The sequence below is a fragment of the Paucibacter sp. KCTC 42545 genome (assembly GCF_001477625.1).
Classification (GTDB): Bacteria; Pseudomonadota; Gammaproteobacteria; order Burkholderiales; family Burkholderiaceae_C; genus Paucibacter_A.
This window is the reverse complement of the sequence record NZ_CP013692.1, coordinates 4859447-4974789: the sequence shown is the minus strand read 5'-3', so window position 1 is coordinate 4974789 and position 115343 is coordinate 4859447. Positions and strand designations below refer to the sequence as shown.

Genomic DNA, 115343 nt, shown 5'->3' with positions numbered 1-115343 from the left:
GGCTGAAGCTCTACAACTGGCACAAATGGGCTGGCGTCACCATCCTGGCCCTGTCGGCCTTGCGCCTGCTCTGGCGCTTGAGCCACAAACCACCGGCCGACTTGCCCATGCCGCGCTGGCAGGCTTTTGTGGCCCACATCACCCACGGCCTCTTGTACGCGCTCTTTTTCGCCGTGCCCCTGGTCGGCTGGGCCTATAGCTCCGCAGCAGGCTTCCCCATCGTGTGGTTCGGCGTGATCCCGCTGCCGGATTTCGTCCCCAAGGACAAAGCCCTGGCCGACCTGCTCAAGGACGCCCATGAACTGCTGGCCTGGGCGATGGCCTTGCTGGTCGTGCTGCATGTGGGCGGCGCGCTGAAACACCACTTCATCGACCGGGACGGTCTAGTCCAGCGCATGCTGCCCGGCCGTGGCCGTTGAACCTACTCGTTGTCCAAGGAGTCCTATGAACACCGCCCGATTTTTGCGCCGCTCCGCCCTGAGCGCACTCGCCTTGAGCAGCGCCCTGCTGCTGCCCGCCTTTGCCGCCCAGGCCCAAGCCAAGCCAGCCGCCGCGCCGGCTGCTGCTGCCGCGGCGCCAATTCAGTTCCTGGCCGCCCAGAGCGAGCTGAGCTTCATCAGCAAGCAAATGGGCGTGCCGGTGGACGGCCACTTCAAGCGCTTTGACGCTCAACTCGCCTTCGACCCGAAGAAGCCGGAAGCCGGCCGGGTCAGCTTCACCATCGATCTGGCCAGCGTCAGCCTGGGCGCGGCCGAATTTGATGCTGAATTGGCCAAGCCGGCCTGGTTTGACAGCAAGAAGCTGCCCCAAGCCAACTTCCAGAGCAGCGCCATCAAAGCCATCGGCGGTGGCAAGTTTGAAGTCAGCGGCAAGCTGAGCATCAAGGGCCAGAGCCGCGACATCGTCGTTCCCATCACCCTGACGCAATCGGGCAAGCTGAGCACTGCCACCGGCAGCTTTGTGCTCAAGCGCCTGGAATTCAAGATCGGCGACGGCGAATGGGCCGACACCTCCATGGTGGCCAACGAAGTGCAAGTGAAGTTCAAGCTGGCCTTCAACGGCGTGGCCGCGCTTTAACTGCTCCGCCTCATTTAATCGATTTCTCTCAGTTCGTTTTCCCTCGCACCACCCCAAGCAACGCTCTCAATCAAGAAAGAACCATCCATGAAGACAGCAGCATTTTTCATCGCCGCACTGAGCCTGTGCGGCCTGGCCCAAGCGGAACCCGCCACCTACACGATCGAACCCACCCACACCTTCGTGACCTACGAGATCTCGCACTTCGGCACCTCGACCAACCGCGGCCGCTTTGACAAGAAGGAGGGCACGGTTCAGCTCGACAAGGCCGCCAAGACCGGCAAGGTCGAGATCAGCTTCGACATCGCCTCGGTGAACACCGGCGTGCCCGGCATGAACAAGCATCTGCAAGGCGACGACTTCTTCTCGTCCGACAAGTTCCCCACCGCCAAGTTCGTTGGCGACAAGTTCAGCTTCAACGGCGACAAGGTCAGCGAAGTGCAAGGCCAGCTGACCCTGAAGGACAAGACCGCGCCGGTGACCCTCAAGGCCACCAACTTCAACTGCTACCAAAGCCCCATGCTCAAGCGCGAAGTTTGCGGTGGCGACTTTGAAGCCGTGATCGACCGCACCCAGTGGGGCATCGACTACGGTCTGGCTTACGGCTTCCCCAAGAACGTCAAGCTGATCATCCAAGTCGAAGCCATCAAGCAGTAATTGCCGAAGAGCAGGCGGAGCCGCGCGCAGCGCCTGCACCGCCGGCAAGGCCAAGCCGAGGCCCGTCCCCCTGCACAGGGGCACGGGCCTTGTTTTTTGTCGGCAGGGCGCCACGGACTATCGCCCGGATCTGCATTTCAGCCGTTTGGCGCCACAGCGCATCGCCTGCACCGGGCTGAGTCCGCTCGGCTTGCGTACAGTGCGAACAAACGACGAAGCTAGGTCCCCACCCCATGAACGCTGCCCCCCTGTCCCCAACAATCTACGCGCGCTGGCAAACTTTTGCCAAAGCCGTGGTGGCGGGTTTCCACGTTTATGCCAGCTGGCTGGTCAGCATCAGCTGGCGGCGCTTTGTGGTCTTGTCTCTGGCCCTGATCATCGCGGCCAATATCCTGCAAGACCTGCCGCCTTTCACCTGGCGCATCAACGAGCAAGTGCTGTTTGACGAGCCCGTCAGCCCGCCCGAACCACCGGCGCCGACCAGCAGCAAGCACAGCAAACCCAGCCCCAAGTTCGATAAGCCCATCCACTACGAGATCAGCATCGACGACAAGGGCGTGCGCATCACCCCGCGCAAGGGCGCAGCGCCGGCGGCTGCCGCCAGTGGGGGTGCATCAGCGGCCTCGGGCAATGAAGGCGAAGTCGACGACAGCATGCCCGGCGTGCGCATCGACCTGCCCAAGGGCGCCAACACCGAGGAGATTCGCGGGGCCATCGAAGAGGCGCAGCAAAGCATCGAGGAATCCGTCAAGGACGCCCGAGAAGCCGCCCAACAAGCCGCACGAGAAGCCCGGGACGCCGTGCGCGAAGCCACCCGCAGCACCCGCAAGCGCACCACGGTGATCAGCCTGGGGGACTTTCTGTCCAATCTCTCGGTCTTGCTGGTGCTGGCATCGGCCATCATCAAGATCACTTACAAGGGTCGCATCCAGGCCGAGGTCAAGGCCGCACAAGCGACCGAGACGGCCGAGGCCGAGTCGCTCAAGCGCCAGGTGGTGGAAGCCCGCATGGCCGCCATGCAAGCCCAGGTGGAGCCGCACTTTCTGTTCAATACCCTGGCTTCGATCGATCACTTGATCGAAACCGACCCGCCGCGCGCCTCCATCATGCAGAAGAACCTGATCGCCCTGCTGCGTGCCTCCATGCCCACCATGCGCGAGGCCAATGCCTCCGGCGTGCGCGACCTGGGCCGCGAGCTGGCCGTCATCAAGCCCTATCTGGAAATTCTGAAGGTGCGCATGGAAGAGCGCCTGCACACCGTGATCGATGTGCCCGACGGCCTGCTGTCCGCCGAGTTCCCGCCCATGATGATGCAAAGCCTGGTGGAAAACGCCATCAAGCATGGCCTGGAGCCCAAGGCCGAGGGCGGCACCTTGACCGTCAAGGCCGAGATCCTGCACGGCAAGCTGGCCGTCAGCGTGGCCGACACGGGCCTGGGCTTCGGCCGCGCGGCCACCGCCGGCACCGGCGTGGGCCTGGCCAATATCCGCGAACGCCTGAACCTGCTGTACGGCGCCAAAGCCGCCGTGTCCATTACAGAAAACCAACCCTCGGGTTGCGTGGTGTGTATCACCGTGCCCTACCGCAGCCGAGGCTATGAGGGAGCGCAAGCATGAGAGCGATTGGCAATGCCTTCAAGATCTTGATCATTCTGGCCATCGGCATGGCGCTGCTGGCCATGTTGACCGGCGGCGCGCTCTGGCAGGCCTTCTCAGACATGCCGGGCATCCACGTCACCGTCAACGGCCAGGAGCTGAGCTTTGAGGGCAGCGACTTCTTCGGTGACAGCGTCAGCGCCTTGGCCATCTGCGTGCTGGCGGGTGTGGTGATTTGCATCGCCCTGCCCTTGGTGCTGCTGTTAAGTCTGGGCCTGCCGCTGCTGATCCTCGGCCTGGTACTGGGTGCCGTGCTGCTGGGTGCTTTGAGCCTGGGCAGCTTGCTGGCCTCGCCGGTGCTGGTGATGCTGCTGCTTTTGTGGCTGCTGCTGCGCTCGCCGAAGAAGGCGGCGCCGCCCTCGCCGCTCGCTAGGCCTGCCAATCCCACCAAAGCAGGCTGATTCAGTCAGAATCCACAGCCTGCTTGCCTGCCAGTGTGGACCGCCACACTCACCTCCCACTCATCCCCGCACCATGAATCAAAGCAAATCCGTACGCGCCATTCTTGCCGATGACGAGCGCCTGATGCGCGAGCAACTGCGCAGCCGGCTGATGGAAGTCTGGCCCGAGCTGGAGATCGTGGCCGAGGCCAAGAACGGCATCGAGGCGGTGGAATTGGTGCGCCAACATCGTCCCGAGCTGGTGTTCCTGGACATCCGCATGCCCGGCCTCACCGGCGTGGACGCCGCCCGCCAAATTGCCCAGCTGCCCGAGGACGACGATTGGCTGGTGCCCGAGATTGTTTTCATCACCGCCTACGACCAATATGCCGTCGAAGCCTTCGAGCAAGGCGTGGCCGACTATGTGCTCAAACCAGCCGAGCGTGAGCGCCTGCTGGTGACGGTGGACCGCATCAAAAAGCGCCTGACGCTCAAGCAGGCCGATGGCGAAGCTGCCGATGAGTCTTCCGCCGCCCGGGCCAGCGCGCCGCTGCAGCAGCTGCTGCACAAGCTCTCATCCCAGCTCAACCCCGGCGGTGCACCCAAATACCTGCAATGGATCCAGGCCACGGTGGGCCAGGCCATCCAGATGATTCCGGTGGAAGACGTGCTCTTCTTCATCAGCGACGAGAAATACACCCGGGTGCAAACCGCCCGCGTCGAAGCCCTGATCCGCAAGCCGATCAAAGAGCTGGTCGATGAGCTGGACCCCGCCCTCTTCTGGCAGATCCACCGTTCCACCCTGGTCAACGCCCGCGCCATCGACGGCATCACCCGCGACTTCCGCGGCCGCCAGATGGTGGGCGTCAAAGGCGTGACGGAAAAGCTCGAAGTCAGCCGCAGCTATACGCAGTTGTTCAAGGGCATGTAAGACCGCCGAGCTGAAGGGCCGAGGCAGCTTTCCTGGCGCCTCGGGCGCGAGGCTGAGGGCGGCCCGCTGCAGGGCTCAATCAGACGAAGCGCTGCCCACTGATGTCGGCGCATCGCCATCGACTTGAACAAACCTGACCTGCCCGCGCCCGCCCGCCTTGGCTTCGTAAAGCATTCGGTCCGCGGCATCGATCAAATGGCCGGGCTCATCACCTTGGGCAGGGTGGGCCGCCGCAGCGCCCAAGCTGATGGTGACCACGGGGGCCACACTCGATCCCTCATGGGGAATCGCCAGGGACCGCACCGAGGCTTCGAGTTCTTGGGCCTTATGGATCGCGCCCTCCAGCGGGGTTTCCGGCAGAAGGCAGACAAACTCCTCGCCGCCATAACGGGCTAACAAATCAGCAGGCCGCCAGATGCGCGACTTCATGGCCGTAGCCACCGAGGACAAGCAGTAGTCGCCCATCGGGTGGCCATAGATGTCATTGAAGCGCTTGAAGAAGTCCACGTCGATGAAAACCAAGGACAGCGGCAGCGCGTTGCGTGCGCAGCGGCGCCATTCCTTGAGCAGGGTGCTGTTGAAATGGCGCCGATTGCTCAGGCCGGTCAAGGCATCTGTTCTGGCAATCCGCCGCAAGAGGTCGGACTTGGTTTTGAGCCGCAACTGGGTGTTGACCCGGACCAGCACGATTCTTGGATTGAAAGGCTTGGAAATGAAATCAGCCGCACCGGCATCCAGGCCCAGGGCTTCGTCATCGACGCTGGAACTCGCGGTCAGGAAGATGATCGGAATGTTCTGCGTCTCCGGGTCGCCCTTCAACTGCGTGCAGACCTCCATGCCGCTCATCCCGGGCATCACCATATCGAGCAGGATGAGGTCCGGCGGGTTCATCTTCACCATGCTCAGCGCCTGCGCGCCATTGGTGGCGACGAACACCTCGTAGCTGACCTTGAAGAGCTGATAGAGCGACTGCAGCACCGTCGCCTGATCATCCACGATCAAGATCGATGAGCGGCGTGACGGCAGCAGCGGGTTCTCCTCAACGTCGTCCGGCAAGTCCACGAACCCTGATTTCACAATGATGCTTTCCTAAGTTGTAGCAAGACCTTGGCCGCTTGTTGGAAGTCGAGCTTGGCCATGGCCGCGTCAAGCCCCGTCAAGTCTGCGCTGAACACCTTACCCAAGTCTGATCGCATGGCCTCAAACGCCTCGCTTGCGCGCATATTTCCATCATGCAAGAGTGCAAGCAGCTCCTCAAGTCGCTGCGGCAAATCTTCGCTCGCCGTTGTAAGCGCAGCGGTGGCGGCTACGGCCTGATCCGGCAGCGGTGCGTGTTGCGCCAGATAGGCCTCAAGGGCGTCGACCGTCTGCTGCACCACAAGCTCCAAACTGCGCAGCAAATCGTCGATGAAGGGCCGTGCCAGGCCAGTTGCGCTGCCTGCTTGTTCTTGAATGCGGTCCTCGGCTTTGCTCGCCACCTCCGCCAGCAACACCGCACCGGTCATGCCTGCATTGCCTTTGATGGTGTGCAAGAGCCGGATTGCCGCGCTACTGTCCCGACCGCCTTCTTCTCGCAATTGTTCCGGCAAAGAGGCCAGCGAAGCGATCAGGTGGCGGACGCTGCGCTGCAGCAGCGCCTCGCGGCCGCCGTAGCGGTAGAGCGCCAGCGGCATATCCAGGACGGAGGGTCCAGCGGCGGCGGTTTCATCTCGGGACGGGCGCGGCGCACTGTCGATGGGCAGCGGGTTCGAACGCTTGACATGGTGCCTGACGACCTCGATCAATTCGGCGAAATCCATCGGCTTGCCGATGTGCTCATTCATGCCGGCATCGAGGCAGGCTTGGCGGTCGGCCGGCAGGGCATTGGCCGTCATGGCGATGATGGGCAGCGCCGTCAGCCCAAGCTCGCGGCGGATCAGGCGGGTGGCCTCATAGCCGTCCATCTTCGGCATCTGCACATCCATCAAGACCAGGTCAAACAAGGGCTTTGCCGCCCGCACCGCATCAACAGCGGCCTGACCGTCCACCGCCAGCGAGACTTTGGCACCTTCGTCAATCAACAACTCCGTGGCCACCTGCTGATTGAGAGGACTGTCCTCCACCAACAAGATGTGCAAACCCTGGAGCTGCATGGCGCTGACATGGCTGGCGCGGGTGGCCACTTCTGCAGTCGATTTCACTCTGGCGCGGGCTTCGGTCACAGCGTCCAAAAGCATCGAGGGTGTCAGCGGCTTGATCAGGAAGCCGTCCAAGCAATCGCTCGACACTTCAGCCTTCTTCGCCAACACCTCACGCTCATGCGCGGTCACCATGATCAGCACCGGCGGCTTGTCCTGGGCAAGATGGCGAATCCGCTCACACACCTCCCAGCCGTCCATCTCGGGCATGCGCCAGTCCACCAGCACCACATCGAAGGGGTGATTGTTCGCGGCAGCATCGGCCACTTGGCTCAGGCCCTGCGGGCCACTTTCAGCCAACTGCATTTGCCAGCCGAACGCGTGCCCATAGGTCGAAAGTAGCTCGCGCGACAGCGCGTTGTCATCGATGGCCAGCACCCGCAAGGGCTGTGGTGAAGGCGTGCGGGGTCGCGCTTCATCGACCGCCGCAGTTCGATTCAATATGACTTCAAAGCCGAAACAACTGCCCTTACCCAGCTCGCTCTGCACGGTCAGCACGCCGCCCATCAAGTCCACAAAGCGCTGGCTGATCGCGAGCCCCAGCCCCGTACCGCCGAAACGTCGGGTGGTTGAGGCTTCGGCCTGCGAAAAGCCTTCAAAAATGGTTTGCAGCTTGTCCGCCGGAATGCCGATGCCGGAGTCCTGCACCGAAAACTTGGCCTTCACATGATGCTCATCCATGACGATCGCATCGACGGCAATCACGACCTCACCCTGGCTGGTGAACTTGATCGCATTACCGGCCAGATTGATCAGGATCTGCTTGAGGCGAAGGGCGTCCCCAATCAGCCCATCGGGCATCTGGGCGCAGATCTTGAACAAGACTTCGATGTTCTTCTCACCGATGCTGGCCGACACGATCACCGCTAGATCGTCCAGCAGCTGGCTCAAGCTGAAGGGCTGCGGATCCAGCGCCATCTTGCCGGCCTCGATTTTGGAGAAGTCGAGGATGTCGTTGAGTATCGAGAGCAGCGACTTGGCGGCCAGCTGTGACTTCTCAACATAGTCAAACTGGCGCGGCGTCATATCGGTGCGCCGCATCAACTGAAGCATGCCCAACACCGCGTTCATCGGCGTACGCAACTCGTGGCTCATATTGGCGAGGAACTGGCCCTTGGCTGCACTGGCGGCCTCCGCCTGCTGCGTTCGGAGTTCAAGCTCTTCGTTCAGACTCTGCAGCTTGACCTGGCCCTGCTTGATCTCGGTGATGTCGGACACCAGCACGAAGAATCCGCGCAACACATCGCCATCCATATCGGGCACGTAATGAGCCCAGGTATAGCCCGTCGATCCATCGGCCTTGGTCAGCGTCCTCTCGAAATGCTGCGCCTCACCACGCAGTGCCGCCTGGATGTAGGGAGTATTTTTGGCGAACAAGTCTGGCCCAAATAACTCGGTCATCGAGATGCCGGTCATCTGCTCATGCGTTCTGCCAAACCACTGTTGGTAGGCGCTATTCGAGAATCTGCAATGCAGACTTGCGTCCCAATACGCGACAAGGCCGGGCAGCACATCCACGAGGATGCGCATGAAGCGGTCACGCTCGACCAACCCTGCCTGTGCTTGTTTGCGATCCGAAATGTCGAGGTGGGTGCCAAACATCCACTCGGGCTCGCCGCCCGCCAGCCTTGACTTCAGGCTGCCCCGCGTCTGAACCCACACCCAGTGGCCCGCGCGGTGTCGCATTCTCAGCTCGACGTCGTAGTAGGCGCTTCTGCCTTCAAAGTGCGCCGTCAAGGCAGCCGTAGCCCGGGCCAAATCCTCATCGTGGCAAAGCCGCTGCCAGGTCGAGACGTCGGTGGGCGCCAGTTCCGCCAAGGTGTAACCCAGCATGCTCGCCCACTTCTCGTTCAGCTTCAGCGCCCCGGTCTGGACATTCCACTCCCAGATTCCCGCGCCGGTGCTCTCGATCACCGACGCCAAAAACTGGCGTTCGTCATTCAGGGTCCGCTCGGCGGCAACGGTGTCGGTAATGTCCTCGACCGAGCCCACGAAACCAAGCAATTCTTCATCCTGCCCAAGCACGGCCTTAGCCCAGGCTCGCACATTGCGAACCACGCCCGGTGCCGGAACAACTCTGTAGACCTGCCGAAAATCTTGGCGCGCCCGCAAGGTCCGGCGCAACTCCTCCAGCATGTGATCGCGATCTTCAGGGTGCAGCGTCTGGCTGTAGCCGGAGCCCAGGCTTTGCGCCAGCGTCAGACCATGAATTTGCTGCCAGCGCGCATTGGTGTAGATGCACTCGCCAGCGGCATTGGCGCTAAAGATGCCTAGCGGCGCGGCATCGCTCAAAGCTCGAAACTTAGCCTCGGTCTTATAAAAGGCAAGTGCATCGCGACGCCGCTCCAGCGCGGCGGCCGCGGCCTTGGCGAGCAATCTCAGAACGGTGCGCTGGTGATCATTGAGGTGCCTGGGCTTGCGGTCAATCACGCACAGAGTGCCCACCTTTTCACCGCTGCTCAGCGTCAGGCTGGCGCCGCAGTAAAAGCGAATATTGGGATCGGTGGTGACCAAGGGGTTGCTTGCAAACCTGGGGTCATCCGTCGCGTTGTCGATCTCGAACAGATCGTCTTGCAGGATGGCATGCGCGCAGAACGCAATGTCACGCGGCGTTTGCTCTGCGCCAGGCAAGCCCACATTGGCCTTGAACCACTGGCGCTCCACATCGACCAAGCTGACCAGCGAAATCGGCACCTCGCAAACAGCAGCCGCAGCCTGCACCAGCGCATCAAACTCCACCTCCGGCCCCGTATCGAGAACGTCAAGATCCACCAAAGCCTTGATGCGCGCAGGCTCGTCCTTAGCTAGCAGTGCAGCAACCATAGTGATCCAAAGTTCAGTCCCGATATCGTCACATTATTGACGCGCGGGAGCGGAACAAACGCCAAATCTTGACGGGGCACTAGTTTTCGGTTCAGGGCAGCGAAAACCGCGGCTCAAGCTCTTTACTACGGAAGCGCGCTAGCGTAGGTAGACCCGCCTCCAAATGCGCCTCAAATTGTCGGCGGCGGTGAATCGCCCCGGGGCGATTCACCTGCCCAAAACCCGACTCAAGCCTTCTTGCCTTCCGCCGCCTGTGCCGCGGTCGAAGCCGCGCCCTTGGCGGCAAAGGTCTCGCGCAAGCGCTTGAGTTTTTCGCGCGGGTCTTCCTTGACCTCGTTCTCGTTCAGGCGCATCTCGGTGATGAAGCGGCTGGGGATGCCCATCACCAATTCGCGGCTCTTCTTGCGCCGACGCAGGGTGCTGACGGCCAAGGTGGTGCGGGCGCGGGTGATGCCCACATACATCAGCCGGCGCTCTTCCTCCAGGCGCTGGGCGGTCATCTCTTCGTCGTCGGCCTTGAAGGGCAGCAGGCCTTCGTTGACGCTGGCCAAGAAGACATGCGGCCACTCCAGGCCTTTGGAGGCGTGCAAGGTGGTCAGGGTGACTTGGTCTTGCTCATCGCCGCGCTCGGCCATGGACAGAATCACGCTGATGGTCTGCGCCACCTGCAGCACGGTTTGCTTTTCGCTTTCAAACTGGCTGCCGCTGTCTTGGGTGATTTCGCCGCCGCAGCGCTTGGCCACCCAGTCGACAAAGTCCAGCACATTGTTCCAACGGGCGGCGGCCACCTTCTCGTTCTCTTCGTTGTCGTAGAGGTGTTGCTCGTAGCCGATGTCTTTGAGCCATTCCAGCAGCAAGGCCTTGGCCTCTTTATTGCCGCTGGTGGTCTTGGCCTTGAATTCGAGATCGGTGATGTAGCGGCCAAACTCGTGCAGTGAGCCCAAGGCCCGCGTGGTCATCACGGTGGCCAGGCTTTCGGCGAACAGGGACTCGAACATGCTGCACTTCCAGCGCCCGGAGAACTGGCTCAGTGCGCCCAGGGTCTGGTGGCCAATGCCGCGCTTGGGCGTGGTGATGGCGCGCAGAAAGGCCGGGTCATCGTCCTGATTGACCAGCAGGCGCAGCCAGGCGCACAAGTCCTTGATCTCGCTCTTGTCGAAGAAGCTCTGGCCGCCGGAGACCTTGTAGGGAATCTCGGCGCGGCGCAGGGCTTGCTCGAAGATGCGGGCCTGGTGGTTGGCGCGGTAGAGGATGGCGAACTGCTTGAACTCCTTGGCCTTGCCATCGGCCATCAAGGCCTGGATCAGGCTGACGGCGCGTTCGGCCTCATGTTCCTCACCATCGGCTTCGATCAGCTTGACCGGGTCGCCGTCGCCGAAGTCGCTCCACAGCGTTTTCTGGAACAGCTTGGGGTTGATGGCGATGACGTTGTTGGCCGCACGCAGGATGGCGCCAGTGGAGCGGTAGTTCTGCTCCAGCGGAATCACCTTGAGCTGGGGGAAGTCCACCGGCAGGCGCTTGAGGTTTTCAATCGTGGCGCCGCGCCAGCCGTAAATGCTCTGGTCGTCATCACCCACGGCGGTGAACATGGCGCGCTTGCCCACCAGCTGCTTGAGCAGGTCGTACTGCACCGCATTGGTGTCTTGGTATTCGTCCACCAGCACATAGCGCAGCTGGTCTTGCCAGCGGCCGCGCGCTTCGGGATTGGACTCCAGCAGGCGCAGGGGCAGGCTGATCAAATCGTCAAAGTCCACCGCCTGGTAGGCGGCCAGGCGTTCTTGATAACGCTCCATCACAGCGGCAGCGGCGCGTTCGTTATCGTCCTTGGCGATCATCATCGCCTGCTTGGGCGTGAGGCCCTGGTTCTTCCACAGCGAGATGGTCCACTGCCAGGATTTGGCTTGGTTGGCGTCCACCGTGCCGCCGGCATCGCGTAGCAAGCCCAGCACATCGTCGCTGTCGAGGATGGAGAACTGCTCCTTCAAGCCAACCAGCGTGCCCTCCTGGCGCAAGATGCGCACGCCCAGGCTGTGGAAGGTGGAAATCACCAGATCCTTGGCCGCCCGCGCGCCAATCAGGTGCTTGGCACGCTCGCGCATTTCCTGCGAGGCCTTGTTGGTGAAGGTGATGGCGGCGATCTGCTTGGATTGGTAGCCGGCTTGCAGCAAGCGCGCAATTTTTTGCGTGATGACCCGGGTCTTGCCAGAACCGGCGCCGGCAATGACCAGGCAAGGGCCGTCCAGATGGTGGACGGCCGCCAATTGGGCAGGATTCAGGGTGTTTTCGGCCATGGCTTTCTCGGGCTGGGGCGCGAATCATAGCCAGCCGGGCGGCGGCTGGCGGACCGAAGGGCTTGATTCAGATCGCCCCGCTCAGGGACGCAGCCCGCCGGGCGGCGCAAGCTCGACCTGGGCGTTGCCCGGTGCCACGGGCGTGGCCTCGGTGACCGCGCCGCTCATCAGCAAGTCGGGCCGGCCGGTATTGGCAGCTTGATTGGCGGCTTGCTTGGCGTCTGAGTCGCTGGCTGGAAGCGGCGCCAGTTTGCTGGCCGGTGCGGGCGTGGTGCGCGGCCGCAAAAGCGGTTGTGCTTGCGGTTTGGGCGCCGCATTGGCCAGCCCGGGCGTGGGCTCGGGCTGGTTCGTCAGAACGGAATTAGTGGCCGCAGGCGTAGCGGCGGTGGCTGTGCTGGCGTCGGCAGGGGCCTTGTCTGCTGCACCGCCGCTCTCGCTGAGCAAGCTGGGCTTGGCATTGGCGCTTTGGCTCGAACTCTGGCTTGGGCTTGGCCGCACACCACCCGCCAGCCGTTGCGCCCAGGCCGAAGGAACGGCATCACGCCCCAGCCAGCCCGCCAGCGTCAGGCTCAGGGCCACGCCGCCGGCCGCCAGCCAGAGGGAACGACCGCGCTTGGATTTGGCTCCGCCCCAGGCTGAAGCGGCAGCGTCGCTGACCAAGGCTTGGGCTTGCGGCGCCCGCTGCGAAGGCATGGGCTGGAAGCGCAGAGCGGAATGGCCGTCACCCGCCAGCCAGGCGCGCAAATCATCGGCCAAGGCCTCGACGCAGCCGTAGCGGAAATCGACCTGCTTGGCATGCGCTTTGCGAATCAATGCCTCCAGGCTGAAGCGATCCTTGGGGCTCAAGCTGGCCAGGCTGGCCTCATCCAAGCAAGCGGCCAGCAGTTGGCCAACGCCAAACACCTCGCTCGCCAAGCTGGGCGGATGGCCGGCGGCCACCTCGGGGCTGGCATAGCCCGGGGCCGAGCTAAGCGCCATCACATGCTCAAAAGGGTCGCTCGGGTCGGCCATGCGCAGCAGGCCCAGCGCCATCAGCTTGAGCTGCTGGCGGCGGTCCAGCCACAGCATGGCGGGGTCGATTTCGGCCCACAGCCAGCCCTGGGTGTGCAAAGCGCGCAAGGCTTCGCAAAAACTCAGCAGCAACTCGATGCGGGCACGCAGCGGCATGGCGGCTGCGGCCTGTAGCAGCGGCTGGCCGCCTTGCACTTGTTCAAACACCAGATAAGGCTGGCCTTGCGGCGTGACACCACTGTCGGTGGGCACGGCAATCATGGGCTGGCCGAGCTGCTCAAAGTCAGCCGCCAAGTCGCCAAAACGCAGCATCAGGCCCATCGCGCGCTCACTGCGCGGCAGCAGCAGCACGGTGGCTTGTTTGTCTTTGGCCAGGGCGTGGCTGGCTTCATACCATTGCGCCACGGGGCCGGCCGAGGCTGCAGCCGCCTCGCGGGCCGCCGCCAAGGCCTGACGCACCCGCCACACGCCCAGCGCCGCGCCAACGCCCAGCAAAGCTGGCGCGGCAGGCGGTGGAAGGGCGAGTTCAGGCATGCGCATGACGGGTTTTCGCTGATGTTAGGTTGCTCGAATAGCCAAGCCGGGCACTGCATCCCCGCATCTGGGGGAGCCAGCGGGCCGCTGCCACTCACACAGGGGGGAGTCGTCAGCGCAGTGCCGCAGCCGCGCCGGTCCCGGCGCGAACTGGCATCATCCCAGCTTTTGGGCCGAAATTGAGGCCCCTAGCTTGGGGCAATCGTCCCTAAATCTGAAGACAAACCATGCAAAAGCCTCCTCGGCCCCACCGACGCCAGCCCACCGCCCTGCTCTTCGCCTCGGCCGCTTTGCTGAGCCTGGCCCTGCCCAGCGCCGCCCTGGCCGCTGGCAATAGCACGGCGAATGGCAACAATGCCAAAGCCCTGGCCCTGAGCTACCAGCAGCCCTCGGCCCCGGTGCGCGCCCTGCTGGACGCGCCCAATCTGCCGCGATCCATCATTTCGCCCGACCAGCAAACCCTGGCCAGCGTGCAACTGCGCCGCCTGAACAATCTGGAAGAGCTGGCTCGGCCGGTGCTGCGCCTGGCCGGCCTGCGCATTGACCCGGGCTGCGCCTGCCCGCAAGCCCAGCCGGTGATTCAGAACCTGCGCCTGCGGGCGCTGCTGGACCCGCAAGCGCCGGAGCGGCCGGTGGCCTTGCCGAGCGAAGGCAAGTTCCAGGCCTTTCACGCCTTCCACTGGGCGCCGGACGGCCAGCGTTTCATCCTGAGCCGCCGCACCGCCACGGCCAGCGAGCTGTGGGTGGGCGATGCCCGCACGGGCGAGATCCACCCCATCCCCAAACTCCAGCTCAATTTGGTGCTGGGCGGCACCGAGCCGGTCTGGCTCAGCCCTACCGAATTGCTGGTGCTGGCCCTGCCCAAGCCGCGCGGCGCCCCGCCCAGCTTGCCGGCCGCGCCCGCCGGGCCGGTGATTCAGGAAAGCCTGGGCCGCAACTCGCCCGAGCGCACTTATCAAGACCTGCTGAGAAACGCCCATGACGAGGCCTTGCTGGCCTATCACGGCCGCAGCCAGATCACCCATGTCAATCTGCTGACCGGCGCCACCCGCCCGCTGGCCGAGCCCGGCCTGTTCAGCAGCCTGGCCGTGACCGGCGAGGGCGCGGCCCAAGTCATTCTGAGTGAACGCCTGCTGCGCCCTTTCAGCTACACCCTGCCCTGGCAGGACTTTGCCCGCAGCGTTGAGCTGCGCCGCCGAGACGGCCAGCCGCTGCGCGAGTTGGCCCGCCTGCCGCTCAAGCAAGGCGTGGTGCTGGAAGGCGTGCTGCCGGGGCCGCGCGGCTTCCAGGCCTCGCCCGGCAAAGATGCGGCGATCTTCTGGGTCGAAGCACTGGACGGCGGCAACCCCAACCAGGCTGCCGCGCTGCGCGACCGCCTAATGCGCCTGGACCCGCCATATTCGGGCAAGCCACAGGTGGTGGCGCAACTGCCCCAGCGCCTGACGCGCCTGAGCTTTCTGGACGACGGCGAACACGCCCTGCTGACCGAGTTTGACCGCCAGAAGTCCTGGCTGCGCACCAGCTTGCAGCCCTTGGCGGGCGGGCCGGGCAAGACCTTGTTCGAACACGCTCTGCGCGAGCGCTATCGCCACCCCGGCACGCCGCAAACCCATATGCTGGCCAATGGCCGCAATGCCGTGATCAGCGACCAGGGCGCTTTGCTACTGGCCGGGCCGGGCGCTGGCCCCAAGGGTGAGCGGCCCTTCCTGGACCGCCTCTCGCTGCAGGACCTGAGTACGCAGCGGCTGTTCCAGTCCGATGAAGACGCCTACGAGCAAGCCGTGCTGCTGCTGGACCGCGGGCGCCTGATTACCCAGCGCGAAACCGAAACCGAGCCGCCCAATCTCTTCCTGCGCCAAGGCACCGGCCTGAGCCAGGCCCGGGCCCTGAGCCGCAACAAAGACCCCAGCCCGCAGCTGCGCCAGATCCGCCGCGAGTTGGTCAGCTTCAAGCGCGCCGATGGGGTGGAGCTGAGCTTCTGGCTCTATCTGCCGCCCGATTACAAGCAGGGTGAACGCCGCCCGGCGCTGGTCTGGGCTTATCCGCTGGAATACACCGATGCCAGCACCGCCAGCCAGGTGGGCGGCTCCAGCAACCGCTTTGCCAGCTTCGCGCCGCTGAGCCCCTTGATGTTGGCGATGGACGGCTTTGTGGTGCTCAGCGACGCCACCATGCCGGTTGTCGGCGATCCCAAGACGGTGAATGACAGCTTTGTGGAGCAGATCACCATGAATGCCCGCGCCATCATCGACAAGGCCGAGGAGCTGGGCGTGGTGGACCCCAAGCGCATGGCGGTGGGTGGCCACAGCTACGGCGCCTTCATGACGGCGAACCTGCTGGCGCACACCTCGCTGTTCAAGACCGGCATTGCCCGCAGCGGCGCCTATAACCGCACACTGACGCCGTTTGGCTTCCAGAGCGAGCGCCGCTCACTGTGGGAGGCGCGCGATGTTTATCTGAAGCTGTCGCCCTTCCTGGTGGCCAACCAGATCCGCGAGCCGCTGCTGCTGATTCACGGTGAGGCGGACAACAACTCCGGCACCTTCCCGCTGCAGTCAGAACGCCTCTACCAAGCACTGGCCGGCACCGGCGGCACGGTGCGTTATGTGTCCCTACCCTTCGAATCGCACGGCTACACGGCGCGCGAATCGGTGGGCCATGTGCAGTGGGAAATGAGCAACTGGCTCAAGCGCTATTTGGGTGACCCGCGCGGCGACAACTGAAATCGCGGAGATCCAATCAGAAGCTGCCCATCTGCGAGTCCGGTGAGGAGCGCGGCGGCAGCACGATGTGCAGCAAGGCGCCACCGCCCGCGCCGTTTTCGGCGTAGATGCGGCCGCCATGCACCTCCAGGATCTTGCGGCAGATCGCCAGGCCCAGGCCGGTGCCCCCGGCGCCGTCCTTGGTTTGACTGGACTGGACAAAGGCCTCGAAGATCTTTTCCAGTTCGGCCTCGGGGATGCCCGGGCCTTGGTCGGCCACGCTGAGATGGGCTTCGCCGTTGGCGCTGCGCTCGGCGCTGAGCCGCAGCTGCCCGCCCTGCGGCGAGAACTTGATCGCATTCGCCAGCACATTGCGCAGCACCTGCGAGAAGCGCACCGCATCCACCTGGGCGGCCAGGGGCTGGTCGGGCAGCTGCAGGCTCAGCTTCAAATGGCGCTGATCCAGCAAGGGCCGCAGCTCGCGCAGCACTTGTTGCACCAGGCCGCGCAAGTCGGTGCGCTCAAGCTCAAAAATGCCCACGGCGCTTTCGATCTTGGCCACGTCCAGCAAATCATTCACCAGCGCCAGCATGCGCTCGCCCGAGGCATGGATTTCCCCGAACATCTCCACCAGCGAGGCATGCTCGCGCGCCTTCTTCAATCCCAGCTCCGAAAAGCCAAGGATGGACTGCAGCGGCGTGCGCAGCTCATGGCTCATATTGGCCACGAACTCTGACTTGGCGCGCGAGGTTTCCTGCGCCACATCGCGGGCCTCGCGGGTGGCGCGCTCGGCATTGCGGAACTCGGTCACATCCATCAGCGTGCACAAGGTGCCGCGCACGCCGCCGTTTTCATCGGGCACCAGCACCTTGGTGATCAGCACATCGTGCCGCTGGCCGTCGGCGCCCATCAGCTGGGCCTCGTAACGCAGCTGACCGCCCAGAGCCATGCCCTGAACCTTGGCTTGCGCCATCAGCTTCCTGTCTTGCTCGCGGTGCTGGGCCGCGTCAGACGGCAACAGGCTGCGGCCCAGCGGCTTGCCGATCACATCGCCGCGGCGCAGGCCGGTGAACTGCTCCCAGGCCTGATTGAGGCTGAGGTAGTTGAAGTGTTGGTCGTACATGGCCACCGGCAAGGGGCTCATTTCCAGCAGCACACCGGTCAAGGCGAGTTGCTGCTGCAGGCGCTGGCGTGAGTTGGTGCGGTCGGTGACATCAATCGCGCTGCCGGCAAAACCAATCAAGGTATTGCGCCCGGCCACCGGGCCGAACAGCGGCATCACCGCCACATCAAAGTACAGCAACTCACCGCTGGCCGCGCGAACCGTGATGGCGGCGGTGCGGATGCCGATGCGATCGTCCGGGTTGAACAAGGCTTGCACCTGCAGCCGACCCGCGGGCTCCACCAGTTCTTGCAGATGGCGGCCAATGGCCTGCTCGGCGCGCTCCTGGCTGAGCACTTCCCAGCGGGCATTGACGTAAGTGATCGCTCCCTGGGCGTCGGTGCGGAACACCAACTCCTGCAGGCTTTTGAGCAAGACCTGCAATTCGCGCTCGCGCCAGGCGACCTGCTCGTGGGCCGCATCCAAAGCCTGGCGGGCCGATTCGCGCACACTCAGGCTGCGCAAGGCGATAACGCAGGCGCCAGCAATCAGACTCAGCGCGCCGGCACCGAAGGCCAGCAACCACAGCATATTGTCGCGCCAGCCTTGCAAGGCGGTGGGCAGGTCCAGCTCCACCGACACCAGCAAAGGCCGGCTGCGCGAGACCCGAAACGCCACCACCTGTTCGCCCGGCAACACGCCGGCGCCCACATAGCTGCCATGCTCACGCTTGGGCAGCCAGTCGGTATAGATCGGATGCGTGAGCAGGCGTGCCGAGGGTTCCACGCTGACGGTTTCGGTGGCGGCCAGCACCTGGCCCTCGTAGCTCATCAGCGCCGCGATGCTTTTGCTGCCCGCCATGGTCAGCTGTTGGTAGGTGGCCAGGGTCTCGGGGTTGATCAGGGCCACCAGCAGCAGGTTGGCGCCATTGGCCGTACGCACCTGGCGCAAGAGGGGCAGCATGGTGACCGTGACCCGCGCAGGCGCCGGGCCGGGCAGCAAATCGGCCAAGCCGCGGCCAGCCAGCAAGCTTTGCAGGCGCTCGGCCCCCACCGCCGGCCAGGGTCCAAGCCGCTTGAGGTCGATCACATGGCCAACATCGTCATGCACCGAGCTGGCCAGCACCCGGCCTTGAGGGTCAATCACCGCCAAACTGCGCAAAAAGGGCAGACCTTGCAAAGAGTTGCTGAGCAAAGGCTGCAGCCGGCCCGGGTCGGCCTGCGATTGCTGGGAAATGGTCTCGGCCAAGGTGCGCAGCATCAGGGACGAGGTTTCCACGCTGCCGGTGGCGTGATCCGACAAAACCCGCGCCAGCAACTCGCTGCGCTCAAAGGTGCTGAGCAAGGCTTCGCGCCGCTCGTACCAGGCCAAGCTCACCAAGGTCAGCACCAAGGCCGCGGCCAGCAAGCCGCCCGAGACCAAAACGATGCGGTTGGACGCGCGGCGAAGCAGGAAGCGGCGGCTGAAGGCTGGCGCGGCGGGCATGTGAGGGTCGGCGGCCGCTGCGCTCAGTTCACCACGATGGCGCTCAAGCCGTGGCGCTTGGCTGCGGCGGCCAAGCGGCCGTCGCGCTTGATGGCCGCCACAAACTCATCCACCCGCGCCAGCCAAGCCGCGTCACCCGGCTTGACGGCATAGGCGTAGGGCAAGGTGTAGAAAGGCTGGGGCGGCGAAATCAGCTTGGCCCAGTCCGCGTTCTCCAGCAGGCGCCGGCTGTAGGGATAGTCGGTCATGAAAACATCGACACGGCCGCTTTCCAATTCCTGCTCACGGGTGGCGGGCGGCTTGACCACCGTCATGCGGGCGTTCTTCAGCGCGGCGGCCATCACCGGCTCCATGAAGGTGCCGGCCTGCACGGCCACCACCACGCCGGGTTTGTCGATGTCGGCCCACTCGCGCACGCTGCGGCTGGTGCGGCTGGCCACGCCGTAGATATCGCTGCGCAAATAGGGCTGGCTGAAACTCAGGTGCTCTTTGCGCTGCGGCAGCACGCCGATGGCAAACATGGCGACGTCACAGCGCTCACCGGTGACGTCGGCAATCAGTTGCACAAACGAGGACTCCACATATTGCAGCTTGACCTTGAGGTCACGCGCCAACTCGGCGGACAACTCGATGTCGATGCCGCCAAATTGCTGATTGCGCGGGTCGCGGTAGGTGACGCCGTAATAGTCCGGCCAAATGCAGACCCGCAGCACGCCGCTGCTACGCACCCGCTCCAGCACGGGGGATCCTGCTTGCGCGGGAGCGCCGGCCGGGCCGGGTTTGGCCCCCTGCGTGGCTGGCGCCACCTGCGCACCGGCGGGCTGCAGCGTTTGCAGCGCCACCAGGCTCAGCACCGCAGCCCACTGACCGGCCAACTTTCCTGCTTGCAACATCTTGTGTTTCTCCAGGGCTTGGGTGAATTGGCAGAGCAAAAATCCAGCACCTTGCGCGCCGACCCGACATCGAGCACCGCGCTTCTTGCATCATCCCCGCTGCCGAGCCTGATTGCCCGCGCATGGACACTTCGCGTTCGCAAAAACCGGCCCTTGTGCGCATTCGCCCGAATTGCTGCAGGCTTCTCGGCGGGTTCACCAAAATAGATGCCAGTCTGCACAGGCCGCGCCGCTAAATACTATTTTCACCAATGAATTTATCAATGGTGCTGATTTGCCGGGCAATTTTGCGCCAGCTCGTGTGAAATTTCGGCAAAATCGAACAATGCCCAACAATAAAGCACAAGCCGCCAACGACAGCCCGGACTGCAGCACCATGGAGGTCGCCCGCATGTTGGGCTTGGCCGTGCGCTCGGTGCAGCTGATGGTCGATCGGGGCGATCTGGTGGCCTGGAAGACGCCGGGCGGGCACAGACGCATTTCGCGCAATTCGGTGGAAGCCTGGACCGCCCAGCGCCGCGGCAGTAGCAACATTGCCAACGGCAACGCCCGCACAGAACGCCGCCCCGAGTCCAGCGCGGGCACCAGCCTGCAGACGCGCCCACGGGGCAACCGCAGCGGACGGACGACCACGGCGCCGCGCGTGCTGCTGATCGAAGACTCGGTGCACTTTCAGAACCTGGTGTCGCTGCTGGTGGGTCAGCATTTCCCCGGCGTTGATTTGCACATCGCGCAAGACGGCATCGTCGGCCTGGCCATGTGCGGGCAATTGCTGCCCGATGTGCTGATCGTCGACATCTTGTTGCCCGGCATTGACGGCGCCACCCTGATCACCAGCCTGCGCTCGCAAGCGCAGTTCGCGCAAAGCAAGCTGATCGTGGTGACCTCGCTGGACGAAGAGCAGCGCGCGCCCTACGCCTTTGCGCTGACCGGCGTGCCGGTGGTGCACAAACCCAATCTCGTGCGTGACTTGCCCCCCCTGCTGCGCGAGGCCTTGGCCGACGCCGTGCCAGTTGCTGACTTGGCCGACAGCCATTCATGAGTTTGCCGCGCGTTTTGCTGGTGGAGGACAACCTCCCCGTCCAGCATTTCGTGCGCGCGGCGCTGGAAGATCTGCCGATTGAACTGCATTGCTGCAGCAGCGTTGATGCCGCCTTGGCCAGCTTGGCCGAACACGCCGCCGCGCTGATCCTGACCGACCTGATGATGCCCGTGCGCACCGGCTTCGAGCTGGTGCAGGTGCTGGGCGAGCAGCCCGCCTTGCAAGGCCAGGCCAAGCTGGTGATCTTCAGCGCCGGCCTGAACGAAGCGGTGCGGGCGCGCCTGCAGCAGCCCCATGTATGGCGCTTGCTGTCCAAACCCTGTTCGCTGGCCGACTTGCTGGCCTGCGTGCAAGAGGCCTTGGCACTTGGCCAAGCCACGCCAGGCGCCGCGCCGCAAGTGCTGGCCCAACACTTTCAAGGCGACCAAGCCCTGTACACGGCCTTTCGGCAAAGCTGCTTGAAGCAGTTCCCGGCCGACCTGGCCTGCGGCGACCTCGCTTGCGTGCGCGCTGATGCCGGCGCCCTGCAATTGCTGGCGCACAGCCTCAAGTCAGCGCTGCAAATGCTGGGCGACACCGCGGGTCATGATCTGGCCAAGCAGCTGGAACAAGCCGCCGCTCAGGGCGACTGGACGAAGGCCGCTCCCCTGTGGCAGCAGCTCAGGCAGGTGCTGGCACAGATGCGCTGAGCGCGGCCAAGCCAGCCAGCGCGCTTTGGCGCTGACGACTCAGATCGCCAGCGGATCGACATCCACCGCCCAGCGCAACAAACCTTTGTGTTCGCGCTTCAGGGCGTGCAGCTCGGGCATCCAGTGCCACAGCAGGCGTTGCAGGGCGCTGCGGTTACTGGCTTCCACCAACATCTGCATGCGCTCCACATTGGCCACCCGCGCCACACTCATCGGAATGCAGGGGTAGACCAGAACCTGCGCCGCCTCGGGCATCTGCTGGGCAAAGGCCGCCGCGGCGTCGAGAAAGCCCTTGGCAGCCTCCGCCGTGCGGCCTTCGGCACGCAACAGGGCCAGGTGGGCATAGGGCGGCAGGCCGGCGGATTCACGCTCGGCCAGCTGGCTGGCGGCGAAGGCCTCGAAGTCATGTTTGGCCAATGCCTTGTACAGCGCATGCTCCGGGTGCCAGGTCTGCACCCACATCTCGCTGCGGGCGGCCTGGGCGGCGTCGCGCCCTGCCCGGCCGCCGGCTTGCATCAAGAGCGCGAACAGGCGCTCGGGCGCGCGGAAGTCGCTGCTGAACAAGGCGCCGTCCGGGTTGATGGCGGCGACCAGGGTGATGCCGCGGAAGTCGTGACCCTTGGTGATCATCTGCGTGCCGACCAGGATGTCCACCTCGCCCGCATGCACGGCCTGCAGCTGGGCTTCTAGCTGGCCTTTGTGCTTGGTGGAGTCGGCGTCGATACGGGCGACGCGGGCCTCCGGGAAGGTTTCGGCCAGCTGCTCTTCCAGGCGCTCGGTGCCCCGGCCCAGCGGCGCGATGTCTTGATTGCCACAGGTCGGGCAGGCGCTGGGCACCCGCTCGGTGAAGCCGCAATGGTGGCAGCGCAGTGTGCGGTCGCCCTTGTGGAAAACGCGCCAGGCACTGCAGTGCGGGCAATCGCTTTTCCAGTTGCACTCACCACAGTGCAACACGGGCGCATAACCGCGCCGGTTCAGAAAGATCAAGCTCTGCTCACCGCGTTCGAGCCGGCTGCGCAAGGCCTCGATCAGCGGCCGCGTCAGCGCCGTGGTCACGCCCTTGCTGAGCGGCAAGAGCTTCATGTCAAACAAGCGCACCTTGGGCAAGGCGCCGCCGCCGATCCGGCCGGGCAAGGCCAGGCGCTTGTAGCGGCCCTCGTTGGCGCGCTGCCAACTTTCCAGCGACGGCGTGGCCGAGCCGAGGATGACCGGTAGCTTCTCCAGATGCGCGCGATACACCGCCAAATCGCGCGCCGAGTAACGCGCGCCGTCTTGCTGTTTGTAGGAGGGGTCATGCTCCTCGTCCACCACGATCAGGCCCAGGCGGGGCATCGAGGCGAACACGGCCAGGCGGGTGCCCAAGACCAGTTCGGCCTCGCCCAGGTGGGCAGCCAGCCAATGGCGCAGGCGCAGCGCCGGCGTCAGGCCGCTGTGCAGGGAGACGATGCTTCGGTCGGCAAAGCGCTCGGCGAAGCGCGCTTCCAGCTGCGGGGTCAGATTGATCTCGGGCACCAGGACCAGCACTTGGCGGCCCTGTTGCAGCGCGTGTTCGGCCGCGCGCAGATAGACCTCGGTCTTGCCGCTGCCGGTGATGCCGTAGAGCAAGACCGGCGCGGGGGCCGGGCTGGTGAGCATCTCGTCCAGCTGACGCAATACCTCGGCTTGTGCCGGGCTGAGTTCGGGCGGCTGGGCCGCGGCCGCACGGCCCGCCTCTGCTTGCGCACCCCGGGACTCGGCCCCCAGCTTGGCCACGCGTTTGAGGCGCAGCTTGAGCTTTTGCCCGTCCAGCTCACGCAGCTGCGGCGGCAGCACCGACAAAGCCACCTCGCCCACACTGCGCTGGTAATAGCTGGCCGCAAATTCAACCAACTGGCACCAAGCGGCGCTGAGCGGCGGCAAGCCATCCAAGGCCGACAAAATGGGCCGCAGCAAGGCGGGATCGGTGTCGCCAGACGGCTCACCCGGCCAAACAATGCCCATCAGCTCACGCCGCCCCAGCGGCACGCGCACCAAGCTGCCCGGCGCCAAGGCTTTAGGGCTCAGATAGTCGAGCGGCCCGGTCAGGCCACTGTGCTGCGGCGTATCCACCGCCACCCGCAGCCTCACCATCGCGGCGGGCTGGTCGGCGGACGCATCAGCCACCGGCTCACTCATGCGGGCGCCCGGCCAAAACCGGATGGCTGCTTAAATTCTTAGTCCTAACCTTAGATTTACGCGCTAAGTGCATGATTTAGAAGGGCCAGGAATGGCGCCGATTTGAGCGCCAATTCAGCTGTGGATAACTTTGTGGGAAAAGTGCTGGCAACCGTATCAATTTGTCTCTGTCACCCAAGCCAGCCGTCGACGACGAATTTCGGGGGAAAGTTTACAAACTGTTTTAAATCAAGCACTTAGCATTCAATCGGGAAAACCATAGGCTGCGCTGCAACATGGATTCCCCCTGTGGGCAAGCTGCCCTGTTTTGGGGATAAGTCAAAACCTGAGTGCTTACTTCACGTTTTATCCGCGCCAGAAAACACCCTGGCGTGGCGCTTGCTCCGTCAAAGTGCGCGCAGCTTGCGTGAGTAGCTATGCACCTCGTCCACCAAGGCTGTCACGTGTTCAGGGGGCGTGAACTGGCTGATGCCATGGCCCAGGTTGAACACATGGCCATCCCAGCTGCCGTCGGCGCGGCGCGGGTTGCCAAAGCTGTCCAGCACGGCGCGCACCTGGGTACGCACGGCGTCTGGCGGGGCGAACAAAACGTTGGGGTCCAGATTGCCCTGCAAGGCCACCCGGTTGCCCACCTGAGCGCGGGCGCGGCCCAGATTGGCGGTCCAGTCCAGGCCCACCACATCGGCGCCAGCATCGGCCAGCTCGTCCAGCCACAGGGCGCCGCCCTTGGTGAACAACAGGCGCGGAATGCGCTTGCCGTCATGCTCGGTTTTCACCTGCGCCAAGACGCGGCGCGAGTATTCCAGGCTGAATTGCTGGAACATGCCGTCGGCCAGCACGCCGCCCCAGGAATCAAAAATCATCACGGCCTGCGCGCCGGCTTCGATCTGCGCGTTGAGGTACTGGGCCACCGAATCGGCATTGATCGCCAAGATGCGATGCATCAGATCGGGGCGTGCGTACATCAGGCTCTTGACCTGACGGTAATCGTCCGAGCCACCGCCCTCGACCATATAGCAGGCCAGCGTCCAGGGGCTGCCGGAGAAGCCGATCAAGGGCACGCGGCCGTTCAGGGCTTTGCGGATCGACGAGACAGCGTCGAACACATACTTCAGCTTGTTCATGTCCGGCACGGCCAACTCGGCCACGGCGGCTTCGTCGCGCACGACCTTAGCGAACTTGGGGCCCTCGCCCTGCGCGAAAGTCAAACCCAGGCCCATGGCGTCGGGCACGGTGAGGATGTCGCTGAACAGAATCGCGGCATCCAGCGGATAGCGCTCCAGCGGCTGCAACGTGACCTCGGTCGCGTAGTCGCGATTGGTGGCCAGGCCCATGAAGCTGCCGGCCTTGGCACGCGTGTCGCGGTACTCGGGCAAATAGCGTCCGGCCTGGCGCATCAGCCAGACGGGCGTGTAGTCAGTGGGCTGGCGCAGGCAGGCGCGCAGGAAGGTGTCGTTTTGTAATGGTGCGCTCATGGGCGGCGATTATCCTTGCTCGTGAACCTTGCCATTCGATATGGCTCAAAGCAGAGTGATACTTCGCCTCGTTGCACGATCAATTTCTGGAGGATTTTCATGACCCGCATGTTCCAACGCACGTCCCTGGCCGCCTTTGTTCTCGCCGCTTCCGTGGGCCTGTCGGGCTGCGGCTATAACGAGTTCCAGAAGCTGGACGAAAGCGTCACGGCGAGCTGGTCCGAGGTGCTGAGCCAGTATCAGCGCCGCGCTGACCTGATCCCAAATATCGTCAACACCGTCAAAGGCGAGGCCAATTTCGAGCAAGAGACGCTGACCAAGGTGATCGAAGCCCGCGCCAAGGCGACCAGCATCCAAGTCACGCCCGAGCTGGCCAAGGACCCCGAGGCGCTGAAGAAGTTCCAGGCCGCGCAGGGCGAGGTGTCGAGCGCACTGTCGCGCTTGCTGGTGGTGAGCGAGAACTACCCCAACCTCAAGGCCAATCAAGGCTTCCAAGACCTGCGCGTGCAACTCGAAGGTACCGAGAACCGCATCACCGTGGCCCGCAATCGCTACATCAAGAGCGTGGCCGAGTACAACGTGCTGGCGCGCAGCTTCCCCAGCAACCTCACCGCCAAGGTGATGGGTTATGAGGTCAAGCCCAATTTCACGGTCGAGAACGCCGCAGCCATCAGCACCGCGCCGGCGGTGAGTTTTGACACCGCCAAGCCTGCCGCCCCAGCTGCCTCCAAATAAGGCAGCGCCCATGATGCGCCGCCTTGCAAGTCTTTGGACCTTGCTGCTGTGCCTGGTTTGGGCGCCGGCTTTGTGGGCCCAGGACGTTCTGCCCATCCCGGCCCTGAGCGGCCGTGTCATCGACCAAACTGCCACGCTCAGCGCAGCGCAGCAGTCAGCCCTGGAGGCCAAGCTGGCGGCCTTCGAGCAAGCAGCCGGCTCGCAGCTGGTGATCTTGCTCGTGCCCAGCGTCCAGCCGGAAGACATTGCCGCCTACGCGCAACGCGTGGGTGACAGCTGGAAGATCGGCCGGCGCGGCGTGGGCGACGGCATGCTGATCGTCGTGGCCAAGAATGACCGCAAGGTGCGCATCGAGGTGGCCAAGGCGCTGGAGGGCGCGGTGCCCGACTTAGCGGCCAGCCAAATCATCCAAAACGCCATCACACCGGCCTTTCGCAAGGGCGACTACGCGGGCGGCTTGAACCTGGGTATCGATCAACTGCTGGCCCGCATACGCGGCGAGAACCTGCCCTTGCCCAGCCAACCCTCTGGTGCCAAGAAGGCCTCCTCACAAGGCTTTAACTTTGAAGAACTCGGCGCGCTGATCTTTATTGGCGTGCCGGTGCTGGGCGCCGTGTTGACCGGCATCTTTGGCCGCAAACTCGGCAGCCTGCTGACCGGCGGCGCCGCCGGCGCGCTGGGCTGGGTGCTGGCGGGCAGCCTGATCGTGGCGGGGCTGGCGGGCGTGATTGCGCTCGTCTTGGTCGGCGTCATGGGCGTGGGCGGCGGCGGGGGTCGACGCGGGGGAGGCGGCGGTGGCTTTGGCGGCGGCAGCGGCCCCATCATCTTCGGCGGTGGCGGAGGCGGAGGCTTTGGTGGGGGCGGCGGCGGTGGCGGTTTTTCCTCGGGCGGCGGCGGCGACTTTGGCGGCGGCGGTGCCTCCGGTGATTGGTGAACGAGATGAAGTTGCAACGCTTTTTCAAACACCGCTGGATCGACCACAAAGATGTGGAACGCCTGCTGCCGCAAGCCGCGGTCGAAAACCTGCAAACCCTGGTCCAACAAAGCGAGCGCCACCACAGCGGCGAGATCTGCATCTGCGTGGAGGGCGGCTTGCCGCTGTCCTATTTGTGGAAAGGGCTGACCGCGCGGCAACGCGCCGTCACCCTGTTCGGCAAGCTGCGGGTTTGGGACACCGATGCCAATAACGGCGTGTTGATTTATCTGCAGATCGCCGACAGGGCGATCGAGATCGTGGCCGATCGTGGCCTCAACGCCCATGTCACGGCGGCGGAATGGCTGGGCGTGGTGGCCGCGCTGCGGGAGCAACTCAAGGCCGGCGGATGTGAGGCCGGGCTGATCGAGGCTGTCGCAGCCGTCGATGCTCTGCTGACCGAGCACTTCCCCTTGCGACCCGGCACGGTCAACCGCAATGAGTTGCCGGACCGGGTGGTGGTTCTTTGAGTTTGAGTTGCTGACCGCCGCAAGCCAGGCCCGCCTGCGTCTCAGGCTGCTAGGCCTCGCTTGCGGCCAAGCTCAGAACTTGTTCGCCAGTGGCTTGAGCTTGCCGCTGAAGACTTCCGTTAGCGGCGCCTGACCCAAAGGCGGGAACTTCAGCTTGGTCGGTGCACAGGACACATCGGGCAGGTGGTCCAGCAAATGGCGGATCAGGGTCAGCCGGCCACGCCGCTGATCGTTGAAGTCCACCAAGGTCCAGGGCGCATGCTTGCTGTGCGTGGCCTTGAGCATGGCCTCGCGGGCTTCCCCATACTCTTTGTACTTGGCGCGGGCTTGCAAGTCGATGGGAGAGAGCTTCCAGCGCTTGAGCGGATCGGCCAGACGCTCCGCAAAGCGGACTTCCTGCTGCTGCTGGTCCACGGTCAACCAGTACTTGAACAGCAAGATGCCGTCATCGACCAAGAGCTTTTCAAATGCCGGCGCCTGCTGCAAAAACGCTTGCGTTTGCGCCGGCGTGCAAAAGCCCATCACCGTCTCAACACCGGCGCGGTTGTACCAGCTACGGTCAAACAGGGCGATCTCACCCGCCACCGGCAGATGCGGCACATAGCGCTGGAAGTACCACTCGCCCTGCTCACGGTCACTGGGCTTGCTCAGCGCCACGGTATGGCATTGGCGCGGGTTCAAGGTTTCGGAGATCGCAGAAATGACGCCGCCTTTGCCGGCGGTATCGCGCCCCTCCACCAGCACGAGCAAGCGTTTGCCGGTCTTTTGCAACCAGCGCGCCATATTGTTGAGCTCGAGATGCAGAGGCTCGAGTTGCGCGAGGTAGTCTGACTTGCTGAGCCGCTTGGGCTCAGCGGCTTCAGACACAGCTGCACTCGGCTTGAGCTTGCTTTTCGCCTTTCCTGTTCCCATCCGCGTCTCCATCGTCAATGCATCAATTGAAGGGTGGAGCTTAACCCCCGCAGAGGCTGCTTGAGAGGCGCGGCTCAGAGCAAGATCAGGTCCTGCCGGCCAATCCACTCTTCGCCCGCCTGCAGGCGAATCGGGTGCTCCACGGTGGCCGCCTCGATGCACAGCATTTGCTTGTAGTCCTGGTCCGGCATATCGCTCAGCGCGGCGCACTTTGCGGGGCCCGGGTTCCACACCACCGCGTCATCAAAACCTTGCTGCTGGATCTGCAAACGGCGCTCGGTGCTGATGCCTTGCTCGCGCAGCAGCATGGGTTCTTTGACTTGGTGATAGACCCGGTCCAACTCGCCCGAGGGCAGCAGCAACTCCACGCGCTGGGTCTTCTCCGCGCCGTCAACTTTGTCCCAGTAGTGCAGGCCCGAGAGGCCATGGACACTGCATTCATCCAGATCATTGATACGGAAGTAGCTGTGTAGCGCCGCGGTGAAGTCAAAGGCTTCGCTCTCGTTCTTGTTGACGCAAGCTAGCTCGATCTGCAGCACCCGGCCGCTGACACGCAAGCTCAGTTCAAGTTCGAAGGCATGGGGCCAGAACATGCGGCTCGCAGCGTCGTCGGTCAGACGCAGCACCGCTAGGGCGTCATCAGCGCCCTGCTCGGCCATCACCAACTGCCAGGGCTTGCTGCGCGCAAAGCCGTGGTTCTTCAAGGGGCCGCGATCGCCGAACTGCGGAAAGATCACCGGCACGCCGCCACGGATGGCCTGGCCGGATACATAGGCCGACGTGGGCGAAACGTAGAGCTGCTCGGTAGCACCGGCGGGCACCCAGGACAGCACATGGCCGCCATGCAACAACACGGTGGCGCGGGCACCGTCAGGGGCGAGCAGTTCCAAGGCGTCCAGGCCTTGGTGGCGGGTGATGGCGATCGGTGTGGACATGGCGGATGAGGAGAAATACGGGTTATTGGGCGATCAGGGAACTGATGTGAGTCAGCTGGCAGCACGATGAAAAACGCCCGCCCAACTCTCGTTGGCGGGCGTCTCATTGCAGCGCTTGCGCGTTAACTGGATTAACGCTTGCGGAACTTCTGCAAAGCAGCGATCTGCGCCGCCATCGCCATGAATTCGCTTTGAGCGGCAGCGAAGTCGATGTCCGACTTGGCGTTCTTCATGGCTTCTTGCGCGATCTTGCGGGCTTCGATGGCCTTGGCTTCGTCCAGGTCCTTGCCGCGAATCGCGGTGTCGGCCAGCACGGTCACCCGGCCAGGTTGCACTTCCAGAATGCCACCGGCCACGAAGACAAACTCTTCGCCGCCGTCAGCCTTCTCGATGCGCACAGCACCGGGCTTGATGCGGGTGATGAAGGGCGTGTGCTTAGGCAGAATGCCCAGCTCACCGCTCTCACCCGGCAATGCAACAAACTTGGCCTCGCCGGAGAAGATTTGCTCTTCGGCGGAGACCACATCCACATGGATAGTTGCCATTTCAATCTTCCTTTGAGTGAACAAGTGAGGCTTTGAAGGGATCAGCGGGTGTTGCCACCGACCGATCCGCTCAAGCTGCACTCACTGCGGCAACTTAGCCGAGCTTCTTGGCCTTCTCGAAGGCCTCGTCGATCGTGCCAACCATGTAGAAGGCCTGCTCAGGCAGGTGGTCGCATTCGCCAGCAACAATCATCTTGAAGCCGCGGATGGTTTCCTTCAGAGGCACGTACTTACCGGGCGAGCCGGTGAACACTTCGGCCACGTGGAAAGGCTGCGACAGGAAACGCTGGATCTTACGAGCGCGGCTCACGGCCAGCTTGTCTTCAGGCGACAGCTCGTCCATACCCAGAATCGCGATGATGTCGCGCAGTTCCTTGTAGCGCTGCAGCACTTGCTGAACGCCACGGGCGGTCAGGTAATGCTCTTCGCCAACCACGTTCGGGTCCAGCTGACGCGAGGTCGAGTCCAGCGGGTCCACGGCGGGGTAGATACCCAGCGAAGCGATGTCACGCGACAACACAACGGTGGAGTCCAAGTGAGCGAAAGTCGTTGCAGGCGAGGGGTCGGTCAAGTCATCCGCTGGCACGTAAACGGCCTGGATGGAAGTGATCGAACCGACCTTGGTCGAAGTGATCCGCTCTTGCAAGCGGCCCATTTCTTCGGCCAGCGTAGGCTGGTAACCCACGGCGGAAGGCATACGACCCAGCAGCGCGGACACTTCGGTACCGGCCAAGGTGTAGCGGTAGATGTTGTCCACGAAGAACAGCACGTCCTTGCCTTCGTCACGGAAGGACTCGGCGATGGTCAGACCGGTCAGGGCCACGCGCAGACGGTTGCCTGGAGGCTCGTTCATCTGGCCGTAAACCATGGCGACCTTGGAGTCTTCGAGCTTCTCGAGGTTCACGACGCCCGAATCGGCCATCTCGTGATAGAAGTCGTTACCTTCACGGGTACGCTCGCCCACACCCGCGAACACCGACAGACCGCTGTGGGCCTTGGCGATGTTGTTGATGAGTTCCATCATGTTCACGGTCTTGCCCACGCCGGCGCCACCGAACAGACCCACCTTGCCACCCTTGGCGAACGGGCAGATCAAGTCAATCACCTTGATGCCGGTTTCCAGCAGCTCTTGCGAGGGGCTGAGTTCGTCGTAAGCAGGAGCTTGACGGTGGATCGACGCGATTTGCGTCTGAGCCACGGGGCCACGCTCGTCGATGGGCGCGCCCAGCACGTCCATGATGCGGCCCAGAGTCGCCTTGCCGACCGGAACTTGAATGTTCTCGCCGGTGTTGAAGACTTGGGTGCCGCGGCGCAGGCCGTCGGACGAACCCAGAGCAATCGTACGCACGATGCCATCGCCCAGCTGTTGCTGGACTTCCAGCGTCAGCGTGGAGCCTTCCATCTTCAGCGCGTCATAGATCTTCGGCATCTGGTTGCGGGGGAACTCCACGTCCACCACCGCGCCAATGCACTGAACGATCTTGCCAACGGCGTTGGTTTGAGTGTTCGACATATCGTTTCCTTCAATCAGTATTCGTAGCTATTGCTGGAGCGTGCTGGGGGCTGAGATCAGCCCACAGCGGCCGCGCCGCTGACAATTTCGGACAACTCTTTGGTGATGGCAGCCTGGCGGGTCTTGTTGTAGACCAGCTTGAGCTCACCGATCAGGGTGCCGGCGTTGTCGGTCGCAGCCTTCATCGCCACCATGCGTGCCGATTGCTCGGACGCCATGTTTTCTGCCACGGCTTGGTAGACCTGTGCCTCGACGTAGCGCATCATCAGCTCGTCGATCACGGATTGCGCGTCCGGCTCGTAGATGTAATCCCACGAGTGCTGGCCGCCACCGGTCTTCATGCCTTCGGCGCTCAGCGGCAAGAGCTGCTGAACCACCGGTTCTTGCTTCATCGTGTTGATGAACTTGGTGTAGCAGAGGTAGACGGCCGAGAGCTTGCCCTCGACATACGCGTCCAGCAACACCTTGACCGGGCCGACGATCTTGTCGATATGCGGCTGATCGCCCATCTGTGTGACCTGAGCCACCACCTTGGCGCCGATGCGGTTCATGAAGCCCAGGCCCTTGTTGCCGATGGCAACGACCTCAGCTTTTTGACCTTCGCCTTCCAAGTCTTTCAACTTGGTCGTCGCAGCGCGCAGCAGATTGGTGTTCAAACCACCGCACAAGCCCTTGTCCGTCGTCACCACGACAAAACCGACTGCCTTGGCGCCTTCGTTCTTGACGAGGAAAGCGTGCTGGTACTCGGGATTGGCCTGGGCGAGATTGGCGGCGATATTGCCGATCTTCTCGCTGTAAGGACGAGCAGAGCGCATGCGCTCCTGGGCCTTGCGCATCTTCGAAGCCGCGACCATTTCCATGGCCTTGGTGATCTTCTTGGTGTTCTCGACCGACTTGATCTTGCCGCGAATTTCCTTGCTTGATGCCATGATTTCTCCTGTTCAGATGGGGCGGTTCAGTTTTGCGTGAGCCGCCCCGTCATGGGCATTAAGCGAAGGACTTCTTGAAGGCCGTGATGGCGGCGTTCAACTCGGCTTCAGCATCCTTGTCCATCGCCTTGTCGGCTTCCAGCTTGGCCAGCAGAGCGGCGTGGCTGGTCTTCAGGAACTGATGCATGCCGTGTTCGAAAGCCAGAACCTTCTTGACGTCGATGCTGTCCATGAAGCCCTTGTTCACCGCGTAAAGCGTCGAAGCCATCAGGCTGATCGGCTGGGGCGAGTACTGAGCTTGCTTGAGCAACTCGGTCACGCGGGCGCCGCGGTCCAGCTGCTTGCGGGTGGACTCATCCAGGTCCGAAGCGAACTGCGCGAACGCAGCCAGTTCACGGTACTGCGCCAAGTCGGTACGGATACCGCCGGACAGGCCCTTGATCAGCTTGGTCTGAGCAGCACCACCCACGCGCGACACCGAGATACCGGCGTTAATCGCAGGACGGATACCGGCGTTGAACAGCGAGGTTTCCAGGAAGATCTGACCGTCGGTGATCGAGATCACGTTGGTCGGAACGAAGGCGGACACGTCACCGGCTTGGGTTTCGATGATAGGCAGCGCGGTCAAAGAACCGGTCTTGCCCTTCACTTCGCCCTTGGTGAAAGCTTCGACATAGTCGGCGTTCACGCGAGCTGCACGCTCCAGCAGACGGCTGTGGAGATAGAACACGTCGCCAGGGTAGGCTTCACGGCCTGGAGGACGACGCAGCAGCAGCGAAACTTGACGGTAAGCCACAGCTTGCTTGGACAGATCGTCATAAACGATCAGCGCGTCTTGACCGCGGTCGCGGAAGTACTCGCCCATCGTGCAGCCCGAGTAGGCCGACACGTACTGCATCGCAGCGGATTCAGAGGCCGAAGCTGCCACGACGATGGTGTATTCCATCGCGCCGTTGGCTTCCAGAGCGCGCACGACGTTCTTGATCGACGACGCCTTCTGACCGATGGCGACGTAGATACAGGTCATGTTCTGACCCTTCTGGCTGATGATGGCGTCGATCGCAACGGCAGTCTTGCCGGTCTGACGGTCACCAATGATCAGCTCGCGCTGGCCGCGGCCAACGGGCACCATCGAGTCGATGGACTTCAGGCCGGTTTGCACAGGCTGGTCCACAGACTTACGGGCGATCACGCCGGGAGCGACCTTTTCGATCACGTCCGTCATCTTGGCGTTGATCGGGCCCTTGCCGTCGATGGGGTGACCCAGGGCATTGACCACACGGCCAATCAGCTCGGGACCAACCGGCACTTCCAGAATACGGCCCGTGCACTTGACGGTGTCGCCTTCGGAGATGTGCTCGTAAGCACCCAAAATCACGGAACCGACCGAGTCGCGCTCCAGATTCAGGGCCAGGCCATAAGTGGGCTGACCATCGGCACCGGCGGGGAACTCCAGCATTTCGCCTTGCATCACGTCGGACAGGCCGTGGATGCGGCAGATGCCGTCGGACACGGACACAACCGTACCTTGGTTGCGCACGTCGGTCGAAGCGCCAAGACCCTCAATACGGCTCTTGATCAGTTCGGAAATTTCTGCAGGATTCAAATTCATTGCGAGGCTCCCACCTGGCCGGGCCACTGTTGCCAGTGCCCGACGCAGGGATGAACGGTTAGGTGTCGGCGTCGCGCTCGTTTCGCCCTTAGGCGGTGAGCGCCACTTTCATGCGTTCCAGACGGTGCTTGACCGAGGTGTCCAACACCTCGTCGCCCACCACCACACGGATACCGCCAATCAGTGAGGGCTCGAGCGTGACTTGTGGCAAGAGCTTGCGACCGAAACGCTTCTCCAGCGACACCATCACTTCGGCCAACTGGGCCGGTTCGATGGCATAGGCACTGTAGATATGCGCATCAGCCACGCCCGCAGCCGCATTGGCCAGCACATGAAACTGTGCCACCGCTTCAGGCAAGGCAGTGAGCCGGCCATTGGCGATCACCGCCTGCAGAAAGTTCTGCAGTTCGGGGGTCAGGTCTTGCTTGGCGGCGGCCGTCAGAACGGCCAGCACCTGCTCAGGCGTTGACTTGGGGCTGTCGGCGAACTGGCGCAGATCGGCGTCTTGCGACACTGCGGCCAGCACATCGAGCTTGTCAGCCCAAGCCTTGACGTCGTGCTTCTGAGCGACTTGGTAGAGCGCTTCAGCGTACGGGCGGGCAATGGTTGCGAGCTCTGCCATGATTACAGCTCCGTCTTCAGACGGCCCAGCAATTCGGCATGCACGCTGGCATTGACCTCACGCTGCAGAATCTGCTCGGCGCCCTTGACGGCCAATGCGGCGACCTGCTCACGCAGAACCTCACGGGCACGCACGGACTCCTGCGCAGCTTCGGCTTGCGCGTCAGCCACGATCTTGGCAGCCTTCTCTTCGGCGATTCCAGCGGCAGCAGCCACGATGCCAGCGGCGCGCTTTTCAGCGTCGGCCAGCAGCTTGGTGGTTTCGCCACGGGTCAGTGCCAATTGCTCGTCGACCTTCTTATTGGCGTTAGCCAACTCGGCCTTGGCCTTGTCGGCCGCGGCCAAGCCGTCGGCGATCTTTTGCGCGCGCTCATCCAAGGCCTTCATCATGGGAGGCCAGATGAAGCGCATGGTGAACCACACAAGAATCGCGAAGACGATTGCTTGCAGGAACAGGGTTGCGTTGATATTCACAGCACGATCCTTTCAACCGTGAAAGGTTGGCGCATCAATTAGATGGCGAAAGGCTTGGCGAATGCGAACAGCAGAGCAATAGCCACACCGATCAGGAAGGCAGCGTCGATCAGACCAGCCAAGATGAACATCTTGGTTTGCAGTTCGTTCATCAGCTCAGGCTGGCGAGCCGAAGATTCCAGGAACTTGCCACCCATCAGCGCGATGCCGATAGAAGCGCCCAGAGCGCCCAGACCAACGATGAGACCGCAAGCCAGCGCGACGAGACCGAGGATGTTTTCCATGATTTGCTCCTGAATGGATTTAAGAAAGAAAAGAAAAAAGAAAGGTAAAACTAGGGAAATACGTGATCAGCAATCAGTCAGTGCCGCCAACTCAGTGAGAGTCGTGAGCCTGGCCGGTGTAGATCAAGGTCAGCATCATGAAGATGAAGGCCTGCAGGGTGATGATCAGGATGTGGAACAGCGTCCACACGGTCCCGGCCACCAGATGGCCAAGGCCCAGCCAGAAGCCACCCGACAAGGGGTTCAACTCCCAGGCCCAGACCCCGCCCATCAGCGCGATCAACATGAACACCAGCTCGCCAGCGAACATATTGCCGAACAACCGCATACCGTGAGACACGGTCTTGGCTGCAAACTCGATCAGCTGCATCAGGAAGTTAACCGGATACAGGAACCACTTGTCACCGAAAGGCGCGGCCAGCAGCTCATGCGTCCAGCCGCCGATGCCCTTGATCTTGATGCTGTAGAAGAAGCACATGACCAACACGCTGGTCGACAAGCCCAAAGTCGTGGACAAGTCTGCCGTCGGCACCACACGCATATAGGCGTGATGCGGGTCGTGGCCCATGCCACCGTAAATCTTGGCCCACAGCGCAGGCAGCAGGTCAACCGGCAGCATGTCCATGAAGTTCATCAGGAAGATCCAGACAAACACGGTCAGCGCCAGAGGTGCAATCACCTTGCGGCTGGTGGCATTGTGGATCACGCCCTTGGCTTGGTTCTCGACCATTTCGGACAAGATTTCCACAGCCGCTTGGAAGCGACCCGGCACGCCGGAGGTGGCCTTGCGGGCGGCGCGCCAAAGCACGAAGCAACCGATCAGACCCAGGATCACCGAATAGATCAGCGAGTCCAGATTGAACAGGCTGAAGTCAACGATGTCGGTCTGCTTGACCATCTCACCCGAGAAGTTCATTTGCATGTGCTGCAAATGGTGCTGGATGTATTCGCCCGCGTTCGGCGCGTGCTGTTGTGCAACTTGTGCGTGCTCTTCGGCTGCCATCGTCAGATACCGTCCCGCTGTACTTGTTTCAACCGACCCTGCCAAAGCAGAGCCAACCAATTAACCTTCAAGCACCCGACCAAAGCCACCAGCAACGCCGGCCAACTCAGATCAGGCATCCAAACCACGATCGCTGCCAACATGGCAACGCTCGACATAATCTTGATCAACTCCCAAAACATGAAGCCCAGCGCCTCAGCGCCTGGAATCCCTCTGGAGAGCCCGGTCATGCCCCACGCCATCAAGGCATTTGGCAAAACCACAGTAGCCGTGCCCGCAAGCGCCGACCACCCTTTGCTGCCCTGCCCGGTGAACAACACCCAAAGCACAGCCATCACCACGCCCACCGCAGCTTGCGCTGCGACCACTCGCCAGGGTGACACCGGCGGGTGTTTGACTCGCAAGGCCTGCGCTTCTTCTCGCGACAACACCTTGAAAGACTCTGGCTCGACCTCATCATCCCAAGACGGCCATGACTTCGGCTCAAGCGCGGGAGTTTGCACCCCCTGGCTTACAAGCCCCCTACTGCCATGGTCACCACGGCCATCATTGCTATTCGGCACTTGGATTCGACCCATGACTTTTGGAACGCCTGTCGGCAAAACCCAAAGATTATATGGGCAAACCCGAGGATTTTTAGAGCCGACTGCTCAGGCCAAGTGCCGGCAGGCGCTTCACAGCGCCGGTTCGGCCCAACTCAAGCCTTAGAGCTTGACCCGGTTCGGCGCCAATCCAGGCACATCGACGCGCATTTTCAGCACGCAGCCGGCCCAGGGCTGGGCCGCCAATTCCTCGGCTGAACGACCCGCGCGCGCCGTGGTGACGTAGAGCGTGCGCAGGTCTGCGCCACCGAATGCAGGCATGGTCGGACAGCGCACAGGCAGCGCAATATCGTTCAAAACCCTGCCTTCAGGCGAGAGTCGCAACAGCCGTTGACCCTCGAACATCGCCACCCAGTAGCAGCCCTCCACGTCCACCGCGGCACCATCGGGCCGGCCGCCGTAAGCCTCCAAGGGCAACTCGGCCACTCGCGACGGGAACTTGGCGAACAACTGACGCTCGCCGATGCTGCCGGCCTGGGCATCGAAGCTCAGTGCATAGATCTCGTGCGCCTTGGTGTCTGACCAATACATGCGCGTCGCATCCGGGCTCCAGGCCAAGCCGTTTGAGGTGACGATGCCTTCGGCCATGCGCGTGATGGCACCGCCGGCATAACGATACAAACCAGCGTGCGGCAGGCGCGCATCGTCAATGGTGCCGACCCAGAAGCGACCCTGCGCATCCGGCTTGCCATCGTTGAAGCGCTGGGCTGCGCTATCGAAAGGTGCGGCGGCCAGCTGGGTGTGCACCCCGGTTTCGGGATCCAGGCGCCACAGGCCATTGCGCTGCGCGACTAACAAACCACCACCCTCGATCAGCGCGATGCAGCCGGGCTCGCTATCGAGCTGCCAATGGCGCAAGTCGCCGGTCTCAGTCCGCAGGCGCAGCACGCGGCGCTCGGGAATGTCTACAAAAAATAGGCTTTGCGTGGCCGCGTCCCACAGCGGCGACTCCCCCAGGGAGGCGGGCGTGGCATGAGCCAATTCAATTAGATAGGGCGCAGGGCTGGCGGACATGGCTAGAGGCTCGCAACAAGCAAAGCGCCATCCTACGGTGGTAACCGCGTGAAACCGACTCGCTCAGTCGAGTTCGACCTTCAAATAGTGCGCGCCCGGAATCGGGTTGAAGTAATAAGGCGGAATGGACTCAAAGCCCAAGCTTTCGTATAGCCCGCGTGCCGCCTCCATATCGTCCAGAGTGTCCAGCAGCATCACGGAGTAGCCCGACTGCCGGGCCGCGTCGATCAAGCCTTGGACCAGCATGCGACCCAAGCCAAAGCGGCGGAATGCCGGGCGCACATACAGGCGCTTCATTTCGCAGGCATTGGCGTAATCAACATCGGCCAAGCGCCGGAAGCCACCGCAAGCAGCGGGCGCACCATCCACCAGCGCCAGCAAAAAACCACCGGGCTCGGGGGCGTATTGGCCGGGCAAGTCCTGCAATTCCTGGTCGAAATCCTGGAAGCCCAGGTGCACCGACAAGCTGGCCTGGTAGTCGCGCAACATATCGCGCACCAAAGCCCAAGCCTCAGCGGTATCGGGCGTGACGAGTTGTATTTCGGGGCTGGCCATGAGGCGCACAGTTTACATAGCGCCGCAGCGGGCGCCAGAGCAGGCGCGATTTTCAGCGCCACCGCGGGTCATGCCGGTCATCTTTTGGTGATCACCCACATCCGCTGCGCGGATATGAGTGCCACCCGAAGAAAAGCGCTTCAGGCTGCGCTTGCCTGGGCAAAGCCCAGGACGACCCTGCGGGTCATCGCACTTTTCTTCTCCAGCTTGGTCACGATGACGGCGCCGATCTCGGCCGTGTTGCTGACATGGGTGCCGCCACAGGGCTGCAGATCAACACCGGCAATCTCCAGCAAGCGCACCCGGCCGGAGCCACGCGGCGGCTGCACGCTCATGCTGCGCACGAGGCTGGGGTTGGCCTCCAGTTCAGCGTCGCTGATCCAGCGCTGACTCACCGGATGCGCCTCAGCCACCAAGCGCGCCAGGCCGGCAGTCAAAGCCTCCTTGTCCAGCGGCTCGCTCATATGGAAGTCCAGGCGGGCGTAGCCGGCCGTGATGGAGCAGCCGTCCACCGGCTGTGGCACCAGAGCGCACAGCAGATGGGTAGCAGTGTGAAAGCGCATATGGGCAAAGCGGCGCTCCCAGTTGAGGCGCGCCGAGACAGGCAAGCCGGCGCTCAACTCGGCCAGCAAGGCCTCTTGCCCGGCGGCGGGCAGATGCAAGATTTCATCGCCCCCGCCCCCGCGCCCACCCTCATCCTTGCCCTTGCGCGTATCGGCCAACACCAGCACGCGACCATCGGGCAGCAGCAACTCACCCGCATCGCCGGCCTGGCCGCCACCCTGGGGATAGAAGACCGTGCGGTCGAGCAGCAAGCCGCGCTCGTCAATCCGCAGCAGCGTGGCGCCGCATTCGCGCAGCTGCGCGTCCTCGCGGAACAGCGCCTCGCTGTGCTTCACAAGCGCACCACGCCTTCAATCATGGGCGTCACATCGCCGCCGATCCAGACCTCATCACCCTCGCGCTGCACATGCACCCGGCCGGCACGGCTCAGCGCCGCTCCTTGCGCGGCGATGTATTTGGCCGGGGCAAGACCTGCCTCTTGCAGCCACAAGGCCAGGCCGGCATTCAAGCTGCCGGTCACAGCATCCTCTGGCACACCAAGGTCAGGCACAAAGGCACGCACCTCAAACTGCTGGGGCGAGCCTGAAGGATAGGCGCCGACGACGCCCAGCTTAAGCCCTTGCATCGCCACGAAATCGGGCTTCAAGTCCAGCACGGCGGCGGCACTTTTGAGGCGCGCGGCCATCCAGGCCGGGCCGTTGTCGACCCACTGCACGTCCAACACCTCCTCGGCACTCAGGCGCAAGGAACGCAAGACCTGGGCGTGCAGCTCCGGCTCGACCGGCCCACTGCGGCGCAGCGCAGGCGCAGCAAAGGCCAAGCGTTCCTTGTTGCGATCAGCTTGGCGCTTGACCCGCACCAGACCGATGCCGCATTCCTGCACCAGCATGCCCTTGGTCTTGGGCACGCCGCCGTTGGCCAGCCAGCAATGCGCCGTGCCAAGGGTCGGGTGGCCCGCAAAAGGCAGCTCGCCGGCGGGCGTGAAGATGCGCACCCGGTAGTCGGCGGCCGCATCGGTGGGCGGCAGGATGAAGGTGGTTTCGCTGAGATTGGTCCAGCGGGCAAAAGCGGCCATGGCGGCGTCGCTCAGGCCCTCGCCGTCAATCACCACGGCCAGCGGGTTACCCCGCAAGGCCATGGCCGTGAACACATCAACTTGAGCGAATCTGCGCGTTTGCAAACTCATGGCGCGTGTTCAGTCGCGCCGTCCAGAGCTTCACGCAAGACCCGGCCCAGAATCGCCACACCCTCGTGGATCTGCGGCGGCGTCAGCGTCACAAAGGACAGGCGCAGCGCACGCGGATCCGGCGCCTGGGCATAGAAGGCCGCGCCGGGCACAAAGGCAATGCCCGCATCCACCGCCCTGGGCAGCAAATCCATCGCATCCAAGCCTTCCGGCAGGCGGATCCAGAAGAACATGCCGCCCTTGGGCGTTTGGTATTCACAACCAGCCGGCAGATGCTGCTTCAGTGCCTCGGCCATGGCATCGCGGTTGGCTTTGTAGAGCGCGCGAATCTTGGGCACATGCTCGTCGAGGAAACCATTGCGAATCACCTCGTAGACCACGCGCTGGTTGAAGCCGGGCGTGTGCAAATCGGCCGCCTGCTTGGCTTGCAGCAGCTTGGGGTAGAGGCTCTGCGGGGCGATCAAAAAGCCCAGGCGGAAGCCCGGCGTCAGCACCTTGGAGAAGCTGCCCAAATAGACCGAGCCCTCGGGCCACAGGCTGGACAGCGAGGGCAGCGGCGGCTCGTCATACCAGAGGTCGCCATACGGGTTGTCTTCAATCACCGGCACGCCGGCCGTGCGGGCGGCTTCCATCGCATCGATGCGGCGCTGTGCGCTCATCACCCGACCGGTGGGGTTTTGGTAATTGGGCAGCAGATAAGCGAAGCGCGTGCCCGGTGCGTCATGCGGCAAGCGTGCCAGCGCGGCGGGCGAGACGCCTTGCTCATCGCTTTCCAAGCTGACGAAATTCGGCTCGAAGGGCGTGAAGGCCTGCAGCGCCCCCAGATAGGTGGGCGTTTCCACCGCCACCGGCGCACCGGCGTCACACAAAATCTTGCCCACCAGATCCAGGCCCTGCTGCGAGCCGCTGGTCACCAGCACCTGGTCGGGCGACACCGACATGCCCAGCGACGCAACGCGCGCCGCCACCCACTCACGCAGGGGCGCGAAGCCCTCGCTGGCGGCGTATTGCAGGGCCTCGCGCGGGTTCTGTGTCAGTACCCGGTCGCAAGCGGCTTTGATTTCCTCGACCGGAAAGGTGTCGCTGGAAGGCAGGCCGCCGGCCATGGACAAGATGCCAGGCTTCTCGGTGACCTTGAGGATCTCGCGGATGACGGAAGGGTTCATGCGCGCGGCACGACGCGCCAGGTGGAAGGCCGAAGGGGGCGTGGTCGTCATCTGAACAGTCTCCGATTTTTGCAAAAAGGCAATTTTGATTGATGCTTGATTGTGAGGCCTGCGAGCACCCGGCTGGCGCCAGGCTCAGGTCTTGAGCATCGGCCAGATGCTGGCCAACAACAAGATTGCCATCACCGCATTGAACAAGCGGCGGCGTTTGGGCTCGGCCAGATGGCGGCTCAGCTTGGCGCCACCCAGGGCCCAGACGCTGATGCAAGGCAGGTTGACGCTGGCGCAGATCAGGCTCAAAACCAGCACTGCCCCGGCCCCGCTGTGCGGCGCGATGAAGCCGGCCACCGCCCCCACGGCCATCATCCAGGCCTTGGGATTGACCCACTGAAAGGCCGCCGCGCCCCAAAAGCCCAGCGGCCCGGCTGATGCTGCCGAGGCTGCTGATCCCGTGGCCGAGGATTGGCCCGGCTGCGCCGGCGCCTCCGCATGCCAGAGCCGCCAGGCCAGCCAGACCATATAGCCAATGCCCACCACTTTCAGCCCCAGATGCAGCTGCGGCCATTGGGTCAGCAAGGCCCCAAGGCCGAAGCCGGCTGCCAACATCAGGATCGCAAAGCCAATGCTGATGCCCAGCATATGCGGCACGGTGGCGCGAAAGCCATGGTTCACCCCGGAGGCCAGCAGCATCATGTTATTGGGCCCCGGCGTGATGGAGCTCACGGCGGCGAAGCCCACCACGGCCAGCGTCATTTCTGTATTCATGCTCACAAACTCCTTGGGCGAGGCACCTTCAATGCTGTCAGTCTATTGCCGCCAACAGCACAGAACCAGTACACTTTTCAGAACATAAAACGCATCTGTATCGGCATGAACACCAACACAAGCGGCATGGCGATGGCCGCCACCCAGGGGCTTTCGCGCCAATCCGCCACGCCCTTAGCCCAGCAATTGGCGGCCCGCTATGCCGAGCGCATTCAGCAACGCCTGATGCTGCCCGGCAGCCGCCTGCCCTCGGTGCGCGACTGCGCGCGCCAGCATGGTGTCAGTCCCTACACCGTGGTGGCCGCTTATGACCAGTTGCTGGCTCAGGGCTTGCTGGAAGCGCGCAAACAGCGCGGCTTTTTTGTCCGCGAGACGCTCGCATCCACCCAGCGGGTCAGCCGAGCCGGCCCGCAGCCCGTCAGTACGGCGCCGGTGGACGCCAGCGCGCTGATTCGCGGCATGTTCCAGGCCGATGCCAAACGTGCGCCCGGCCTGGGCACCTTGCCGGCCGAGTGGCTGGACCTGCCCATGATCCAGTCCGCCATGCGCAAGGTCTTGAACGAAGGCAGTGCCAGCGCCCAGCTGGCACTCCACTACGGCGAGCCGGCCGGGGACGCCCGCCTGCGTGAGGCCCTGGCGGCGCGCATGAGCGACCTCGGCATCGCGGCGGCACCCGAGCAAATCGTCAGCACCGTGGGCGCCACCCACGCGCTGGATCTGCTGACCCGCAGCCTGCTGCAGCCCGGCGACGCAGTACTGGTGGACGCGCCCGGCTGGGCGATTGAGTTCGCCCGCCTGAGCCAGGCCGGCATGCGCTTGCTGCCGGTGCCACGCGGCGCCGACGGCCCAGACCTGGAAGTGATGGCCCAGCTGGTGGCCCAGCATGCGCCCAAGCTCTACGTCACCGTGTCGGTGCTGCACAACCCGACCGGCAACACGCTCTCGCTGGCCAAGGCCCACCAATTGCTCAAGCTGGCGGAGAGCGCCGACTTTCAGATCGTTGAAGACGACACCTACGCTTTTCTGGCCCCCAATCACGCGCCGCGCCTGTCGGCCCTGGATGGGCTGCGGCGCACCATTTATGTGTCCGGGTTCTCGAAAATCCTCACCCCCGCCTGGCGGGTCGGCTATGTGGCGGCCAGCCCGGCACGCATCGCTACGCTGACCCAACTCAAGCTGCTGAGCACACTCACCACCAGCCCCTTGCTGGAGCGCGCCGTCGCGCATTGCCTGGAAAAAGGCTTGCTGCGCCGCCATGCCGAACGGGTGCTGACCCGGCTGGACGCGGCGCGCCAGCGCAGCTTGCGCCTGGCCGAGGCCGCGGGCTGCCACTCGGTGACGCCACCCGCCGGCCTGTTCGGCTGGCTGGACACGGGCATGGACACCGAAAAGCTGGCCCAGCAAATGATGAACGAGAACTGGCTGGTCGCCCCAGGCGCCCTGTTCAGCCCGACACGCCGACCCGGCACGCTGATGCGCATCAACTACGCCACCGCGCAAGACGCCCATTTCTGGAAATTGCTGGAGCATTGCCGCAAGAGCGGCGGCTGAAGCCTTTGCGGCCAGCACTTGCTGCGACACTCACTCGCATGACACAAGCACCGCACAGCCTCACCGATTTGTCGCAAACCTTGGCCCAGGCCTGGACCGAGGGTCAGGTCTTGCCGGCCGCCGAATGGGCGCCCAGCGTGCCCGACAGCGCCAGCGCTTACGCGGTACAAGACCAGCTGTCCGCCCGCCTAGGTTGGGCCTCAGGCCAGCAGGCGGTGAGGTTTTGGAAGAGCGGCGGCGCCAGCCGCAGCAGCGAGCTGAGCCATGCGCCGCTGGCGCCCGCCGGCGTTCGCCCAAGCCCGGCCAACTTCGCCGATCTGAGCCTGCGCGCGCCTGGCATCGAAGCCGAAATCGCCCTGCGCATCGGCGCGGACATCAGCGCACAAGAAGCCGCCCAGCTGAGCCATGCTCAGGCCATGCAGCTGGTGGACGCTTTCGCCGTTTCGGCGGAGTTGGTCAGCTCACGCTGGGCCGAAGCGGGTGAGGCGCCGGCGCTGCTGCGCCAGGCCGACTGCTTGTCGCACGGCGCTCTGGCCCTGGGGCCCTGGCAGGCTTTTGATCCCAACCAGCCGCCCGACTGGGCCGCGCTCTCATGCTGGATTCAACGCAATGATGAGGCGCCGCTACGCGCCACTGGCAGCCACCCTTTGGGCGACCCGACATGGTTGCTACCGGCTTGGCTGCGCCATCTGAGCCGAAACGGTGCCAGCATCCAGGCCGGCACGGTGGTCACCACCGGCGCCTGGTTGGTCTTGCTGGGTTTACACGCCGGCGACAAGCTCAGCCTGGGCTTTAACGGCCTTGGTGAATTGCAAATCGCGCTTTAACGCGCTTTAAAACGCGTTGCGCTTGCCTGCGCCGGCTCAGTACCAGATGCCGGTCCACAAGCCGGTGCGATACCAGGCGAACAGCATCAGCGGCAGATAGGGCAAGGCCACAGTCGGGCGCAGCAACTGGCGCAGCACCTGCGCCAGCAAGCCAGCCGTGCCGGGGCGGCTGGCCAGCCAGTCGCTGTGCAGCTGCATGGCGCCGGCCGAAAACGCATCCGTCACGCCCTTGCGCATGCCCTGCTCCACTTTCAGCAGGCGCTCGCCCAAGCGGGATTGGAAGGTCTTGAGCACGGCCTCTTGCAGCCACAGCAAGGCAATCAGGGCCAGCACCAGGCGGCCCGCATTCATCTGGGCTAGCAAAAACACGGCCGCCAGCTTGTTGGCCCAGGCCACAAATTCGTATTGCTCGAACTTGTTTTGCAGTGCCACCCATTCCTGTTGCAAGTCCATGCTTTTGCCCTTCCCAGTGCTTGGTTTACTTGGCTTCGAGAACTTCCCAGCGCTCCATCAACACCAGCAAGTCTTCGTCGATCTTGGCAGCCCGCTCGGTCACTTCGGCAATTCGCGCCGCACCCTTGGTGTAGAGCTCGGTGCCGTTGAGCAAAGCATTGAGTTGCACTTGCTCGGCCTCCAGGGCCGCGACCTTGGCGGGCAGCTCGTCCAACTCGCGCTGTTCCTTGTAGCTGAGCTTACGTGGCTTGGCCGACACCAGGGCATCGGGAGAAACCGCAGGGGCAGGAGCCGGCGCAGGCGCTGCAGCAGCAGCTGCTGCCGGGGCGGGCTCCTGCTTGGCGCGGATGGCGGCTGCGCGCTTGGACTGGATCAACCAGTCCTGCACGCCGCCTTCGTATTCGCGCCAGCGGCCGTCGCCTTCGTTGACGATGGTGCTGGTGACCACGTTGTCAAGGAAGCGGCGGTCATGGCTGACCAGGAAGACGGTGCCGTCGTAGTCGGCCAGCAGCTCTTCCAGCAGTTCCAGGGTTTCGATGTCCAGGTCGTTGGTGGGCTCGTCCAGCACCAGCACATTGGCCGGGCGGGCGAACAAGCGCGCCAGCAGCAGGCGGTTGCGCTCGCCACCAGACAAGCTCTTGACGGGCGAATTGGCACGCGCAGGTGAGAACAGGAAGTCGCCCAGATAGCTCTTCACATGCTTTTTCTGGTTGCCGATCTCGATCCACTCGCTGCCGGGGCTGATGGTGTCGGCCAGCGTGGCGTCCAAATCCAGCACATCGCGCATCTGGTCAAAGTAGGCCACATTGATCTTGCTGCCCATCTGCACTTTGCCGCTATCGGGTTCGAGCTGGCCCAGAATCATCTTCAGCAGCGTGGTCTTGCCGGCGCCGTTGGCGCCCACCAGGCCGACCTTGTCGCCGCGCAGAATGGTGGCGGTGAAGTCACGCACGATGGTGCGACCACCGTAGCTCTTGCTGACGCAGTCCAGCTCGGCCACGATCTTGCCGCTGGCGCCGCCGGTGTCGATGTCCAGCTTGACCTTGCCCTGCACATCACGGCGGGCGGCATGCTGCAAACGCATGCTTTCCAGGCGCTGAATGCGCGCCACGCTGCGGGTGCGGCGGGCTTCAACGCCCTTGCGAATCCAGATTTCTTCTTGCGCCAGGATCTTGTCGAAGCGCGCATTGAAGAGCGCCTCGTTTTCCAACTCGTAGGCCTTGGCAGCGGTGAAGGCGGCGAAGTTGCCGGGGTAGCCGCGCAGCTGGCCACGGTCCAGCTCGACGATGCGGTTGGCCACGTTGTCCAGGAAGCTGCGATCGTGGGTGATCAGCAGCAAGCTGCCCTTGAAACCGTTGAGCAACTCTTCCAGCCAGGTGATGGCATCCAAGTCCAGGTGGTTGGTTGGCTCGTCCAGCAGCAGCACATCGGGCTGGGCCACCAGGGCGCGGGCCAGGGCCACGCGCTTCTTCAAGCCGCCCGACAAGGCGCCCACAATGCGGGTGCCGTCCAGGTTCAGGCGCTGCAGGGTTTCTTCCACCCGCTGCTCCCAGTTCCAGGCGCCGAGGTGTTCGATGCGCTCGGCCACCCACTCCAGGTCGTCCTCGGGATCGTGGATCTCATAACGCTCGCGCAAGGCCTTGGCCTCGGCCACGCCCTCGCTGACCACGTCGAAGATGCTGGCTTCGGGGCGCAACTCGGGTTCTTGGGGCACGTAGACGCTGGTCAGGCCTTGCTGCAATTGCAGCAGGCCGTCATCGAGCTTGTCGATCTGGGCCAGCACCTTCAGCAGCGACGATTTGCCGGTACCGTTGCGGCCAATGAGGCCGACGCGCTCACCCGTTTCGAGCGAGAAATTGGCACCATCGAGCAAGGCAACGTGGCCGTAAGCGAGATGGGCGTTGGAGATAGATAGGACTGCCATAGCCCTCGATTGTCGTTGACGCCGCCCGCCAAACTGCCACATTTTCGAGCAAAGCAGCAAAACATCGATGGATAGGGCCCTGCCGACGATTGGCCAGTGGACATCCCCATAGTTACCCACAGCCTGGGTGGACAAAGCCGGGCTCCGCGGCGCGAGCGACGCCGCAAAAGCTCAATTCAGCCAAGGAATTGGCAAAACTGCGGATTTTGTAGTTTTGACTAGGCAGCACGACTGCCAGAATCCCGCGCTTCAGCAGACCCGCAGCATGCGCGGCTGCCATTTATTGTTGTGAACGAATCAGGTTTCCAGATGCAAAGAAGAACCATCTTGCTGGCAGGCGCCGGCGCCGCAGCGGCCTCGGCCGTGCCGGGCATGGCTCTGGCCCAAGCCAAGTCAAACGCCACGGCAGCCGCCAAACCCGCCGAAGCCTATGGTCCGCTGCGCCTGCTGGTGCCCTCGGCCCAAGGCGGCGGCTGGGACCAGACAGCTCGCGCCATGGCCGCGGCCTTGCAGGCCAGCAAGCTGGTGGAGCAGGTCGAGTTTGAGTACAAGCCCGGCAAGGGCGGCGTGCCCGGCCTGGCCTATTTCGTCGAAAAGTACGCCGGCCAACCCAATACCTTGATGGTGGGCGGCATGGTGATGCTGGGCGCGATTGCCCTGAACCGCGCCACCGTGGACATGCGCCGGGTCACACCCATCGCCCGCCTGACGGCCGATTCGCTGGTGGTGATGGTGCCCAAGAACTCGCCCCTGCGCAGCCAGGGCGAGTTGAATGAGAAGCTCAAAGCCGCGCCGGCCTCGATTCGCTTCGGCGGCGGCAGCGCCGGCGGTGTCGACCATATGCTGATGGGCATGATGGGTCGCGCCCTCGAAGTGCCCCCGGCTAGCTTGCACTACCAGGCTTATGCCGGCGGCGGCGAGTTGGTGGCGGCCTTGAGCAAGGGCGAGCTGGACGTGGGCATCAGCGGCTTTTCGGAAGCCAAGCAAGCCCTGGACAGCGGCGCCGTACGCGCCCTGGCCATTTCCAGCCGCGCCGACAGTGACGGCATCCGCTCCCTGCGCAGCCAGGGCGTGGCCACCGATATGGCCAACTGGCGCGGCCTGTTCGCCCCGCCCGGCCTGGACCCCGCGCAGATTCAAAAGCATATGGTCCTGAGCAGCGCCTTGAATGCCAGCCCGGCCTGGGCCGCCGAGCTGAAAAAGAACCGTTGGGCCAATGCCTTCACCAGCGGTGCGCCTTTTGCCGAACTGGTGGAAACCGAGCAGACCACCGCACGTGTGGTGCTACACCTGCTGAAGCTGGGCTAAGCGCAAGACAAAGGGGCCGGCAACGGCCCTTTTTTTTCGTCGGCAAGCCATCCCTGCGCGTGGAACTCAGCACCCCCTGCAGATGAATCATCCGGCCTTGATGCGCCCAGGGCCAGGCGGACAAGCTGGGAGCGAGCCGCGTACCCGGCGCAGCCCCGGGCCTGCCTGGCATCTGGCGGCATGCGGCATGCGGCTGAACCGCCCGGCCAATGTTTGCACCCGATCCAGCCAAAGAATTGCCGAAACCGTGACTTCCTTGGCATGGGCTGGGCTAAGCGCCTGCCAGAATTCCGCGCTTCGGCAGACTTGGCAGCACGCGAGGCTGCCCTTTCTTTTGAACGAAGTCTGGGTATCAAGATGCAAAGAAGAACCATATTGCTGGCAGGCGCCGGCGCTGCAGCGGCCTCGGCCTCGGCCTTGCCGGGTGTGAGCCTGGCGCAAGCCAAGTCGAATGCTGCAGCGGCAGCCACCAAGTCCGCCGAAGCCTATGGTCCGCTGCGCCTGCTGGTGCCCGCGGCGCAAGGCAGCGGCTGGGATCAGACCGCACGCGCCATGGCCTCGGCCCTGCAGGCCAGCAAGCTGGTGGAGCAGGTTGAGTTTGAATACAAGCCCGGCAAGGGCGGCGTGCCCGGCTTGGCTTACTTCGTCGAAAAGTACGCTGGCCAACCCAATACCTTGATGGTGAGCGGCATGGTGATGCTGGGTGCCATCGCCCTGAACCGCGCCACCGTGGACATGCGCCGGGTGACACCGATCGCCCGCCTGACCGCCAGCTCGCTGGTGGTGATCGTGCCCAAAAACTCGCCCCTGCGCAGCCAGGCCGATCTGAGCGCCAAGCTCAAGACGGCACCCGCGAGCATCCGTTTCGGCGGCGGCAGCGCCGGTGGCGTTGACCACATGTTGATGGGCATGATGGGCCGCGCCCTGGAGGTTCCGCCGGCCAACCTGAGCTACCAGCCCTTTGCCGGCGGCGGCGAATTGCTGACGGCCATGGGCAAGGGTGAGCTGGATGTGGGCATCACCGGTTTCTCGGAAGCCAAACAAGCTCTGGACAGCGGCGCGGTGCGCGCCCTGGCCATTTCCAGCCGTGCCGACAGCGATGGCATCCGCTCCCTGCGCAGCCAGGGCGTGGCCACCGATATTTCCAACTGGCGCGGCCTATTCGCCCCGCCCGGCCTGGACCCGGCCCAAATTCAAAAGCACATCCGCCTGAGCGCAGCCTTGAACGCCAGCCCGGCCTGGGTGGCCGAGCTGAAAAAGAACCGCTGGAGCAATGCCTACACCAGCGGCGCGCCCTTCGCCGAACTGGTGGAAACCGAGCAGACGACAGCACGCGTGGTGCTGCACCTGCTGAAGCTGGGTTAAGCGCAAAACAAAGGGGGCCAACAAGGCCCCCTTTTTTTGCTCGTCAAGCCATCAATGCGTGTGGCCTTCAGCAGCCCCATGCAAATGAATCATTCCGGCCTCCCCCAAGGCCCGGCTGGCCAGGCGGAAGCAATCCGCTGACTCGGCGCAGCCTTGAGCTTGCGCCGTCTGGCCTTTGGCCGCGTTGGCCTTTCCGGCGCGCAGATAAACCGTCTGCCCTTCCTTGATCGTCTCTATGACCTTGATGCTCGCGATCTTCAGGCGCGGGTAGGTCAAGGGGTTCTTGTCCAGCAGCACAAAGTCGGCCAGCTTGCCGACTTCGATGCTGCCCTTATCTGCCTCCTCAAAGTGCTGATACGCCGCCCACAAAGTCATGGCCTTGATGCCGACGATGGGCTCGACGCGGTGCTCTGGGCCTAACACCTTGCCCGTGCGGGTGGTGCGATTCACCGTGGCCGAGAGCACCCGCAAGGTATCCGGCAAGGCCACCGGCGCATCGTGGTGGGAGCTGAACTTGATCCCGCGCGCCATCATCCAACCGGTGGGCGAGATATTGGCGGCACGCTCGGGGCCCAGCACCGAGTCACGGTGCCAGTCGCCCCAGTAGAAGGTGTGCATGGGGAAGAGCGAGGGGAACACGCCCTGGGCCTGCAACAAGTCCATCTGATCGGCGCGCAGCGTCTGGCCATGGATCATGACCGGGCGGCGGTCCACGCCCCCAGGCACGGTCTCGGCCGCGACCTTGATGGCGTTCAGATATTGCGCAATCGCCGCATCACCATTGGTGTGCGCCAGCACCTGCCAGCCATTCTTGAAGGCCTTGGTGACCAGGGCGTTGGCCTCTTCATCCTTGAAGGTGGCGTAACCAGCGTAGCTGGCGGGCTCGCCCTCCGGGACTTTGTAATAGGGCTTGCTCAGCCAGGCGGTCTTGCCCTGGGGTGAGCCGTCGAAGTTGAGTTTGACGCCGCCGATGCGGAAGTGATCGCGGTATTTGCGGCTCTGCCAGGGGCTGCGCAGCAGCGGGTCCTCGGCCGAGACCGCCAAGTCCGGGTAAGCCACCACATCGATCTTGAGCTTGCCGGACTCGGCCGCCTTGGGCAAGAGGCTCAGGGTGCCGGGGTCGGTGCGGCCGTCTTGCGCCGTGGTGTGGCCAAAGCTCATATAGAGCTGCTGGCCGGCCTCGAGCAAGGCCATGCTCTCGCCCGCGCCCAGCTTGGCCAGGAATTGATACAGGGCCGCGAAGTGGGCGGTTTCTTCCAGCACGCCATTGGGCTCTTGCGAACCGGCTTCGCGGCGGATCTTGCCGCCTTGCGGATCTTTGGATGCCGCCGACAGGCCGGCCAGCTCAAGCGCGCGGCTGTTGTAGGCGCTGAGGTGGCCGGACTGATGAATCACGATCACCGGCAGCGTGGTGGAAACGGCGTCCAAGTCCTGGCGCGTCGGGTGGCGCTGCTCTTTGAGCTGGGAGTCGTCATAGCCGAAGCCGACGATCAGGCCGTACTTGCCCGGCAGCGGCGAGGCCGCGGCCCAGTCCTTCAAGGTTTTCTGCAGCGCCGGGATCGAGCTATTGCGGCCATCCGGTGGCGGCAAGGCATTGGCAGCCACGGCCTGCAGGCCCACGCTACTCATATGGCCATGGGCGTCGATGAAGCCGGGCAGCATGGTCTTGCCCTTGAGGTCGACCAAGCGGGTCTTGGCGCCCTTGAATTCATGCGTGAGCTGGGCCTTGTTGCCCACGCCGACGATGCGGCCGGCGCGAATGGCCACGGCCTGCGCGCTCGGCTGGGCGTCGTTGACGGTGACGATGGGACCACCGAAATAGATCGCGTCGGCCGGCTCATCGTCCACGCAGTCTTCACAGGCGCGGGCTGCCCCTGCGCCGAGCAAGCTGAGTGCCAAACCCGCCAGGGCAGCTGCCGCCCATCGATGATTATTGAAACCCACGACCGTCCCCTTTTGAATTGCTGTGCCGCCATATTAGGGCAAGGCGGAGCCAGTCCCGCATGCGCTGCGCGTCCCCGTTTCGAGCGTCCAAAGCTAGGCCTTGACCGGGGCAGACGCTGAAGCTGGGGTTGACCCGCCCGATCGAATGGAGGGTACCCAAAACCATGAACTTGGCTCGCAAAGTCAGCGCCAAGGCGGCGCTCCTGCGCATCATGGCGACGCCATCTAAACGCCTCAAAAGCAGTCACAAAACGTGGGCCCACCATGAACCCCTTCGAATTCGCTCCCATGACGCGCCGCGACTATTCCTGGTTCCGCATGGACGCGGGCAAGAACCTGATGGTGATCAATAGCGTGCTCGTTTTCGAGGGCCGGCTCGACTTCGAGGAACTGCGCGCCACCATCGAGCACCGCCTGCCCAACTACCCACGCTTCACCCAGGTCGTGGCCAAGCGCAATGGCGCGCCTTGCTGGGTGCGCGACCCGGCGTTCGACATCCGCCGCCATGTGGAGTTCACCCAGCTGGATCAGGAATTCAACGACGCCGAACTGCAGCAGCACTTCGCCGCCCAGGCCCTGCACGCCCTGCCGCATGAGCGGCCGCTCTGGCATATGCAGGTGGTGCAGCATCGCGGCAGCGGCTATGCCATCGTGTTCCGCCTGCACCACTGCATCACCGACGGCGAAGGCCTGATGCATGTGCTCAAGCACCTCACCGACGACAGCCATGACCACGGCTTTGCGCCCGCCCTCGAAGGTCACCCCCAGCATTGCCGCGCGGTGGTCAACCCGATTTGCAAGAAGGCGCAGCGCCTGCTGTTCTGGAGCCGGATCAGCGCGCAACTGGCGCGCCTGACCTTGCTGCGCCCCGATCTGCGCACCCGCCTGAAGGCGCCGCTGAGTCGCGAGAAATCCTTGCTGCTGCTGCCCCCGCTGGACCTGGCCATGCTGCGCAGCGTGGCCAAGCGCATGAATGCCACCATCAACGATGTCTGGGTGGCGGCGGTGGCCGGCGCGCTGCGGCAATACCTGCAAGAGCAAGGCGAGCGGGTTGATGAGCGTGCGGTGCGCGGCGCCGTCACCTTCAATCTGCGCAACAAGGGCGATGCCTTCTTGCTGGGCAACCACTTCGGCCTGGTGGCCGTGGACCTGCCCACCCGCGAGGCCGACGCCAGCGAGCAACTGCGCCAAACCAATCGCCATATGCGCGCCATCAAGGCCTCGCACCAGCCGCATGCCACCATGTTCTTCCTCACGCTCACCGGCTTTTTGCCGCGCCTGCTGCAGAACCTGCTGCTGAAGATCTTCACCAGCAAAGGCTCGGTGGTGTTGACCAATGTGGAAGGCCCGACGCAGCTGCGCTATCTGGCCGGTGCGCGCTTAAGCCGCATGGCGTGCTGGGTGCCGCAGGCCGGCACCATGGGCGTGGGCTTTGCTTTGATGTCTTATGCCGGCCAGATTCAGGTCAGCCTGTTTGCCGACCATGCCCAGGTGGCCGACGCGCCGCGCCTGATGGCGCTGGTGGGCGAGGCCTTCACGCGGCTGGAACTCGCCACCCGCGAGCAAGCAGCGCCGGCCACCAGCCCCGAGCCCCTGCCGGCCCAAGCCCTGGCCGGGGCGGACGCGCTGCTGAGCTCGGGAAGCTCTGCATAAATCGGGGCGAGGCCATGTAGTGCGGATCGGGATGGGCTGCAAGGCGCAATTTGAAGCCAATAGCCGTAGCTATTGGCGAGAAGTGCAAGGCCGCAGACCGCCCGAGGCCGCGCTGGCATGGGCCGGCCTGATTTGTGCAGAGCTTCCCTAGCCCAAGCGCGCAAAAGTTAACGCTTTGTTCATGGCGGGCGGCCTGCAGCCGCCCCGAGGTGAAGAGTGCCTGGCGCCAGCAAGAAGGCCTCCTTGGGCCTGCCTATACTGGGCCGCTTGCCCGCCAGCCTACCCCGCAGGCAGGCAAGACCTGACACCCACATCCTCGGAGCCATTCGATGCGTTTGCGTACCACCGCTTTTCTGATCGCCGCTGCCCTGGGCAGCCTGAGCCTGTATCCGGCCGCTGACGCCTTTGCCCAAAGCCCTGCCCCAGCTGCCGCACCGGCTGCAGCCACAGCGGGCGCCACTGCCAAGGCCCAGCAAACCGCCTTGGTCGAGGGCATCACCGAATACCGCCTGCCCAACGGCCTGCGCGTGCTGCTGGCGCCCGACGCCTCCAAGCCCACCACCACGGTGAACATCACCTATCTGGTCGGCAGCCGGCATGAGAACTACGGCGAAACCGGCATGGCGCATTTGCTTGAGCACATGGTGTTCAAGGGCACACCCACGCGCGGCAACATCATGCAAGAGCTGGGCAAGCGCGGCATGCAGTTCAACGGCACCACGTTTTACGACCGCACCAACTACTTCGAAACCTTCCCCGCCAATGAAGAAAGCCTGATCTGGGCGCTGGAGATGGAAGCCGACCGCATGGTGAACAGCTATGTGGCGCGCAAGGATCTGGAGACCGAGTTCTCGGTGGTGCGCAACGAGATGGAGATGGGCGAGAACAGCCCGCAGCGCTCGCTGTGGCAAGCCATGGCCGCCGCCGCCTTCGATTGGCATAACTACGGCAAGAGCACCATCGGCGCCCGTACTGACGTCGAGAACGTCAAGATCGAAAACCTGCAAGCCTTCTACCACCAGTACTACCAGCCCGACAACGCGGTGCTGCTGGTCTCGGGCAAGTTCGACCCGGCCAAGACTCTGGCGCAGATTGAACGCGTCTTCGGCGCGCTGCCCAAGCCCAGCCGCGCGCTGGCGCCCACCTACACCCAAGACCCGGTGCAAAACGGCGCCCGCGAAGTAACGCTGAGTCGCAACGGCGACACCCAGCTGGCCGCCGTGCTGTATCGCAGCGCTGCCGCCAGCCATGCCGATTCCGCCGCCATGGCCGCCCTGGCCGAGGTGCTGGCCAACTCACCCAACGGTCGCCTGCACAAGAGCTTGGTGGAGGGCAAGAAGGCCGTCTCCATCGCGCCCTGGAACTTCGAGCTGGCGGAGCCCGGCTACATCATCTTCATGGCCGAGCTGGGCAAGACCCAGAAGTTGGCCGAGGCTCGCAGCACCCTGATCGCCGGCCTGGAGCAAATCAAGAGCAAGCCCATCACCGAACTCGAACTCAAGCGCGCCAAGGCCAGCTTGCTGAGCGAGATCGAAAAAACCATGAACGACCCGCAGCGCCTGGGCGTGCAGCTGTCGGAGTCGATCGCCTCGGGCGACTGGCGTTTGTTCTTCCTGCAGCGTGACCGCATCGAGGCACTGACCGTGGCCGACCTGCAGCGCGTGGCCGAGAACTACTTCAAGGAAAGCAACCGCACCTACGGCCAGTTCGTGCCCACCAAGGCGCCCGACCGCGCCGTGATGCCGGCCGCCGTGGACGTGGCCAAGCTGGTGACCGGCTACCAAGGCCGTGCCGCCGTGGCCGAGGGCGAAAACTTTGACACCAGCCCCGCCAATATCGAACAGCGCACCCTGCGCAGCGCCCTGCCCAATGGCATGAAGCTGGCCCTGACCGCCAAGAAGACACGCGGCGAAACCGTCAGCGGCTCCCTGCGCCTGGACTTTGGCGACGCCAAGAGCCTGACGAACCAGGCCACCACCGCCGCCATGACCGCCGAGCTGCTGAACCGCGGCGCCGGCAAGCTCAGCCGCGCCGACATCGCCGCCAAGCTCGACGAGCTGAAGGCGCGCTTGCAAATCAGCGGCAGCGGCCAGACCGTCAATGTGCAGTTCGACACCACCCGCAAAAACCTGCCCGCCGTGCTGGACTTGCTGCGCGAAATCTTGCGTGCGCCCACCTTCCCGGCCAGCGAGTTTGAGCAGTCGGTGAAAGAGAACCTGGCCCAGATCGATGCGCAGCGCAGCGAGCCCCAAGCCATGGCATCACAAGCCCTGGACAAGGCCCGCGACCCCTACGCCAAGGGCGATGTGCGCGGCTTCATGAGCTTTGACGACAGCGCGGCCCAGCTCAAGAGCCTGAAGCTCGAAGATGTGAAGCGCTTCTGGAGCAACTTCTACGGCGCCGACAACGCCAAGCTGGCCCTGGTCGGCGACTTCGACAATGCCGAGGCGCAAGCCCAACTCAAGGCCTTGTTCGGCGACTGGAAGAGCAAGAGCAAGTTCGCCCGTCTGGTCAGCGAGCCCAGCGCCATCAAGCCCGGCGTGATTCAACTCGAAGCGCCCGACAAGGCCAATGCCTTCTACATCGCCGCCCTGCCGCTCGCGCTGAAGGACGACGCGCCGGACTATGTGCCGCTGGCCCTGGCCAACAAGGTGCTGGGTGGTGGCGTCAAGTCGCGCCTGCTGGACCGTCTGCGCCAAAAGGAAGGCATCAGCTACGGTGCGGGCAGCCAGCTCAGCGCCGGCAGCTTTGAGCCCGTCGGCGCCGCGCTGATGTTTGCGATCTACGCCCCGCAAAACCTGGCTCGGGTGCAAGCCGCCGTCAGCGAAGAGCTGGCCCTGCTGATCAAGGACGGCATCAGCGCCGCCGAACTGGCCGACGCCAAGCAAGCCCTGCTGGAGCAATCCAAGATCGGCCGCGCCCAAGACGCCAGCCTGGCCGGCAGCCTGGTCAGCCAGCTGCACACCGGCCGCAATATGAGCTTCTCGCAGCAGCGCGAAGATCAGATCAGCAAGGCCACACTGGACGAAGTCAACGCCGCGCTGCGCAAGGCCATTGACCCGGCCAAGTTCCTGCACATCTATGCCGGCGACTTTGCGGCCGCCGCCAAGAAGGCTGCAGCCACAGACGGCAAGTAAGCAGGCAAGCCCTGACCCTCAGCTGCATTTGAGCTGACCCACGGCCCGCGCCGTGGCCCCGCCAGGGGCTGCGTCTCGGGCCGTTTTCATTCCCCCAAAAAATCTCATGCGAATTCTTGCCTTGGGTCTGATCCGCGCTTACCAGCGCTGGCTGTCCCCGTACAAAGGCTTCAGCTGTGCCTACCGCGTGCACTGCGGCCGCGCCAGTTGCTCCGCCCTGGGCTATCGGGTGATACGCCGCCATGGCTGCTGGCAGGGCCTGGGTCTGCTGCGCGAACGCTTGCGGCGCTGCGGCATCGCGCACCGCCGCTACGGCTGCGCGCCCGCGCCTCGCCTGGCCCAGATCAGCCAACGCGGGCTTTGCGATGCAGGCTGCGACCTGCCGGTGGACTGCCCTACTTGCGACATCCCCAGCGGCCGCGTGTTCTCGGGCCTGTGTGATGCCTTGTCATGGTGTGACTGCTGCAACGGCTGCAACGGCTGCAGCGGCTGTGATTGGCCGAGCCGGCGGCAGACCAAGGCGCAAAGTGCGCGTGAGCGCTGGGCGGAGAGGCGCAGGCATTTGCCACCCAAGCAGAGCGAGCGCAAGCCAAATCAAGACAAGCTGGCGCCCTAAGGCTTCGCGCTGAGCTAGCTCCAGATCCGATAAGCCCAGAACGCCTCATGCGACTCGATGCGCTGGCGCAAAAGCTCGGGGCTGAAGCCGGTGACGCGGCGGGTTTCGCGGCACAGATGGGCTTGGTCTGCGTAGCCCGATTCATAGGCCAGATCGGTCCACACCACCTGACCGCGCTCCAGCGCTTCGCGCACGCGGAAAAAGCTTTGCTCTGCGCGACTCACCGATTGCAGCTGACGCAGGGACTGGCCGCTCCAAGCCTTGATGCGGCGCTCCACCTGCCGCATGCTGCGGCCCTTGCCGGCGGCGATGGCGCGCACCGCCAGCGCCTCCATCCAATCGCGATAACGCGGCATATCGTGGCCGCCCTCGGCGCGGCATTGCTGCCAGCGCGGCTGCAAAAAGTCTTCGAACACACGCACCCGGCTGGCGTCATCCGCAGCGGCTTGCACGGCGGCTGACATGGCTTGCCAATCGGCGCCCAGATGCGCGTGCAAGGGCAAGACGGCGTCTTGGCATTGCAGCAGGTCCAGGCCGGTCAGCACCTTGAAGGCATCCGGCATCAGCACCACGACAAAGCTGTGGCCGGGGCCGAAGGTGCGGAACTTGGTGGGCCGGCTGTGCGGGCCGGCCAGAAACGGCAGCTCGGGCAAGAAGCGCAAGCCGCGCTCTTGCTGCGCCAGCTCATCGCCCGGCTCACACAGCACCTCGGCGCACTGGCCCTGCAAAAACCAGGTGATGGTGCAAACCGGCGAGACCGGAAACCAGGTGCTGCGCTGCGCCGGGCTCAAATCCACGGCAGCGCGCAAATCGCGCGTCATATAGCCGCGCACGCAGGAACCCAGGCTCAGGCGCGGCGGGATCAGGCTGGCGCGTGTCAGCGGATGCAGGCCCGGCTCACCCAAGCTGGCTGCAGGGCGCTGAAGCGGATCATCAAGATCAAGGCAAGCTTCCGCGCTGGGATCAGCGCATAGTTCAGAGTATGAATCGGCAGGCTCGGCATGCATGGTGGCGTCCAGTGTAGGGGTGCGTCCAGCCACTGCGGCGATGTCGTTTTCGTTCAAGACAGGGGCGCTGCGGGTGGCCAAGATGGCGGCCATGAACAACACCGTCAAGACCGTGCCCGAACCGTCCACTAGCCCCACACGGCCAGCCCTGCCCCCTGGCCCGGCCTGCCGCTGGTTCGGCCTGCCGCAGCTGCGCGCCATGGGGCGCGACTACCTCGGCTTTTTGCAGGGCGTGCAGCGCCAGCATGGCGATGTGGTCTATATGCGGCTGGCGCAGTTCCGCGACTACAGCTTCTTCCACCCCGATGCGGTGCGCGAATTATTGGTGGCAGCGCATGCGGGCCTGATCCGCTGGGAGCGCGGCACCGAGGTGATGGCCGCCGCCCACGGGCACAGCGTGCTGATTGCCGAAGGCCACGCCTGGCAGCGCAAGCGCCAGATGCTGCTGCCGGGCTTTGCGCCCAAACGGGTGACGGCGCTGGCGCCGCTCATCGTGCAAGCCGGTGAGGCGGCTCTCGCCAAGTGGCCGCAAGCGCATGGGGATGCGCCCGTGGTGCTGAACTTTGAACATGCCATGACCGAGCTGACCATGGACGTGATTCTGCGCACCACCTTCAGCTGCAGCGCCACGCCACTGGCCCGCGCCGCCGAGTCCGCCCTGCGCGTGCTCAGCCAAGAGGGCTTCCGCGAGATGTTCTACCCCGTCAGCGCGCCGCTGTGGGCGCCCTGGAAGCGCGCCAAGCGGCAAGCCCTGCGGGTGTTGAATGAGCTGGTGGAGGGCCAGATTGCCGCCCGCCGCCGCTTCCTGGCCGAGGGCCACACCGGGCCGCAAGATTTGCTGGGCATGCTGCTGGATTTGCGCGACGAACAAGACCAGGCCCTCAGCGACAAAGAGCTGCGCGACGAGTGCATGACCACCTTCTTGGCGGGCCATGAAACCAGCGCCGTGGCGCTCACCTGGTGGGCCTGGTGCATGGCCAGCCACCCGGCGGCCGCCGCGCAGGCGAGTGCCGAAGTTCAGGCTTTGCTGGGCCCCGAGCAACGCGCCCCGGCTTTTGCCGATGTGGCCGCCCTGCCCTATTTGGGGCAAACCATCAAGGAAGCGCTGCGCCTGTTCCCGCCCGCCCCGGCCCTGCTGACCCGACGCTGCACGCAGGCCCTGGACATCGGCCCCTGGCATTTACCCAAGGGCAGCATGATCCGGCTCACGCCCGGCGTGATGCACCGCGACCCGCGCTGGTTTCCCGAGCCTGATGCCTTCATGCCCGAGCGCTTTGCGGCGGACGCGGCGCACGCCATCCCGCGCGGCGCCTATATGCCCTTCGGCGCGGGGCCGCGCGTCTGCCTGGGTCAGCATTTCGCCATGACCGAGATCACCTTGATCGCGGCCCTGCTGCTGCAACGCTTCCGCTTCTCACCCGTGCCCGGCGCCGAACCGCCACGGCCGACGCTCAACATCACTTTGCGGCCGCACGAGCCGCTGCATCTGCGCTTGCATCGGCGCTTGGATGCTCGGGCTGATTGACGGGCGCCGCCTCGGGCAGGAAAGCCCGGGGCGGGGCAGGCCAAGCAGGGCGATATGCTTGCGGCATCGCCATCAGCCCAGAGCCTCCCGATGCACACGCCTAGCCGCAAGCCAATCACCGCTCCCGCAGCCATCGCCCTCCTCGCTGCCGCCGGCCTGATGGCCGGCCTGGTGCAAGCGGCTGAGCTGCCAAGCACCGGCCTGCAAAGCTGCCGCACCCTGACCGATGCCAAAGCCCGGCTGAGCTGCTACGACGCCCTGGCCGATCAGGCGGCCAAGCAGCCCCAAACACCAACAGCCAGCACTGCGCCGCTGGCTGTGGCTGCAACGGCTACGACCACAGCCGCCGCCCCGGTGGCCGACACCTTTGGCCTGACGAATAGGCCCAAGAACGAACCCAATGTCATCAGCGGCCAGATCGACGGCCTCTTCGAAGGCTGGGGACCGAACCAGATCATTTATCTGAGCAACGGCCAGGCCTGGCAGGTGATTGATGGCAGCCGCGCCGTGGTCTACCTCAAAAACCCCAAGGTCGAGATCCGCAAGGCGGCCATGGGCAGCTTCATGCTGGAACTCGAGGGCAGCAACGAGACCGCCCGCGTCAAACGCCTGCGCTGATCCGCGCGCGCCTGGCGTAGGCCAGCAAGACCAGCAGCGCCAGCACACAAAAGCCCGCGCCGGCGTAGAAGGTGCTGGGGGCGCCATGCGCGTCCCACAGCCAGCCGGCCGCCGCGCTGGCCAGCAGCATGGCCAGGCCGCTAAGCAGATTGAAAAAGCCATAGGCGGTGCCGCGCAGATCGGGCGGGGCCGTGTCGGCCACCAAGGTGGCCAGCAAGCCCTGGGTCATGGCCATATGCACGCCCCACAAGGCCACACCGCACAGCAGCATGGGCCAATGCTCGGCGCGGGCCAGCACCAAATCCGCCGCGATCAGCAGCACCAGGCCGCCCGCCAGCAAGCCGAGCTTGGACTCGCCCAGACGATCTGACAACTTGCCGAAGGGGTAGGCGGCCAGCGCGTAGACCAGATTCATTGCCACCATCACCAGCGGCACCCAGGCCATGGGCACGCCCGTGCGCTGCGCTTGCAGCACCAGAAAGGCCTCGCTGAAGCGCGCCAGGGTGAACAGCGCGGCAATGCCCACCACCCACCAATAGTCGGCACTCAGGCGGCGCAGATTAGCGGGCTTGATCGGATTGACCCGCGGCGCCGTGCTGCTGCGCGGCGGTTCTTGAACACCGAACAGCAAAAGCAGCACGGCCAGGGCGCCGGGGATCACCGCCAGCCAGAACACGGCGCGGAAGTCATTCGCCCACATCAGCATCAAGCCCACCGCCAGCAGCGGGCCGAGAAAAGCGCCCACCGTGTCGAGCGCCTGCCGCAGGCCGAAGGCGGCGCCGCGAATCTGCGGCGGCGTCAGGTCGGCCACCAAGGCATCGCGCGGCGCACCGCGAATGCCTTTGCCGACCCGGTCGATCAGCCTTGCCGTCACCACCAAGCCCATGCCCGGCGCCAGCGCGAACAACGGCTTGCTGAGCGCGCCCAGGCCATAGCCCAGCAGCGCCAGACCTTTGCGGCGGCCCAGGTAATCACTCAAGACACCGGAGAACACTTTGACGATCAAGGCCGTGGCCTCGGCCATGCCTTCGATCAGGCCCACGGTCAGGGCGCTGGCGCCCAGGCCGCTGACCATGAACAGCGGCAGCAAGCTGTGGATCATTTCGGAGGAAACGTCCATCAGCAAGCTGACAAAGCCCAGCACCCAGATGCTGGCGGGAATGCGGCGCAGTTGTTGGGCGTCCAGTGATTTCATGGGGCCGATGCTGCGCGCTGGATGCGGCCAGGCTTAGCCCAACAAGGCCTTGGCGTGATGCCTGAGGTGGTCCTCGACAAAGCTGGCGATGAAGTAGTAGCCGTGGTCATAGCCCAAATGCCAGCGCATCGTCACCGGCTGGCCGCGGGTCTGGCAGGCGGCTTCGAAGCGCTCGGGCAGCAGCTGCATTTCCAGCAGGAATTTGTCGGCCATGCCCTGGTCGATCAAGATGCCGGCGGGGAACAGCACGCCTGCTCCCGGCGCCTGCAGCATCAAGGCACTGGCGTCGTGCGCATCCCAGCTGGCAGTGTCAGGCCCCAAATAGCCGCTGAAGGCTTTCTTGCCCCAAGCACATTGGCTGGGCGCGGCGATGGGTGCAAACGCCGAGACCGAGCGGAACTTGTCGGGGTGGCGCAAGGCCAGGGTCAAGGCACCGTGGCCGCCCATGGAGTGACCAAAAATACCCACCTTGTCGGCCGGCAATTGCAAGGCGGCCAGCACCTGGGGCAGCAACTCCTCGGTGATATAGCTTTCCATGCGCCAATGGCGGGCCCAGGGTTCAGCGGTGGCATCGAGATAGAACCCGGCGCCGACTCCAAAGTCCCAATGCTCGGCCTCACCCGGAACTTGGGCGCCGCGCGGGCTGGTGTCGGGCATCAGAAGCGCCAGGCCCAGCTCGGCGGCCACTCGCTGCGCGCCGGCCTTCATGGTGAAGGTCTCTTCGGTGCAGGTCAGGCCGGCCAGAAAGATCAGCAGGCCTTTGGGTGCCGGCGGCACAAACAAGGCGAAGCGCATCGGCAGGCCGATGACTTCGGACTCATGCCGGCAAAACTGCTGCTGCCCGCCGAAGCTGGCATGGGTGGAGATCAGCTCAAACATGGGCTTAGAACTCGACCACCGAGCGGATGGATTCACCGCGCTTCATCAGATCGAAGCCTTCGTTGATGCGCTCCAGCGGCAGCTTGTGGGTGATCAGCTCGTCGATCTTGAGCTTGCCTTCCATATACCAATCAACGATCTTGGGCACATCGGTGCGGCCGCGCGCGCCGCCGAAAGCACTGCCTTCCCATTTGCGGCCGGTCACCAGTTGGAAGGGTCGGGTGCTGATCTCTGCGCCGGCCTCGGCCACGCCGATGATGATGCTGCGGCCCCAGCCCTTGTGGGTGCACTCCAGCGCGTCGCGCATGACCTTGGTGTTGCCGATGCACTCAAAGGAATAGTCGGCGCCGCCGTCGGTGAGCTGAACAATCGCGTCCACCACGTTGGCGTGTTCCTTGGGGTTGATGAAGTGGGTCATGCCGAACTGGCGGGCCAGGGCCTCGCGCTCGGGGTTCAGGTCCACGCCGATGATTTTGTCGGCCCCCACCATCTTGGCGCCCTGGATCACATTCAGGCCAATGCCGCCCAAGCCAAACACCACCACATTGGCGCCGGCCTCGACCTTGGCGGTGAACAGCACGGCACCCACGCCGGTGGTCACGCCGCAGCCGATGTAGCAGACCTTGTCAAAAGGCGCGTCCTCGCGAATCTTGGCCAGGGCGATGCCGGGCACAACGATGTGATTGGCGAAGGTGGAGGTGCCCATGTAGTGAAAGATCGGCTTGCCATCGATGGAAAAGCGCGAGCTGCCATCGGGCATCAGGCCCTTGCCCTGGGTCGGGCGGATGGCCTGGCAGAGATTGGTCTTGCGCGAGAGGCAGAACTTGCACTGCCGGCACTCGGGCGTGTAGAGCGGGATGACGTGGTCGCCGGGCTTGAGCCAGGTGACGCCCTCGCCCACTTCCAACACGATGCCCGCGCCCTCGTGGCCCAGGATGGCGGGGAAGATGCCCTCCGGGTCGGCGCCGGAGAGGGTGTAGTAATCGGTGTGGCAGATGCCGGTGGCTTTGACTTCCACCAAGACTTCACCGGCGCGCGGGCCGTCGAGCTGCACGGTTTCAATCGTCAAGGGGGCACCGGCTTTCCAGGCCACGGCTGCGCGGGTGGTGATCATGGTGGGAGGCTTTCTTTTTGAGGGACTGCAGGAGGAGGAGAAAGTGCGCGGATTCAGGCCGACGGGGACACGCCCGTGGCGCCTGGGCCGGCGAATGGCGCAGAGCATAAACCGCAGGCCGCGGCTGTGCTGACCACGGGTCATTCTTAACGTGGGGGTCAACCCGTCAGCTCAGCCCTGGCGGGCCGGCTCGGGCGGCATGGCGGTTTGCAGGCGCTGCATGGCCTCGCTCAGCAAGGCAGCCTCGCGCTGGCACAGGCCCAGGCGGCGCAGCAACCAGGGGCTGAGGTCTTGCTGGCTCAGGTGCTCCGGCCAGACCTCGTCCTCCAGCGGCGTGCTCAGGCGCTCGGCAGCGGCCGAGCTTTCCGCTGCGGCAAGGTCGGCGGCGCCTGCAAGGCTTCCAGCGTTTTTAGACGACCCCGGCGCCGGCTGGCCGGGCTGTTGCAAGGCCTGCAACAGCCCGGCCAGGCTCAGCTGCAAGGCGGCCGGGCTTTGGGTCGGGTCCAAGCGCTCGCGGCGCCGGCTGAGCAGTTGCTGCAAGGCGCCCAGCAAAGCCATCAGCCGGTAACCATGGCTCAGCACCGCCTCAATCTCGGGCTCAGGCAGGCGCACGCTGCGCGGCTCCACCCGTGTGCGCTGGGCCGCTGCGGCCAGCGCCGCCAAGGCCGTGTAGGCCTGTTGGCGGCTCAGGCGCTGCGCCAATTGCTGAGCTTGCGTCGGCGCCCATTGCAAGACATTGCGCGCATGCCGGCCCAGGGCCAGGCGCAACTGGCCGTTGAGGCGCTGCAGGCTGCGGCGCTCCCAAGACGGCAGCACAAAGCAAAACGCCCAGGCCAGCAAGGCGCCGATGACCGTATCCGCCAGGCGCTCACCCACCGCCGGTTGGGTGCCCGCCGCCAGCAGCAAAGGCTGCAGCAAGGCCATCAAGGTCGCCGCAGTGGCCGCTACCCGGTAGCGTTGATTCACATAGGCATGGGCCACGCCCACCGCCACCAAAAAGCTCAGGGCCAAGATGCCGTGACCGGCACCCAAGCGCGCTGCTTGAGCCAGGGCCAGCACCAGCAGGCAGCCGATGACGGTGCCGATGATGCGGTCGTTGCGGCGCGACAAAGTCTGCTCCAGATTGCCGCGCAGCACCACCGACACGCTCAGCACCAGCCAATGCGGGTGGGCCGCCCAGGGCAGCATCAGCCCTAAGGCATAGGCCAGCGACAACGCCAAGCCGCCACGCAATGCATGGCGCATCACACTGGACTGCAGGCTCAGATGGGGTTTGAGCGCCGCCAGCGGCCAGCCCTCGGGCGAGACGAAAAGCTGCAACTGCTCGCGCGTCCAGGCGCTGGCCCGGTCGGGCTGGCGGCAGCGCTCCACCATCGCGGCGATGTCGTCAAACATATGGCCAATGCGGCTTTGCAAAGCGTCCACCAAATGGAGGCGAGCATCTCCCGCCGGCGCCTGAACGCTGGCCAGGCGGGCGGCCAGGTCTGCGCGCCAAAGCACGGGCGATTGCTGGGGCGAGACCTCCGGCAAAGGCGCGCCGCGGTCCACATGCGCCGCCAGTTCTTCCAACACCGCAGCCAGCGGCAGCAAGGTGTCGGCCAGGGCATGGCGCCAGGCCAGGGCGGCCGCATCCTCGCCCAGCAAATGCAGATCCAGCCGGCTGGCCAGCAGTAAATCGCGCAGCTCGATCAGGCCCAGCACCAGATCGATCTGACGCCGGCTGTGCGCCGAGGGCTGGGCGGCAAAGACTTGGTCGCGGGCCGCTTGCAAGGCTTCGGCCAGCAGCACATCGTCGGCAATCGAGGCGCGGATGCCGGCCTCGGCCAGCGGCACATCACCGCGAATGCGCTCGGCGCGTGAACGCAAGCGCCGCACCGCGGCACGCATGGCCGCGGCCACCGCCAGTTCGCGGTAGCGGCGGCGCAGCAACACGGCCATGAATCTCGCCCACACCGCATAGCTGAGCGCACCGGCGGCCACCCAGGCGGCGTGGATCAGGGCATCCAGCGGCGTGGCCGGCGCCTCCCAGGCCATGGCGAACACCAGCGCCAGCACGCCGGTGAACGACAGCGGCCCGGCGCGTGCGCCCCAGGCCATGCTCAGCAAGCTGGCAAAGGCAATCAGCGCAATCAGCAGCGTCATCGCCAGCGGCGACGCGCGCAGCAAACCGACCGACAAACTCACCAGGGCGGCCACCAAGGCAGCCGGCAAGACCCGCATCAAGACCCGCTGCGGCGGGTTGGGCACATCCGGCAAGCTGGCACAAACCGCGCCACCGGCCGCCGCCAAACCGACCGGCAGGCCCAGCAGCAGGCTGAACAGCGCCTGCACCGTCGCCACACCTAGCGCCACGCCGATGCCGTTGATGTGGGCGGCCGTCAGCTGCCGGGCGAGGGGAAGTTGTCGCAGCATGGCCTCAGGGCTTCAACCTTGCAGCGAAGCAAGCAGCAGCCGCATCAGAGGCTTCGCTCCAGCGCATCGACGAACATCTTGGCGACGTCGAAGCCGGTCTGGTCGGTGATTTCCTGGAAGCAGGTGGGGCTGGTGACATTGATCTCGGTGAGGCAGTCGCCAATCACATCCAGGCCCACCAAAAGCAGGCCGCGCTGGGCCAGGATGGGGCCCACGGCTTCGGCAATTTCTCGGTCACGCGCGCTGATCGGCTGGGCCACACCCTTGCCGCCCGCGGCCAAATTGCCCCGCACCTCGCCGCCTTGCGGAATGCGCGCCAGGCAGAAAGGCACCACCTCGCCGCCAATCACCAGCACGCGCTTGTCGCCCTGGCTGATGGCGGGCAGATAGCGCTGCACCATGATGGTTTCGGCGCCGTCCTTGTTCAGCGTTTCGATGATGGCGCCGAGGTTGAGGCCGTCCGCGCCAACGCGGAAGATGCCGGTGCCGCCCATGCCGTCCAGGGGCTTGAGGATGATGTCTTTGTGCTCGGCATGGAAGGCGCGCACCACCTCGGCGGAGCGCGTCACCAGCGTGGGCGTGCAGTACTGCGGGAACTCCATCAGCGCCAGCTTTTCGGGGTGATCGCGCAGCGCCGCGGGCTTGTTGAAGACGCGCGCGCCCTCGCGCTCGGCCTGGCCCAGCAAGTGGGTGGCGTAGAAGAACTCGCTGTCGAAAGGCGGGTCCTTGCGCATCACGATGGCATCGGTTTCGGCCAGCACCAACTCCTGCGTGGCGGCCACGCTGTACCAGTCCTTCGCGTCGCCGGTCAGGGTCAGCGCGCGGGCGCGGCGCGCGAGCACACGGCCGCCGCTGCGCCACACCAGATCAGGCACCTCGCAGGCCCAGATCTCATGGCCGCGCTTGGCGGCCTCGCGCATCATGGCGAAGGTGGAGTCCTTGTAAGTCTTGAAGGTCTCAATCGGGTCGGCAACGAACAGCAGTTTCATGGCAATAGCTTCCAGTCAATCATTCAATCAGTCTTTATCTCGAACGCAAGTGTTGCACCAATAGCGCCACACTGCCGGCCACCACGCCCCAGAACGCCGACCCAATGCCGAGCAGATTCAGGCCGGAGAGCGTGACCAGAAAGGTCAGGATGGCGGCGTCGCGGTGCTTTTCTTCCTTCAGCGCGGCGCTCAGCCCGCCAGCGATGGTGCCCAGCAAAGCCAGGCCGGCAATCGCCGCCACCAACTCACGCGGAAAGGCCACCAGCAAGCCCACCACCGCGCCACCGGCCAGGCCCACGGCGATGTAGAACACCCCGGCCGCGCAAGCGGCCAGGTAGCGGCGGCGCGGGTCGGCATGCGCCTCGGGGCCCATGCAGATCGCCGCCGTGATGGCCGCGAGGTTGAAGGCATAGCCACCGAAAGGCGCCAGCAGCAGGCTGGCAAGACCTGTCACCGTGATGCTGCGCGACACCGGCGCGCGATAGCCTGAGGCGCGCTGCGCGGCCACGCCGGGCAGATTTTGCGAAGCCATGGTGACGAGGAAGAGCGGCAGCGCCACACCGATCAGGGCCGCCACGCTAAAGGCCGGCGTGGTCCAGACCGGTTGCGCCCAAGCCCATTCCACCGCACCCCAATGCAAGCGCCCTTGCCCGGCAGCCACCGCCACGCCCACCAGCAAAACTCCCGGCACCGCATAGCGCGGCCACAGGCGCTTGCCCAGCAGATAGGCCGCGGCCATGCTCAGCACGAGCAGCGGCGCGGTCTTGACGGTCAAGACAGCGTCCAGGCCAAAACGCGCCAGCACCCCGGCCAGCAGGGCCGAGGCCACGGCCAGCGGGATGCGGTCCATCAAACGCTCGAACCAACCGGTGGTGCCGAACAAGATGATCAAAGCGGCGCAGACCAAGAAGGCGCCAATCGCCTCGGCCATGGGGATGCCGGAGGTGGCTGCGATCAGGGCCGCGCCGGGCGTGGACCAGGCGGTCAGCACCGGCTGGCGGCTCCACAGCGACAGACCGAGGCTGGTGACGCCCATGCCCAAGCCCAAGGCCCACATCCAGGAACTGGTTTGCGCCGGCGTGGCGCCCAGCGCCTGCGCGGCCTGAAAGACGATGGCCACCGAACTGGTGAAGCCCACCAAAACCGCTACAAAACCAGCCACCACAGCCGAAACAGAAAGATCGCGAAGCCAGCTTGTCATGCCCGCCAGCATAGCGAAGGCTTTCGCACAGCGCAGTTCTACTGATTCCCGACCCCACGCCTTGCTGCCAAACTGACGCCTATGTGCCGATTTCTTGCTTATCTGGGTGAGTCGATTTTTCTGGAAGAGTTGGTCTGCACGCCGCGCCACTCCTTGGTGCGCCAGTCGCTGCGGGCCGATGAGGCCAAGGCCGTCACCAATGGCGACGGCTTCGGCATCGGCTGGTATGGCGAGCGCAGCAGCCCCGGCATCTACCGCGAGGTGATGCCCGCCTGGTCAGACGACAACCTGCTGGCCCTGTGCAGCAATGTGCGCTCACCGCTGTTCTTTGCCCATGTGCGCGCCGCCACCGGCACCGGCATCGCGCGGCAGAACTGCCACCCTTTTCACTACGGCCCCTATCTCTTCATGCACAACGGCCAGATTGGCGGTTATGGCCAGTTGCGCCGTGCGATGGAGTCGCGCCTGTCAGATCATCTCTATGCCCACCGCCAAGGCGCGACCGACTCGGAACTGCTGTTCCTGATGATCATCAACCGCATGGAAATGGGCGACAGCATCACCCAGGCCGTGGGCCAAGTGCTCAACGAGACGCTGGCGATGATGCATGTGCTGGGCATTGACCAGCCCCTGCGCTTTTCGGCCGCGCTGGCCGATGGCAAGTCCATTCACGCCTTCCGCTTTTCCAGCGATAAGCGCGCCCCTACCCTCTATCTTCACCGGCATGGCGAGCTTGGCCATGTGATCGCCTCGGAGCCGCTGGAAGGCGAGCACGAGGGCTGGGAGCTGATTCCGCAGGGCATGGTGGTGCACTTGTCGGAAGAGGGGCAGCGCAGCGAGGCGCTGGCTTAAACCGAGCTGGGCGGTCTGTCCCGCAAAGCGTCTAGTCAGTTGGGGACTTCGTCCGGACCCAAGCAGGCCCTGCGGCCTGATTGGCGCCTGACGGAGGCTTGGCCGCCTGCCAGCGGCCAAGCAGAGCTACTCGGGGGTACCCTCGGGCGGCCTGTCCCGCAAGGCTTCTGATCAGTTGGGGACAGAGCTACTCGGGGTACCCCCTCGGGCGGTCTGTCCCGCAAAGCTATTAGATTTGCACTTTGGAGCCCAGCTCCACAATCCGGTTGGCGGGCAGGTGCAGGAAGTCGGCCGCCGCCGCCGCGTTGCGGTGCATGCTGGCGAAGAGCTTTTCGCGCCACAAGGCCATGCCGCTGCCGATGGTGGGAATGACGATGTCACGAGACAGGAAGTAACTGGTTTCCATATCGTCCAGCTGCACATCATGCTTGGCCAAAAGGGTCAGCGCGGCGGGCACATCGGGTTCATCCTTGAAGCCGAAGTTCAGGCTGACTTGCCAGCAGCGGTTGCCCAGCTCTTCGATATGAACTCGCTCCGCTGCCGTCACCCAAGGCACTTCGTGATGCTTGACAGTGACGAAGATGTTTTGCTCGTGCAGCACCTTGTTGTGCTTGAGGTTGTGCAGCAAGGCATTGGGCGTCATGCCCGGCTCGGCGGACAAAAACACGGCCGAGCCCACCACACGGTGCGGCGGGCTGATGAACACAGCGTCGAGGAAACTCTTCAGGTCGATCGCATCCTCACGCAGCTTGTCGCTGAGCAAACGCCGTCCCTGCTTCCAGGTCAGCATCACGGTGAACACCGCGCCCGCAATCGCCAGCGTGAACCAGCCGCCCGAGAACACCTTGAGGACGTTGGAGGACAGGAACACCAGCTCAATCGACAAGAAGAAGGCGGTGGCCCCAAAACACAGCCAAGCCGGGTACTTCCACAAGTAGCGGGTGACAAAGAAGGTCATCAAGGTGGTCAAGACCATGGTGGCCGTGACCGCAATGCCGTAGGCCGTGGCCAGGGCGGACGAAGAGCCGAACAAAGCCACAGCCGCCACGATGGCGCCGAATTGCATCCAGTTGACCGCAGGGATGTAGATCTGGCCGGTTTCCTTGATGGAGGTGTGAATCACCCGCATGCGCGGCAGATAGCCCAGCTGAATCGCTTGCTTGGTAACAGAGAAGGTACCGGAAATGGTGGCTTGCGAGGCAATCACCGTGGCCATGGTGGCCAGGCCGACCATGGGCAGCAGCAAGCCCTCGGGCACCATCAAGAAGAAGGGGTTCTCCACCGCCGCGGGGTTGGACAGCAGCAAGGCGCCCTGGCCGAAATAGTTCATCAACAAGGCCGGCCAGACCAGGCCGAACCAGGCCAGGCGGATGGGCTTGGGGCCGAAGTGGCCCATATCGGCATACAAGGCCTCAGCGCCGGTGACCGACAGAAACACCGCGCCCAGCACCACCAAGGTGACATGGCCGTGGGTCAAGGCGAATTCCAGCGCCAGCAGCGGGTTGATGGCGGCCAGCACGGCGGGCTCACGCAGGGTCCAGACCACACCGAAGTAGGCAATCACCAAGAACCAAATCAAGGTGATGGGGCCAAACACCACGCCCATGGCGCCGGTGCCGTGCTTCTGGATGGCGTAAAGGCCAAACAAAATGCCCAGGGTGATGGGCACCACATAGGGCTTGAAAGCGGGCGTGGCCAACTCCAGGCCTTCGATTGCGGACAAGACCGAAATTGCTGGGGTGATCACCCCGTCGCCATAAAACATGGCCGCGCCCAGGATGCCCATCAGGAGCAGGGCCAGCTTCAAGCGCGGCCGGTCTGCCACCGCCGTGCCGGCCAGCGCCAGCAAGGCCATGGTGCCGCCTTCGCCCTTGTTGCTGGCCCGCATGATCAGGGTCACATACTTCAAGGACACGACGATGGTCAGGGTCCAGAACACCAGCGACAAGATGCCGATGATATTGGCCGGTGTGAGCGGCACATGCCCCGCGTTGAACACCTCTTTCAAGGCATAGAGCGGGCTGGTACCGATGTCGCCGTAAACGACGCCGAGCGCCCCCAGGGTCAAGCCAGCCAGTGCCGATTTGCCGTGCGCAGTAGTTTCAGAACTCACAGATTTGCGCGGCGCCACGATGCGCCGTCTTGATCGAAAACAGGCATTCTGCGCCTTGTTTTGCTGCACCGCATCAAATTCAATGGCTGTTGCCAAGGCGCTGCAGAAGTGCAGCCGCGAGCGGGGCGGCGGCACTCAGGCGCTTGCGCAATCAGATTTCGACCTTAGACCCCAGCTCCACGATCCGGTTGGTGGGCAGGTGCAAAAAGTCAGCCGCTGCCGCCGCATTGCGGTGCATATTGGCGAACAGCTTCTCGCGCCACAGCGCCATGCCGCTGCCGATGGTGGGGATGACGATGTCGCGCGACAGGAAGTAGCTCGTCTCCATCTCCTCCATCTGCACCCCGTGCTGGCGCAATAGCTGCAGGGCCACGGGCACGTCGGGCTCGTTCATGAAGCCGAAGTGCAGGCTGACCGTCCAACAATCATTGCCCAGGTTCTCAAAGCTCAGACGCTGCTCGGGCGCCACCCAAGGCACTTCGTGGTGCTTGACGGTCACGAACAAGTTCTGCGCATGCAAGATCTTGTTGTGCTTGAGGTTGTGCATCAAAGCGTTGGGCGTCACGCCGGCCTCGGCCGCCAAGAACACCGCGGTGCCCGGCACCCGCAGCGGCGGGCTGATGAAGATGGCTTCCAAAAAGCTCTTCAGCTCAATGGCATCGTCACGCAGCCGGTTGCTGAGCAGGCGCCGGCCCTGCTTCCAGGTCAGCATCAAGGTGAACATGGCGATGCCAATCATCAGCGGGAACCAGCCGCCGGCCACCAACTTGAGCATATTGGAGGCGAGGAAGGTCAGGTCGATGACGAAGAAAAAGCCCGTGGCCAGAAGGCACAGCGGCAAGGGGTATTTCCAGCCGTAGCGAATGACGAAGAAGGTCATCACCGTCGTGATGGTCATGTCGATGGTGACGGCAATGCCGTAGGCCCCTGCCAGCTTGCTGGAGGAGCCGAACAAGACCACCGCCAAGACGATGAAAACAAACAGGCCCCAGTTCACAAAGGGCACATAGATCTGCCCGGTGTCACGCACCGAGGTGTGCAGGATGCGCATGCGTGGCAGCAAGCCCAGCTGCACGGCCTGCTTGGTGACCGAAAACGCGGCCGTGATCAAGGCCTGCGAGGCCACGATGGCCGCCAGCGTGGCCAGCACGAACAAGGGAATCTCGGCCCAGCTGGGTGCCAACAAAAAGAAGGGGTTCTTAATGCCCTCGGGGCTCTCCAACAGCATCGCCCCTTGGCCGAAATAGTTGATCACCAGCGAAGGCATGACGATGCCGTACCAGGCAATGCGGATCGGCTTTTTGCCAAAGTGGCCCAAGTCGGCGTACAGGGCTTCGCCGCCGGTGACCACCAGCACCACAGCACCCAGGGCAATGAAAGCCACCAGCTTGTGGGTCATGCAAAAGGCCAGGGCATAGGCCGGATTGATCGCCGCCAAAACCTGCGGGTTCTCCAACACATGCGGCAGGCCCAGCAAGGCCAGGCTGACAAACCACAGCACCATCACCGGCCCGAAGGCCTTGCCGATGCCGCCTGTGCCCATGCGCTGCACGGCAAACAAGCCCGCCAGCACCAAAAGGGTCAGCGGCAGGATGGCCTCATGAAACTCCGGGGCGTAGACATCAATGCCCTCGACCGCGCCCAACACTGTCATGGCCGGAGTAATGACCGCATCACCAAAAAAAATCGCGGTGCCGAACATGCCGACCAGCATCAAGCGGCGCCGCAGCGCCGGCTTGCCATTCACCGCATTGGTGGCCAGCGCCAGCATGGCGATCAAGCCACCTTCGCCGTTGTTGTCGGCACGCAGGATCAGCAGCACGTACTTGAGCGAGACGATGATGGTCATCGTCCAGAACAGCAGCGAGAGCACGCCCAGGATGTTGTCGGGCGTCGGCGCAACATGGCCGCCATGGAACACCTCTTTCAAGGCGTACAGCGGGCTGGTACCAATGTCGCCATAGACGACGCCAAGGGCCCCCAGGGTCAAACCGGCCATGGCCGATGGCGAATGCGACGAATTGGGTGAACTCACGTGATGTTGCTGCGAACTAGGCAGCGTCAGAACAAAACGCCATTTTGCGCTTGCTTTGCTGCAGCGCGTCAATCGTCTTTTGCTAAAACAACTGGGGTCTTGACCAAGGCATCGCTTTCAGGTTTGGCTCCAGCGGCATCGGGCGGTGCGGCAGTGACACGCCGCACAAACTCCAGCGTGGCCTGGAACAAATAGTCGCGGTTATCCGCCTTGGTGAAGCTGTGCCCCTCGTCCTCAGCGGTCAAGAACCACACCGGCGTGCCGTGTGCACGCACCGCCTGCACCATCTGCTGCGCCTCCGCATAAGGCACACGCGGGTCATTGCGACCATGCACGATGAAGAGCGGCTTCTTGACTGCATCCGCCCGGTTCAGGGGCGAGATCCGCTGCAAGAACTCGCGCATCTTGGGCTCGCGCTCGTCGCCGTACTCGGCGCGCCGGTTGTCGCGGCGATAGCTCTCGGTGTTCTCCAAGAAGGAGACGAAATTGGCGATGCCGACCCGGCAGATGCTGCCGGCGATGCGCTTGGATTCATGCACCGCGACGGCCAGCGCCATATAGCCACCATAGCTGCCGCCCGCGACCACGACCTTGGCCGCATCCATATCGCTGCGGCTGGCGATCAGATCCAGCAAGGCGCTGATGTCCTTGACCGAATCCTCGCGGCGGCGGCCGTTGTCCAGGCCCAGGAACTTTTTGCCGAAGCCGTCCGAGCCACGCACATTGGGCAGGATCACATGCATGCCCATGACCTCGACCAGATGGCGCAGGGTCGCATTCAAATAGCCGGGCCTTGACTGCGAGGACGGGCCGCCGTGGATGCTGATGTAAACCGGCCGCGGGCCTTGAAAGCGGGCGGGCGGCGCGATGTGCAGGCCTGATATCTGCAAGCCATCAAAGCTCTTCCACTGCAGGCTGCTGTACTCCGCCCCGCTGCCCACCTCCTGGCGGCCGGCCCAGAGCTGGAGCTCTTCGGTCTGGCTGTCATAGGCATAAATGCGACCAGGGCTTTGGGCCGAAGCATGTTCAAAGCCCAGCAAGGGCAAGGTGCCATGCCAGCGCAGATTGCGCGTGACGCCGGCCGGCAACTGGGTCAAGACCCGGCGCGGCGGTGTCTGGGCCTGCAGCGGATCGAACAAGCGCAAGACCGATATGCCTTGCTCATTGTTCAACAAGGCCAATGGCCGGCCGTCCGCGCGGGGCGGCACGGCCAAGGCCTCCAGGTCCGACTGCATCTCGCTGAGCCAGGGCTGGCGTTGGCCGCTGACCAGGTCCAGGCGCACCAGATGGCGGTAGTCTGATTTGAGCGCCTGCCGGCGCCAGAGCGCATCGGTCGGCGCGAGTGCCAGGGCTTGCTCAACATCTTCCTCGGCCTTGTCTTGGGCAGCGCCGAGCGGCCGACCGGGCTTGCCATCCATTTCAAAACGCAAGAGCTGGCTGCGCCCCTGCACGGTGCGAAGGATCAGAATGCTCCCGCCGCTGCTGACGGCCAAATCGGTAAAACGCCCGCCCTCCACCGCCGCCAACTCGCGCGGCTGGGGCGGCGCTTGCGCGGGATCCACCCACATCAAGCGACTCAGCGGCCGCGCGGCCTTGGCGCCCGCCTCGGACTGGCGATTCAAGCGCTCCCACAAATAGACCAAGCCGCGGCCCTGGGGCAGGAACTGATAATCGCTGACTCGGCCCTCCGCGCCACTGATGCGCAGCGGCTGCGCCAAGGGCTCGGCCTGGGCAGAGGGCTTCAGGCGATAGAGCTGAAAGGCCTCGTCCCCACCCTGGTCACGGCTGAAAACCAGATACTCGCCGCGCTCCGGCTCCCAACTGGCTTGGGCCACTGCGTCGCGCCCTTCGGTCAAGGCGCGTGGCTTGGCGCCAGGGGCATTCAATAGGTGCAATTGCAGGCTGCCACCGGCCTGGGCCAGCACCAGCATTTCGCGCCGCAGGGGGTGCCAGTCGACGAAGCGCGCGCTGACAAACTCCTTGGCCGCCGGCTGGCTGGTTTTGAACAGGGTCGGAATGCCCTCGGCGATGAGACTGGGGCCGGGCTCCAAGCGACGCTCTTGCGCAAATAGTGAACCCGGCGTGAAGGCGCTGAGCAGCAGCACGACCAGCCAAGCCTGCAAAGTTCTTTGGTACTTCTTCATTTCCGGCCTTTCGCCAGCTCAAGAAAACAAGGGCCAATGCAAATGCATTGACCCTTGGCGAACGACGGCCCGCCGAGCTTGCCTCGGCAGCACCGCCCATCATCAGGCCTCAATCAAAAGAATAGCTGGCGCTGATGGTGTAACGGCGGCCCAACTGGTCGGTCGCGCCTTGGTCGTAATAATTGAACACCGAGGGCACGCCTGAGCTGAAGCCATAGCTGCCCATCACGTTCAAGACCGTGGCCGACAAGGCCAAGTTCTTGAAGCCGCGATAGGTCGTACCCAGGTCCAAGGACTGCTGCGGCGTGTTGTAGCAATAGCCGTTGTCGCGCAGCAAGGTGTTGGACGCCGAGGTCGAGCTCAGGCAGGTGTCGGTGGTGGAGCGCTTCAGGCCATCGGAGTGCGAGACCCGGGCAAAGCTGTCCCAATTGCCGGCTTCCCAAGACAGTGTGGCCTTGACCTTGGTCTTGGGCACATCCGAATTGGTCGTACCCACGGCGTAGGTGACGTCGCTGCTGGCCAGGATCTTGTAGTCGTAGCGGCGGGTGTAAGTGCCATCCACCTTGAGCTTGAAGCGACCCAGCTCGGTATCAGGGAAGCGCACGGTCAGGTCATAGTCCAGGCCGCCGGTCTTGGTCCAGTTGTAATTGCCGTACTGGCGCACCAACATCAAGATGGGCCCGCTATTGGCCACACCTGGCAACCAGGTCGTGGGATTGGGATCGCGCACGATCTGCGGGTTAGGCGCGCCGGGGTTCTTGGCCGCGTCTTCCATGATGTCCACACCGCGCTGGCTGCGGATCTCGTTCTGGCGCTCGAAGTACCAGGCATCCAGACTCAGATCCACCGCTTTGCTGGGCGAGAACACCAGGCCCAGGGTCGCAGACTTGGAGGTCTCCGGCTTCAGGTCCGGATTCGCCGCGATGGTGGTGGCGATGCTGCCTGGGTTGGGCGTGCGCGAGCTAAAGCCCAGCACATTGCAGTCGCGGTTATTGGCCGGATCGGCCTTGCTGATGGGCTTGGCGGGATTGCTGGTGTCGCAACGCAGCGGATCCACCACCGCGTAAGAACCGAAGGAGTGGAAGGAAGAGGCGTAGGAAGTGCCGATCTGCGAGATCGAGGGCGCACGGAAGCCCGTGGCCACCGTGCCGCGCACCAGCATGGCCGAAGGCACCGCCGTCCACTTGAAGCCCAGCTTGCCGGTGTTCGCATTGCCGAAGTCGCTGTAACGCTCAGCACGCAGGGCGGCCTGCACTTCCAGGTCCTTCAGCACCGGCAGGCTCAACTCACCAAATAGCGCGGTGGAGTTGCGAGTACCCGAAGCGCCGTTGGCCACCAGACCAATGAAGTCACCGCTTTGATAAGCGTTATCAGGCACAGAGTCCAAGGTCTCACGGCGGAATTCAGCACCCAAGGCCACACCGGCCTTGCCACCGGCCATATCAAACCAGAGGCGGCTGGCGCGCAGATCGACCGAAGCGATGCTGGCCTTGCCGTCGATGACGGCGTCCGAGGCCACGCTGGCGATGGCCGCGGCGTCATTGGCCTTGCTGAAACGATAGGTCTTGTCGGCAATGGCCTTGCTCAGCAGGGAAGCGCGCAGCTCGTTGCCACGCACACGGCTCATGTTCTGGCGGCTGTAAAGCAGGGCGCTGTCGATGTCCCAATCGCCCACTGCGCCTTCCAGGCCCACGGTGAAGCGCGAGGCTTGCAGCTCGGTGGTGTCGCTGCGCTGGATGTCGGCAAAGCGGTAAAGCAGTTGCACCGCCTCGGGCTTGGCCCGGCCATTGGTCGGGTTGTCCGGGTGTCCCACCGGCAGCACGATGGCCGGGAAGCTCTGCATCGTGCCATCCAGCTTGGGCCACTGTACGGCGTTCTTGGCGGTGCTTTGGGTGAACAAGCTGGTGGTCAGGGCACGCGGCGTGACCAAAGACTCGGTCGTGGTCTTGGACAGCATCACGTCGGCATAAGCCGTCAAGTCGCGTGTGACAGCAAAAGTGCCACGCATCGAGCCGCCGATACGGTCCTGCTTAGAGATGATTTCGGTGGCGCTGTCCAGATCAAAGCGGCACATGCCCTTGGGCATATTGGCCGTGCCGTAGTCCGTTCCTGTACCCGCGGGCAAGAAGCCCGGCAGGCGTTGCGGCAGGCCCTTGCCCACCAACATCTCATCCGGGCAGCCCGCCAGGCTGCCGAGGAAGTTGACGCCCGAAGCGCTATTGTTGGCAACGCTATAACCGTCAATCGTGGTGCGGCCAGACAGGCTGGCGGGCACACGGTAGTAGTTGGCATAGGGCGATGCCGCCGTGCTGGGGGCAAAGCGTGACAGGCTGCCGTCCAGGTTCAAGACCTGGTCGGCCAAGCCCGGATTGCCTTGATTACGCAGATCGGTGGCCATGACGCGATCACGCTTGCTGAGCTCCAAGCCGCCATAGATGTTGAAGCGCTGGGTGGCCAGATTGCCCAAACCGAAGGCCGCATTGGCCGAGCGGGTGCCGCCCACGCCGTCGTTGTTGACGGTGTAGCTGCCGCCCAGCTCGCCGCCCACATAGTCCTTGCGCAGGATGTAGTTGACGACACCGGCCATGGCGTCGGAGCCGTACATGGCCGAGGCCCCATCCTTCAGGATGTCGATGCGCTCCACCGCGCCCTTGGGGATGGTGTTGACACTGACCAGATTGCCACGACCGAAGTTGACGTCAACCGCGGCGGCAGGCGCCAGACGGCGACCGTTGACCAGGGTCAGCGTGCCTTGCGAGCCAAAGCCTCGCAGCGAGATGGTGGACAAGCCCGAGACAAAGCCCGAGCCTGCACCGTCGCCGATGGACGATGTGTCCACCGCGCTGACCGTGCGCAACATCTCTTCGATGCTGGCGTAGCCCGACTTGCGGATGTCTTCACGCGAGATGGTCTGCACCACAGAAGGCGTTTCTTTGTCGATGCGCTTGATCAAACTGCCCGTCACCTCGACGCGTTCGATCTTGGCGGGCGTGGCCGCATCTTGCGCGAATGCCGTGCCGCAGCAGCTGATAACGGCCAACATCAACAGATTGTGGCGATGCTTCATGGGGATCCTCCTCACAGATATTTGCTGCCCCCGCTCACTGCGGGCCACAGTCGAAGGCCGCACATTAAGACCCCCCCGCCGGGCATTTATGACATTTGGTTTGCTAGAGTGATCCGATGGTTATATCCAGCCCCCCCACAGCCGACCCGCAGCAGGCCGAGGCCTTCATCGCCAAGCGCCTGAGCCTGCGTCATCTGCGCCTAATCCTGGCCTTGACTGAGGGGAAAGGCATCGGCGCAGCGGCCGAGTTGCTGCATGTCACACAGCCCGCCGTGAGCAAGTCATTGGCCGAGCTGGAGCAGGGCCTAGGACAAACCCTGTTCATGCGCAGAGGGCGCGGCTTTCATGCCACAGCCCTGGGTGAAAGGCTCATCGCTCTGGCCGGCAAGCTGGAGGCTGACCTACGCAGAGGTAGCGAGGACGTGGCGTCCATCGTGCGCGGCAGCCATGGTGAATTGCAGATCGGTGCCACCAATGCCGCCCTACCCCAGCTCCTGCCCGATGCCATGGCCTTGATGAAGCTGGAGCGTCCGCTGGTGACCATCAGCGTTCGCACCCATGCGCTCACCGACCTGATTGACGAGTTGCGCCAAGGCCGACGCGACCTGGTGCTGGCGCGCGTGCCGCCGATCGAGATGCCAGCCGATATTGAGGGTCAGGTCTTGCTCAAGCAAAACGAGGTGGTGTTCATCAGCTGCATCCACCCCCTGTCCAAGCAGCGCCAGCTGGATTGGCCTCAGCTCAATGAGCAGGCTTGGGTTGGCCCCTTGCCCGGCACACGCATGCGGGGCCTGATGGACCGTATGTGGCAAGCGCTGGGGCTAGCCCCGCCGAGCAATTTGATCGAGACCGGCGACATCATGCTGGTGCTCAGCATGATGAAGCGGCTGCCCTTGCTGGCCATGATGCCGCTGCATGTGGCACGGCTCGCCGCCCAGCAAGGCATCGTCAAGATCCTGCCGCTGGAGGCCAAAGTGGGCTTGGCCGACCTGGCCCTCTGGCATCTGCGCGAACCCCAGTCAGAGCTGGTGGAACGTTTCAAGGCCTTGCTGCATCAGGTCGCCGGGGACTACGCCCGGCGGGAGACAAGTCAGGCGTAGATCTCGGCTTCCGGGTCGGTGACTTCAAGCTCATAGCTCGCGGCCAACATCGCCAAACGGGCGATCACGCCGTACATATAGAAGCGGTTGGGCGCGCTGACGCCAGGCTTTTCACCCAGGCGCGGCAGTTGCGAGGACTGCGAAAACGCCAGCGGCACAAAGCTGGCACCAGGCGCGTTGAGGTTCTCATCCACACCGCGGTCGGCATGGACGCGGTAGAAGCCGCCCACCACATAGCGGTCCATCATGTAGACCACCGGCTCGGCCACAGCGTCATGCACCCGCTCATGCGTGACCACGCCTTCTTGCACGATGATTTGATGCTCGGCCGCGCCCTCGCCCACCGGGCCCAAGAGCTTGCGCTGGCCCAACTCGGCCAGATCCTTGGCGTCCCGCACGGTCAGCACGCCCATGCCATAGGTGCCGGCATCGGGCTTGATGACCACAAAGGGCTTCTCCTGAATGCCGTATTCCTTGTACTTGCGGCGGGTCTTGTTGAGGATGGTGTCGACCTGGGTTTGCAAAGCCTCCAGCCCCGCGCCGGCACTGAAGTCGGCGCTTTGCAGCGGCGTGAACACCGGGTTGATCAGCCAGTGATCCATGCCCAGGAGCTTGGAAAACTTCTTGGCCACTTCCTCGTAGGCCTTGAAATGCTGGCTCTTGCGCCGCGTCGGCCAGCCGGCATGCAGAGGCGGCAGCAGGTATTGCTCGTGCAGATGCTCAATCGAGCGCGGCACACCGGCCGACAAATCGTTGTTCAGCAACACCGTGCAGGGATCGAAGCCCTTCAGCCCCAGGCGGCCACGCGTGCGCAGCAGCGGCTCCAGGGTCAGGCTGCTGCCATCGGCCATGGCCAGTTCGGTCGGGCCAACGACGGCGGGGTCCATGCTGCCCAGGCGCACATTCAAGCCGGCCTGGGTAAAGATGCGCACCAGGGTGGCCAGATTGCTGCGGTAGAAGCTGTTGCCGGTGTCGTTCTCGGGCACCAGCAGCAGGTTTTTGGCCTCGGGGCAGATCTTCTCGATGGCGGCCATGGCGGCCTGCACCGCCAGAGGCAACATCTCCGGCGTCAAATTATTGAAGCCACCGGGGAAGAGATTGGTGTCCACCGGCGCCAGCTTGAAGCCGGCATTGCGCAGGTCCACCGAGCTGTAGAAGGGCGGCGTGTGCTCCATCCACTCCAGCCGGAACCAGCGCTCAATCGCCGGCATGGATTCGAGCACGCGTTGCTCCAGCTCATTGATCGGGCCTGTCAGTGCGGTGATGAGGTGGGGAACCATGGCGGATGTACTCGGGGAAGCGGGAGGCGAAAAGGGTGGAGTGATTCTAGGAGCGAGTCGGGCATCAGCTCGGAAAAGCCCAATGCGGGCTGGCAAGCAAGCCGGCACACGCAGGCGCAAGCCCGACAGGCCCGTGCCGTTGTTCACATGGGGCTGCCCGCGCCAATGCCAAGCCCCCTAATTGCAAAGTAATATGCGCGAAGCTTCTCAGTGCTCCGCCGAGCCTTCCAACATGCCGCACAAGATTTTGCTTATCGAAGATCAAGCCGAGATCCGTCGCTTAGTACGTTGGTCATTGGAAGAATCCACCCATACGCTTTACGAGGCGCCCAACGGCAGCTTAGGCTTGGCGATGGCGCAAACCCTGCGGCCCGACCTGGTGTTTCTGGACGTGATGCTGCCGGGCGAGTTGGACGGCATCGAAGTCTGCCAGCGCATTCGCGCCGACGCCGCCCTGGCCAGCGCCCTGGTCGTGGTGCTGAGTGCCGACATCCGCCCCGCCACCAAGGCCCGCGCCCTGGCGGCCGGCGCCAATATCTTTCTCACCAAGCCCTTCAGCCCCGCCAAGCTGCTGGAGTTGACCGAACTGCTCTTGCGCAACCGCCCCACAGAGAGCGTCGACCCCGAGGGGATTTGAGCGAGGGGCGGACCGCCTGCTGCCAAAGCTTGACTGACAAGCTTCGCTCAGCACCACCACTCGAACCAGCACGCTGAGCGTGCCGCACTCAATGCTTCAGCGCCGCCGCAAAACCGATGCCGCGCCGCTGCCGCACCCCCGGCTTGCCACGGTGCTCGGCCTCCAGCTGAGACAAAAACTCATCCGGCGTGAGCGCTTCGCCGAGGATTTCCACCTGCTGGCGCACAGCCGCGAAGTCGCCCGGGGTCAGCACATCCAGCGCGGCCAAACGGGCAGTTTGCTCGGCATCCAAGGCGGCCTCATCGTCGCCCAGCGCCTCGCGGCGGAACATGCGTTCGCGCTGATCGGCGCGCAGCGGCTTGAAGGCAATCTTGAAGGCGAAGCGGCGCAAGGCGGCTTCGTCCAGGTCTTCAAACAGATTGGTGGTGCAGATAAAAATGCCGGCAAAGCGCTCCATGCCGGCCAACATCTCATTAACCTCGGAGACCTCGTAATTGCGCTCGGCCATGCGGCGGCTGCGCAAGAAGCTGTCGGCCTCGTCCAGCAGCAGCACCGCGCCCTCGCTGGCGGCGGCCTCGAACATGCGGGCCATGTTTTGCTCGGTCTCGCCGACGAATTTGCTGCTCAGATCACTGGCCTGGCGGATCATCAAGGGCTTTTGCAGGCTTTGGGCAATGTGCTCGGCCAGGGCAGTTTTGCCACTACCCGGCGGGCCGTAAAAACACAGATTGCCGCTGCTACGCCTTTGCAAGGCGGTAACGATACGCGGGATCTCAAAGCGCGATTCACAGTTCAGCAAATCCAGCGCGTACTGCGTCACCATGGGCCGGGCGCCGCGCTCCTTGCTGGCATGGCCCAGGGCTTTGTCGGCGTTTTCAAGCTGACGCAGGATCAGCCGTTCGCAGTCCTCGGGCGGGCCAGCCAGTTGGGCAAAGCGCACTGCCGTGCGCACCTGCGCGGGGGTCAGGCCACGCCGCTCGGCCAGGCGCGCGGCAAAGCCTTCCGCCACCGGCACATCGGCCAGCGCCGTGCTGACCAGGCGCAGGCGCGCCCCGGGCGGCGGCGACTTCAGTTCCAGGTGATATTGAAAACGGCGCCGGAAGGCGGGGTCGATCTGCTCGATGCGGTTGGTGACCCAGATCACCGGCACCGGATTGGTTTCCAGAATCTGGTTGACCCAGGCCTTGCCGCTAACCGAGCCATTGGCCGGCTGCTCGCCACTGGAATCCAACCGCGCCATCAGCTGCGCGGTGTCGCTGGACAGTGGCGGGAACACGTCCTCCACCTCGTCAAACAAAAGCGCGACATTGGCGCTGGCTTTGAGAAAAACCTGGCTGATCTGCAGCGAGCGGTAGCGGTCGCGGCCCGAGAGCGAATTGCCATCGCGGTCGGCGTATTCCACTTCGTAAAGATCCAGGCCGGCGGCTTGCGCGGCCACCTTGGCCAGCTCGGTCTTGCCGGTGCCGGGCGGGCCGTAAAGCAAGATGTTCACGCCAGCGTCATGCCGCGCCACCGCTTCGCGCAGCAGGCTGCCCACCACGCCAAGATCATCACTGACGAAATCAAAATCGGCCGCCGTCAAGCTGCTTTTCGAGGCCGGGCGGGTGAACACCGCCATCAAATCATGCGGGCCTTTGTACTCGCGCATCAAGACCGGCGGGAGTTGGTCGCTCACCTTCATCAGGTCGGCCAGATCGGTGATGTTGTGTTCGGAGATCAGGTTCTCCACCATGCCAATGCGCTCCAGGCGAGAGCCGGCGCGCAAGGCCTCAGCCACTTCCTGTGCATTCACACCAGCTACGGCGGCAATGGTGGCGAAGGCTTCCTGGGCGGTGTTGACCTTGAACTCAACAAGCGCGCCGCGCAACTCGCGCTGGTAGCGCGCCAGGGTGCCGTAAAGCAGCAGCGCCCGCTCGGCCGGGTTGAGTTGCAGTAGATTGCCCAGCGCGTCGATATTGGTTTCGACCAGGGTGGATTCGCGCTTCAACTGCCGGTCCAGCCATTCGCTGGTGGTGGCCAGTAGAGCCAGCATATCCTTGGGCGCGTCCTTGACGTATTCGTCCAGGTAGAAGAATAAGGTGGACTCGGAAAAAGGCCCGGTCCAGACGCCGTAGCGCAGCAAGAAGTCCTCATCGCTGAGGACTTCGTGGCCGCTCCAGAGTTCGTTGTTCTGGCAGCGCAGCTTGAGGTAGTCCCGCAGCCGACCCAGCACCCGCACGGGCCAAACCAAATGGCGACCGGTAAAGGACAGAAGACCGTTGAAGTCGCGGCGCAGATTGAATTTGCCGGCATGCTTGACCGTCAGCGTCAGCACAAACTGCGAGCACATGCGGTCCAGCACGGCGGCATTCTTCAGCCCGGGCGAGGGCAGCACGCGGCCGTCTTGTTTGAACTCGGCGCTGCTCTCGGCGGCGGCGCGCTGCCGCGCGGCACCTCGCGGCGCAGTCGGGCTCATAACAGCGGTTGAGCGCTTCACCATGGCATCCCTCGCAATCAAGCCGCCAGCCCAAGCCTGGCGCTGCCCGATCTTGGCTTAGCTCGGCGCACAGTACAAGCGCTCTTTTTCACCCGCCGGCGAAGGCTCGTCGCCGGTCTCGGCTTCAGTGCATCACAACGGGTTGATGGCCCATGCTGGCGAAGCTCTCGATGAAATCGTCGAGGTCTTCTTCGCTCGGGTCTTGTTCGATCAAGGCCTCAACGCCGTCTTGGAACTGCTGGGCCAGCGCGCCTTCGATGAAGATTTCTTTGCGGCTGAATTTGTCGACGATCTCGTAGCCCCCGCGATGCAGTTGCAGCTCGGGATTGGCTTGCAGGAACTCGCCCATCTGCGGCTCGTTGACCTGAATGTCGAACTTCACAACACTGAAGCTGGGGGAGTTGTAGAGCATGTGCATGGAAACCTCCTATCAGCATCACCTGCGGCCAGCGGCGCCACTTTCAAGCCTTATCGGCACTAGACGGCGCCACCACATGCACAAATAGTCTCAGATCACGCGGCACTTCGGAGGCTCAGATCAGGAAATTTGTGTTGCTGACGCAAAAAATTGACGGTATTCCCGCAAGTGGGGGAGCGTGTTTCCCCGCAGATCAGGTGCCAGCGGCGCTGGACGCGGGCCCAGACGAGGCTTCGGGCTGCAGGCGCAGGCTCCAGCCCCGCTCATCGGGCAGCTCGAAGTTCAGGCGCAGCGGCAGATGGTGGCGGGCCGGGTCCAGCCACAGCTGCACCTCGCCGCTGTGGGGACCCAAGGGCGCGCGACGCAGTTGCAGGGCCTGCACGCTGCTGCCATCGTCTTGCGCCAGTGGCACCAGGCCCAGCACCTCGAACTGCCAGTCAAGCGCCGTGCCGCGCAGGGCCGCCACCCGCAAGCTGAAGCTGCGCCCGGCTGTGTAGAAGGCCGGGTCGGCCTCCACCAGGGCACTGAGCTGCAGCCACCAACTCAGCCGGTCTTGCGTGCCCGGCTCCAGAGGCAGCAGGGCCTCGCTGGCGGAAAAACTCAGCAGCCCTTCGTCCGCTCGGAAATTGATCGCCGCCCGCTCGCGCCCGCGGCGCTGCTGGGTGAAACGCTGTGGGGCCAGGCCCAGCCCGTCCAGCGTGCCCTGGCTATGCCAGCTGGGTAAGGCGCGGCCTTCCAGCTGCCGCTCCAGGCGCAGGGCGTAGCGGCCGGCTTCGCTGTGCCAGACCAGCTTGGCCTGGCCTTCGCGCTCGCCGGAGCGCAGCAGGTAATGCCATTCGCCGCTGGGCGGCGCACTGCCGGGGCGGGCGGGGGCTGCGGCGGCAAGTGCGGTGGAATCAGCCAATTCCGCGGGGGCGGCGGCAATTGACGGCTTTGATTTGGCGCTGCCGGGTTCTGGTTCCGCCGGCGGGCGCTGGGTAGAACTGGGCAGGATGGCGGCAGTTTTGGCGGCAAAGCCAGAGGTACTCGTGCCGTCCGACCTTTTCACGGCTGGCTGCGGCGGCACGGCCCGCGTTTGCAGCGTTATCAAGGCCTTAGCACTAGGCACCGCGCTGGCCGGCGCTGCAGCACGCTTGGCCGGCAGCAGCAAAGCCAGATGGGCCAGCAAGCTCAGCAGCACGGCCGCCGCCAGAGCCTGGCGGGTACTGCGGCGCGGCAAGGCCGACAAGAATGCGGAACGGGCGAACATGGCGGGAACGAGAACCAGAGCAAAGGCGAGCGAACAAGGGCCAGCAGCTTGACGCGAGCAGTCGCGCGCAGCCGCAGGTGAGAATGCGAGACTTGCATTGTTCCCGCTTCTTCGCAAGCCTTGCCGCACCCATGAAACTTGCCACCTACAAAGACGGTTCACGCGATGGCCAGTTGGTCGTCGTCTCGCGTGATCTCAGCCAGGCGCATTACGCCAATGGCATCGCCACCCGCCTGCAGCAAGTGCTGGACGACTGGGGGTTCTTGTCCCCGCAGCTGGAGGAGTTGTCCATCAGTCTCAACCACGGCAAGCTGCGCCACGCCTTCAACTTCGACCCCAAGATGTGCATGGCGCCGCTGCCGCGCGCGTACCAATGGGCCGATGGCTCGGCCTATCTGAACCATGTGGAGCTGGTGCGCAAGGCACGTGGCGCCGAAGTGCCAGAGAGCTTCTACCTCGACCCGCTGATGTACCAAGGCGGCAGCGATGACTTCCTGGGCCCCTGCGACCCGGCGCGCTTCGTCTCCGAAGCCATGGGCATCGACTTCGAGGCCGAGATCGCCGTGATCACCGGCGATGTGGCCATGGGTGCGAGCCCGGATCAGGCCCTGGACGGTGTGCGCCTGCTGATGCTGGCTAACGACTGGAGCTTGCGCAATCTGATCCCGGCCGAGCTGGCCAAGGGCTTTGGTTTTTTCCAAAGCAAGCCCGCCACGGCCTTCAGTCCGGTGGCCGTTACCCCAGACGAGTTGGGCGACGCCTGGCGCGGCGGACGGGTCGAGCTGAGCCTGCAATCGATGTGGAATGGCCGCAAGGTGGGGCTTTGCGACGCCGGGCCGGAAATGACCTTCCACTTCGGCCAACTGATTGCCCATATCGCCAAAACCCGCCAGGTACGGGCGGGCAGCATCGTGGGCTCGGGCACGGTCAGCAACAAGGACTGGAGCCGCGGCTACAGCTGCATTGCCGAGAAGCGCGCCATCGAAACCATCGAAAGCGGCGCCCCAAAAACCGAATTCATGAAGTTCGGCGACAGCATTCGCATCGAGATGAAGGGCCGCGACGGCCTGAGCATGTTCGGCGCCATCGACCAAGATGTCGTCTCCTTGCATGAAGCGCTGGACAACCCCAACCCGGAGATCTGAGCATGAGCTTGCGCCACCAACACCACCGCCGAACCCTACTTTTGCTGCCGGCCCTGCTGGCGCTGCGGCCAAGCTGGGCGGCCGTCAGCGAAGGCGATGCCGCCTCGGGCATTCGCGCGGCCCTGGCCCGCGGGGCCGATGCGGCGATTGCCAATCTGGGCAAGAAGGACGGTTTTCTGGGCAACCCCGCGGTGCGCATCGAGCTGCCCGGTCAGCTCAAAGAAGGCGTGCAACTGCTCAAGATGATGGGCCAGGGCCAACAAGTCGAAGACCTGCTGACGGCCATGAACCGCGCGGCGGAAGCCGCCGTGCCAGCGGCCCGGCCGCTGCTGAGTTCAGCCATCAAGTCCATGAGCGTGGAAGACGGTGTGCGCCTGCTGCAAGGCGGCGACGACTCGGTGACGCAGTTCTTCGTCAGAAAAACGCGTGAGCCGCTCAGCAAACAGTTTTTGCCCATCGTCACCCATGCCACCGAGAAAGTGGCGCTGGCCGACAAATACAACGCCGTGGCCGGCAAAGCCGCCGGCCTGGGCCTGATCAAAAGCCAGGACGCCAATCTGCAGCAATACGTCACCGGCCGGGCCTTGGACGGCCTGTTCCTGATGATTGCCGAGGAAGAACGCAAGATCCGCAAAGACCCAGTGGGCACGGGCAGCGCGATTCTCAAGAAGGTTTTCGGCGGGCTTTGAAGCGCCCCTGCTGGGGCGGTGAAGCCTTTACCAGGGTCTGAAATGCAAAGCCTGAGAGCAGGCGCCCGCGGCGGTGGACAATAGCGGCTTGAACTTTTGCCGCACTAGCGCGCCTGCCATGAACGATTCTTCTCTTGAGACCGCCGATTTGAACGCCCCTGAGGGTTCGAACGAGGCCTCCGCCCCAGCTGCCGAGACCCCTGCGGCTGTTGCGCTTGTGACCGCCAACGAGGCGGCAGTTGATGCTGCTGCAGTCGCGACCGACCTTGCCCCGGCTGAGGGCGACGCTGCGCCGGCCGAGCCAGCCGCAGCCACCGCCAAGGCCACGCCCGAGATGTCGCCCGCCGAGTGCGCGGCCAAGCTCAAGGCGCTGTTCCCGGCCATCTTCGGTGGCGGTGTCTTCAAGCCTTTGAAGCTGCGCATCCAAGCCGATATTCAAGAGCGCGCTCCGGCCCAGTTCAGCAAGGCCCAGCTGTCGAGCTTTCTGCGCCGCCATACCGGCAACACCGGCTATTTGATCGCCCTGGGCAAAGCCACCCACCGCTTTGACCTGGACGGCCAAGCCGTGGCCGAACTGAGCGAAGAGCACCGCCTGGCCGCCCGCGAAGAGCTGGCTCGCCGCCGTGGCCTGCAGCAAGAACGCGTGGCGGCCGAGCAGGCCGAGCGCGATCTGGCTCAGACCCAGGCGCGCAACCGCGCCGGCCTGCTGCACGACTTCGAGCGCACCACCCTGACGCTGCCCAACTTCTGCGTGCTCAAGGGCGTGACGGAAGCGGAATTGCCCGGCCTGCTGGAAATTGCGCGTGCCGAGCGTGCCGCTCAGCCGGTGCGTGAAGCGCGCCCGGCCAATGCCGGCCCGCGTGGGCCAGGCCGGGGTGATGGTCGTGGCGACAGCCGCGGCGCTGGCCGCCCCGCCGGTCGCCCTGCCGCTCGCGGTGATGGTCGCGGAAATGGCAATGGTGAGGGCCGTGAGCAACGCGGCCCACGCGGTCGCGCCCCCGGCAACCGCTGATTGATTGATTGATTGATTGATTGAGTGAGTGAGTGAGTGAGCCGGCGAGCCTGAGGCTTGCCGCTTGCCGCTTGCCGCTTGCTGCTTGCTGCTTGCTGCTTGCTGCTTGCTGCTTGCTGCTTGCTGCTTGCTGCTTGCTGCGGGTGCGCAGTCTGCTCAGACACTGCCGCCCGCCTGCGAATACCTCATTTGTTTTGACGCCCTGGCGCCCGCCAGGGCGATGGCTTCGGGGTGGCGCTGGGATGGCTTTCGGGTGCCCTCGCCCCGGTGCCTTCGCCGCCTTCCTACAATGCGGGCATGAACACGACGTCTCCAGCCTTTACCCGTGGTGCGGCCCTGCCCGCCATCTTGCAGCAGCGCATCGCCATTCTGGACGGGGCCATGGGCACCATGATCCAGCGCTACAAGCTCACCGAAGCGGACTTCCGCGGCACGCGTTTTGCCGACCATCCCAAGGACTTGAAGGGCAATAACGACCTGTTGGTGCTGACCCGGCCGGACGTGATTCTGGAAATCCACGAGCAATACCTGGCTGCCGGCGCCGACATCATCGAGACCAATACCTTCGGTACCACCTCCGTGGCGCAGGAAGACTACGGCCTGGAGTCCTTGGCCTACGAGATGAATGTGGCCGCCGCCAAGATCGCGCGCCAGGCCTGCGACAAATACAGCACGCCGGACAAGCCCCGCTTTGCCGCCGGCGCCTTAGGGCCCACGCCGCGCACCGCCTCCATCAGCCCGGATGTGAATGATCCCGGCGCCCGCAATGTCGACTTCGACACCTTGCGCGCCGCCTACTACGAGCAGGCCAAGGGCTTGCTGGAAGGCGGGGTTGATCTGTTCCTGGTGGAAACCATCTTCGACACCCTCAACGCCAAGGCCGCCATCTTCGCCCTGGACGAATTGATGGAAGACACGGGCGAGCGCCTGCCGGTGATCATCTCCGGCACCGTCACCGATGCCTCGGGCCGCATTCTCTCGGGGCAAACCGTCACTGCCTTCTGGCATTCGGTGCGCCACGCCAAGCCGCTGGCCATCGGCCTGAATTGCGCCCTGGGTGCCACGCTGATGCGCCCTTACATCGAGGAGCTGTCCAAGGCGGCCGGCGAAGTGGCGATCAGCTGCTACCCGAATGCCGGCCTGCCCAACCCGATGAGCGACACCGGCTTTGACGAGACGCCCGATGTCACCGGCCGCCTGATGAGCGAGTTCGCCCGCAGCGGCTTCCTCAATATCGCCGGCGGCTGCTGTGGCACCACGCCCGCGCATATCGCGGCGATTGCGGCTCAGGTTTCGGCCTACAAGCCGCGGGTCAGCGGCGACAAGTTCTTCAGCAGCTTGGTCGAAGCCTAAGCTCGCCCCTTCTGGCTAGGCCCAGGCCTAGCCCGGGGCTATAGCCGCAAAAGCTTTTCCATCGTCACCAGCAGCTTCATCTCGTGCGGCGCCAAGCTGGCGGCGATGGCCTGGGTGGCCAGGCGGGTGTCGCGCGGCACCGGTTCACTCAAGGGGTTGCCACTCTTGCCCAGCAAGGCCGCCACCATCGGCTCGGTGGCGCTGTGGCCGCGTTTGAACACCATGCCTACCTCGCCATTGGCGAGGCGCACCAAGCTGCCGGGCGGATAAAGCCCGAGCGTCTTGACGATGGCCACGCCAGCCTCATCGGGCTGGCGCAACTCATCCAGATAAACCGAGCGGCCGGCCGAGGCGCCGGGCAGCGCCAGGCGTGAGCGGCGCGGGCTGAGGCGGGCGGCAAAGCTGTCGATGCGGCGCAGCAAGCGGGCCAGATGCTCGGCCGGCGAGCGCTCAGCCAGCGGGCCGGGGCCGGCCTCGTGGTGCAGGCGCACGGTTTGCAGCCACAGCTCGGAGCGCACGCCCAGGCTGTGCAGCAACTCGGCGCTGCGGTCGCCATGGCCCATCAAATCGCGGCGCTGCGCCTCCGAGGGCGGGTCTTGCTGCGCGGCCAAGCGATCTTGCAAGGCGGTGATGCCGATATTCATGCTCAGCGCCGCCTGGGTCAGGGCCAGGCGTTGCTCGTCAGGCAAACCCAGTTGGCGGCCGCACAGCTCGGCCAGCACCTGGCACAGCATGGCGTGGCGGGCGCTGTACTGGTTGAAGTCCATGCTGGCGTCGAAGATCAGCAGCATCAGCGTGGCATCGGGCTGGCGCAGCAGGCGCTCCAGCGACTCGTTGTGCAAGTGCTGGAAGCGGGCCTTGAAGTCCTCCACCCGGGGTTCGCGCAAGACGCTGGCGGCATGCACGCGCAAATCGGCCCAGGCGGCTTGCGGACCCAGTTCGGGGCGCACCTGGCGCTCGGTCTTGAGCTCGGCTTCGGCCTTGATGATGGCGCCCAGCGCGGCGCCCTGGTGCATCAAGGTGTCCATCTTGTGGGCCAGGGCTTTTTGATATTCCTTGGTTTCGTGGGCCTGCACCCAGACGCCGCGAACAATCATTTGGCGCACCTGCGGGCTGTCGAGCAAGACATGGCCCTTGGCAATCAGCAGCTTGCCCTCGGCATCCCGCACGGAATAGGGCAGCTCTTGGCCAAAGCGCAGGGCAACAGGGGGAAAGGGAATCAGATCCAAAGTGGGCTCGTTTGTTTTCGTTTTGCGCAGGGTGTCCGCAGGCTTTTTGTATTTTTGACGCAGGGCCAAGCACGCTATTTTGTCGGCATCTGGCGCGGCGGCTTGAATGGGCCGCGATTCAAGCCCATGCCTGTGCGTAAAATCGCGCCCTGGTTCAAGGAGCGTTGCGACAAACCGTCAAGGGTTTGCCAGGCTTGGACAAGGGTGCCGCAGGCGCCCAGCAACGACGCTCACCGAATCCCTATCCTTTGGGCCGCGGTGAGTTTGCGGCCCACCGTCTCTTGAGGTCCGCCATGTCGTCGTCCGCACACTCCGCCGTCACCCCACCCCCGATGAAGCTCTCCGGCCTGGAGGCCCAGCTGATCGGCACGGGCACGCTGTTCGTCAATGTGGGCGAGCGCACCAACGTCACCGGCTCCAAAGCATTCGCCCGCCTGATCCTCAACGGCCAATTCGAAGACGCCCTGGCCGTGGCCCGCCAGCAGGTGGAGAACGGCGCCCAGGTCATCGACATCAATATGGACGAGGCCATGCTGGACAGCCAGGCCGCCATGGTGCGCTTCCTGAACCTGATCGCCGGTGAGCCCGAAATCGCCCGCGTGCCCATCATGATCGACAGCTCCAAATGGAGCGTCATTGAGGCCGGCCTCAAATGCATCCAGGGCAAGGGCATCGTCAACTCGATCTCGCTCAAGGAAGGCGAGGCCGAATTCAAACGCCAAGCCAAGCTGGTGCGCCGCTATGGCGCGGCGGCCGTGGTGATGGCCTTCGATGAACAAGGCCAGGCCGACACCTATGCCCGCAAGATCGAGATCTGCGAGCGCGCCTACCGCATGCTCGTCGACGAGGTCGGTTTTCCGCCCGAAGACATCATCTTCGACCCCAACATCTTCGCCATCGCCACAGGCATCGAAGAGCACAACAACTACGCGGTGGACTTCATCAACGCCACCCGCTGGATCAAGCAGAACCTGCCTGGCGCCAAGGTCAGCGGTGGCGTCTCGAACGTCTCCTTCAGCTTCCGCGGCAATGACCCGGTGCGCGAGGCGATTCACACCGTCTTCCTCTACCACGCCATTCAAGCGGGCATGGACATGGGCATCGTCAACGCCGGCATGGTGGGCGTGTACGACGATCTGGATGCCGAGCTGCGCGAGCGCGTCGAGGACGTGGTGCTGAACCGCCGCGCCGACTCCGGCGAGCGCCTGATCGAAGTGGCCGAGCGTGCCAAGGGCATGGCCATTGACGACACCGCCCGTCTGGCCTGGCGCGCAGGCGATGTGAATCAGCGCCTCAGCCATGCCCTGGTGCACGGCATCACCGAATTCATCACCGCCGACACCGAGGAAGCCTGGGTGGCGATTCAAGCCAGCGGCGGCCGGCCCCTGCATGTGATCGAAGGCCCGCTGATGGCCGGCATGAATGTGGTGGGTGATTTGTTTGGCGCGGGCAAGATGTTCCTGCCCCAGGTGGTCAAGTCCGCCCGGGTGATGAAGCAGGCGGTGGCGCATTTGCTGCCTTACATCGAGGCCGAGAAGCTGGCCATGATTGCCGCCGGCGGCGAAGCCAAGCCCAAGGGCAAGATCGTCATCGCCACCGTCAAAGGCGATGTGCATGACATCGGCAAAAACATCGTCACCGTGGTCTTGCAGTGCAATAACTTCGAGGTTGTGAACATGGGCGTGATGGTGCCCTGCCAGGACATTCTGGCCCGCGCCAAGGCCGAAGGGGCCGACATCATCGGCCTGTCCGGCCTGATCACGCCCAGCCTGGAAGAGATGCAGCATGTGGCCGCGGAGATGCAGCGCGACGAATACTTCAGCTCGCGTGGCACGCCGCTCTTGATTGGTGGCGCCACCTGCAGCCGGGTGCACACCGCCGTCAAAATCTCGCCGCATTACGAAGGCCCGGTGGTCTATGTGCCCGATGCCTCGCGCAGCGTGGGCGTGTGCAGTGATCTGCTCTCGGACGAACGCGCCGCCAAATTCATCGCCGAGTTGAAGACCGATTACGAGCAAGTGCGCCAGCTGCACGCCAACAAAAAGCAGACCCCCATGGTCAGCCTGGCGCAGGCGCGCGCCAACAAGGCGCAGCTGGACTGGGCCGCATACCAGCCGCCCAAGCCACAGTTCATCGGCCGCCGCGTGATCCGCAATTACGACCTGGCGGAGTTGGCCCAGAGCATCGATTGGGGCCCCTTCTTCCAGACCTGGGACTTGGCAGGCCCCTTCCCTGCGATTCTGAAAGACGAGATCGTTGGCACCGAAGCGCAGCGCGTGTTCAGCGACGGCAAGCGCATGCTGGAGCGTCTGATCAAGGGCCGCTGGTTGCAGGCCAATGGCGTGTTCGGCCTCTACCCCGCCGCCCAGGTGAATGACGACGACATCGAGATCTACACCGACGAGAGCCGCAGCGAGGTCTTGATGACCTGGCATGGCCTGCGCATGCAGTCGGAGCGGCCGGTGGTCGATGGGGTGAAGCGCCCGAATCGCTGCCTGTCCGATTTCATCGCGCCCAAGGGCAGCGTGCCGGACTACATCGGCCTGTTCGCAGTCACCGCGGGCCTGGGCGTGGAAAAGAAGGAAGCGCAGTTCCTGGCCGACCTGGACGATTACTCCTCCATCATGTTCAAAGCCCTGGCCGACCGCTTGGCCGAGGCCTTTGCCGAGCGCTTGCACCAGCGGGTGCGCACGGAGTTCTGGGGTTACGCCGCCGACGAGGCCTTGACGGCCGAGGACTTGATTGGCGAGAAGTACCGCGGCATCCGCCCGGCGCCGGGCTATCCGGCCTGCCCAGACCACTTGGTCAAGCGCGAAGTCTTCCGGGTCTTGGCGCCGGAAGAGATCGGCATGGGCCTGACCGAATCCATGGCCATGACCCCGGCCGCCAGCGTCTCGGGCTTCTACTTCGCCCACCCGCAAGCGGCCTACTTCAATGTCGGGCGCATCGGCGCCGATCAAGTGGCGGACTGGGGCCGTCGCATGGCCTTGGACAAGCTCGCGGCCGAGCGGGCGCTGGCGCCACTGCTGTAAAAAAATGGCCCGCTCTTGCGCAGGCAAGGCGGGCCACCAATCAGATTGGGCCGATCAGGCTTGGGCGCGCCGGCGCATCAAGGCCCCTAGGCCGACCAAGCCCAGAGCCATCAAGGCGTAGCTGCTGGGCTCGGGAACGGCGGCAGCCGTCAATTCCTGTGCCCACAATTGCGCGTTGGCGCTGAACATATAGGTTTTGGCCTGGCTGGAGGTGTTCTTGATCGTCAGGCTCAAGGCTTGACCGTCAGTGCTACCTTCAAAGGCGTCAGTGTCCGTTAGCCAGTTGCCCGTGCCGTTCATGTTGACACTATTGGAAACAGAACCCACCTTGAGCCCTGCGGAGTAGTTGGCCCCGGCGCGAGTGTCATAGCCAAGGCCGGCGGGAGCCCAGGCGCCTGGGGAAGCCGTTCCTACGAGCTGGCCATTGATCAGCACGGAAAAGGTGACCTGCGTCCCCGCGCTGAGCGTGAAGCCTTGTTCCAGATAGGCCGAAGCGCTTTCGCGCTGGCCGGCATGCACAGTACCCGACAGACTGATGCCAGCCAGCCCTTTGCCGTTGGACGAAATTGCCTGCTGCCCAAACAAGGAACTATTGCTGATCTGGGAGCCCGAGTTGTCTTCGTAACTGCCGCTAAAAACGCCGGGGCCCCAATTGGCGCTGGTGTAGTTGCCGCTGATCGGATTCCAGCCCACCTGCGTTGCCGAGTAGCTACCGGTGCTCATAAACCAATTGCTGGACCAACTCAAATTGGCGGCCACATTGTCCGAACTGTTCAGGTCCTTCAAGGACACCGAAAAGCCACTCAGGCTGATACTGGACTGCACATCGGCAATAACCGCGTGTTGAGACAGCAAGCCCGCAAGTGCCGCTGCGACCAAGAATTTACGCTGCATCGATTCCCCTCCACGGGATGAGCTGAATTGGTTTCGTTGCTCAGCGCTGCAGGAGCCGAATCCGGACGCAGGCGCTGATCATCCTGGGGGTTAGTGTTTCAAGAAGCGCTGCGCCGGCCAATGGGGTTTTCCGCGCCCCTCGTTCCTGGGGCTGCGCGGTGATGGGCAAGGCAGGTCGTGGCGCAGCTTTGGCGCGCTTGCGTTTGCTGCTAGCGAGGCAAGGTTGACAAGTTCTTACAAGCTGGATGAGCGTTTACGCTGAATCGCAGGACGGGCGTGGCATGCTTCAGAACTAGGGGTTTGCCATTACTGTTTTTCTCGCTAATTTCCACCCATGACAAATTCTTCCGTTTCCAGTTCCGCGTCACAACGCTATATCGGCATCGCCCTGCTGGCCGCCTTGTTGGCCGGGGTCTATGCCTTGGGTCGCTCGCAGTCGGGCTCGGCGCCCAGCGATACCGCTACGCCTGTTGCGGCCGTCAACGGCGATGCCGCCGCCGCGCCCTCGCCTGGCAATACTGAGACGCCGAATGCCCTGAGTGCACTGCCCAGCAACGTCGCGGCCTCGGCCTCAGCGACACCCAAGCTGGCGCAGGCTCAGCCGAGCGCCAAGCCGGCCGTCAAGCCAAGCAAGCCCGCCAGCCATCAAGCAGCACCTGCCCCAGCGCCTGAAACGCAAATCGCCGCAGCCGAGCCGGAGCCCAGCAAAGCAGTGGCACGATGCGAGGAATGCGCCACCGTCTTGTCCATCAAGCAAGTAGTGCATGAAGGCCAGGCCAGTGGTTTGGGCGCCGTGGGTGGCGCCGTTCTGGGCGGCTTATTGGGCAACCAGGTGGGTGGCGGCAATGGCAAGAAGCTGGCCACCGTGGGCGCAGCAGCGGCCGGTGGCTACTTTGGCAACGAGATGGAGAAGAAACGCAACGCCCGCACCGTCTGGGTGGTCAAAGTGAGCTTCTCGGACAACAGCACTCGCAGCTACGAGTATGCCGAAGCTCCACGCGTGCGCGTCAACGACACGGTGCGCGTGCGTGATGGGGAACTGACGCCGATTTAAGGCGGACTCGACCTCGCTCTAGGGCCGACTCAATCAGCCTACGCAAACTCACCGAAGCCCCGCGAGGGGCTTTGTTCATTGCCAAGGCCGCGGGCTAGCGGCGTCCCCATCCTCACGGGCTCAACTCTTACCCAGCCCACGCCGCAGCTGCACCGCCTCGGCCATCTGGGCGCTTTGAATCTGTTCGGATTCGGCCAAGTCCGCGATGCTGCGCGCCACCCGCAAGATGCGGTGGTAGCTGCGGGCCGACCAAGCCAGGCGCTCCGCTGCTTTTTGCAGGAAGGCCAGGGCCGCTGGCTCGGCCCGTGCGAATTGATCCAGCTGGGCCACCGTCAAACGCGCATTGCTGCAGCCCTGGCGCTGCAAGGCCAGCTGACGCGCCTGCGCCACCCGGCCTGCCACCGTAGCGCTGGCTTCGCCGGCAGGCTGAGCCGCCAGCACAGCGGGTGGCACGGCCGGCACCTCGATGGAGATGTCGAGCCGATCGAGAAAGGGGCCACTCAATCGCCCCTGATAACGGCTGATTTGATCGGGCGTGCAGCGGCAAGTCTGGACCGCATTGCCCAATTGCCCGCAAGGGCAAGGGTTCATGGCCGCCACCAATTGAAAGCGCGCCGGGAACTCCGACTGCCGCGCCGCCCGCGAGATCAAGATGCGCCCAGTCTCCAGCGGCTCGCGCAAAGCCTCCAGGGCATGGCGATTGAATTCTGGCAATTCGTCCAGAAACAAAACGCCATGCAGGGCCAGGGAGATTTCACCCGGCCTTGGCGGCGAGCCGCTGTCAGTTCCATCCAAATCTGCGACTGCCACTCATTGACTTTCTCTGCTATGTAGATGATCCTTTCACAACAAACAACGCGACTAAATTTCACCAATAGTCGCGACTGGATAGCAAAGTTTATCTAATGAAGCGACTGAATTTTGAATCACCCGTTCGAACCATCCGTCCTGGCAGTCGGGGCATACGTGGGCGCGTTGCTTCGTCCGGGAACGACTCGATTGCGCACGAATCGCTCCTCGAGCGTGACTGGTTTCTAAGTTTGGCGTTCGACACGCGTGTCAAGCACATCTTGGAGCAGCCCTTCACGGTGAGATATGCATTGGATGACCAACAACGGTCTTACACGCCTGACGCCAAGGTCGAATTCGCCGATGAGTCTCGGAGCTGGACCGATGTCTATGAGGTCAAGTTTCGAAAAGAGCTACTCGCCGAGTGGGATCAGTTCAAACCGCGGTTCAAGGCCGCTATGGCCTACTGCCGCGCTCGCGGTTGGCGATTCAAGCTGGTGACAGAGGTCCAAATTAGGGGGGTGCAACTCAATAACATTCGCTTCCTACGCCGCTATCGAAACCTGCCGGAACAGCCTCTTCACGCTGCTGCGTTGTTCCAGGGCCTGAAGATCCTTGGGCCTACCACGCCAAAGGAGTTGATTGCTGCAGCTTGGTATGACAAGGAAAAGCAAATGGCAGCTCTGTCTGAGCTATGGCGCCTCGTGGCCATCGGCGAGATCTGCGTGCAACTCGACCAGCCGCTCACTATGACTAGCTGTGAAGAGTCAAGACGTTGTTGCCTGAATCAGGAAGACGGGACATGGGCGGGCGGCATCCAATGCCGTGATGCGGTCGATGCCAGTTGTAGTGATGAATCCATCGCGCCAGCGCGCTGGTTCTGTCGCGGGAGTGCTGGTAGGTCTGGCTGTACGCCCACTCTCGCAGTGCCGATTGAATGAACCGCTCGGCCTTGCCGTTTGTTTGTGGACGGTAGGCCCGCGTGAAGCGATGTTTGATGTTCAACTCAGCGCAGGCCTGCTTGAAGTCCTTCGACCTGAACGGCGAGCCGTTGTCCGTGAGAAGCGCTCGCACCGTGACACCCAGCCCCGCGTAGTAGCTCACTGAAGCCTGCAGGAAGGCCACTGCGCTGCTCTTGCGCTCATCGGGGTGAATCTGCGTGAACCCGATGCGGGCGTGGTCATCCACGGCCACAAACAAGACTTCCCAGCCTGCGCCGCCGAACGTGTCTGCGCGGTTGCCGGTTACGCGATGACTGGGTCGCTCAATACGCCCGAGCTTCTTGGTATCGATGTGCAGCAGGTCGCCAGGCGCTTCATGTTCATAGCGCACGACAGGCTCAGGCGGACGTAGATCGCTGAGCTTGGACAGGCCGGCTCGTCTGAGGACGCGGCTGACGGTGGCCTTGGAAACGGTCAGGCTGGAGGCAATGCTTGCTTGCAGCATGAACTTGCGGCGCAACTCAACGATGGCAAGCGCCTTGCCCGGCTCAATCGCTCTGGGCGACTTCTGCGGCCTTGAGGACTTGTCGACCAGGGCGACTTCGCCTTGAGCAAGGTAGCGCCCAAGCCACTTGCGGGTCGTCATCTCGCTGACACCATGAGCCTTTGCGGCTTGCGCCACAGTTTGGCCTCTCAATGTGATGTCCTGAACCATTTCGATTCGACGCACGTAGGTCAATCGGGCATTCTTATGAATGTTCATCTGGGTTGTCCTCCTGAGCTGACTGGGGGTTTGGCGATTTCCAGTCTCTCAGAACCAGTCCGGGTGAACACCCGATACAACCTATTGGAACTTCACAACTAGCTCTATCTGGACTGACGCATGAGTGCGACAGGCATTGCGCCCCAGTTTTTCGCTATCGACGTCAACTCGGTCGTTACCCTCGAGGACAAGCGCTATCGAGTCACACATTTGATTTCCGTCGACACGGCATTGGCTGTGGACCTGGAGTCCGGCGAGTCCTCGCGCCTCCCTATCGAGTTACTTCGCCTTGCAGCCACCACCAAAGATAGTCCTCAGTCGAAGCCTCCACGCGACCTGACTTTGTACTCGGCCGAAGAGTGGAAGGAAGGTCAGCGTCGCCTTCAAGCCATCAAAGGGCTGCTGGAGAACCCAAAACGCACACGCGAAGACGCACAGAAGATGGCAGAGGCCGCGGGCGTGCATGTCGCGACCCTATACCGCTGGTTGGCCGAATTCGTGCGCACGGGCAACGTCTCTTCATTGGTGCCGGCCACGCGCGGACGCAAGAGCGGGACACGTCTGCTGACGCCGGAACTTGAAGCCATCATGGATTCGGTCATCGAAGAGTTTTACCTGCACAAGCAGCGGCGCACGCCAGACGAAGTCATCGAGGAGGTGGAGTCTCGTTGTCGCCTTGCAAAGGTGGCGCCACCGCATCCCAACACAATTCGCAATCGCATCCGTCGCGTGCCGGAGATCGTCAAGCTCAAGCGGCGCGGCCAGCGAGAGGAAGCTCGGAATCGCTTCTCGCCGATTCAGAGCAGCTTTGATGCTCTGCACCCATTTTCAGTTGTGATGATCGACCACACGCCAGTAGACATCATATTGGTGGACGAGGTCTTTAGGCAGCCGATCGGAAGACCCTACCTTACCCTGGCGATTGATGTCTTCAGCCGAATGGTGGCCGGACTTTATCTCAGCTTCGATCCTCCCAACTCTGCATCGGTTAGCCTGTGTCTGGCCAACGCGATGTGCCCTAAGCGCGACTACCTTGCCACGCTTGGCATTCCTGGAAGCTGGCCTGTCTGGGGCAAGATCGCGACGGTCCATGTCGACAACGCCAAGGAATTCCAAAGCATTGCGTTGGAGCGCGGTGCACAGCAGCATGGCATCGACCTCCAATGGCGGCCGCCCGCGACGCCGAATTACGGAGGCCATATCGAGCGCCTCATGGGAACTACGATGCGCGAGGTTCACAAGTGGCCGGGGACCACGTTCTCCAATCCGCAAAAGCGCAAAGGCTATGACTCTGAAGCCGAGTCGGCCATGACGTTGCTCGAGCTAGAAGTTGAACTCGTCGACTTTTTCGTAAACAAGTACCATTTGCGCCCTCACAAGAGCATTGGCGTGCCGCCAATCAAGAAATGGGAACGCGGCATCACCGGCTCCGACGATGAGCCGGGGGTGGGTCTGATGCCGATTCCGGGGGATCCTGTCCGTTTACAGATCGACTTCATGCCCCTGTCAACACGCACGATCCAGCGCTACGGCATCCAGTGGGACAAGATTACTTACTACGACCCAGTGCTCGATTCGTACATCAACGCCTGCGAACCAGACGACGAGGACGAGAAACAGAAATATCTCGTGCGACGCGACCCTCGCGACATCAGCAAAATCTACTTTTACGATCCGAAGAGTAGCCTTTATGTTCCTCTCCCGTATCGAAACATCGGCTATCCGGCAATGAGCCTGTATGAGCTCAACGAGATCCGCAAGCGCTTAGCGGACGAAGGCATCCGGGACGTCGACGAAAGCCTGATCTTCGAGCGGTTAGAACGCCACAGGAGGCGCGTGGCAGAGGCAGTCATGAAATCCAAGACCGCCCGACGAGCGCAGGCTCGTAGCCATTCGAGTGCGAAGGCGGCGCCGAAGCAGCCCGCAATATCCCGCGCCCCCACTACTGCGAGCGCAAACAAACTGGTCACCGGCTCCGTGCCGGCTACCGTGACGACTCCCACAAGCGCCAGACCTGAGGTTGACGATATTTTCGCCCAGCAGATCAAGCCCTTTGAAGAACTTGGGATGAGACGATGACAGTGCAGGACGATCATCTGCTTCCAGAAGCGCGGGCCGCCTTGGAGCGGCCCACCCCGGAGCGCGTCAGCTTCGCCCGAGAGGATCGTTGGGTGGGCTATGCCCGCGCACAGCAAATCCTTCGGCAGTGCGATGACTTGCTCATCTACCCGCGCAGCCTACGCATGCCGTGCTTGCTGCTGGTCGGCCGGGCCAATAATGGCAAGAGCTCCATCGTTGAGCAGTTCATACGCCGGCACCCACCCTTGCTTGACGAACGTGGCGCGCCTACTGGAACGGTCTCTTGGATTTCACTCCCTGCGACTCCGACGGACAGCAACTTCTGGTCGGAGGTGCTGTACTCGTTGAACATCAGTCACAACTCCAAAGAGCGCGCGGATGTGAAGCGGCACGATGCGTTTGAAGCTATGCGGTTTGCCGACACTCGCATGCTTGTCATCGACGAGTTGAACCATCTCACCAATGCAGGCAAGGAGGCCGGCAAACTCCTGGCTCAAATCAAGACTTTGACGTCGACGATGCGCGTCCCAGTCCTAGCCACGGGAACGGCGCCGGCCATCCACGCGCTTCGAAGCGAGCCGCAATTGATGACACGCTTTGAACCGATGACCTTGGATCGCTGGACGTTGGATCTTGAATACTTGCGCTTCCTGACCAGTTATGAGAAGTTCCTTCCGCTACCGGCTCCGTCGAACCTGGCAAGCCGCGAACTGGCGCCCCTGATTTATGGAATGGCGGGGGACACCATCGGCGGAACCGTCGACCTACTGAAAGAAGCCGCCGCCTTAGCAATCGAAGAGTGCAAGGACCGTATCGATGCCAAAGTTCTGTCAGATGTGCGTGCCCAGCGAATTCCCGACTGGGAAGAAGCTGCGAGGCGCGTCTGACCATGTGGGCGTTTCATCTTCGGCCAGCACCGCAGGAATTGCTCAGCAGTTACCTGACGCGTGTAGCCCATGGCCATGGCTCAACCGCAGGGGCGTTTTGCCGGCTGCACCTGAATGACAGTTGGTACTGGACTCGGGACGTAGATCGAGGTGTGGCTGCGTATTCCATTGATCGCGGACACCGATTCCACGCTCATCGCGGACAGTGTTCCACGCGATGGCGGACACCCCGGACTGGGATCCTGAGTGACGGCGGGGATGGTAACGCACAGACCTCAGATGAGCGTTTAGTGGCCGGGTGGCGCAGGGGCATCAACGCCCGTTGGCCAGCTTCCTCATGGACTCCCCTTTGAGGGCCAGTTTGTGTGAGCCATGCACGATGCGGTCCAGGATGGCGTCAGCCAAGGTGGGATCATCCAGCCAGGTGTGCCAGGCCGTCACCGGCAATTGGCTGGTGATGAGTGTGGCGCGGCTGCCCACGCGGTCATCCAGCAACTCCAGCAGGTCATTGCGCTCGTGTGCGGCAATGGGGGCAATGGCAAAGTCGTCAAGAATCAGTAGGTCCAGTTTGGCCAGTTGAGCCAGCCGACGGGTGAAGCTGCCGTCCCCGTGCGCCACATGCAGTTCCTCCAGCAGGCGCGGGGCGCGGGCGTAGTAAACCGAGAAGCCCAATCGTGCAGCTTGCTGGCCCAGCGCGCAGGACAGCCAGGTTTTGCCGCAACCGGTGGCACCTGTGAGTAAAACGTTATGCCCGTGGCGTAGCCAGTCTCCGCCAGCCAGTGTTTGGATGGTGTCGCGGCTGAGTCCGCGGTTGCTGCGCCAATCGATGTCTTCCAGGCAGGCTGTGGAGACCTTCAGCCGGGCGGCTTTGAGCAGCCGCTCCTGGCGTTTGCCGTCGCGCCAGTCCAGCTCCCGCTGTACCAGCAACGCAAGGCGTTGGTCAAAGGGGAGTTCGGCAACGTGGATCTGGTTGGCAGGATCCGTCAGGGCTGCTGCCATGCCGTCTAGGCGCAGCGTTCTGAGTTGTTGCAGTGTGTGTTCGTTGAGCATGTTGATTCCTTGTTGAATCGGTGTTTTGTTTGGCGTCTTAGTTAGACGTTATGAATCGGGTTCTTCGATAAACACAGGCCCCTGCCGGGCCTTGTGTCCGGCCTCAGTGGTAGTAGTCGGGGCCGCGCAGGTTTGCGTGCAGGGGCAAACTGGTTTGGGTGGGCAGCGGCGCATCGATGGGACGCTGATCCAGGCCGCACTGCAAGATGGAGGCGACGCTTTTGTAGTTTGGCGCACGAATCGACTGGGCACGCGCGCACGCGGCCTCCAGTCGTTCATGGCCGTACTCCCGGCCCAGGCGCATGAGGCCCAGGCAGGATCGGTAGCCCTGCTCGGGATGGGCGCGGCGCTCCATCTGCCAGCGCACCACGGCGGCAGTGGCCGCACCGATGCCCTCGGCCCAGGTGATGAGCTTGTCCGGCGTCCATTGCAGGTGCGCCCGGTGCGAGGGTGGCATGTGCTCGGGCGCGGTGGAGTGGGCCCCTCGGTGCGGGCTCAGGGCATGGACAGCCACGCGGGCCTGGCCCTCCAGCACCTCCAGCGTGGTGGCCGTGATGCGCAGCTCCACCCGCCGGCCCACCAGGCGGTGGGGGGCGGAGTAGTAATGCCCATCGAGTTCAACGTGATAGTCGATGTTGACCCGCGCGGGCTTGAAGCGAGCGATGGCCATGCGCGTCGCCGGCAAGGGCCCCAGGAGAGGCCGATCCAGGCTGGCAAAGGCGCTGGCACGGCAGCCGGGCAGTTTCTTGAACGGGCGTTGGTTGAGCTCTTGCAGCAGGGCCGCAATGGCTTTGTTCAAGGCGGCCAGGCTGAAGAATTGTTGATGGCGCAGGCGCGCCAGAATCCAGCGCTCGACCACCTGCACGGCCACCTCGACCTTAGGCTTGTCGCGCGGCTTGGCCGGTCGGGCTGGCAGCACGGCCAGGCCGTAGTGGTGGGAGAGCTCATCCAGCAAGCGGTGGCTGGTGGGCTCGTAGCGGTCGGGCCGGATCATGAGCGCACGCGGCTGGTCAGGCACGAGCAGACGGGGCACCCCGCCGATGAACTCCAGCGTGGCGATGATGCAGGCGACCCAGTCGGCGGCCTTCTGGGCCGGCGTGGCGCAGGCATAGGTGTAGTTCGATGCGCCCAGCACGGCCACGAACACCTGCGCCTGGGTGATCTCGCCAGTGGCGGCATCCACCATGGGCACGGTCTGCCCGGCATAGTCCACGAAGAGCTTGTCGCCGGCCTCATGGGTCTGGCGCATGGAGCGCCTCAAGCGCTGGGCCCATTGCTGGTACTTCTCGCAAAAGGCGCTGTACTTGTAGGCCTGGCCCTGGTGTTGTGCTTGGTATTCCTCCCAGAGCAGCTGCAAGGTGACGCCGGGGCGTTTGAGTTCGATGTGAAGTGTGGCGTAGTCGGGCTCCAGGTGGCGGGACTGGCGTGCCACAGCGGGCCGGTAAAGCCGGCCCTGCAGTTCGGCGTCGCTCAAAGCCTGAGCGGCGTTCCAGTCCAGCCCGGCGACGCGGGCATAACTGGCGATCTCACTGACCGTGGATTTGGAGATGCCCAGCGAGGTGCCAATTTGGCGCTGGCTGAGTTTGCCGCTGTGCAGCAGTTGCAAAGTGTGTCGAATCTTGCTCATGGTGACTCTCGGTGTGGGCATCGCTGGGTTCCGGTGAAAAGACCGGGCAGCCTATGCCTCGTTGGAGTCACTCAGGACACAGCCAAAGTGTCCGCCATCAAAATGGAACGCTGTCCGCCATCAGCGTGGAATGGTGTCCGCGATGACGCTGGAATGCTGTCCGCCATCAACGTGGAATGGTGTCCGCCATGGCGTGGAATACGCACCTACTGAATAGCGGTGTCGAAGAGTTCCTTATCGGCCTTTCACTACGACGCCTGTCAAGTCATAGCGTTCTTAGATACAGCAGCTCACTGCGGGTGCCTGCCCCATTTTGGTATCGGAGCTTAGTTCGAAAGCACTTGGACCGGACAATCTACGTACCCAGCGAAGGGGAACTCGACGCAGCGATTCGCTACCAGGTGCGCAACGATGGAGGCAGGTTTGCCAGGGCTAGTGAGGTTTGCAAAGTCCTTGGCATGGCAACGGCCAGCAGCGCCCGGGTGGGGCGACGGATGCGGGACCTAGGTGTACTGCGGGAGAGAACTAGCCCTTGTATCGATCGCAAGCCGTGAAGCGGAGTAGTCCCGGTGAAAAGGTCTTGTGTGAAAAAATTTCTGAATTATTCACAGCACAATACTACGCTGCAAAAGTTGGCCGCATTGGAATCCTGACCTTGCCCCTCTTCCCCGGAGTTCTTAGCAACCTTGTTACGCGGCTTTATCCTGCTGGGCCGCGTGCCAGTTTTTCTCAAACGTCATGGGGCTGACGTAGCCCAGGGTCGAGTGAATTCGACTGTGGTTGTAGAAGGTCAACCAGGCAATCACTTCATCCTTGGCCTGCCGTTTTGTGCTGAACTTCTGACCGTGTAGCCGGCCCACTTTCAGTCGCCCCCACAGGCTCTCCGTCGGCGCATTGTCCCAGCAATCACCCTTGCCGCTCATCGATGAGCGCATGCCGAATTTCTTCAAGTCGCCTTGAAATTCTCGGCTGCAATACTGGCTTCCGCGGTCGCTGTGGAAAATCAGCCCAGGCGCCGGTCGACGCCGAAACCAGGCCATGCGCAGGGCGTCCGTGATCAGGCTGGTTTGCATATGGTCCTGCATGCTCCAGCCCACCACTTGCCGGCTGTGCAGGTCGACGACCGCCGCCAGATAGAGCCAGCCTTCAGCCGTCTCGATGTAGGTGATGTCACTGGTCCACTTCTGATTCGGAGCCTGCGCCTTAAAGTCCCGCCGCAGCAGATTTGGCGCCACCGGCAGGCTGTGCTTGCTGTCCGTGGTCACAACAAATTTGCGCTGGCCGCGCGCACGAATCCCGTGACGCTGCATCAACTTGCGCACCCGTTCCTTGCCCACTCGATGTCCACGCGCAACCAGCTCCTTGGCCATGCGAGGCCAGCCGTACTCCTGACCCACTTCGCCATGGACTGCGCGGATGTGGGTCAGCACCGCTTCATCGCTCAAACGCGGCGTGGCGTCCTTGCTGGGCCTTCTGGCGGCCTTGGCCTTCTGGTGTTCGAAATAGCCGCTCACGCTCACATCCAGGACCTTGCAGCTCAGGCTAACCGGCCACTGAGTCTTCATTTCTTGAATCCAGGCGTACCTTGCAGAAGATCCTGCGCAAAGTACGCCGCCGCTTTTTTTGCGATGTCTCGCTCCATCGTCATCCGAGCCAATTCGGCCCTCAAGCGCGCTAACTCCATCTGCTCAGGCGTCACAGGCTTGTCGCCGGCTCCGCTCAACTTCCCGTCCTCGCTGAGCCGTACCCAGTTGCTCAGACTGGCCTTGGGTATGCCCAAAATCTGCGCCGTCACCGCGGCCGACTGCCCGCCCTTGACCAGGCGAACCGCCTCCATCTTGAACTCCAGCGTGTACTTGCCACGCACCTGCTTTTGCTGACTCATTTCATCGTTCCTCGCTCTGATTTCATCACGAGCTAAGAACTCCGTTTTTTGGGGACAAGGTCATCCAGCGGCTTAGCACCGCGAACCTGTCGGCCACCTTAAGTCACGCCCGGCAATATCAGTAGTGCCGAGGAGCCCAGTCCAACTTGCACAGCAGTTCCATCAGCGTGTAGTTGTGCCCATAGGACTGGAATTGAATAGCCACCGGCTACAAGGATCGCAGCCAGCGGACGACTGATCTAGTTATGACCGGTTGAGCGGCTCGCAATTAGGGCGTTTCGTTTTCTGACTGGTTTGCAAGCAGGAACTACGAGCATGCCGAAGCGGCCGGCATATCGTTGAACAGAGCCCTCCTGATCGACCAAAAGCATCGACAAGCGTAGCGCAGCCATCGCTTTCCTGCACTGGATGCGGGCGGCCATGGGTGTTCGGCTGGACAGCTCGTTTAGTCAACCTGAGCGGTGAAGCGTGGCTTGCTCCAACTGTCGTGTCGTATCGCGACTTAGTTGCAAAGCACGCTGCAGAGGATCTCCGTCTGCGGTGAGACCAGAAAGCCGTGCAGCTATCGCACCAAGGCAATGGTTGATCAAGACGGTAGGCGCCCCCAGTTTTTCACTTTCGTAACGAGACAAGCATGACCGACTGATCTTCAGTTGCAGGGCGAATTCCGTTTGACTGAGGGTGCCGCGGACCAGCTTGATCAACTCCCCTTGCCGCGCCGGAAAGGACGAAATATTCATAACTGATTTGTTGTGACTATCGAATCAAAGTGCGACAATAGCACATATGGCAGATGCCTAAGGCATAACATGCATTCGGGAGCAAACATGGCACGAGCTGAACAGATCAAGGCACTCTTCAGAGCCTATGCGGGCAATGAGGACGCGCAATTCATCGCGGTGGCGCTTCAGGTTGCGGCCGAGGAGGCGCGTCGAGGGCACGGTAAGCTCGCCACGGAATTGCGAGAGCTGATTGAAGCTGCCCGCACGCCTTCTGCGCCACGCGCCCGAGCCCGCACGATGCCCCTTGTGCAGCCGCGCGGCGAACTGGCGGAACTACTCACAGCCCGGTATCCAGAGCACCATCTCAAGCAAATGGTGCTGTCGGCTGAGGTCGAGCAAAAGCTGCTTCGGGTTCTCCGCGAGCAGCGGCAGCATGAAAGATTGAACGGTCACGGGCTGTCGGCACGGCGCAAGCTCCTGCTGGTCGGGCCGCCCGGCACCGGCAAAACGCTGACAGCGGCAGTTCTCGCCACGGAGCTGAAGCTTCCTCTCTTTACCGCGAGGTTCGACAGCCTCATCACCAAGTTCATGGGAGAGAGCGCTTCGAAGCTGCGCCTAGTCTTCGAGGCTCTGAAGTCGACGCGAGGCGTCTACCTCTTCGACGAGTTCGACTCCCTAGGTCTGCAACGAGGCAGTCAGCACGACGTCGCCGAAATGCGGCGTACGCTCAATATGTTCTTGCAGCTCATTGAGCAAGACACTTCGAATAGCGTAATCATTGCCGCGACGAATCACGGCGCCTCCCTCGATTCAGCCCTGTTCCGGCGTTTCGACGACGTCATCCGATATACCTCCCCAGACGACGCGCAGATCGAAGCTTTGCTCAGCAACCGTCTGGCACTGCACGCTCCTGCGGGAATGTCTTTTTTCGGTCTTGTGTCACAAGCTCGCGGCCTGTCTCATTCCGAGATCGTTCGCGCATGCGAGGACGCCATCAAGGATGCCGTGCTCGAAGAGCAAGAGCACATCAGTGAGTCGAGCGTGCTGCTGCACTTGAAAGAGCGCGCGGCCAGTCAGCTGAACATGTAATAAAGCGGGCAACTGCATTACATTGGAACAACTAAATAACTAGTTACTCCAGGGATGGCTGACCTCGACCACTTACTTGTCTTAGGATTTACCAAAGACCGACCATTCAAATCCAATCTGTCAGTGCGCGGCACGGAATCGCCGCAGCGAAGTCGTGGTCCGCATGGCCATGCATTGCTGCGACAGCTAGAACTGCTTCGGTTAGATGCCGACGCACTGTCGCAAGAGAGGGCCGCCAGGGGGCTAGACGCGAGCGCTGGTATGACCATTGCCATCCAGTTCGCGGCAGGAACCGATTTGGACTTCAAATCGCTGGAATGGCGGCGTGACGGCGTCGAAGTGCTCAGCGTGGTCGATTCGGGAATAGGACCGGTTGTCGCACTGCATGTTCCCGAAGGGAAGTTGAGCGCGCTGGAGGGTCGGGTCCGTGATTACCTTGACAAGGACACGGCTACGGGGAAGCCCAAGAATGCCAGACTGGTCAACGCAATCGACGCGATCCGGCATGCTGCCTTCGAAGAACTTTGGACCGAAGACACCGGAGCACCGGCCCTAACCGAGGAGCCGCGTTGGTTTCAACTCTGGCTTCGGATTGGCGATGGTGTTGTTCGCGAGGTAGTCGAGACGTTTACCGTTGCTGCACAGCAGTTGCAAATCACTGTCGAGCCGGGATATTTGACCTTCCCTGGCCGCATTGTGATTGCGGCGCAATGCACGCGTCGCGCGCTAGAGCAAGCGATGAGCCTGCTCGACGTAATTGCAGAGATTCGCGCAGTGCAGCCCAATGCAGAGTTCTTCCTATCCAATCTGACGCCGCGAGAGCAGGCGGACTGGATCCAGGACTTGCTTGGTCGCTGTACATATTCCGCTCCCGATGTCGGACCCTACGTCACTTTGCTAGACACCGGTGTGAACCGAGCCCACTTGCTCCTAAGAGATGCGATCGCAGAGGAAGACGTGATGGCGGTGTTGCCGGAATGGGGCGGCGCCGATCCAGAAGGACATGGCACGGAGATGGCAGGCATCATCTGCCACGGAGACTTGGCCGGTGTCTTTGCAGGAAGCGACGACTTGGTTGTTCCGCATCGTCTGGAGTCCGTGAAGATTTTCCCGCCGCGTGGCGCGAACCCGCCGCATCTGTACGGCTGGGTCATCGCCCAAGCTGTCAACACTGTCGAGTGCGGATTTCAGCGATCCCGGACAGTCATTTCAGCGTGATGGCGGACAGCGTTTCAAACTGATCGCGGACAGTTTGGGTGCGCGCAAGTGCCTGGGTTGATGGTAGCTCAGGTGTCCGCGATCAGCCTGAATTGGGCTGGCCCGGACGGTTCTGCGGTGGTTGGTTTGGTGCTCATACCGAGTCCTGTTTCTTGCGCAGCGACTCGCCCTTGAGCGCGATCTTTTGTGCCGAATGGACGATCCGGTCCAAGATGGCATCGGCCAATGTCGGGTCATCCAACCATTGGTGCCAGTTTGAGACGGGTAGCTGACTGGTGATGAGCGTCGAGCGGCTGCCGACCCGGTCGTCGAGCAACTCCAGCAGGTCGTTACGGTCGGCCGCCGTGACCGGTGCAATCGCAAAGTCATCGATGACCAGCAGGTCAATGCGCGCCAGTTGTGCCAGGCGCCGGCCGAAGGAGCCGTCGCCGTGGGCCACCCGCAGCTCTTCCAGCAGCCTCGGCGCCCGCGTGTACAACACCGCGAATCCCTGGCGTGCCGCCTGCTGGGCCAGCGCGCATGCGAGCCAGGTCTTGCCGCAACCCGTGGCCCCGGTGAGCAACACGTTGTGGCCGTGGCGCAGCCAGTCGCAGCCCGCCAGTTGGGTGATGAGGCTGCGATCCAGCCCGCGCGAGCCTCGCCAGTTGATGTCCTCGATGCAGGCGCTGCTGACCTTGAGCTTGGCCGCCTTGAGCAGCCGGGCCAGGCGTTTGCCGTCGCGCCAATCGACCTCGCGTTGCACCAGCATGGCCAGCCGCTCCTCGAAGGACAGCTCGGCCGCTGCCGTGCGGGTGGCGCCATCGGTAAGCGCCTGCACCATGCCGTCTAGGCGCAGGCTGCGCAGTTGATCCAGGGTGTGTTCGTTGAGCAAGAGCTTCTCCTTCTTCAGTGGGGTCAGTGGTAGTAATCGGGGCCGCGCACGTTGTCATGCAGCGGGAGTGCGGCCTGCGTGGCTTGGGCCGGCGCGGCTTGCCGGTCCAAGCCGGTGGCCAGGATCGACTTGACGCTTTGGTAGGTCGGCGAGCGAATCGACATGGCGCGAACGCAGGCCGCTTCCAGCCGCTCGTGGCCGAACTGGCGCGCCAGGCTTTGCAGGCCGAGGCAGGAGCGGTAGCCTTGCTCGGGGTGCGGCCGGTGTTCCATCTGCCAGCGCACCACGGCGGCTGTGGCCACGCCGATGTGCTCACCCCAAGCGATGAGCTTGGCTGGGGTCCACTCTCGGTGCGCCCGGTGGGAGGCCGGCATGTGCTCGGGCGCCGTCGTGTGCGCCCCGCGCCGGACGCTGTAGGCGTGCACGGCCACGCGTTGCTGGCCCGCCAGAATCTCCACCGTGGTCGAAGTGATGCGCAACTCGACCTGCTCGCGCACCAGCCGGTGCGGCACGCTGTAGTAATGGCCATCGAGTTCAACGTGATAGTCAATATTGACCCGGGCGCGCTTGAAGCGGGCGATGGGCATGCGCGCTGCCGGCAGGGGTTTGAGCAGCGGCCGATCCAAGGCCGCGAAGGCGCTGGCCCGACAGCCGGGTAGCTTCTTGAACGGCCGAGCGTTCAGGTCCACCAGCAACTCCCGGACAGCGGCGTTGAGCTCAGCCAGGGTGAAGAAGCGCCGGTGCCGCAGCCGCGCCAGAATCCAACGCTCGACGATTTGCACGCCGACCTCCACCTTGGGCTTGTCGCGGGGATGAGCAGGACGCGCGGGCAGCATCGCCACGTCGTAGTGGTCGCAGAACTCTTCGACCAGACGGCTAGGCGTGGCCTCGTAGCGGTCGGGCCGGGCGATCAGGGCGCGCGCCTGATCCGGCACGATCAGCCGGGGCACGCCACCCATGAACTCCAGCGCATCCATGATGGCGCCGACCCAGTCGGCTGCTGTCTGTGTCGGCGTGGCGCAGGCGAAGGTGTAGTTCGAGGCGCCGAGGACGGCCACGAAGATCTGCGCTTGCCGGATCTCGCCGGTGGCAGCGTCCACCAAGGGCACAGTCTGGCCGGCGTAGTCAATGAACAGGCGCTCGCCGGCCGGGTGGACCTGGCGCATCGAGCGCTTGAGGCCGGTGACCCAGGCGCGGTACTTCACGCAGAAGCTGGTGTACTTGTAGGCTTGCGAGCCGGCGTCGGTCAGACCGCGCTGGTACTCCTCCCAGAGCAATTGCAAGGTGACGCCGGGGCGCTTGAGTTCCTGGTGGACGAGGGCGAAGTCGGGCTCAAGCTGGGTGCTGGACCGAGGCACAGCGGGGCCGTACAAGCGAGCCTCCAAGGCGGCATCGTCCAGCGTCTGGGCGGCGGCCCAGTCCACACCGGCGGCGCGGGCCTTCATAACGACGCTATTGACGGTCGACTTGGCGATGCCAAGCACGCGCGAACACTCGCGCATGCTCAGGCCAGATTCAAGGTGAAGTCGAAGGGTTTGTCGAAGTTGGCGCATGTGAATCCTGGGAGTGGGCATGACGGACCGAAAAATCGGTCAGCATGCCTACGGCTCAGGTCACTTGCGCGCGCCAGGGGTGTCCGGGATCAGTTTGAAACGCTGTCCGCGATCAGCCTGAAATGGTGTCCGCCTTCGTCTGAAACGCTGTCCGCGTTCCGCTGAAATGGGTGGCCGGGATGGGCTGAAATACGCAGTCGAGCAGCGCAATCCGGACAGACAGCGTGTTTTCGCGACCATGACGACAGCCATTGGGCCTGGTGCTGGGAAGCCCAGCGAGTGGTCAGCGACCATCGATCAGCTAGCCTTTGGCCTCAATGGGCTAGAACCCTATGCGAGCGGCGTCAACTGGCCGGCAGGGGAACTCCGCCAGCGCCTGTTCGTCTTGTCGGCGGGCAACGTACCATGGGAGGCGTGGAGCGCCTATCCGCAGATCAACTACCTCACCTCGATTGAAGATCCAGGTCAAGCTTGGAACGCGCTGACCGTAGGTGCCTGCACTCACCGAGTCGACGTGGATCGCGGCAACTGGCCGAATGCTAAGCAGATCGCGCCTGAAGGAGGCCTCTCGCCTGCATCCACAACATCGCTGCTATGGCGCAACTCCTGGCCGATTAAACCGGACGTCGTGGCGGAAGGCGGCAATGCCACACTCAACCCGCAGCCCCACGTAAGCGTGGGGCCGGAGAGCCTGCGCATTCTCACAACGTCGCATCGACAGGATGTGTCTCCGTTCACGGAGAGCGGTGACACCAGCGCAGCGGCTGCAGAAGTCGGGCGGATCTGCGCGATCCTGCGAGCGCGGTACCCTGCATACTGGGAAGAGACCATCCGCGCTCTGGTCGTTCATGGCGCGAGATTCACGCCGCACATGAGATCGCAGCTGCCGGCACACCATGACAAAGCCGATATAAAGAATCTGCTGCGCACGTATGGCTTCGGCAAAGTCTCAATGGCGAACTCGCTGATCTCCAGCGAACAGGCGCCTACCCTGGTGGTGCAGGATGACATCGTCCCGTACCGTTCCGAAGAAGGCCAAATCAAGCTCAATCAGCTCAAGCTCCATGCGTTGCCGTGGCCGGCTCAGGCCCTGCGCGATCTGGGCGGGTCAAACGTCGAGATGCGGGTTACGCTTTCATACTTCATCGAGCCGAATCCAAGTCGCCGCGGCTGGCAGAGCAAGTTTCGCTATCAGTCGCATGGGCTGCGGTTTGCAGTCAAGGGTGCGTCCGAGACCGAGGATCGTTTCAACCAGCGGATAAACAAGCTGGAACGCGAGGAGGCGGACCTCGACGGTGCCGAGTCCATGTCTGACCCAGATCGAATGGATTGGGAAATCGGAGCCCAACTAAGATCTCGCGGCTCGCTGCATTCAGACGTCTGGACCGGAACAGCAGCAGCGTTGGCGGACAAGTCGCATGTGGCCGTTTTTCCGGTTGGCGGATGGTGGAAGGACTGGAACGGTAGCGGACGCGCAGGCGTAAGCGTGCCCTACTCGCTGGTCATTTCCATTCGGCCTTTGGATGAGATCGCAGCTGAGATCGACTTCTACACGCCTATACAGATCGCGATCGCGGTGGTGAACGGTGTTCCGATTGAGGGCCAGCCGTAGCGCAGGCATATCGGCTCGGCAAGTTCAAACTAATATTGCTAATGTGACCGTAGCCCGTGTTCTGCGGCAATAGACGGTGGGTAAGTTCTGATCTTGCCCCCGTAGTTCCGGACACTGTCCAGTCGCCAAGTTAGCCCTGGTGGGCGGTGTGATTCTGCCGCCTTCGGAACTCCCTGAGCGACATCATCTTTAAACTCGAATGCGGGTGGATCTCGTTGAAGTGCTCAAACGCTCCCGGCAATTGCGCCAGCACTGACCTGCACCCTCCCAGCCGTACCAGCGTAATGGAGAGGAAGTCCATCAACCAGGAGAATGATGGACATGAAGAAGAGCAGATTTACTGAGGAACAAATCATTGGGTTCCTGAAGCAGGCCGAGGCCGGCATGCCGATCAAGGAGCTGTGCCGGCAAGGCGGCTTCAGCGACGCCACGTTCTACAAGTGGCGGGCCAAGTACGGCGGCATGCAGGCCACGGATGCCAAGCGACTGCGCGAGCTCGAAGGCGAGAACGCCAAGCTCAAGCGCCTGCTGGCAGAGGCCCACCTGGACATCCACGCGCTCAAGGACGTCTTCGGCGTAAAGCCCTAGCCCCGCAGGTCAGGCGCGACGCGGCGACCCAGATGATTGCCCAGCACCATCTGTCCGAACGCCGCGCGTGCCGCCTGGTGGGGCTCTCCAGAGACAGCTATCGCAACCCGCCCGTGGTCGATGAGGCCACGCAGCAACTCAGCGCCAAGATCGTCGAGATCGCACAGGTGCGGCGCCGCTTCGGCTATCGCCGCATCCATGACGTGCTGCGCCCACAGTTCCCAGGCGTCAATCACAAGCGCGTCTATCGGTTGTACAGCCAGGCGCAGTTGGCGGTGCGCAAGCGCAAGAAGATCAGACGGGCAGCCAGCGAGCGCGTGCCGCTCACCGTGCCGACCCGAGTCAATGAGGTGTGGAGCATGGACTTCGTTTCCGACAGCCTGGCCAATGGCCGGCGTATCAAGTGCCTGACTGTGGCCGACGACTTCACGCACGAGTGTGTGGACATCGCCGTGGACTACGGCATCTCGGGCCAGTACGTGACGCGGTTGCTGGACCGGGCCGCGATCTTCAGGGGCTACCCTGCGGCGGTGAGAACCGACAACGGGCCGGAGTTCACCTGCCGGGCCTTCATCGCTTGGGCGCAAGCTCACGACGTGCGGCACATCCTCATCCAGCCAGGGCGGCCCATGCAGAACGGCTACATCGAGAGCTTCAACGGCAAGTTCCGCGACGAGTGCTTGAACGAGCACTGGTTCCAGACGCTGCCGCAGGCGCGCTCGGAGATCGCCATCTGGCGGCAGGACTACAACGAGGTGAGGCCGCACAGCAGCCTGGGTCGGATACCGCCGGCCGAGTTCGCGCAGCGCCACCGCACCAAGAACCAGGCGCCACCGGCTACACGCAACGAGATCAAGTAACCTTCAACCCGGACTTCCGCATGGCTGGTACGGCGGGAGGGGGCAGGTCAGCGTTGCGGCACTGGTCTACCACGGAGACCGCAGTCTCTCGCAGCGCGGAATTCACCGCGCGCTCAATGGCCAACCGCACGGCTTTGAGAGAACCTTCGACCACTGCGGCCTCGTTAAGTTCGGGAATCACGCCGAGTGCAGATCGCTGCTTCAGCGTGACCATGACATCGCCGGTCAGAAGCGACTCGATCTGCACAATGGTGTAGATCGAGACTCCCTGGCCCGAGCCGACCACAAACGGCATGCCGTAGGCCTTGTTCGGCACGACCAAAAGCGCGGTGGCGGCGACATAGCGGAACATCTGCACACGCGTATGTGATGTGGGGTGTACCTCCCTACCAAGAACGGCATCGGACGGGTCTCGATAGACCACGACGGAGTCGGGCTGGGCATTTCCGTAGGACTGGTATACACGGCCCCTGCGGATGCGCGTGACCGGATCGAAGCTGTCTTCTCGGAACACCCACCGATGCGGGTTCTGGTGCAAGCCTTCCGGCATCTTTGTCCAATCCGCCTCTGCCAGGATCAGGTGACACTGGCTCACCGGAGGCTGGGGTCTTACCGGCATATCAGGATTGTTCATCCCGTCAAAGATGGTGCCGGTGTGCTTCTCAACGCCAAGATGCATTGACTATCCCTATCGTGTTGCCTGAAATTAGTAGAGCATGGCCGGCGGCGAATGAAGTCAGGCCAAAGCTTCGCGACGGTAGCGTCGCGTTCCACCGTCCATGGGCGTCCATAAAAGCTGAACCAGTCCTGACGCCGTAAGTGGCGCAAGAGCCCGCCAGCCGTATCGCGGAGTTACTGCCGCATTACTAGAAGCAGCCGACATAGCTTGAAGCTAGATCAGCCAGTCAACATGACTTGGCTGGACGCATACCGCGGATCGGCGACCTCAAGCGTGAGTAGACGTCCACAGGCGTGGCCCAAACCAATACTCCTTCCAAGTATGCTTTACTGCTTTACTGCTTTACTGCTTTACTGCGGTTGCTTTCGCTGGCGGTAGAGAACTTGACCACGGCACCAATGTCTGGCACGGCGTTCACGGAACTCTCGCACAACGCGATTTTCATCGGTGGCCCCGTAACCGGAGAGACATACTTGGCCACGACCAATGGCGTGGCCGACATCACCAGGCACGGCAAACGGGTGAGGTTCTATTCGACGGTAGATCACATCAATGCGCCGGAGCGGGAGATGGCCGCTCGGCGATTGAATTTTGCTAAAGCTTCAGCTCGATCGAAAGTCCGTAAATTGTGCTGGGCAATCGCGCCGACTGCTGAAATCCATCAGGTAGATAGGTAGCCGTCACTGTCTCGACTGGG

Annotated in this window: 91 protein-coding genes, 3 pseudogenes and 1 riboswitch (2 of these 95 running past the window's edge); of the genes and pseudogenes, 39 read left to right on the top strand and 55 right to left on the bottom strand. The window is 63.5% G+C overall.

Features of this window, described 5'->3' with window-relative positions; all coding sequences use genetic code 11:
• From AT984_RS21295 to AT984_RS21270, 6 genes are all read left to right on the top strand, one after another.
• Positions 1 to 419, top strand: the 3' portion of a protein-coding gene (locus AT984_RS21295; protein ID WP_058721813.1) for a cytochrome b. The gene continues 142 nt to the left of window position 1, outside the view; the window shows 419 of its 561 coding nt (coding positions 143-561); its start codon lies off the left edge, out of view; the stop codon is at positions 417 to 419.
• 25 nt (positions 420 to 444) lie between these two features.
• Positions 445 to 1077 (top strand): YceI family protein, encoded by a 633-nt coding sequence (locus AT984_RS21290; RefSeq protein WP_082680247.1) that lies wholly within the window; start codon positions 445 to 447, stop codon positions 1075 to 1077.
• An 87-nt stretch (positions 1078 to 1164) separates the two neighbouring features.
• Positions 1165 to 1734: a YceI family protein gene (locus AT984_RS21285; RefSeq protein ID WP_058721812.1), complete on the top strand. Its 570-nt coding sequence runs from the start codon at positions 1165 to 1167 to the stop codon at positions 1732 to 1734.
• A 233-nt stretch (positions 1735 to 1967) separates the two neighbouring features.
• Positions 1968 to 3350, top strand: coding sequence for a sensor histidine kinase (locus tag AT984_RS21280; protein WP_058721811.1), 1383 nt, complete (start codon positions 1968 to 1970; stop codon positions 3348 to 3350).
• Positions 3347 to 3790 (top strand): hypothetical protein, encoded by a 444-nt coding sequence (locus AT984_RS21275; protein ID WP_058721810.1) that lies wholly within the window; start codon positions 3347 to 3349, stop codon positions 3788 to 3790. Before AT984_RS21280 ends, AT984_RS21275 begins: the two co-directional genes overlap by 4 nt.
• A gap of 73 nt (positions 3791 to 3863) precedes the next feature.
• Positions 3864 to 4700, top strand: coding sequence for a LytR/AlgR family response regulator transcription factor (locus AT984_RS21270; RefSeq protein ID WP_058721809.1), 837 nt, complete (start codon positions 3864 to 3866; stop codon positions 4698 to 4700).
• 75 nt (positions 4701 to 4775) lie between these two features.
• On the opposite strand, the gene AT984_RS21265 is transcribed toward AT984_RS21270, so the two are convergent.
• From AT984_RS21265 to AT984_RS21250, 4 genes are all read right to left on the bottom strand, one after another.
• Positions 4776 to 5777, bottom strand: coding sequence for a diguanylate cyclase (locus tag AT984_RS21265; protein ID WP_231741484.1), 1002 nt, complete (start codon positions 5775 to 5777; stop codon positions 4776 to 4778).
• Positions 5774 to 9700, bottom strand: coding sequence for a response regulator (locus tag AT984_RS21260; protein WP_058721808.1), 3927 nt, complete (start codon positions 9698 to 9700; stop codon positions 5774 to 5776). Before AT984_RS21260 ends, AT984_RS21265 begins: the two co-directional genes overlap by 4 nt.
• Before the next feature lie 227 nt (positions 9701 to 9927).
• The gene (locus AT984_RS21255; protein WP_058721807.1) at positions 9928 to 11991 is read right to left on the bottom strand and encodes an ATP-dependent helicase; all 2064 of its coding nucleotides are present in this window, start codon (positions 11989 to 11991) and stop codon (positions 9928 to 9930) included.
• Between the two features lie 81 nt (positions 11992 to 12072).
• Positions 12073 to 13542, bottom strand: a complete 1470-nt coding sequence (locus AT984_RS21250) for a serine/threonine protein kinase (protein WP_082680246.1) — start codon at positions 13540 to 13542, stop codon at positions 12073 to 12075.
• Positions 13543 to 13763: 221 nt separating this feature from the next.
• Between AT984_RS21250 and AT984_RS21245 the strand changes: the two genes are divergently transcribed.
• Positions 13764 to 16259: an alpha/beta hydrolase family protein gene (locus tag AT984_RS21245; protein WP_058721805.1), complete on the top strand. Its 2496-nt coding sequence runs from the start codon at positions 13764 to 13766 to the stop codon at positions 16257 to 16259.
• Positions 16260 to 16275: 16 nt separating this feature from the next.
• Here the strand turns inward: AT984_RS21245 and AT984_RS21240 are convergent, their stop codons facing one another.
• Together AT984_RS21240 and AT984_RS21235 are read right to left on the bottom strand one after the other, a co-directional pair.
• On the bottom strand, positions 16276 to 18825 hold the full coding sequence (locus AT984_RS21240; RefSeq protein WP_058721804.1) for an ATP-binding protein: 2550 nt from the start codon (positions 18823 to 18825) through the stop codon (positions 16276 to 16278).
• A gap of 23 nt (positions 18826 to 18848) precedes the next feature.
• On the bottom strand, positions 18849 to 19718 hold the full coding sequence (locus AT984_RS21235) for an ABC transporter substrate-binding protein (RefSeq protein ID WP_082680245.1): 870 nt from the start codon (positions 19716 to 19718) through the stop codon (positions 18849 to 18851).
• A gap of 325 nt (positions 19719 to 20043) precedes the next feature.
• Between AT984_RS21235 and AT984_RS21230 the strand changes: the two genes are divergently transcribed.
• Entirely contained in the window at positions 20044 to 20760 is a 717-nt protein-coding gene (locus AT984_RS21230; RefSeq protein WP_058721803.1) for a response regulator, read from the top strand.
• Positions 20757 to 21449 (top strand): Hpt domain-containing response regulator, encoded by a 693-nt coding sequence (locus tag AT984_RS21225; RefSeq protein ID WP_058721802.1) that lies wholly within the window; start codon positions 20757 to 20759, stop codon positions 21447 to 21449. Before AT984_RS21230 ends, AT984_RS21225 begins: the two co-directional genes overlap by 4 nt.
• Before the next feature lie 39 nt (positions 21450 to 21488).
• Here AT984_RS21225 and AT984_RS21220 read toward each other — a convergent pair whose 3' ends face one another.
• The gene (locus AT984_RS21220; RefSeq protein WP_231741483.1) at positions 21489 to 23603 is read right to left on the bottom strand and encodes a primosomal protein N'; all 2115 of its coding nucleotides are present in this window, start codon (positions 23601 to 23603) and stop codon (positions 21489 to 21491) included.
• A 386-nt stretch (positions 23604 to 23989) separates the two neighbouring features.
• Positions 23990 to 25078 (bottom strand): uroporphyrinogen decarboxylase, encoded by a 1089-nt coding sequence (gene hemE, locus AT984_RS21215; protein WP_058721801.1) that lies wholly within the window; start codon positions 25076 to 25078, stop codon positions 23990 to 23992.
• Positions 25079 to 25177: 99 nt separating this feature from the next.
• On the opposite strand from hemE, the gene AT984_RS21210 reads away from it, so the two are divergent.
• Genes AT984_RS21210 through AT984_RS21200 form a run of 3 tightly spaced genes read left to right on the top strand, consistent with a single transcriptional unit; the run spans position 25178 to position 27256 of the window.
• Positions 25178 to 25813: a LemA family protein gene (locus tag AT984_RS21210; RefSeq protein WP_156422163.1), complete on the top strand. Its 636-nt coding sequence runs from the start codon at positions 25178 to 25180 to the stop codon at positions 25811 to 25813.
• Between the two features lie 13 nt (positions 25814 to 25826).
• Positions 25827 to 26747 carry a TPM domain-containing protein gene (locus tag AT984_RS21205; RefSeq protein ID WP_058722520.1) on the top strand — a complete coding sequence of 307 codons (921 nt, stop codon included), beginning with the start codon at positions 25827 to 25829 and terminating at the stop codon, positions 26745 to 26747.
• Between the two features lie 5 nt (positions 26748 to 26752).
• The gene (locus AT984_RS21200) at positions 26753 to 27256 is read left to right on the top strand and encodes a TPM domain-containing protein (protein ID WP_058722519.1); all 504 of its coding nucleotides are present in this window, start codon (positions 26753 to 26755) and stop codon (positions 27254 to 27256) included.
• Between the two features lie 72 nt (positions 27257 to 27328).
• On the opposite strand, the gene ppk2 is transcribed toward AT984_RS21200, so the two are convergent.
• The 17 genes from ppk2 to AT984_RS21115 form a co-directional block, all read right to left on the bottom strand.
• Positions 27329 to 28123, bottom strand: coding sequence for a polyphosphate kinase 2 (gene ppk2, locus AT984_RS21195; protein ID WP_058722518.1), 795 nt, complete (start codon positions 28121 to 28123; stop codon positions 27329 to 27331).
• Positions 28124 to 28242: 119 nt separating this feature from the next.
• Positions 28243 to 29103 carry a D-hexose-6-phosphate mutarotase gene (locus AT984_RS21190; protein ID WP_058721799.1) on the bottom strand — a complete coding sequence of 287 codons (861 nt, stop codon included), beginning with the start codon at positions 29101 to 29103 and terminating at the stop codon, positions 28243 to 28245.
• A 131-nt stretch (positions 29104 to 29234) separates the two neighbouring features.
• A complete protein-coding gene (locus tag AT984_RS21185) occupies positions 29235 to 29648 on the bottom strand; it encodes a F0F1 ATP synthase subunit epsilon (RefSeq protein ID WP_058721798.1) in 414 nt (137 codons plus the stop codon).
• Positions 29649 to 29742: 94 nt separating this feature from the next.
• The gene (gene atpD, locus AT984_RS21180) at positions 29743 to 31161 is read right to left on the bottom strand and encodes a F0F1 ATP synthase subunit beta (protein ID WP_058721797.1); all 1419 of its coding nucleotides are present in this window, start codon (positions 31159 to 31161) and stop codon (positions 29743 to 29745) included.
• A 56-nt stretch (positions 31162 to 31217) separates the two neighbouring features.
• Positions 31218 to 32090: a F0F1 ATP synthase subunit gamma gene (gene atpG, locus AT984_RS21175; protein ID WP_058721796.1), complete on the bottom strand. Its 873-nt coding sequence runs from the start codon at positions 32088 to 32090 to the stop codon at positions 31218 to 31220.
• A gap of 58 nt (positions 32091 to 32148) precedes the next feature.
• The gene (atpA, locus tag AT984_RS21170) at positions 32149 to 33702 is read right to left on the bottom strand and encodes a F0F1 ATP synthase subunit alpha (RefSeq protein WP_058721795.1); all 1554 of its coding nucleotides are present in this window, start codon (positions 33700 to 33702) and stop codon (positions 32149 to 32151) included.
• Between the two features lie 88 nt (positions 33703 to 33790).
• Complete coding sequence (locus tag AT984_RS21165; protein WP_058721794.1) at positions 33791 to 34324, bottom strand: F0F1 ATP synthase subunit delta; 534 nt, start codon at positions 34322 to 34324, stop codon at positions 33791 to 33793.
• A 2-nt stretch (positions 34325 to 34326) separates the two neighbouring features.
• Positions 34327 to 34797: a F0F1 ATP synthase subunit B gene (locus tag AT984_RS21160; RefSeq protein WP_058721793.1), complete on the bottom strand. Its 471-nt coding sequence runs from the start codon at positions 34795 to 34797 to the stop codon at positions 34327 to 34329.
• A gap of 38 nt (positions 34798 to 34835) precedes the next feature.
• On the bottom strand, positions 34836 to 35081 hold the full coding sequence (gene atpE / locus AT984_RS21155; protein WP_058721792.1) for a F0F1 ATP synthase subunit C: 246 nt from the start codon (positions 35079 to 35081) through the stop codon (positions 34836 to 34838).
• 91 nt (positions 35082 to 35172) lie between these two features.
• On the bottom strand, positions 35173 to 36084 hold the full coding sequence (atpB, locus tag AT984_RS21150; protein ID WP_058721791.1) for a F0F1 ATP synthase subunit A: 912 nt from the start codon (positions 36082 to 36084) through the stop codon (positions 35173 to 35175).
• A gap of 2 nt (positions 36085 to 36086) precedes the next feature.
• Complete coding sequence (locus AT984_RS21145) at positions 36087 to 36488, bottom strand: ATP synthase subunit I (protein ID WP_231741482.1); 402 nt, start codon at positions 36486 to 36488, stop codon at positions 36087 to 36089.
• A 300-nt stretch (positions 36489 to 36788) separates the two neighbouring features.
• Positions 36789 to 37700, bottom strand: a complete 912-nt coding sequence (locus AT984_RS21140; RefSeq protein ID WP_058721790.1) for an SMP-30/gluconolactonase/LRE family protein — start codon at positions 37698 to 37700, stop codon at positions 36789 to 36791.
• A 63-nt stretch (positions 37701 to 37763) separates the two neighbouring features.
• On the bottom strand, positions 37764 to 38255 hold the full coding sequence (locus AT984_RS21135; protein WP_058721789.1) for a GNAT family N-acetyltransferase: 492 nt from the start codon (positions 38253 to 38255) through the stop codon (positions 37764 to 37766).
• Between the two features lie 140 nt (positions 38256 to 38395).
• Entirely contained in the window at positions 38396 to 39154 is a 759-nt protein-coding gene (locus tag AT984_RS21130) for an alanyl-tRNA editing protein (protein WP_058721788.1), read from the bottom strand.
• Complete coding sequence (locus tag AT984_RS21125; RefSeq protein ID WP_197418346.1) at positions 39151 to 39999, bottom strand: PhzF family phenazine biosynthesis protein; 849 nt, start codon at positions 39997 to 39999, stop codon at positions 39151 to 39153. Before AT984_RS21125 ends, AT984_RS21130 begins: the two co-directional genes overlap by 4 nt.
• 2 nt (positions 40000 to 40001) lie before the next feature.
• A complete protein-coding gene (locus AT984_RS21120) occupies positions 40002 to 41222 on the bottom strand; it encodes an aminotransferase-like domain-containing protein (protein WP_058721786.1) in 1221 nt (406 codons plus the stop codon).
• Positions 41223 to 41306: 84 nt separating this feature from the next.
• Positions 41307 to 41936, bottom strand: a complete 630-nt coding sequence (locus tag AT984_RS21115) for a LysE family translocator (protein WP_058721785.1) — start codon at positions 41934 to 41936, stop codon at positions 41307 to 41309.
• A 105-nt stretch (positions 41937 to 42041) separates the two neighbouring features.
• On the opposite strand from AT984_RS21115, the gene AT984_RS21110 reads away from it, so the two are divergent.
• Both AT984_RS21110 and AT984_RS21105 read left to right on the top strand, forming a co-directional pair.
• Entirely contained in the window at positions 42042 to 43487 is a 1446-nt protein-coding gene (locus AT984_RS21110; protein WP_442952156.1) for an aminotransferase-like domain-containing protein, read from the top strand.
• Between the two features lie 38 nt (positions 43488 to 43525).
• Positions 43526 to 44314: a fumarylacetoacetate hydrolase family protein gene (locus AT984_RS21105; RefSeq protein ID WP_058721784.1), complete on the top strand. Its 789-nt coding sequence runs from the start codon at positions 43526 to 43528 to the stop codon at positions 44312 to 44314.
• A gap of 36 nt (positions 44315 to 44350) precedes the next feature.
• On the opposite strand, the gene AT984_RS21100 is transcribed toward AT984_RS21105, so the two are convergent.
• Together AT984_RS21100 and AT984_RS21095 are read right to left on the bottom strand one after the other, a co-directional pair.
• Positions 44351 to 44767, bottom strand: coding sequence for a hypothetical protein (locus AT984_RS21100; protein WP_058721783.1), 417 nt, complete (start codon positions 44765 to 44767; stop codon positions 44351 to 44353).
• A 25-nt stretch (positions 44768 to 44792) separates the two neighbouring features.
• A complete protein-coding gene (locus tag AT984_RS21095; protein WP_058721782.1) occupies positions 44793 to 46691 on the bottom strand; it encodes an ATP-binding cassette domain-containing protein in 1899 nt (632 codons plus the stop codon).
• A 309-nt stretch (positions 46692 to 47000) separates the two neighbouring features.
• On the opposite strand from AT984_RS21095, the gene AT984_RS21090 reads away from it, so the two are divergent.
• Entirely contained in the window at positions 47001 to 47999 is a 999-nt protein-coding gene (locus tag AT984_RS21090; RefSeq protein WP_082680242.1) for a tripartite tricarboxylate transporter substrate-binding protein, read from the top strand.
• A 357-nt stretch (positions 48000 to 48356) separates the two neighbouring features.
• Positions 48357 to 49364, top strand: coding sequence for a tripartite tricarboxylate transporter substrate binding protein (locus AT984_RS21085; RefSeq protein WP_197418199.1), 1008 nt, complete (start codon positions 48357 to 48359; stop codon positions 49362 to 49364).
• 51 nt (positions 49365 to 49415) lie between these two features.
• Here AT984_RS21085 and AT984_RS21080 read toward each other — a convergent pair whose 3' ends face one another.
• Complete coding sequence (locus AT984_RS21080) at positions 49416 to 51308, bottom strand: amidohydrolase (protein WP_058721779.1); 1893 nt, start codon at positions 51306 to 51308, stop codon at positions 49416 to 49418.
• 264 nt (positions 51309 to 51572) lie between these two features.
• On the opposite strand from AT984_RS21080, the gene AT984_RS21070 reads away from it, so the two are divergent.
• The 3 genes from AT984_RS21070 to yidD all read left to right on the top strand — a co-directional run bounded on the left by AT984_RS21070 (position 51573) and on the right by yidD (position 56714).
• Positions 51573 to 52961 carry a WS/DGAT domain-containing protein gene (locus AT984_RS21070; RefSeq protein WP_058721777.1) on the top strand — a complete coding sequence of 463 codons (1389 nt, stop codon included), beginning with the start codon at positions 51573 to 51575 and terminating at the stop codon, positions 52959 to 52961.
• Positions 52962 to 53290: 329 nt separating this feature from the next.
• On the top strand, positions 53291 to 56098 hold the full coding sequence (locus AT984_RS21065; protein WP_058721776.1) for a M16 family metallopeptidase: 2808 nt from the start codon (positions 53291 to 53293) through the stop codon (positions 56096 to 56098).
• A 106-nt stretch (positions 56099 to 56204) separates the two neighbouring features.
• Positions 56205 to 56714: a membrane protein insertion efficiency factor YidD gene (yidD, locus tag AT984_RS21060; RefSeq protein ID WP_058721775.1), complete on the top strand. Its 510-nt coding sequence runs from the start codon at positions 56205 to 56207 to the stop codon at positions 56712 to 56714.
• 14 nt (positions 56715 to 56728) lie between these two features.
• On the opposite strand, the gene AT984_RS21055 is transcribed toward yidD, so the two are convergent.
• Positions 56729 to 57814, bottom strand: a complete 1086-nt coding sequence (locus AT984_RS21055; protein ID WP_058721774.1) for a helix-turn-helix domain-containing protein — start codon at positions 57812 to 57814, stop codon at positions 56729 to 56731.
• On the opposite strand from AT984_RS21055, the gene AT984_RS21050 reads away from it, so the two are divergent.
• Positions 57813 to 59246: a cytochrome P450 gene (locus tag AT984_RS21050; protein ID WP_082680240.1), complete on the top strand. Its 1434-nt coding sequence runs from the start codon at positions 57813 to 57815 to the stop codon at positions 59244 to 59246. The two genes, AT984_RS21055 and AT984_RS21050, sit on opposite strands and share 2 nt — an antisense overlap.
• A 90-nt stretch (positions 59247 to 59336) precedes the next feature.
• Entirely contained in the window at positions 59337 to 59864 is a 528-nt protein-coding gene (locus AT984_RS21045) for a hypothetical protein (RefSeq protein WP_058721773.1), read from the top strand.
• Here the strand turns inward: AT984_RS21045 and AT984_RS21040 are convergent.
• The 6 genes from AT984_RS21040 to AT984_RS21015 all read right to left on the bottom strand — a co-directional run bounded on the left by AT984_RS21040 (position 59848) and on the right by AT984_RS21015 (position 67654).
• On the bottom strand, positions 59848 to 61059 hold the full coding sequence (locus AT984_RS21040) for an MFS transporter (protein WP_058721772.1): 1212 nt from the start codon (positions 61057 to 61059) through the stop codon (positions 59848 to 59850). The genes AT984_RS21045 and AT984_RS21040 overlap by 17 nt on opposite strands.
• A gap of 33 nt (positions 61060 to 61092) precedes the next feature.
• Positions 61093 to 61938 (bottom strand): S-formylglutathione hydrolase, encoded by an 846-nt coding sequence (fghA, locus tag AT984_RS21035; protein WP_058721771.1) that lies wholly within the window; start codon positions 61936 to 61938, stop codon positions 61093 to 61095.
• Between the two features lie 4 nt (positions 61939 to 61942).
• A complete protein-coding gene (locus AT984_RS21030) occupies positions 61943 to 63049 on the bottom strand; it encodes an S-(hydroxymethyl)glutathione dehydrogenase/class III alcohol dehydrogenase (RefSeq protein WP_058722514.1) in 1107 nt (368 codons plus the stop codon).
• Positions 63050 to 63223: 174 nt separating this feature from the next.
• The gene (locus AT984_RS21025; RefSeq protein WP_058721770.1) at positions 63224 to 65464 is read right to left on the bottom strand and encodes an FUSC family protein; all 2241 of its coding nucleotides are present in this window, start codon (positions 65462 to 65464) and stop codon (positions 63224 to 63226) included.
• Between the two features lie 44 nt (positions 65465 to 65508).
• Complete coding sequence (gshB, locus tag AT984_RS21020; protein ID WP_058721769.1) at positions 65509 to 66453, bottom strand: glutathione synthase; 945 nt, start codon at positions 66451 to 66453, stop codon at positions 65509 to 65511.
• A gap of 34 nt (positions 66454 to 66487) precedes the next feature.
• On the bottom strand, positions 66488 to 67654 hold the full coding sequence (locus tag AT984_RS21015; RefSeq protein ID WP_231741481.1) for a benzoate/H(+) symporter BenE family transporter: 1167 nt from the start codon (positions 67652 to 67654) through the stop codon (positions 66488 to 66490).
• Positions 67655 to 67735: 81 nt separating this feature from the next.
• Between AT984_RS21015 and AT984_RS21010 the strand changes: the two genes are divergently transcribed.
• On the top strand, positions 67736 to 68506 hold the full coding sequence (locus AT984_RS21010; RefSeq protein ID WP_058721767.1) for a class II glutamine amidotransferase: 771 nt from the start codon (positions 67736 to 67738) through the stop codon (positions 68504 to 68506).
• A gap of 229 nt (positions 68507 to 68735) precedes the next feature.
• Here AT984_RS21010 and AT984_RS21005 read toward each other — a convergent pair whose 3' ends face one another.
• The 4 genes from AT984_RS21005 to AT984_RS20990 all read right to left on the bottom strand — a co-directional run bounded on the left by AT984_RS21005 (position 68736) and on the right by AT984_RS20990 (position 77865).
• Positions 68736 to 70619 carry a potassium transporter Kup gene (locus AT984_RS21005; RefSeq protein WP_058722513.1) on the bottom strand — a complete coding sequence of 628 codons (1884 nt, stop codon included), beginning with the start codon at positions 70617 to 70619 and terminating at the stop codon, positions 68736 to 68738.
• Between the two features lie 151 nt (positions 70620 to 70770).
• Complete coding sequence (locus AT984_RS21000) at positions 70771 to 72618, bottom strand: potassium transporter Kup (RefSeq protein WP_058721766.1); 1848 nt, start codon at positions 72616 to 72618, stop codon at positions 70771 to 70773.
• A 104-nt stretch (positions 72619 to 72722) separates the two neighbouring features.
• Positions 72723 to 74798, bottom strand: a complete 2076-nt coding sequence (locus AT984_RS20995; protein ID WP_058721765.1) for a S9 family peptidase — start codon at positions 74796 to 74798, stop codon at positions 72723 to 72725.
• Positions 74799 to 74907: 109 nt separating this feature from the next.
• Positions 74908 to 77865 carry a TonB-dependent receptor plug domain-containing protein gene (locus AT984_RS20990; RefSeq protein ID WP_058721764.1) on the bottom strand — a complete coding sequence of 986 codons (2958 nt, stop codon included), beginning with the start codon at positions 77863 to 77865 and terminating at the stop codon, positions 74908 to 74910.
• 116 nt (positions 77866 to 77981) lie between these two features.
• Here AT984_RS20990 and AT984_RS20985 point away from each other — a divergent pair, with 116 nt between their 5' ends.
• On the top strand, positions 77982 to 78965 hold the full coding sequence (locus tag AT984_RS20985) for a LysR family transcriptional regulator (protein ID WP_058721763.1): 984 nt from the start codon (positions 77982 to 77984) through the stop codon (positions 78963 to 78965).
• Here AT984_RS20985 and gshA read toward each other — a convergent pair.
• Positions 78956 to 80245, bottom strand: coding sequence for a glutamate--cysteine ligase (gene gshA / locus AT984_RS20980; RefSeq protein ID WP_058721762.1), 1290 nt, complete (start codon positions 80243 to 80245; stop codon positions 78956 to 78958). The genes AT984_RS20985 and gshA overlap by 10 nt on opposite strands.
• Positions 80246 to 80477: 232 nt before the next feature.
• Here gshA and AT984_RS20975 point away from each other — a divergent pair, with 232 nt between their 5' ends.
• A complete protein-coding gene (locus AT984_RS20975; RefSeq protein ID WP_058722512.1) occupies positions 80478 to 80882 on the top strand; it encodes a response regulator transcription factor in 405 nt (134 codons plus the stop codon).
• Positions 80883 to 80970: 88 nt separating this feature from the next.
• Here the strand turns inward: AT984_RS20975 and AT984_RS20970 are convergent, their stop codons facing one another.
• The 3 genes from AT984_RS20970 to AT984_RS20960 form a co-directional block, all read right to left on the bottom strand.
• Positions 80971 to 83337: an ATP-binding protein gene (locus AT984_RS20970; protein ID WP_082680238.1), complete on the bottom strand. Its 2367-nt coding sequence runs from the start codon at positions 83335 to 83337 to the stop codon at positions 80971 to 80973.
• A 145-nt stretch (positions 83338 to 83482) separates the two neighbouring features.
• Positions 83483 to 83776 (bottom strand): BTH_I0359 family protein, encoded by a 294-nt coding sequence (locus AT984_RS20965; RefSeq protein ID WP_058721761.1) that lies wholly within the window; start codon positions 83774 to 83776, stop codon positions 83483 to 83485.
• Between the two features lie 193 nt (positions 83777 to 83969).
• A complete protein-coding gene (locus AT984_RS20960; RefSeq protein ID WP_058721760.1) occupies positions 83970 to 85025 on the bottom strand; it encodes a DUF3108 domain-containing protein in 1056 nt (351 codons plus the stop codon).
• A gap of 131 nt (positions 85026 to 85156) precedes the next feature.
• Here AT984_RS20960 and AT984_RS20955 point away from each other — a divergent pair, with 131 nt between their 5' ends.
• The 4 genes from AT984_RS20955 (at position 85157) to AT984_RS20940 (ending at position 89224) form a co-directional block, all read left to right on the top strand.
• Positions 85157 to 86170, top strand: coding sequence for a fumarylacetoacetate hydrolase family protein (locus tag AT984_RS20955; RefSeq protein WP_058721759.1), 1014 nt, complete (start codon positions 85157 to 85159; stop codon positions 86168 to 86170).
• A gap of 2 nt (positions 86171 to 86172) precedes the next feature.
• Positions 86173 to 86859, top strand: coding sequence for a DUF4197 domain-containing protein (locus AT984_RS20950; RefSeq protein WP_058721758.1), 687 nt, complete (start codon positions 86173 to 86175; stop codon positions 86857 to 86859).
• 118 nt (positions 86860 to 86977) lie between these two features.
• Positions 86978 to 87871 carry a ProQ/FINO family protein gene (locus AT984_RS23810; protein WP_082680237.1) on the top strand — a complete coding sequence of 298 codons (894 nt, stop codon included), beginning with the start codon at positions 86978 to 86980 and terminating at the stop codon, positions 87869 to 87871.
• Between the two features lie 297 nt (positions 87872 to 88168).
• Entirely contained in the window at positions 88169 to 89224 is a 1056-nt protein-coding gene (locus tag AT984_RS20940; protein ID WP_058722509.1) for a homocysteine S-methyltransferase family protein, read from the top strand.
• A gap of 38 nt (positions 89225 to 89262) precedes the next feature.
• Here the strand turns inward: AT984_RS20940 and AT984_RS20935 are convergent, their stop codons facing one another.
• Positions 89263 to 90453, bottom strand: coding sequence for an HD-GYP domain-containing protein (locus AT984_RS20935; protein ID WP_156422162.1), 1191 nt, complete (start codon positions 90451 to 90453; stop codon positions 89263 to 89265).
• A gap of 150 nt (positions 90454 to 90603) precedes the next feature.
• Positions 90604 to 90692, top strand: a riboswitch (S-adenosyl-L-homocysteine riboswitch).
• Between the two features lie 54 nt (positions 90693 to 90746).
• Here AT984_RS20935 and metH point away from each other — a divergent pair.
• On the top strand, positions 90747 to 93485 hold the full coding sequence (metH, locus tag AT984_RS20930) for a methionine synthase (RefSeq protein WP_082680235.1): 2739 nt from the start codon (positions 90747 to 90749) through the stop codon (positions 93483 to 93485).
• A gap of 54 nt (positions 93486 to 93539) precedes the next feature.
• Here metH and AT984_RS20925 read toward each other — a convergent pair whose 3' ends face one another.
• Positions 93540 to 94379 carry a PEP-CTERM sorting domain-containing protein gene (locus tag AT984_RS20925; protein WP_058721756.1) on the bottom strand — a complete coding sequence of 280 codons (840 nt, stop codon included), beginning with the start codon at positions 94377 to 94379 and terminating at the stop codon, positions 93540 to 93542.
• A 334-nt stretch (positions 94380 to 94713) separates the two neighbouring features.
• Between AT984_RS20925 and AT984_RS20920 the strand changes: the two genes are divergently transcribed.
• A complete protein-coding gene (locus AT984_RS20920; protein WP_058721755.1) occupies positions 94714 to 95433 on the top strand; it encodes a glycine zipper 2TM domain-containing protein in 720 nt (239 codons plus the stop codon).
• A gap of 120 nt (positions 95434 to 95553) precedes the next feature.
• Here the strand turns inward: AT984_RS20920 and AT984_RS20915 are convergent.
• A pseudogene (locus AT984_RS20915) lies at positions 95554 to 96210 on the bottom strand (ATP-binding protein); the annotation flags it as partial.
• A gap of 128 nt (positions 96211 to 96338) precedes the next feature.
• Here AT984_RS20915 and AT984_RS24050 point away from each other — a divergent pair.
• Positions 96339 to 96716 (top strand): annotated as a pseudogene (locus tag AT984_RS24050) (Tn7 transposase TnsA N-terminal domain-containing protein); the annotation flags it as partial.
• Between the two features lie 259 nt (positions 96717 to 96975).
• On the opposite strand, the gene AT984_RS23730 reads toward AT984_RS24050, so the two are convergent.
• A complete protein-coding gene (locus AT984_RS23730) occupies positions 96976 to 97926 on the bottom strand; it encodes an IS481 family transposase (protein WP_058719307.1) in 951 nt (316 codons plus the stop codon).
• A gap of 120 nt (positions 97927 to 98046) precedes the next feature.
• Between AT984_RS23730 and AT984_RS20905 the strand changes: the two genes are divergently transcribed.
• The 3 genes from AT984_RS20905 to AT984_RS24045 are packed head-to-tail and all read left to right on the top strand — an operon-like array spanning position 98047 to position 101245.
• Positions 98047 to 100005: a Mu transposase C-terminal domain-containing protein gene (locus AT984_RS20905; RefSeq protein WP_058721753.1), complete on the top strand. Its 1959-nt coding sequence runs from the start codon at positions 98047 to 98049 to the stop codon at positions 100003 to 100005.
• On the top strand, positions 100002 to 100892 hold the full coding sequence (locus tag AT984_RS20900) for a TniB family NTP-binding protein (RefSeq protein WP_058721752.1): 891 nt from the start codon (positions 100002 to 100004) through the stop codon (positions 100890 to 100892). The genes AT984_RS20905 and AT984_RS20900 overlap by 4 nt, the downstream gene beginning before the upstream one ends.
• A 2-nt stretch (positions 100893 to 100894) precedes the next feature.
• A complete protein-coding gene (locus AT984_RS24045; RefSeq protein ID WP_156422161.1) occupies positions 100895 to 101245 on the top strand; it encodes a TniQ family protein in 351 nt (116 codons plus the stop codon).
• Here the strand turns inward: AT984_RS24045 and istB (AT984_RS20895) are convergent.
• The 3 genes from istB (AT984_RS20895) to AT984_RS20885 form a co-directional block, all read right to left on the bottom strand.
• A complete protein-coding gene (istB, locus tag AT984_RS20895) occupies positions 101205 to 101942 on the bottom strand; it encodes an IS21-like element helper ATPase IstB (RefSeq protein ID WP_058719889.1) in 738 nt (245 codons plus the stop codon). The genes AT984_RS24045 and istB (AT984_RS20895) overlap by 41 nt on opposite strands.
• Positions 101943 to 102045: 103 nt before the next feature.
• Complete coding sequence (gene istA, locus AT984_RS20890) at positions 102046 to 103590, bottom strand: IS21 family transposase (protein WP_058719888.1); 1545 nt, start codon at positions 103588 to 103590, stop codon at positions 102046 to 102048.
• A 668-nt stretch (positions 103591 to 104258) separates the two neighbouring features.
• Positions 104259 to 105454 (bottom strand): IS3 family transposase gene (locus tag AT984_RS20885; RefSeq protein ID WP_156422099.1). Its coding sequence is split into 2 segments (ribosomal slippage): positions 104259 to 105196 and positions 105196 to 105454, totalling 1197 coding nucleotides; the frame shifts between segments, so codons are not numbered across the junction.
• Positions 105455 to 106281: 827 nt separating this feature from the next.
• Here AT984_RS20885 and AT984_RS20875 point away from each other — a divergent pair.
• Together AT984_RS20875 and AT984_RS20870 are read left to right on the top strand one after the other, a co-directional pair.
• Positions 106282 to 107265, top strand: coding sequence for an AAA family ATPase (locus AT984_RS20875; RefSeq protein ID WP_058721751.1), 984 nt, complete (start codon positions 106282 to 106284; stop codon positions 107263 to 107265).
• A 261-nt stretch (positions 107266 to 107526) separates the two neighbouring features.
• Entirely contained in the window at positions 107527 to 108483 is a 957-nt protein-coding gene (locus AT984_RS20870) for a S8 family serine peptidase (RefSeq protein ID WP_197418197.1), read from the top strand.
• Between the two features lie 133 nt (positions 108484 to 108616).
• Here AT984_RS20870 and istB (AT984_RS20865) read toward each other — a convergent pair whose 3' ends face one another.
• On the bottom strand, positions 108617 to 109354 hold the full coding sequence (gene istB / locus AT984_RS20865; protein WP_058718811.1) for an IS21-like element helper ATPase IstB: 738 nt from the start codon (positions 109352 to 109354) through the stop codon (positions 108617 to 108619).
• 23 nt (positions 109355 to 109377) lie between these two features.
• Positions 109378 to 110928, bottom strand: coding sequence for an IS21 family transposase (gene istA / locus AT984_RS20860; protein WP_058718810.1), 1551 nt, complete (start codon positions 110926 to 110928; stop codon positions 109378 to 109380).
• A 217-nt stretch (positions 110929 to 111145) separates the two neighbouring features.
• Between istA (AT984_RS20860) and AT984_RS20855 the strand changes: the two genes are divergently transcribed.
• Positions 111146 to 112519, top strand: coding sequence for a S8 family peptidase (locus AT984_RS20855; protein ID WP_197418196.1), 1374 nt, complete (start codon positions 111146 to 111148; stop codon positions 112517 to 112519).
• 130 nt (positions 112520 to 112649) lie between these two features.
• On the opposite strand, the pseudogene AT984_RS24040 reads toward AT984_RS20855, so the two are convergent.
• Positions 112650 to 112790 (bottom strand): annotated as a pseudogene (locus AT984_RS24040) (IS3 family transposase); the annotation flags it as partial.
• 50 nt (positions 112791 to 112840) lie between these two features.
• On the opposite strand from AT984_RS24040, the gene AT984_RS20845 reads away from it, so the two are divergent.
• Positions 112841 to 113967 (top strand): IS3 family transposase gene (locus AT984_RS20845; RefSeq protein ID WP_442952147.1). Its coding sequence is split into 2 segments (ribosomal slippage): positions 112841 to 113084 and positions 113084 to 113967, totalling 1128 coding nucleotides; the frame shifts between segments, so codons are not numbered across the junction.
• Here AT984_RS20845 and AT984_RS20840 read toward each other — a convergent pair.
• Positions 113960 to 114646, bottom strand: coding sequence for a hypothetical protein (locus AT984_RS20840; protein WP_058721748.1), 687 nt, complete (start codon positions 114644 to 114646; stop codon positions 113960 to 113962). The genes AT984_RS20845 and AT984_RS20840 overlap by 8 nt on opposite strands.
• A gap of 398 nt (positions 114647 to 115044) precedes the next feature.
• Between AT984_RS20840 and AT984_RS23865 the strand changes: the two genes are divergently transcribed.
• On the top strand, positions 115045 to 115323 hold the full coding sequence (locus AT984_RS23865; RefSeq protein WP_082680232.1) for an ATP-binding protein: 279 nt from the start codon (positions 115045 to 115047) through the stop codon (positions 115321 to 115323).
• On the opposite strand, the gene AT984_RS20830 is transcribed toward AT984_RS23865, so the two are convergent.
• Positions 115241 to 115343 carry the final stretch of a TonB-dependent receptor plug domain-containing protein gene (locus AT984_RS20830; protein WP_082680231.1) on the bottom strand. 2117 nt of this gene lie beyond the right edge of the window, so only the last 103 of its 2220 coding nucleotides appear in the window; its start codon lies beyond the right edge, outside the window; it ends in the stop codon at positions 115241 to 115243. The two genes, AT984_RS23865 and AT984_RS20830, sit on opposite strands and share 83 nt — an antisense overlap.

Coding starts and splice junctions, on each gene's coding strand:
- AT984_RS20940 (WP_058722509.1), top strand. CDS start 88,169: ATGAACACGACGTCTCCAGCCTTTACCCGTGGTGCGGCCCTGCCCGCC.
- AT984_RS20985 (WP_058721763.1), top strand. CDS start 77,982: ATGGTTATATCCAGCCCCCCCACAGCCGACCCGCAGCAGGCCGAGGCC.
- yidD (WP_058721775.1), top strand. CDS start 56,205: ATGCGAATTCTTGCCTTGGGTCTGATCCGCGCTTACCAGCGCTGGCTG.
- AT984_RS21280 (WP_058721811.1), top strand. CDS start 1,968: ATGAACGCTGCCCCCCTGTCCCCAACAATCTACGCGCGCTGGCAAACT.
- AT984_RS21190 (WP_058721799.1), bottom strand. CDS start 29,103: ATGTCCACACCGATCGCCATCACCCGCCACCAAGGCCTGGACGCCTTG.
- AT984_RS21240 (WP_058721804.1), bottom strand. CDS start 18,825: ATGCCCGCCGCGCCAGCCTTCAGCCGCCGCTTCCTGCTTCGCCGCGCG.
- gshB (WP_058721769.1), bottom strand. CDS start 66,453: ATGAAACTGCTGTTCGTTGCCGACCCGATTGAGACCTTCAAGACTTAC.
- AT984_RS21250 (WP_082680246.1), bottom strand. CDS start 13,542: ATGCGCATGCCTGAACTCGCCCTTCCACCGCCTGCCGCGCCAGCTTTG.
- AT984_RS21205 (WP_058722520.1), top strand. CDS start 25,827: ATGCGCCGCCTTGCAAGTCTTTGGACCTTGCTGCTGTGCCTGGTTTGG.
- AT984_RS20870 (WP_197418197.1), top strand. CDS start 107,527: ATGACCATTGCCATCCAGTTCGCGGCAGGAACCGATTTGGACTTCAAA.
- AT984_RS21210 (WP_156422163.1), top strand. CDS start 25,178: ATGACCCGCATGTTCCAACGCACGTCCCTGGCCGCCTTTGTTCTCGCC.
- AT984_RS20990 (WP_058721764.1), bottom strand. CDS start 77,865: ATGAAGCATCGCCACAATCTGTTGATGTTGGCCGTTATCAGCTGCTGC.
- AT984_RS21105 (WP_058721784.1), top strand. CDS start 43,526: ATGACACAAGCACCGCACAGCCTCACCGATTTGTCGCAAACCTTGGCC.
- AT984_RS21045 (WP_058721773.1), top strand. CDS start 59,337: ATGCACACGCCTAGCCGCAAGCCAATCACCGCTCCCGCAGCCATCGCC.
- atpB (WP_058721791.1), bottom strand. CDS start 36,084: ATGGCAGCCGAAGAGCACGCACAAGTTGCACAACAGCACGCGCCGAAC.
- AT984_RS20920 (WP_058721755.1), top strand. CDS start 94,714: ATGACAAATTCTTCCGTTTCCAGTTCCGCGTCACAACGCTATATCGGC.
- AT984_RS21140 (WP_058721790.1), bottom strand. CDS start 37,700: ATGTCCGCCAGCCCTGCGCCCTATCTAATTGAATTGGCTCATGCCACG.
- atpG (WP_058721796.1), bottom strand. CDS start 32,090: ATGGCATCAAGCAAGGAAATTCGCGGCAAGATCAAGTCGGTCGAGAAC.
- AT984_RS21275 (WP_058721810.1), top strand. CDS start 3,347: ATGAGAGCGATTGGCAATGCCTTCAAGATCTTGATCATTCTGGCCATC.
- AT984_RS20840 (WP_058721748.1), bottom strand. CDS start 114,646: ATGCATCTTGGCGTTGAGAAGCACACCGGCACCATCTTTGACGGGATG.
- AT984_RS21015 (WP_231741481.1), bottom strand. CDS start 67,654: ATGACAAGCTGGCTTCGCGATCTTTCTGTTTCGGCTGTGGTGGCTGGT.
- AT984_RS20955 (WP_058721759.1), top strand. CDS start 85,157: ATGAAACTTGCCACCTACAAAGACGGTTCACGCGATGGCCAGTTGGTC.
- AT984_RS21055 (WP_058721774.1), bottom strand. CDS start 57,814: ATGGCCGCCATCTTGGCCACCCGCAGCGCCCCTGTCTTGAACGAAAAC.
- AT984_RS21220 (WP_231741483.1), bottom strand. CDS start 23,603: ATGAGTGAGCCGGTGGCTGATGCGTCCGCCGACCAGCCCGCCGCGATG.
- AT984_RS23810 (WP_082680237.1), top strand. CDS start 86,978: ATGAACGATTCTTCTCTTGAGACCGCCGATTTGAACGCCCCTGAGGGT.
- AT984_RS21050 (WP_082680240.1), top strand. CDS start 57,813: ATGAACAACACCGTCAAGACCGTGCCCGAACCGTCCACTAGCCCCACA.
- atpD (WP_058721797.1), bottom strand. CDS start 31,161: ATGTCGAACACTCAAACCAACGCCGTTGGCAAGATCGTTCAGTGCATT.
- AT984_RS21260 (WP_058721808.1), bottom strand. CDS start 9,700: ATGGTTGCTGCACTGCTAGCTAAGGACGAGCCTGCGCGCATCAAGGCT.
- hemE (WP_058721801.1), bottom strand. CDS start 25,078: ATGAGCGCACCATTACAAAACGACACCTTCCTGCGCGCCTGCCTGCGC.
- AT984_RS21230 (WP_058721803.1), top strand. CDS start 20,044: ATGCCCAACAATAAAGCACAAGCCGCCAACGACAGCCCGGACTGCAGC.
- AT984_RS21235 (WP_082680245.1), bottom strand. CDS start 19,718: ATGTTGCAAGCAGGAAAGTTGGCCGGTCAGTGGGCTGCGGTGCTGAGC.
- AT984_RS20905 (WP_058721753.1), top strand. CDS start 98,047: ATGAGTGCGACAGGCATTGCGCCCCAGTTTTTCGCTATCGACGTCAAC.
- AT984_RS20925 (WP_058721756.1), bottom strand. CDS start 94,379: ATGCAGCGTAAATTCTTGGTCGCAGCGGCACTTGCGGGCTTGCTGTCT.
- atpA (WP_058721795.1), bottom strand. CDS start 33,702: ATGAATTTGAATCCTGCAGAAATTTCCGAACTGATCAAGAGCCGTATT.
- AT984_RS21290 (WP_082680247.1), top strand. CDS start 445: ATGAACACCGCCCGATTTTTGCGCCGCTCCGCCCTGAGCGCACTCGCC.
- AT984_RS20975 (WP_058722512.1), top strand. CDS start 80,478: ATGCCGCACAAGATTTTGCTTATCGAAGATCAAGCCGAGATCCGTCGC.
- AT984_RS21270 (WP_058721809.1), top strand. CDS start 3,864: ATGAATCAAAGCAAATCCGTACGCGCCATTCTTGCCGATGACGAGCGC.
- AT984_RS20855 (WP_197418196.1), top strand. CDS start 111,146: ATGACGACAGCCATTGGGCCTGGTGCTGGGAAGCCCAGCGAGTGGTCA.
- AT984_RS21010 (WP_058721767.1), top strand. CDS start 67,736: ATGTGCCGATTTCTTGCTTATCTGGGTGAGTCGATTTTTCTGGAAGAG.
- AT984_RS21085 (WP_197418199.1), top strand. CDS start 48,357: ATGCAAAGAAGAACCATATTGCTGGCAGGCGCCGGCGCTGCAGCGGCC.
- AT984_RS21000 (WP_058721766.1), bottom strand. CDS start 72,618: ATGGCCGGTTTGACCCTGGGGGCCCTTGGCGTCGTCTATGGCGACATT.
- AT984_RS24045 (WP_156422161.1), top strand. CDS start 100,895: ATGTGGGCGTTTCATCTTCGGCCAGCACCGCAGGAATTGCTCAGCAGT.
- metH (WP_082680235.1), top strand. CDS start 90,747: ATGTCGTCGTCCGCACACTCCGCCGTCACCCCACCCCCGATGAAGCTC.
- AT984_RS21120 (WP_058721786.1), bottom strand. CDS start 41,222: ATGACGACCACGCCCCCTTCGGCCTTCCACCTGGCGCGTCGTGCCGCG.
- AT984_RS21255 (WP_058721807.1), bottom strand. CDS start 11,991: ATGGCCGAAAACACCCTGAATCCTGCCCAATTGGCGGCCGTCCACCAT.
- AT984_RS20960 (WP_058721760.1), bottom strand. CDS start 85,025: ATGTTCGCCCGTTCCGCATTCTTGTCGGCCTTGCCGCGCCGCAGTACC.
- AT984_RS21110 (WP_442952156.1), top strand. CDS start 42,042: ATGAACACCAACACAAGCGGCATGGCGATGGCCGCCACCCAGGGGCTT.
- AT984_RS21065 (WP_058721776.1), top strand. CDS start 53,291: ATGCGTTTGCGTACCACCGCTTTTCTGATCGCCGCTGCCCTGGGCAGC.
- fghA (WP_058721771.1), bottom strand. CDS start 61,938: ATGTTTGAGCTGATCTCCACCCATGCCAGCTTCGGCGGGCAGCAGCAG.
- AT984_RS21200 (WP_058722519.1), top strand. CDS start 26,753: ATGAAGTTGCAACGCTTTTTCAAACACCGCTGGATCGACCACAAAGAT.
- AT984_RS23730 (WP_058719307.1), bottom strand. CDS start 97,926: ATGAACATTCATAAGAATGCCCGATTGACCTACGTGCGTCGAATCGAA.
- AT984_RS21100 (WP_058721783.1), bottom strand. CDS start 44,767: ATGGACTTGCAACAGGAATGGGTGGCACTGCAAAACAAGTTCGAGCAA.
- atpE (WP_058721792.1), bottom strand. CDS start 35,081: ATGGAAAACATCCTCGGTCTCGTCGCGCTGGCTTGCGGTCTCATCGTT.
- AT984_RS21095 (WP_058721782.1), bottom strand. CDS start 46,691: ATGGCAGTCCTATCTATCTCCAACGCCCATCTCGCTTACGGCCACGTT.
- istA (WP_058719888.1), bottom strand. CDS start 103,590: ATGCCCACACCGAGAGTCACCATGAGCAAGATTCGACACACTTTGCAA.
- AT984_RS21090 (WP_082680242.1), top strand. CDS start 47,001: ATGCAAAGAAGAACCATCTTGCTGGCAGGCGCCGGCGCCGCAGCGGCC.
- AT984_RS20950 (WP_058721758.1), top strand. CDS start 86,173: ATGAGCTTGCGCCACCAACACCACCGCCGAACCCTACTTTTGCTGCCG.
- AT984_RS21115 (WP_058721785.1), bottom strand. CDS start 41,936: ATGAATACAGAAATGACGCTGGCCGTGGTGGGCTTCGCCGCCGTGAGC.
- AT984_RS21285 (WP_058721812.1), top strand. CDS start 1,165: ATGAAGACAGCAGCATTTTTCATCGCCGCACTGAGCCTGTGCGGCCTG.
- AT984_RS21025 (WP_058721770.1), bottom strand. CDS start 65,464: ATGCTGCGACAACTTCCCCTCGCCCGGCAGCTGACGGCCGCCCACATC.
- AT984_RS21135 (WP_058721789.1), bottom strand. CDS start 38,255: ATGGCCAGCCCCGAAATACAACTCGTCACGCCCGATACCGCTGAGGCT.
- AT984_RS20900 (WP_058721752.1), top strand. CDS start 100,002: ATGACAGTGCAGGACGATCATCTGCTTCCAGAAGCGCGGGCCGCCTTG.
- AT984_RS20965 (WP_058721761.1), bottom strand. CDS start 83,776: ATGCACATGCTCTACAACTCCCCCAGCTTCAGTGTTGTGAAGTTCGAC.
- AT984_RS20970 (WP_082680238.1), bottom strand. CDS start 83,337: ATGAGCCCGACTGCGCCGCGAGGTGCCGCGCGGCAGCGCGCCGCCGCC.
- istB (WP_058719889.1), bottom strand. CDS start 101,942: ATGCTCAACGAACACACACTGCAACAACTCAGAACGCTGCGCCTAGAC.
- istA (WP_058718810.1), bottom strand. CDS start 110,928: ATGCCCACTCCCAGGATTCACATGCGCCAACTTCGACAAACCCTTCGA.
- AT984_RS20995 (WP_058721765.1), bottom strand. CDS start 74,798: ATGAAGAAGTACCAAAGAACTTTGCAGGCTTGGCTGGTCGTGCTGCTG.
- AT984_RS21225 (WP_058721802.1), top strand. CDS start 20,757: ATGAGTTTGCCGCGCGTTTTGCTGGTGGAGGACAACCTCCCCGTCCAG.
- AT984_RS21165 (WP_058721794.1), bottom strand. CDS start 34,324: ATGGCAGAGCTCGCAACCATTGCCCGCCCGTACGCTGAAGCGCTCTAC.
- gshA (WP_058721762.1), bottom strand. CDS start 80,245: ATGGTTCCCCACCTCATCACCGCACTGACAGGCCCGATCAATGAGCTG.
- AT984_RS23865 (WP_082680232.1), top strand. CDS start 115,045: ATGTCTGGCACGGCGTTCACGGAACTCTCGCACAACGCGATTTTCATC.
- AT984_RS20875 (WP_058721751.1), top strand. CDS start 106,282: ATGGCACGAGCTGAACAGATCAAGGCACTCTTCAGAGCCTATGCGGGC.
- AT984_RS21245 (WP_058721805.1), top strand. CDS start 13,764: ATGCAAAAGCCTCCTCGGCCCCACCGACGCCAGCCCACCGCCCTGCTC.
- AT984_RS21040 (WP_058721772.1), bottom strand. CDS start 61,059: ATGAAATCACTGGACGCCCAACAACTGCGCCGCATTCCCGCCAGCATC.
- AT984_RS21070 (WP_058721777.1), top strand. CDS start 51,573: ATGAACCCCTTCGAATTCGCTCCCATGACGCGCCGCGACTATTCCTGG.
- AT984_RS21185 (WP_058721798.1), bottom strand. CDS start 29,648: ATGGCAACTATCCATGTGGATGTGGTCTCCGCCGAAGAGCAAATCTTC.